Below are 112,755 nucleotides of genomic sequence, written 5' to 3' on the forward strand. Positions count from 1 at the left end.
TGTCGTCGAGGATCACATCGGCCACGCCCGGATCGCCGAGGTCGGCGTAGTTGCCGATCAGCAGGGTCGCGCGCATCAGGTCGTCGTGGTCGACGGCCTGTTCGGCGAGTCGCTGCTTGGCCTCGTCCAGGTCGACGGTGTCGATGCGGTAGCCCATCCGCACCAGCCCGGCCAGGATGTCGGCCACCCGCGTCGGGGTGGTGTTGACCAGGTGGAAGCGCCCCGAGTCCGGCAGGCCGGTATTGGCGATGGCGACCAGCGCGCGGGCCACGTAGTCGACCGGGGCGAGCGAGACGGCGGTATCGCCGAGATCCGGTGTGACGCCGAGCAGCGCGGCGGCGCGCACCATCGTCCACATCGAATCGTCGGCGCTCATCACACCGGTCTCGACCGATCCGCAGATGAGCCCCGGCCGGTAGACCGCGACCGGTACGCCGCGTTCGCCCGCCTCGAGCACCAGCTGCTCGGCCACCCATTTGGCGGCCACATAGCCGTGCCTGGTGACCTCGGCGGCCGGAATATCGCTGTCCTCCAGCACGATTCCGCTGGTCTCGGTGCCGAGCACGGCATTGAGGGTGGAGACGAAATGCACCGGTTTGATCCGGACGGTGGTCGCCAGCCGCAACACCTCGGTGGTGCCGCCGACGTTGGCCGCGCGCAGATCCGCGTAGGACTCCAGGTGATTGACCCGGGCGCCGTTGTGGTGGATGACGCTGATCCGGGCGGCCAGATCGGCGAAATCGGCCTCGCTCAGGCCCAGTCGCGGCTGCTCCAGATCGCCGGGGACGGCCACCACCCGCTCGGCCAGGTCGTGGTGCGGCAGCTGGTAGCGGGCCAGCGCGGCGGTGATGCGGCGCAGTCCGTCGGCGCGGTCGCGGCCGCGCACCAGGCACCAGATGCGGGAGTCGGTGCGGTCGAGCAGTTCCCGCAGCAGGTGGACGCCGAGGAAGCCGGTGGCGCCGGTGAGCAGGACGTCACCGGTGTCGACGGGTGGTACCAGGCCGGCGATATCGATGGCCGGGTCGAGGCGGGCGTCGTCGATCAGCTGCGCGACCCAGCGATCGTCACGGTCGGCGGCCGGTTCGAGTGCCGCCAGTGCGCGCACCGTCGGCTGTTCGAACACGGTGCGTGGGTCCACCTCGAGGCCGAGTTCTTCGGCCAGGCGGGTGCGCAGGGTGAACACCAGCAGTGAGGTGCCGCCGAGATCGAAGAAGGTGTCGTCGAGGGTGATCTCGTCGGTGCCGAGGACCTCGGCGAAGACCGCGGCTACGGCGATCTCGCGTGCGGTGGTGGGCAGGGCACGGCCTGTGCCCGCACCGCGGGACCGGTCGGTGTCTCGCGCGGTGGATACCGCCGCGTGCTCGGAATCGTCCCGCCGGTGGTCCGATGGCGAACCGTTCGTGCCGGACGCAGTGCCGATGGTGCTCGCCGGGTCACCGGCGATGCGAGCCACCACATCTTGGAAGCGCCGTGCTATATCCGCCACCGTCGTGCGATCGAATCGTTCAGTCGCGTAACGGAATTCGGCCGCGAGGCCCTGACCGCCCGACCCGGGGCGAAGGGTGAGCGCGAGTTCGAAATGGGTGCTGTCGCGCGGAAGTTCGAGGGTTTCCACCCGCAGCCCGTCCAGTTCCAGCGCCGGTAGCGCGGGCAGGTTCTCGAAGGAGAACACCGTCTGGAACAGCGGCGAACGGCCTTCGGCGCGTGGCGGGTTCACCGCTTCCACGATCTGGTGGAACGGGACGTCGGCGTTGTCGAAGGCATCCAGCGTCGCGTTGCGGACGCGGTCGAGCAGCGCGGTGAACGGCTCCCCCGGCTCGACCGTCACCCGCACCGGCAGGGTGTTGACGAACATGCCGACCAGGTGGTCGAGCGCGGGATGGCCACGCCCCGCCACCGGGGTGCCGACGGTGAGATCGGTGCTGCCGCACAGTTCGTGCAGCACCGCGAGATAGGCGGCGTAGCCGACCATGAAGACGGTGGCGTCGCTGCGGGCCGCGAGTGCGGCGAGCGCGGCAGCGGTCGGCTGGTCGAGGTCGATATCGACGGTGGCGCCGGGGCCTTCGCTCGCGCCGGTCCGATCGGCCGGCAAGACCAGGTGCCCGGGGGTGCCGGCGAGGGTGCGGGTCCAGTACGCGAGCTGCCGGGCCGCCATCGAGTCGCTGTCGGCGCTGTCGCCGAGCCGATGCTGTTGCCACAGCGTGTAATCGGCGTACTGCACCGGCAGCGGCGCCCAGGCGGGCCGGGTGCCGGTGGCGTGCGCGGCGTAGGCGGTGGTCAGGTCGGCGATCAGCGGGCCGACCGACCAGCCGTCGGCGGCGATGTGATGGGCGACCAGCACCAGCACGTGTTCGGTGGCGTCTAGCCGCAGCAACCGCACCCGTACCGGCAGGTCGCGGGTCAGATCGAAGGGCGCGGCGGTGATCTCGGCCAGCCGCTGGTCGAGCTGTGCGCGGTCGACGTCGACCGGGGCGAGATCGATCAGCTCGGCGGCTCGGGCAGCGGTCAGCACTCGCTGGTACGGGCCGGTCGGCGTCTCCGGGTAGACGGTGCGCAGCACCTCGTGACGGTCGACGACGGCGGCGACAGCGGATTCGAGCACGGCCGGATCCAGCGGACCGGTCAGGGCGAGCGCGACCGGCAGATGGTAGGCCGACGATTCCGGCATCAACTGGTTGAGCAGCCACAACCGCAGCTGGGCGGGCGCGGGTGCGAGGCGTTCCGGACGCGGACCCGCTGTCGGAGCGAGCGATTCGCCGGGGCGCTGGTCGATGCGCTGGGCCAGAGTCGCGACGGTCGGCGCGTCGAAGACGGTGCGCACCGCGGTGCCGAGGCGCGCGGCGACCTGCGTCGCGGTCAGCGAGGTACCGCCGAGGGCGAAGAAATCGTCACCGGCACCGACCGATTCGACGCCGAGCACCTCGGCGAACACCGCCGCCACCTGACGTTCGGCGGCCGTGGCGGGTGCGCGGAATCCGGTGCGGCCGAAGACCGGTGCGGGCAGCTTGCGGGTGTCGAGCTTGCCGTTCGGGGTCAGCGGCAGGGTGTCGAGCACGGTGTAGGCGGCCGGGCGCAGGTAGGCGGGCAGGGCGTCGGCCAGGTCGGCACGCAACGCGTCGAGATCGATGGTCGCCCCGGATGCCGGCACGAGATAGGCCACCAGATGCGCGCCGGTGCGCGGATCGGTATGCACGGTGACGGCGGCGCGGGCGATCTCGGCGCGCGCGGTGAGCACGGTCTCGATCTCCCCCGGCTCGATCCGGTGCCCGCGCACCTTGATCTGGAAGTCGGTGCGGCCGTGATAGAGCAGCGCCGGTTCGGGGTCGTCGGTGACGGTCACCAGATCGCCGGTGCGGTACAGCCGCTCGCCCCGACGGTACGGGTCGGCCACGAATCGGGCCGCGGTCAACCCGGGCTTGCCGTGATAGCCACGGGCCAGCGCGGGCCCGCCGATGTAGAGCTCACCGGGCGTTCCCGGCGGCACCGGACGTAGCAGCGAATCGAATACGACCGCGCGGAAACCGCGCAGCGGTGCGCCGATGGTGACCGGCGCACCGGCCACCAGTTCGCCGATGGTGGCGATATCGGTGGCCTCGGTGGGCCCGTAGCCGTTGCGCATCAGGCGGCCCGGTGCCCAGGCCTCGACCAGATCGGCGCGGATGGCCTCGCCGCCGACACCGAGCACGCGCAGCGACGGCAGGGCCGCCGGATCTAGGGTGGCCAGCACGGCGGGGGTGATGATCGCGTTGGTCACCGCCTCGCGGCGCATGAGTTCGGCCAGATCCGCACCCGCCACCACATACCGGGGCGCGACGACGAGGGTGGCCGCGCCGGCGAGCGCGCACAACTGCTCACCGACCGCCATATCGAATCCGGGTGAGGCGTGATGCAGCGTGCGCGCACCGGGATGCAGGTCGTAGCGGTCGCGGCGTTCGGCGGCCAGGTTCGCCAGGCCGCCGTGGGTGACCAGCACGCCCTTCGGGGTGCCGGTCGACCCGGAGGTGTAGATGAGATAGGCCGGTTGGGCCGGATCGAGCGCGGCATGGCGCTCGGCGTCGGTGATCGGTCCCGCGCGGAACTGCGCGGTGGTCGCCGGATCATCGAGCAGCAGCCAGGTCGTGGCCTCGGGCAGAGCTTCACGTAGCGCCGAGGTGCTCACGCCCAGCCGCGCACCGCTGTCGCCGAGGATGTGCGCGATACGCTCGGCCGGATAGCCGGGATCGATCGGCACGAACGCGGCGCCGGCCTTGCTGATCGCCCAGACCGCGGCCACCGATTCCGCCGACCGTTCCAGCACCATGGCGACCAGAGTTTCCGGTCCGGCGCCTGCGGCGATGAGGGCTCGGGCAATGCGGTCGGTCCAGGCGTCGAATTCCGCGTACGTCCACCGGCGGTCACCGTGCACGACGGCGGTGCCCTGCGGATTACGCGCGACCGCCGCCGCGATCAACTCCGCCATCGGCACCGAGGCCACCGGCTCGGATCCGACCCACGGCACCAGCCGCGCGCGTTCCTCCGGCCGCAGCACCTCGATCGCGTGCACAGTGTTGTCGGCGGGCCCGGTGACGATCTCGCCCAGGAAGTCCAGGAATCGCCGGTGGTGGGCGATCAACTCCGCACGGGTGTACCGATTCGGGTTGCCTTCCCATTCCACGCGCAGGCCGGATTCGGCGGCGGGGTAGATATTGAGCGCGAGGTCGGCGACCGGGCCGGTGGACAGCAGGTGCAGGGTGCCGGTCGCGGCACCGAGATCGACGCCCGCGCGGAAGTTCATGATGTTGACCGCCGGGCCGAATCCGCCCGCCTCCGGGCCGCGCTGCGCGATCCGGGCCACCTCTTCACCGCGGAACCGCTGATGACGCAGCGCCCCGCTCAGCTCCCGGCGCGCGGCGGCGAGGAGGTCGGCGATAGTGGCCGCGCGCCCGGTGCCCACTCGCAGCGGCACCACGTTGTTGACCATGCCGCCGGCGCGGCGCAAGACCGCGGTGGTGCGGGCGGTCACCGGCAGGCTCAACGTCACCTCGGGCGCGCCGGTCATTCGGGCGAGGTACCCGGCCAGCGCGGCCACCAGCACGGCGGCGGTTCCGGCACCGTCGGCAGTCTGCTCCAGCGCGGCGTGCAGATGTGGCTCGAGCGCACCGCCGACGACGATGGCCTGGGCCGCCGGCGGTCCGGGTCGCGTCGCGAGTGTCACTGGATCGGGTAGACCGTCGACCTTCTCAGCCCAATACCGGCGATCGGTCTCGTGCCGGGTCGAGTGCAGGTAGGCGAGATCGGCGTCGACCAGCTCGGCAGGCGATACCTCGGCGCCGGCGGGCGGCTGCGTGCCGCGCACCATCGCCGCGTACAGCTCGGCGTGGCGCTGCTGCAACCGCATGGCGCCGTAGCCGTCGAGAGCGATGTGGTGGGCCCGGCCGTAGATGAAATGCCGGTCGGGCCCGATGTGCAGGATCGTCGTCTGCAACGGCGGATCGTTGCGCAGATCGAACGGCTTGTGCTGCTCGGCCAGCATCCAGGCGCGCGCGGCCGATTCCGGGTCGGCTTCGGCGCGCAGATCGAGGTAGCCGATCTCGTCGTCCTGGTCGTAGTCGATCCACTGCCGCACCTGGCCGTCGAACTCGACGTCGAAGCGCAGATAGGCGCCCAGCTCGCGGGCCGCTCGCCGCGCGGCCTCCTGGTAGGCGTCACGGTCCAGCGGGCCGACGACGTCGATGTATTGGGTGGTGGTCACCGGAACATCGCCCAGCAGCTGCTGGGCAAACCACACTTCCCGCTGCGCCGACGTCAACGGCAGGGTTTCACCGACTTCGCCGGACGAACTCATCGCGCTCTACCTTGCAAACTAGCGGGCCAAAGCCAAGAGGTTAGCCTAGCCTTTGCCCAGAATCCACCCGAGCGTCACCGACGGTAGAGATTGCTATCTATTTGCTGCCTGCTCCCCGTGGTGCGAATTCCACGGCCCATCCCGCGAGCCGCCGCACGAGAGTACTGTCCGAAGCACGGCTGCATCGCCCGTCCCGAGCCGTTGACGAGGGCGCCATGAACAACCGAACCCATTCGGCCGCACCCGAACCCGCACCGGCGGTGGCGGCCCCGGCACCGACTCGGTTCGCCGCGGCCGTCGCGGGCATCCTGGCGGGCGCGATGGTCCTCGGCGTCGGGCATCTGGTTGCCGCGTTCTTCGCCCCGGACGCGTCACCGGTCTATGTGATGGGCGCGACCGTTGTCGACACCACACCGCGGCCGGTCGAGGAATGGGCGATCCGGGAGTTCGGCAGTGCCGACAAGGCGGTGCTGTTCCTGGTGATGGCGGTGGTGATGATCGTCGTCGCGGCCTGCGCCGGGCTGCTCGACCGCAGGCACCGCTACGGCAGCGTGTTGCTCGCCGTCGCCGGTGCGGCCGTGATGTGGGCGGCGACGCGACGTCCGGACGCCACCCTCGGCTGGGCGCTGCCCACTCTGCTCGGCCTGGTCGCCGGGATCGCGACGCTGCGCCTGCTCCTGGATCGGGCACCCACCGCCCCCGGCCCCACCGAGCCGAGCCGACGGCGATTCCTCGCCCTGGCGGTGACGGCGGGCGCACTCGCGGCGGGGTCGGCGGCCCTCGGCCAGTGGATCGGCACGCGCCTGCGCGATATCGCCGCGGATCGGGCCGGTTTCGCAGTGCCCTCCCCCGCCACACCCGCACCGGCGGTTCCCGAGGGCGCCGATCTGCCCATCGACGGCCTCACCGATTTCGTCACCTCCAACCACGCCTTCTATCGCGTCGACACCGCGCTCCGGTTGCCGGCACTCACCAGCGACGACTGGCGGCTGCGCATTCACGGCCTGGTGGCGCGGCCGGTCGAGTACACCTTCGAGCAGTTGCGCCGGCGACCGGCCGTCGCCCGGATGATCACCCTGACCTGCGTATCCAACGAGGTCGGTGGCGACCTGGCCGGTAATGCCCTGTGGACCGGCTATCCGCTGGCCGAGCTGCTCGCCGAGGCCGGACCGGAACCGGGCGCGGATATGGTGCTCTCCCGCAGCAGCGACGGCTTCACCGCGAGCACACCGCTGGCCGCGCTCACCGACGGGCGCGACGCCCTGCTCGCGGTCGGGATGAACGGCGCGCCGCTGCCGGTGTCACACGGCTATCCGGCGCGGCTGGTGGTGCCCGGGCTGTACGGCTATGTCTCGGCTACCAAATGGGTGGTGGAGCTGGAGGTCACCAGATTCGATGCCGCGCAGGCGTATTGGACCCGCCGTGGGTGGGCCGAGCGAGCGCCGGTGAAGACCGCCTCGCGCATCGACGTGCCCCGCGACCGCGCCACCCTGCCGGCCGGGCCGATCGTGGTCGCGGGTGTCGCCTGGGCACAGCACTCCGGCATCGACCTGGTCGAGGTGCAGGTGGACGATCAGCCGTGGCGGCCCGCCACCCTCGCCGCCGAGTACTCGATCGATACCTGGCGTCAGTGGTGGTGGCAGTGGCCGGCCGAACCGGGCACCCACACGCTGCGGGTGCGCGCCACCGACCGCACCGGCTACCGGCAAACCGACCGGCGCACACCGCCGTTCCCGGACGGGGCCACTGGCTGGCACAGCCGCACCATCACGGTGCGCTGAGCCGGCTCAGACCCGCCGCATCACCGACACCACCTTACCGAGCACCACCGCGCGGTCACCGTCGATGACGTCGTAGGCGGGATTACGCGGTTCCAGGTACACGTGCCCATTGCGGCGCCGGTACACCTTCACCGTGGCCTCGTCGTCGATCATGGCCGCGACGATGTCGCCGGAATGCGCCTCGTGCTGCTGGCGTACCACCACGATGTCGCCGTCGCAGATGGCGGCCTCGATCATCGAGTCACCGCGCACCCGCAGTCCGAATACCGTTCCGCGCCCGACCAGTTCCCGCGAGAGCATGAGCATGTCGTCGGTGTGTTCCTCGGCCAGGATCGGCGTGCCCGCCGCGATATCGCCGACGACCGGCACCGCGACGGTCCCCTCGGCGGCGACCCGCTGCTCGGTCTCGCGCAGGAACAACCGCACGTCGATGGGTCGCGCCATCGCCTCGCCGCGACGCAGGAAACCCTTCTCCTCCAGGGCTTTCAGATGCCGCGACACCGACGACGCGGACCGCAGCCCCACCGCGTCGCCGAGCTGACGGGTGCTGGGCGGATAGCCACGCTCGAGCACCCACCGCGCAATGGTGGCGAGGATGTCGCGCTGCCGCGGCGGCAGGGTCGAGGTGTCGAGGTGCTCGTATCCGCTCACCCGGGGAATCGTAGAGGTGTGCCATTCGGGCAGCTACACATGCCGCCTGGAATCGGTGCCGCCGGACTGCCGTTCAGACGCCGACCCGGCGCAGGATGTCGGCCTTCGCGGCAGCCCAGGCCGGCGAACGCACGTCGCCGAAATCGGCGTGGCCGCCGCCGGGCAGCAGGTGCAGGGTGACCGGATCGCCTGCCGCGCGGGCGGCGCGGGCGTAGTTGCGGCTCTGGTCCGGTGAGACGGTGGCGTCCTGGTCGCCGTGGACGACGGTGACCGGCAGCCCGACCGGTAGATGCTCGATGGGCGAGGCGATGCGGTAGCGGTCGGGCTGCTCATCCGGCAGCCCGCCCAGCAGATCGCGCACGAACCGGTCGTGGCCGTTGATCGCGGCCAGGCGTAGATCGAGCACACCGGCCATGATGGTCGCGCCGGCCAGCCGCACGTGCGGGTCGGCGCCGGGCGCGTCGGTGCCGTCGATGGTGTGCCGTCCCGCCAGCCAGGCCGCCAGATGCCCGCCTGCTGAATGCCCGGCCACATGCACACGTTTCAGGTCCAGGCGCCCGCCGGCCCGTTGCTGCACCACGGTCGCCAGAGATTCGGTCGCATCGTCGACATCGGCGAGGGTCACCGGCCAGCCGCCCACCCCACCGACCCTGCGGTACTCCACATTCCACACCGCCACCCCGTGCGCGACCAGGTCCTCGGCCAGCACCGCCATGTAGCTCAGGTCGTGCACCTGCTCCCAGCCCCCGCCGTGCACGAGCACGACGACCGGGAGATGGGCGGACTGCCCGGCGGGCAGATAGAGATCGCCGAAATTGTCGTCGGTCTCGCCATAGCTGATCCGGATCGGATCCGGCCGCGCCCCGTCGGCCGGGCTCGTCGCCGGCGCGGCCGTCTCACCCGACCCGCATCCGCTCAGCAGCGTCACCAGCAGCACACAGACCAGCACTAACGCTCGTCGCATCCGACCTCCCACCTCGCACCGAACCAGGGCCGTCACCTTCGCATTCAAACAGGCGGCGCCCCCGGATTCGGGCGCACTCGCCGGCCAACCCCTGCCGGCGAGCGCGTGAAGGTCGGGCAGCCCTACTGGTCGCTCAGCTCCGCGAGGACCTCATCGGCCGCGCGGCGCCCCGACCGGACGGCACCGTCCATGTACCCGTTCCAGATCTCGGCGGTCTCCGCACCGGCCCAGTGGATCCGCCCGACCGGTGCGGCCAGCGCCGCCCCGAATTGGGTCCAGACACCTGCGCCCAGCCGGCCGCCGTAACAGCCGCGGGTGAATTCCTCGGCGTTCCAATCCTGTTCCAGGACATCGAACGGTTCGGCCGCCTTCGTGCCGAAGTACTTCACCAGGGTGTTCACCACGAGCTCGCGCCGCTGGTCCGGCGTCATCTCCTGGGCCCGGCGCGCGTGGGCGCCCTCGAGGAAGCCGACCAGCACCCCACACGATCCATCGGGCGGCGAATTGTCCAGGACCGGACTGAAACCGTCGTCGAGGCTGAGCGCGAAGCCGTTGAGGCCCTGCTCGCGCCAGAACGGCGTGTCGTAACCGATCTGGAACTTGATCACCGAACCGGCGGGCATCTGCTGGGTCAATCCGTCGCGCTGCGCGGGCAGCGCCGGGACATAGCGCAGGCGCCCGGCCAGCGTCGGCGGGATGGCGACGATCACCCGCTGCGCGGTGACGCTGCCGCCCTCGTACTCGACGACCACGCCATCGTCGTCCTGGCGGATCGTCCGGACCACGGCACCGAGCCGGACCGCGTCGCCCAGATCGGCGGCCATCCGCTCGGAAATCTGGTGTGTGCCACCGACCACCCGGGTCTCCTGCGCTCCACCGGTGGTGCCGATGAGGGTGTACAGGTTGGTCCCGGATTTGAGGTAGAAGAGGAAGTGCAGCAGCGACAGCTCCGGCGCCTCCGCGGAGAACAGCGCCGGCACCAGCACACCGAACAGCTGCCGCGCGAGTTCGTCATCGGTGTTCGCGGACAGCCAGGCGTCCAGCGTCTGCCGGTCCAGGCCGTCGGCGTTCTCGGTCTCCCAGGGCGCGGCGGTGGTGACCGTGGCCGCCAGGGCTTCCAGCTCCATCCACAGACGGCCGACCTCCATGGCCGAATCCGCGGGCAGCCCGAACGTTTCGTCGGCGTACCGCACGACCTGGCCCTGCGCGACGGTCAGGTTGTCACCGTCGTCGTAGGTAGGGAAGGTCGCCAGACCGAGTTCGTCGACCAGCTCGCGCACCACGTCCTGGGTGGGACCGATCCATTGCCCGCCCAGTTCCACCGGTACGCCATTGCTGAGGAAGCCGCCGAGGTTGCGGCCGCCGACCCGGTCGCGCGCTTCGAGCACCCGCACGCTACGTCCGGCGGCGGCCAGCACGCGCGCCGCACTCAGGCCGGCGAGACCGGCGCCCACAACGACGACATCCACATCCCGCATCGCCACTCCTCCATAGATAAGTCGGTCGCATGACTGATATGACGGAGGTTACGTGGGCCACACCTGAGAGACAACCCCTGACGGGGTATCAATTCATACGGCCGACCGAATTCAGTCTGCGGACGGCGACGCCGAGCGGATGCCGGCGACCGCGATCATCATGTCGATCGCGGTTTCCAGGTTCTCCCGCGATCTGCCGGCATTGGGGTCGCACACATGCTGGAGAACGAGCCCGTCCACGCAGGCCAGCATCACCCGCGCGAGCCGGCCGAACGGCACGGTGCACGTCTGGCCGGCCTCCTGGGCCGCGCGCTGGCACCATTCGGCGATGATGGCCGCGTAACGCTCGTACTGCCAGCGCGCGAGACTCTCCTGCCCGGGCGTGCGCAAGGCGTAGGTGACGAGTTCATACTGCATGACCTGCAGGTCCGTCCGGTCGGTGACCAGATGCGACCAGAAGCTGCGCACACCCTGACGGATCGCGTGCTCGAGCCCGTCTCCCAGCTCCATCGCGCCCTCGAGCACCGTCGCGATCTCGTCGATCACATCCTCGATCACCGCCCGCAGCAGCTGCTCTTTCGAGGGGAAGACGTACTGCATCGTGCCCAGCGGGACCCCGGCCTCGGCGGCGACGGCACGCAACGACGTCCCCGCCACTCCGCCGCGGGCGAAAGCGACCCGGGCGGCCGCCACCAACTGCGCGCGGCGCACCGACGCTTCTACATACGGCATGACATCTCCTCCTCGGTCGCGTGACTGGGATTCTGCCATGCCTATCGCAGTGGCGATGATCGGCAACGCCGCGAAGTCAGTCGCATGACCGACACCTCGCGGCATATGCGACACCGGATGCTCGCCGGTCAACGGGGTCGGCTACAGGGACGCCGCGGCCCGCGCCGAGGGCTGCCGGGATGACAGCACCCCGCCGATGTCCGGCAGCACATCGGCAGGGTGGTGTTCGCGATGAGATCGGCTGACGCATCGAGCGACAGCCGCACGCGGTGTGCGGCGCTCCGGTCCCCTCATCTACCGGCACGGCGCGGTCGCCGCAGGGCAGGGCCGGCGGATTCGCGTGGGACGGACCCGAATCCGCGCGGGAACTTATCGCGTGGCGTCCAATCCGTTGCGCAGGTCGGTGAGGATGTCGTCGATTTCTTCGATGCCGACGGCGAGGCGGACGAGTCCGGGGGTGACGCCTGCGGCGAGTTGTTGTTCGGGGGTGAGTTGGGAGTGGGTGGTGGAGGCGGGGTGGATGACCAGCGACCGCACGTCGCCGATGTTGGCGACGTGGGAGTGCAGGGTCAGTGCGTCGACGAATTTCTTGCCGGCGTCGACCCCTCCGGCCAGTTCGAACGACACGATCGCCCCGACGCCTTTGGGGGCGAGTTGGCGGCCGCGTTCGTACCAGGGTGAGGACGGTAGTCCGGCGTAGGCGACCGATTCCACCTGCGGCTGCTCGGTGAGGAACTGGGCGACAGCGACCGCGTTGGTGACGTGGCGTTCGATGCGCAGGCTCAGGGTTTCGATGCCTTGGGCGATGAGGAAGGCGTTGAACGGTGAGATCGCCGAGCCGAGGTCGCGCAGGAGTTGGACGCGGGCTTTCAGCGCGTAGGCGGGTGCGCCGAGGTCGGCGAAGACCGCACCGTGATAGCTGGGATCCGGGGTGGTGAACCCGGGAAACCGCGGTGCACCGGTGGTGTCGGTGGTGGTCCAGTCGAAGGTGCCGCCGTCGACGATCACGCCCGCGACCGCGGCGCCGTGGCCGCCGAGGTATTTGGTGGCCGAGTGCACCACGATGTCGGCACCGTGGGCCAGCGGCTGGATGAGGTAGGGGGTGGCGACGGTGTTGTCCACGATCAACGGCACACCCGCCGCATGCGCGACCTGCGCCACCCCCGGAATGTCGAAAATGTGGTTCTGCGGATTCGACACCGTCTCGCCGTAGAACGCCTTGGTATTCGGGCGCACCGCGGCCTTCCACTGCTCCAGATCATCCGGATCGTCCACGAACGACACCTCGATACCGAGCTTGGGCAGCGAGTAGCGGAACAGGTTGTAGGTGCCGCCGTACAACCGCGGGCTCGACACGATGTGGTCACCGGACCCGGCGATATTCAGGATCGCGAAGGTCTCCGCCGCCTGCCCGGACGCCACCAGCAGCGCCGCCACACCACCCTCGAGGGCGGCGATGCGCTGCTCCACCGCGTCCTGGGTGGGGTTCATGATCCGGGTGTAGATGTTGCCGGGCTCGGCCAACCCGAACAACGCCGCCGCATGATCGGTATCGCGGAACGCGTAGGAGGTGGTCTGGTAGATCGGCAACGCGCGGGCACCGGTGCTCTCGCAGGCCGCCTGACCGGCATGGATCTGCTTGGTCTCGAACGACCAGGAGGCGGTCGGGTCGGCCGGCGGAACGGATTCGGTCATCGGGGCGAGGCTCCTCTGGTTGCGGTTGCCGATCAGGCGAAAGCTGGTGATCCGGTGGTCACCGCGCATCACGCTAGAAAGGCGCGCCCCCGCTGACGAGGGTTGCGCTCACGCTGAACCAAACGGTGGCCGCGACGCCGCTCATCGCCCCGGCGGGCGGCAAGAGTGTTAAGGTCCCCCAGGAGTTCGGACCGGGAGGGGTTGTCATCACCGCATTCTTGATCGTCGCGCTGATCGTGGTCATCGTCCTGGCCTGCGTCTCGTTCTACATGGTGTACAAGCTCACCAAGGACAAGCGCGCACAGGAGCAGGCCCGGCCGTCCGCACCGGTGGACCCGTTCGCCGACAAGGACGCCGACGCCCTGCGCGGTGACCCGCGCTCCCTGAAGGCCGGTGACATCGTCGACATCTTCGGCCAGACCTACACCGTGCGCGGCACCCTCCGCCTCAAAGAAGGCGGCTACCAGTGGGCCGAACACCTGCTCGACACCGGCAACGACGTCCAGCACTGGCTCTCGGTGGAGGAAGACCCCGACCTCGAACTCGTGCTGTGGACCGAAACCGCGGGCCTGCCCGCGCCCGGCCCGGCCGAACTGGAACACCAGGGCAAGCGCTTCCGGCTGGAAGAGACCGGCACCGCCCGGTTCGCCAGCGAAGCCACCACCGGCCTGGCGCCCAGCGGTGTGCTCACCTACCACGACTACGTCGCCGATGACGGCACCCGCCTGGCGTTCGAGGAGTTCGGCGACGCCGGCCGCAAAGAGGGCACCCTCGGTCAGGTGCTCAACCGCAGTGCCGTCATGATCTACCCGCAGCAGCCGTCGTGAGCGAGCGCAGCGAGCGAACCATCGGCACAGCGCCCACGGGAACGACGGAGCCGAGCGCCAGCGAGGTGGAGTCGTGAGCCGTACTGCTTGGCTGATCACCGGTATCGGCTCGGTGATCGTGGCCATCGCGCTGGTGGTCGCCCTCATCGCCCGCGCCGGTGCCAGCGATGAGCCGCGCGACTACATCGCCGATCACTACACCCGCGCCGCCGCGCTCGACGAACCGAACAACGGCCTGGCCTACACCGCCACCGCCGCCGCGCCGATCGTGGCGAACGAGATCGCCCGGGCGGCGCGGCCGCTGGACAAGCGCAGCACCGAGGACAAGATCTTCCTGCAGTACCGCGACGACATCATTGCCGTCACCCCGTACCAGGGCGGATCCAAGATCCTGGTCGACGACTACCGCACCGGGCATCGTCGCCACAGCCACTACGTCAGCACCTACGGCTGGGCCAGCAGCGGTGGCGGCGGATCCGGTGGCGGCTTCCGCGGCGGCGGCAGCGGCGACGGCAAATAGCCCATCCGCCCAGGACAATCCACGGACAATTCCGGCTTCAGGAGGACAACATGCTCGAAGATCTCCCCGCGGACGCGGGCGCCGCGCTCGCGTACTGCGGGGTCGGGATCGCGCTGATGGCGCTCGGTTTCGTCCTGGTGGACATCCTCACCCCCGGCAACCTGCGCAGGCAGATCTGGATCGAACGCAATCGCAATGCCGCACTGCTGGTGTCGGCGAACCTGCTCGGCGTCGGCATCATCGTGGCCACCGCCATCTGGACCTCGCAGGGCGCGATCGGCGCGGCGCTGGCCTCCAGCGCGGTATACGGCGTGATCGGCCTGGCCGCGATGGCGCTGGCATTCCTGCTGCTGGACCTGGTGACCCCGGGTGAGTTCCGTGGCGTGGTGGCCGAGAAGGACCTGCATCCCGGGGTGTGGGTCAGCGCGGCCCTGCATCTCGCCGTCGCCGGTGTGGTGGCGGCCGGCCTGACCTAGTGCCCGCTCCGGCGCAGACCGAACGCTCGACCGATACCGGCGCCGCCGATATCGGCGGGACGGTCGGCTCCGGCTCGGGTCCGCGCCGCCGGTTCGCCCGGATCGCGCTGCTGATCACGGTCTTCATCTGCGCGGCGTGCGGGCTGGTCTACGAGCTGTCCCTGGTCACCCTCGGCAGCTATCTGATCGGCGATACCGCCGCCCAGGCCTCGATCACCTTGAGTGTGATGGTGTGTGCGATGGGGTTGGGGGCGCTGGCGGCCAAGCCGTTGCGTCATCGGGCGGCCGCCGCGTTCGTGGGGGTGGAGCTGGCGCTGGCGACCGTCGGCGGACTGTCCGTGCTCGCCCTGTACGCCGCCTATGCCTGGCTCGACCTCTACACCGCGGCGCTGGTGCTGATCTCGATCGTCATCGGTGCGCTGATCGGTGCGGAGATCCCGCTGCTGATGGAGCTGCTGCAACAGATCCGCCGCCAGGCCGCGGGCAGCGCGGTGGCCGATCTGTTCGCCGCCGACTACGTGGGCGCGCTGCTGGGTGGGCTGGCGTTTCCGTTCCTGCTGCTGCCGATGTTCGGACAGATCCGCGGCAGCCTGATCGTCGGCGTGGTGAACGCGGTGGCCGGGCTGGCGTTGATCTTCGTGTGGTTCCGGGCGGATCTGCGCCGGGTCACCCGCTGGCTGCTCGGTTCGCTCACCCTGCTGGTGGCGGCGGTGCTGGTGGGCAGCTACGTCTACGCCGACCGGTTCGAGGCGACCGCTCAGCAGGCGTTGTTCGCCCATCCCATCGTGTGGCGGGCGCAGACGCCGTATCAGCAGATCGTGCTCACCGAATCGCTGTCGCCGTTCGGCACCACCGATACCCGGCTGTTCCTCAACGGCGATCTGCAGTTCTCCTCGGTCGACGAGTACCGCTATCACGAGGCACTGGTGCATCCGGCGCTGGCGGGTGCCCGCCGGAATGTGCTGGTGCTCGGCGGCGGCGACGGGCTGGCCTTGCGCGAGATCCTGAAGTATCCGGATGTGGCGGCCGTGACCTTGGTCGAACTGGATCCGGAGATGATTCGCCTGGCGCGCACCGATCCGCGCATCACCGCATTGAATCGACACGCCTTCGACGACCCGCGGGTCCGGGTGGTCACCGCCGACGCGTTCTCCTGGCTGCGCGAGACGCCCGGGCAGTTCGACGCGGTGCTCATCGATCTGCCCGACCCGGACCAGACCTCCATCGCCAAGCTGTACTCCACCGAGTTCTACGCGCTGGCCGCGGGTGCGCTGGCGCCGGGCGCCACGATGGTGGTGCAGGCCGGGTCCCCGTTCTTCGCGCCGCGTTCGTTCTGGTGCATCGACGCCACGGTGCGCGCGGCCGGGCTGCGCACCCTGCCCTATCACGTGGATGTGCCGAGCTTCGGCGATTGGGGTTTCGTGCTCGCCACCCGCGACGCCGAACCGCGGCTGACGCTGGATCCGCCGGCTCCGCTGCGCTCGATCGATCCGACGAGTCTGGCCGCGGCGGCGGTATTCGCTCCCGACCGCCGTGATACCGGAGAGAGCCCGTCCACCCTGATGCATCCGCGAATCCTGGACCTCGAACGCGGCGAATGGCAGTGACGCGGATCCGGGTTCGCGGCGTGTAGGTCTCGATCGACCGGCGCCCGCACGGTACAACGGAAGAGTGAAGGCCGTGAAGCTGTTCGCTGTCATCGTCTGCGCCGTTGCCGCTTCTGTCGTCGTCTCCGGCCTCGCGGCAGCCGCTCCCGCCGGTACCCGGGTGGTGGCCGAATCCCCGATCGGGCCGCGTGTTTCACAGATCGAGGTGTATTCACCCGCGATGGACAAGGTGGTCACCAACCGGGTGATCCGGGCGGCCGGTGCCGGTGCGCCGACGCTGTATCTGCTGACCGGCGCCGGCGGCGGGGTGGACGGCATCTCCTGGTGGGACGACACCGATGTGGCCCAGTTCTTCGCCGACAAGTTCGTCAATGTGGTGATGCCGGTCGGCGGCGGCTACAGCCTCTACACCGATTGGATGGCCGACGATCCGGTGATGGGCCGCAACAAGTGGCAGACCTATCTCACCCATGAGCTGCCCGGCGTCATGGACGCGCGGCTGGGCGCCAGCGGCCGTAATGCCATCGCCGGGGTGTCGATGAGCGCGGCGTCGGCGATCGATCTGGCCATTCAGGGTGGCCCGCTCTACAGCGCGGTCGCCGCCTACAGCGGCTGCCCGTGGGCCACCGATCCGGTGGGTGTGTCGCTGGCGGGTGCGCAGGTGCTGCGCGGTGGCGGTAATCCGGGCAATGTCTGGGGTATGCCGGGCGGGCCGGGCTGGCAGGCTCATGATGCGTTCCTGAACGCGCATCGCCTGGCCGGTAAGTCGATCTTCTTGTCGGCGGCGTCCGGTATTCCGGGCGGGATCGATGAGGGCGGGTTGCCGATGCCGCCGGTCGAGGCCATCGCGAGCGCGTGCACGGGGGCGTTCGCGGGCCGGCTGGCCGCGTTGGGTATTCCTGCGACGCATATCAATCGGCCGTCGGGTTCGCATACCTGGGGCCAGTTCGAAGCCGACCTGCACGATTCGTGGCCGCAACTAGCACGCGCGATCGGCGCGTGACGGCCGGCGTGCGAGAGAAACCCCTGAACAGAACAGTCCCCGGTAGTCTCCATCGAATCCATGAACCTCAGTCGTCGCTGATGGCTCCGGTATTCGACTGGCTTGCCGGGGGCCTAGCCGGATCTTGAAGGAATGTGACCACCGTTCTCCGGACGTCTCCTTCGAACGCGTCACACTCTTCGGTGTTCCGGTATATGTCCAGTATCACCCGGATTCGGCGTCAGTCAAGACCCCTGCCGGCCGCGATCCGGCATATTTCTCCGAGCCGCGGTCCAGCGGTCATCCGCCCGGCCGTGGCAGCCCTTCGACCTGCTGCTGGATGCGGTCGAGGGCATCGCGGATGGCATCGATCTGGGCGTTGAGTTCGGCGATGGTTGCCTCGTCCACCCCTTGGATCTGCGGCGGCACCGGCCCGGATGGTGGCGCGGGCCGGGGCCGGCCCGGTGGCGGCGGTGCCCCGGGTCCGCCGCCCGGTGCGGTGGCGAGGTTGCCGGTTTCCGGACCGAAGACCTGGTCGAGCGCCTCGGCGAGGGTCGGCGCATAGCCCACCCGGACGCCGCCGGTGCCGGGATCGCGGTAGCTCACCAGCATCCGCGCCAGCTGCGGGAAGGTGGAGCCGTTCGGCGCGGTCGAGATCCGCTCGGTGAACAACGGTTCGACGTAGAGCACGCCGCCCTCGGCGATCGGCAGCGTCAGCAGGTTGCCGTATTGGATCCGGTTGGATCGCTCGAGCAGCGTGCGCTCGGAGGCGACGCGGGTGTCGGAGATCATCGAGTTCTGGATCTGCTGCGGGCCTTGGGTGAGGGTGTCGGTGGGCAGTTGCAGCACAGTGAATCTGCCGTAGTTGTCCGGATCGCATTCGACGGAGATGTAGGCCGAGAGGAACTCGCGATTGAACCCGACCATCGCGCTCGCCAGCCGGAACGACGGGTCGGCGGTTTCCGGGTCCCCCATCAGTACATAGAACGGCGGCTGGTGCGGGTTGGTCTCGACGGTCGGATCGCTGGGCACCGACCAGAAGGCGTTGGTGGTGAAGAACTCTCGCGGCTCGTCGACGTGGTACTTGGCCAGCATTTCGCGCTGGATGGCGAACAGATCCTCCGGGTAGCGGAAGTGCGCGCGCAGGTCGTCGCTGATCGACTCCGGCGGTTCGACGGTGCCGGGGAAGACGTTCATCCACGCCGTCAGCACCGGGTCGTCGCGGTCGACCTGGTAGAGGGTGACCGTGCCGTCGTAGGCGTCGACGGTGGCCTTGATCGAGTTGCGCACGTAGGAGATCTCCTCGAACGGCCCACCCTCGGCCTCGTTGCCGGGCGCCAAGGCCTCGAGCGAACTGCGCTTGGCGTAGGGGTAGTCGTCGACGGTGGTGTAGGCGTCGACGATCCACACGATCCGGCCGTCCACCACCGCCGGGTAGGGGTCGTTGTCGGTGGTCAGCCAGGGCGCGACCAGCTCGACCCGATGACGCGGATCGCGGTTGAAGATGATCTTGGAATCGGCGTCGATGGCGTCGGAGAAGATGATGTTGCGTTCGGCGTAGTGCACTGCGAAGGCCAGCCGGTTGGCCCAGTTCCCGATCGGCACGCCACCGGCGCCGTCGTAGGTGTACTTGGTGGTGTCGGTGTCGTATTCGCGGGGCTCGGTGCCGCCGCCGACGATGGCGTAATCCGGATCGGCCGCGGCGATCACTTCGCCGAAGTAGATGCGCGGCTGGTCGACCGGGATCACCTGCTGCCCCGATGCCGCGCTGGCAATATCGCTGACGGTGTAGATCGGGTAGCCGCTGTTGCTGCTTTCCGCGTCGCCTGCCGCGTCGCGCACCGCGGCATTGACGCGGTTGGCCGGTGCGGCGACGAATCCGTTGCCGTGGGTGTAGACGGTGTGCCGGTTGACCCAGTGCCGCTGGTTGGCGCTCAGCGCGCTCGGCGTCAGCTCCCTGGCCGCGACCACGTAATCGCGCAACTGCCCGTCGATGCGGTACCGGTCGAGGTCGAGTTTGTCGGGGAAGCTGTAGAAATTCTTCAACTGCTGCTGCTGGGTGAAGGTGCGCGAGAGCACGTTGGGATCCAGCAGCCGCACATTGGCGATGGTGGTGGCGTCGGCGGGCACCTGCGGCGGCGGCTTGGTGCCGATGCCCGGATACGGTTTGTACTCCACTCGGTCGGCGCCAATTCCGTACGCCGACCGGGTGGCGGCGATATTGCGTTCGATGTAGACGCGTTCCTTGTCGGCGGCATTGGGGCGCACCGACAGCTGCTCGACCGCCAGCGGCCACAGCCCGCCCACCAGGATCGACGACAGCAGCAGCAACGCGGCGGCCATGGCCGGGATGCGCAGATCTCGCACCACCACCGCGGAGAAGACCGCGACCGCGCAGATGATGGCGATGGCGAACATGATCAACCTGGCCGGCAACACCGCGTTGATATCGGTGTAGCCGGCACCGGCGAAGGTGGGTTCGCGACTGTGGCTCGACAGCAGCGCGTAACGGTCCAGCCAGTAGGCGGCCGCCTTCAACAGGATGAACACACCGGCCAGCACCACCAGCTGCACCCGGGCCGCCGTCGTCAGCCCCGGGAACTTACCGGTCAACCGGATCCCGCCGAGCAGGTAGTGCGCGGCGAGAGCGGCCAGCAAGGCGAGCACGACGGTGGCGAACAGCCAGCTCACCACCAGCCGGTAAAACGGCAGATCGAAGACGAAGAAGCCGATGTCGTGACCGAATTCGGGGTCATCGATGCCGAAGGCGCCGCCGTGCAGGAACAGCTGCACCGTCGTCCAGCGCGACTGCCCGATCAACCCGCAGATCACTCCGAACGCACCGGCGATGCCGAGCCCGAACCACAGCGGTTTGCGCAGCAGGACGCTGCGATAGGGCAGCAGATAATCCTCGCGCTCGGTGTCGGAGATCAGCAGCGGACGGTGCCGGTAGGCCAGCCACATCGACACGAACAGCGCCCCGCCGACGAACAGTCCGATCGAGGCGAACATCGCCACCCGGGTGAGCAGCACGGTACGCCAGACGTCGCGGTAGCCGACCTCGCCGAACCACAACCAGCCGATATAGACCCCGATCAGCCGGGGAACCACCAGCAGCAACACGACGAGCATCGCCACGGTGATCACCAGCAGCCGTACGCTGCCCGGCAACCGCCGCCAGCTGGGAATATCGCGTGTGCTCATCACCGGCTCTCCCGTGGCTGCGCCGGCCAGAGGGGTGGGCGACCGGCACGGGCCGTGCTCCGATACTACCGGCGCGACTCGGGCAGCGGGCCCGGCTCAACCGGCCCGGGCGGGCACCTCGGAGAGCTGTTCGAGCAGATCAGCGGTGCTGAGCACGGCGCCGCAGCGGCGCGCGGTGTAGTTCAACGCCATCAGATGTTCCTCACGGCTGAAATCGGCGGTGGCGTCCAGCGCGAGGAACGGGCGCACATCGCTCATGAACGCCTCCGCGGCGCTGAGCATGCAGCCCATATGGGTGTAGACGCCGGTGATCATCAGCTGGTCGCGGTTGTAGTAGCCGAGCAGCTCCCGCAGGTCTGTGCGCTGAAAGGCCGAATATCGCCATTTGGTGACCTGGATATCGCCGGCGTGCGGGCGTAGTTCGGCGACCACCTCGGTGTCGGGTCCGTGTGACATGCCGGTGCCCCAGAAGTCGGCGAGGATGCCGCGGCGCGAGGGATGCTGGTTGCCGGGCTGCATGGTGTAGATGACCGGGATGCCGAGCTCGTGGCAGCGGTCGCGCAGCCGGGCGATATTGACCAGCAGAGTGCGCGCCGGGTCCTGCGCGACGTCGTAGGCGGACACGAAGTACTGCTGCATGTCGTGGATCAGCAGCGCGCTGCGCTCCGGTGTGACGGTCCAGGCCACCTCGTTCGGTGCGACCTCGGCCGCGGTGGGCAGGTCGTAGGGCGCGATCGGCGGTATGGGCATGACATCTCTCCGGTTCGTCGTATCGGTGCTGACGGCAGGGCGCGGGGCCCGGTGATTTCACATGTCGAGCGTGGCGCCGCCGTCCACCCGCAGGTCGTGCATGGTGATGTGGCGGGCGTCCGCGGAGGCGAGGAAGCGCACTGCCGCGGCGATGTCGTCGGCAGAGGCGATGCGGCGCAAGGGAATACCGAGGCGGTAGACGTGTGCGTCGCCGTCGAGCAATGCGGCGCGGGCGGCGTCGTCGAGCGGGTGATCAGCGTCGGTGTAGAGCCCGCGCAGCATCGCGGTGTCGGTGGAGCCCGGCGAGACCAGATTCACCCGCACCCCATGCGGAGCGACTTGCAAAGCCAGCGCACGGGTGAAGGCGGTCGCGGCGGCCTTCGACGCACAGTAGGCGGCCATGCCGACACGCGGTGTGGCGGCCGCATTGGACGACACCACCACGATCGATCCGCCACCGGCCGCGACCATGTCACGCGCGGCGCGCTGGGTGACCCGCATGGTCGCGGTGGCGTTGACGGCGAGGCTGGTGTCCCAGTCCTGCTCGGTGATCTCCAAGGCACTACCCGCCCGCATGACGCCCGCGGCGTGCGCAACCACATCAGGGCAGCCGTGCTCGGCGACGAGTGCGTCGAAAGCGGCGTCGACCGCCTTCGCGTCGGTCAGATCGACCGCCGTGGCGGCAACCGAACATGCTGCGGTAGCGGCGATTTCGTCAGCGACGTGATGGACGCGCGGGTCCCGATCCCAGAGGGCGAGGACGTCGGACTCGAGTGCGAATCGCCGCGCCACCGCCGCGCCGATTCCGGCGGCGGCCCCGGTGACGACGACCACGCGCTGTCCCGAAACGTTCATGAACATGAGGTTAGCCTAACCTGATAAGTTGCTTCGACGAGGTCCGCGAACTGCTGTCGTATCTGCCGTCGAACAACCAGGAACTGCCCCCGCGCGAGTGGACCGAGGACCCGGCCGACCGGCGCTGCACCGAACTGTGCGACATCGTGCCGGTGGACCCCCGGACGCCCTACGACATGCGGCGCGTGGTCGCCGAGATCGTCGACGACGGGCAGTACCTGGAAGTGCACGAATCGTGGGCGCGCAACATCATCTGCGCGCTGGCCCGGCTGGACGGCAACGTGGTCGGCATCGTCGGCAACCAGCCCGCCGTGCTGGCCGGTGTCCTCGATATCGACGCCTCGGAGAAGGCGGCCCGCTTCGTGCGGATGTGCGATTCGTTCAACATTCCGCTGGTCACGCTGGTGGACGTGCCCGGCTTCCTGCCCGGTGTGGAGCAGGAACACGACGCGATCATCCGGCGCGGCGCGAAGCTGCTCTACGCCTACTGCGAAGCGACCGTGCCGCGAATCCAGGTGATCGTCCGCAAGGCGTTCGGCGGCGCGTACATCGTGATGGACTCCAAGTCGATCGGTGCGGACCTGTCGTTCGCCTGGCCGTCGAATCAGACCGCGGTGATGGGGGCCGAGGCCGCGGCCAACATCATCTTCCGCAAGCAGATCGCCGCCGCCGATGATCCGCTGCGGCGGCGCCAGGAGCTGGTGCGCGACTACGAGCGCGACCTGATGAATCCGTTCGTCGCCGCGCAACGCGGTCACGTCGACGACGTCATCGACCCGGCCGACACCCGCTCGGTCCTGATCCGCTCGCTGGCGCTGCTGGCCGCCAAACGCGCGGCCGGCCCGGTCCGCAAGCACGGAAACATCCCGCTGTGACCGCGATCCGCGTCCTTCACGGCCGGCCGACCGACGCCGACCTCGCGGTGCTGGTCCTGGTGCTCGCGACAGCGGGCGGCAACCGACCGCCCGCCGTATCGGCCACCGCTCCCGGTCCGAACAGCGCGTGGCGCACCAGCCGCACGACGCGCTACCGCCGTGCGCCGGCGGCATGGGGACCCGCACCACGTCAGCACCGGCAACCCCAGCCGGCCTAAGAGGAGGAGGACCCGAACCATGGCAGCGATCACCGCGCCACTCGACGGACCCGAACAGACCCGCACCACCACGGCACCGACTGTGGCGATGTTCCCCGGACAGGGCTCGCAGCGCGCGGGCATGGCCGCGCACCTGCTCGAATCCCATGCCGACACAACGACTCCCGTGTTCGCCGCGGCCGACGAGGCCGCTGGATTCGGCCTGACCGAGCTGTGTGTGTCGGGCACGAAAGAGCAGCTGACCCCGACCGAGATCACCCAGCTCGCCGTCGTCGCGACCAGCCTCGCCACCTGGGAAGTGTTGCGGGCACACAACTTCCGTCCCGTCGCGGTCGCCGGGCACAGCCTCGGTGAGTTCTCCGCCCTGGTCGCCGCCGGTGTCCTCGACCTGGCGAGCGCCTTCGCACTGGTCCGCAGGCGCGGCGAGCTCATGGCGCGGGTGGCCGCGAACACCGAGGGCGGGATGCTGGCCGTGGTCGGCTTGCCTTCGGCCACCGTCGAACGCCTCTGCGCCGAACGCGACGGCACCGGGGTGGCCGAGGTGGCCAACTACAACGATCCGAACCAGACCGTCGTCTCCGGCCACACCGCCGCGCTCGAACAGGTCGCCGCCGCGGCCACCGAGGCCGGCGCGCAGAAGGTGGTGTTCCTCGAGGTCGGCGCTGCGTTCCACTGCTCACTCATGGCCGATATCGAAGCAGAGTTCGCCGAAGAGCTTGCCGCACACAACTTCTTGTCACCGCGACTACCGGTGATCAGTTCGGTCACCGGCGAATCGCTGACCGACGGCGCCGCCGCCCGGATCGTGCTGCGCCGGCAGCTGTCGCGCCCGGTGCGCTGGACCGAGGTGCTGCGCACCGCCGAGCACGCGGGCCCGGTGCGGTTCGCCGAGATCGGGCCCGGCCGGGTGCTCACCGGATTCGTCAAGAACACCTTCGCAGACCGTCCGGTGTTCAGCACCGGCGACGCTCGCCGCATCGACGCGGCGATCAAGCAGATCACCACCCAGGAGAGGAACCAGCCATGACCGAGACCACCGCGCAGACCCTCGAGGCCGTCCGCGAAGCCGTCGCCGAAGCCGTCGGCATCGAGGTCGAAGAGGCCGAGCCGGACGCCACCGTGCTCGGTGAACTGGGTGCGGAGTCGATCGATCTACTCGACATCCTGTTCCGGATCGAGCGCAAGGTCGGGGTGAAGATCCAGGCCGCCGAGATCGCGGAACTGCTGCAAGGCGAGCTGTCCGATGAGGAGTTCGAGGACGCCGACGGCCGCATCACCCCGGCCGGACGGGAGCAGCTGGCACGCGCGCTACCCCAGCTCGACCCGTCCACCCTGCCCGAGACCCTCACCGCCGACCAGGTCATGACGCTGTTCACGGTGCGCAACCTGGCCGAGATGGCCACCGCCCGCGCGGCGCTGGCCGCGGACGCGAGCTGAGATGGGCCCCGTACCGCCGGCGCCGGGCGAGGCCACGATCTTCGTCGGCGTCGATATCGCCGGCGTGGATCAGGTCGCTGCTCGGATGACCGAACAGCCGGGCCTGGCCGAACAGGTCTTCACCGAGCGTGAACTCGGCTATGCCGGCGGACGCGGGCGCGGAGCCGAACACTTGGCCGCCCGTTTCGCGGCCAAGGAAGCGGTGTTCAAGGCCCTCGGCGGCGCGCTGCCCTGGCGCGACGTCGAGGTGGTCAACGGTGCGAGCGGGCGGCCACGCCTGCGGCTGCACGGAGCGGCGCGTGCCGCCGCCGAACGGAAAGGCATACGGGATATGGAAATCTCGCTCTCCCATACCGACGGGGTGGCGATCGCCTTCGTCGTGCTGACCACGGCATCGGCCACCGCGCGCGCTGCCATCGAGCTGGTACAGGAGGCGGCGCGGTGAGGCTCGCCGACCGCGTCGCGCTGATCACCGGCGCCTCCCGGGGCATCGGACGGGCCACGGCGCTGCTACTGGCCGAACAAGGTGCTGCGGTAGCGGTCAACTACCGCTCCGGCGCGGAGGAGGCCGAGGCGGTCGTCGCCGAGGTCACCGCCGCGGGCGGCAAGGCGGTCGCCCTCGGCGCCGATGTGTCCGATCCCGAGGCCGCCGCCACGCTGATCGAACAGACCATCGGGGCGCTGGGCGGACTGCACATTCTGGTCAACAACGCCGGAATTGCCAGGGACGGACTGATCTTCGACATGAACCCCGGCGACTGGGTCGAGGTGATGCGCACCAACTTCGGCGGGGTGTTCAACTGCACGCGCGCCGCGATGGGGCACTTCATGGCCCAGCGCGACGGCGTCATCGTCAACGTCTCGTCGGTCATGGGGCAGCGCGGCTGGATCGGGCAGTCGAACTATTCGGCGTCCAAGGCGGCCATCAATGCCTTCACCCAGTGCAGCGCGATCGAGTTGGCGCGCTTCGGTGTCCGGGTCAACGCGGTGCTGCCCGGCTTCACGCCCACCGAGCTGATCGGCCCGGTCGTCGCGGGCGGAGCCGGGAAGAAGCTGGAGAAGCAGATCCCGCTGCGGTCGCTGGCCGAGGTCGGCCAGATCGCCGAGGTGATCGCCTTCCTGGCCGGTCCCGGATCGGCCTATATGACCGGTGAACTGGTGCGGGCCGACGGCGGTTTCGCCGCACAGCTCGGCATCGGCCGGCTGGCATGAGGGCGAAAGGATCCGACGCTGTGCGATTTCATCTGGTGGATCGAATCGACGCCTGGGAGCCCGGCCGGTCGGCGACCGCGCGCAAGCTCACGTCGAACCAGGAAACCTATTGGGTCCCTGATGGTTCCGGTCGGCCCGTCATGCCGTCGGCACTGGTCTTGGAGAGCGTGTGCCAGTCGGCGACCTGGCTGATCCTGCTGGGCAGTGAGCTGTCGCGCCGGGCGACGCTGCTGGCCGTCGAGGAAGTGCGGCAGCTGGGCGTGGTGCGGCCGGGCGCGGTGCTCGACATCGAGGTGTCGGTGGAGTCCATGGCCGAGACCGCCGCCGTCGTCAACGGTGCGGTGCACGTCGAGGGTACGCCGGTACTGACCGCGACCCGGATCATGTGCGGCCTCATGCCCGCCGACGAGCTGGACGATCCCAGCGAAACCCACCGCCTCGCGCGGTTGCTGAGCCGAAAGGAACTGGTCCGATGAGACGCGTCGTGATCACCGGAATCGGGGCCGTCACACCCCTCGGCAACGATGCCGAGACCACCTGGTCGTCGCTGGCGGCCGGGCGTAGCGGGGTCGGCGAGCTGACGACCTTCGACGCGTCCGGATTCCCGGTCCGCATCGCGGGCTTGGTGCGTGGGTTCGATCCGGCGCGCGATCTGCCCGCGACCACCCGGTGGCGGCATCTGTCGCGTGCGGGCCGGTTCGGGGTGGCCGCCGCCGCGGAGGCCATCGCCGGGGCCGGACTCGACACCGCTGCCGCGGACGAGTCGCGTGGCGTCGCGATGGGCGCCAGCGTGGGCCGCCCGGATCTGCAACTACTGGTCGACGTCGGCCATGAACGCGCCACCACCGGAAAGGCCGATGCCTTCCGTCGTCAGCCACCGAGCCTGACCCTGCAAGGCAATCAGAACCTGCCGACGGCGGAGATGGCGCGGCTGCTCGGTGCGAGCGGCCCCATGGTCGGCATCAGCACCGCCTGCTCGGGTTCGGGTCACGCTGTCGGCGAAGCGTTCCGGCTGATCCAGGAGGGCGATGCCGACCTCATGCTGGCCGGCGGCTACGACTCCTTGACCACCTGGCTGGACGCGCTCGGGTTCAGCCTGCTCGGCGCGCTCACCACCGAATACAACGACGATCCCGAGCACGCGTCGCGGCCCTTCGACGCGCGCCGGTCCGGTTTCGTCCTCGGTGAGGGCGCGGTGGCGTTCGTACTCGAGGAACGCGAGGCGGCCATCGCGCGGGGCGCGACGGTGCTGGCGGAGATCCTGGGCTACGCGTCCACTCTCAATGCCTGGCGCATCACCGACTCCCCGCCGGACGGCACCGGCGCGATCCAGGTGATGGCCGGCGCGATCGAGGAGTCCGGCCTCGGCGTCGAGGGCATCGACTACATCGTCGCGCACGGCACCAGCACGCCCGGCAACGACGAATCCGAAACCATCGCGATCAAGCAGGTCTTCGGCGATCACGCCGCCCGGGTGCTGGTGAGCGCGCCGAAGTCGATGGCCGGGCATCTCACCGCGGCCGGCGCCGGCCTCAATATGGTGGCCGCGATCGGCGCGATCCGGCACAGTGTGGTGCCGCCGACACTCAATCTCGACAACCCCGGACGTGGCCTCGACCTGGACTATGTGCCGCACACGGCGCGCACCGCGCCGGTCCGGGCGGCGCTGGTGAACGCCTTCGCCTTCGGCGGCACCAACACCGGGCTGGTGCTCGGGGCCGCGTCATGAGCGCGCCTGCCACCGCGCTCGACCGCGTCGTGGACGTCGTGCCGGGAGTGCGGGCGGTCGCACTGGTGAACGTGCCGCTGACGCTCACCGTCTTCGACACGCACTTCCCGCGCTTCCCGGTGCTGCCGGGGGTGCTGCTACTCGACCACATCGGCGCGACCGCCCGACTGCTCGCCCCGCCCGGACTGCACCACCAGCATGCCGTGCGTGGCGTGCGGTTCCGGCACTACGTGCAGCCGGGCGACCAGATCCGGATCACCGTCGAGGTGGTCTCGACCGCATCGGAGGGCATCGACTGCCGCGCCGTCGCCGAGGTGGACGGGCGCGCCGCCGCCACCGTGCGGTCGCTGCGACTCGGCGCGGATATCAGCGAACCGGGCACGACAGGGGAATCGGATGACTGAACAACGACGGGTCGTGGTGACCGGCATCGGCCTGCTCACCGCGATCGGCGGCGACGCCGCGAGCACCTGGGACGCACTACTGGCCGGGCACAGCGGGATCCGCCCGATCACCGCCTATGACCCGGCCCCGCTGCGCACCCGGCTGGGTGCGGAGATCGACGGCTTCGAGCCGCAACGGTTCGCCTCCCGCAAGGCGCTGCGCATGCTCAACCGCGGCGATCAGCTGGGCCTGGCGGGCGCGACGCTGGCCCTCGCCGACGCCGGCCTCGATACCACCGGCGATCTCGGGCACCGGTGCGGGCTGTATCTCGGTGGCAACAAGGAGATCTCGCGACTGGACGATCTGATCGGCAGCGTCACCCGGATCCGCCGCGACGACGGCACGCCCGATATGGGCGTGCTCGGCGAACAGGGCGCCTCGATCATGGCGCCACTGTTCTTCGTCGAGGGACTCCAGCCCGCGGCGGTCTTCCACGTCTCGCAGAAATTCGGCATCCGCGGACCGAACGCCTTCTACGCCGGGACCGCCGACAGCGGCGCCACCGCGATCGGCCGGGCGATGCGGGCCATCCGCCGCGGCGAGGCCGATCTGGCGCTGGCGGGCGGCTACGACGATGCGACGAACTGGTGGCCGATGTCGAAATTGGACGGCGTCGGCGTGCTCTCGACCTCGAACGAGCGTGGGCCGGCCGCGTTTTGCCCGTTCGACCGGTCGCGTTCCGGTTCCATCCTCGGCGAGGGCGCGGCGATCCTGGTGCTGGAAGAACGCGCCGCCGCCCAGGCGCGTGGCGCCCGAATCTACGCCGAGATCGCCGGATTCGGCGCGGGCAACGAATGCCATCCACCGCCCGCACCGCATCCGAGCCGACGTGGCCTGTCGCGTGCGATCAACCGCTCACTCGACGACGCCGCGATCGACCCCGGCCAGGTGTCCTATGTGGCGGCGCACGGATGTGCCACCGGCAGTGGCGATCTCAGCGAGACCCGCGCCCTGCACACCGCCTTCGGCGAGCACGCGCCCGGGGTGCCGGTCAGCAGCGTGAAGCCGCAGACCGGGCACCTGGTCGGCGGCGCGGGTGCGGTGAACGCCGCCGTGGCGGCGCTGGCCGTGCATCACGGAGTCATCCCGGGTACCGCGCATCTGGACGATCCGGACCCGGGATGCGATCTGGACTACGTCCCCGACGGACCACGTGAGGCGCCGGTGACCACCGCGCTCGCGCTGGCCAGGGGCTTCGAAGGCCAAGCGGTATCGCTGGCCCTGACCGAGGCGAGGTGAGCCGGCTGTGAGCAGCCCGAAACGAATCGTGGTCGCGGGAATCGGCGCCGTGACCTCACAGGGCCGGGGCGCCGACCGGATGTGGCAGGGCTTTCTCGACGGCCATGTGGCAATCGGCGAGGTGGAATCGCTGGACCTCACCGGGCACTCCACCACCATCGGTGGTGAGGTCCGGCCGTGGCGCACCGAAACCGAGGGGACTCAAGCCCTTGATCCGGCTGTCCATTTCGCGCTCGTAGCAGCGGCCGAGGCGATCGACAGCGCCCGCATCCGTCCACGCGAGGGCGAGGGCGCCGTCCCCGCCACCCGCTGGGGAGTCGCGGTCGGCACCTGCAACGGCGGGCTCGGCACCGTGGAGAAGGCCTGGCTGGCCGACCGCGACGGTGGTGACGTCGACTGGCAGCGGTATCTGATGATCCAACCGCAGATCATCGCCGAGGCGCTCAGCGCCGAGTTCGGACTTCAGGGCCCGGTGCTGTCGGTCAATACCGCCTGCGCGGCCGGTGCGCACGCCATCGCGCACGCGGTCGAGATGATCCGGATCGGCCGGGCCGACGCCATGCTGGTCGGCGGCACGGACGCCTTCAACGCGACCGTCTTCGCGGGCTTCCACAGCCTGGAATCGCTGTCGCCGATCCCGCCCGCGCCCTATTCCAAGGATCGGCGCGGGCTCTCGCTCGGCGAGGGCAGCGGAATGCTGGTGCTGGTGGAACATTCGGTCGCGATCGCCGCCGGAGCGCCCATTCTGGCCGAGGTGCTCGGCTACGGCCTGTCCGCCGACGGACACCATCCGACGGCGCCGCATCCCGAAGGCGCGGGCGCCGCGCGTGCCTTGACCGCCGCGTTCACCGCCACGGGTGTCACGCCCGCCGACGTGTCCTACGTCAACGGGCACGGAACCGGCACTCCGAAAAACGATTCCGCCGAGAGCAACGCCGTACGCCGCGCTTTCGGGCCCGCCGCCGAGAAGATCGCGCTCACCAGTGTGAAGTCCATGATCGGCCACCTGCTCGGTGCCGCGGGCGCGGTGGAGGGCATCGCGACGGTCCTCGCGCTGCGCGACCAGATGGCCCCGCCCACCGCCGGTTTCACCGGCCCCGACCCGAAGTGCGGCTTGGACGCGGTGCCCAACACGGCGCGGCCGCTGCCGATGGATGTGGCGATGTCGAACAATTTCGCCTTCGCCGGCGCCAATGCCACGGTGGTGTTCGGCCGGGAGGGCCGGCCGGCCAGTCCGGTGCCCGAACCGCCGATCGATCGCGTCGTCATCACCGGCATCGGGACGATCCTCCCGGGCGGCGCGAACGCGGGTGAGCTGCTCAGCGCCTATCGCAGCGGCACACTCGAAGGCTACGGCGGCACCGAACTCGCGCTCACCGCAATGGATTTCGATCCCGCACCGTTTCTCAGCCCGAAGCAGCGGCGTCGGATGGACCGGCTCGGCATACTCGCCGTCGCCTCCAGCCGGATGGCGCTCGACGACGGCGGGCTGGATCCGGAAGCGGTCGACTCCGACCGGATCGGCGTCATCGTCGGTACCGGTCTCGGCCCGGTGGAGAGCATGGAGAAATTCACCGTCCCGGTGCTCGAATCCGGTGTGACGGCAGCGAACCCGGCGGTGTTCCCCAACACCGTCTACAACGCGGCCGCCGGGCAGGTGTCGATGGTGCTCGGGGTGCGCGGCCCCACCTCCACCCTCACCGCGGCACATGCGGCGGGCGCCACCGCGCTTGGCGTCGCGCACGACCTGCTGCGTACCGGTGCGGCCGACGCGGCCCTGTGCCCGGCCGTCGACGCGCTGGCGCCGTACGCCATGCACGCCTACCAGCGGATGCCGGTATTCGCCGACGCCGCGGCTCGCGGCTACCGCCTGGCCGAGGGCGCGGTCACCCTGCTGCTGGAGCGGGAGTCGGCCGCACGGGCGCGGGGCGCCCGGATCCTGGCGGTCGTGGCCGGCTACGGCAACGCCTCCGATGCCGCGGGGATCGGCCGCTGGGATCGCGAGGGCCGCGGCATCGAACGCGCCATGCGGGCCGCGCTCGCCGAGTCCGGGCTCACCCCGGCAGACATCAGCGCGATCTGGGCCAACGCTGCCGGCCTCGCCGCGGTCGACGATCCGGAACTCGCGGCCATCGCCCGCCTCACCGGCGGTACCGGGCCGCGCGTCGAAACACCGAAATCGGTACTCGGCGAACCGGTGGGCGCCGGCGCGCACCTGTGCGCGGCCCTCGCAGTGCACGATCCGGCCCGCTTCGACGGCCCGGTGCTGATCAACAGTTCCTCCCTCGGCGGGACGCACACCTCGCTGGTGCTGACACCGGCTACCCACTCGACATCGGAGCATCATGACTGACACCAACAACGTCGCGATCCTGGGTACCGGATCGTTCCTCCCCGGCGACCCGATCGACAACGATCAACTCGAGAAGCTGGTCGGCCCGCTGCCCGCCGATGTGCTCGACGGCATCCAGGTGCGGCGCAGGCACTGGCTGATCGATCCGGCCGACGGCTCGCACCGCATCAGCAACAGCCGCATGGCCGAGGCCGCCGCCCGCACCGCCCTCGAGCGCGCCGGGGTGGGGCCGGAGGAGGTGGATCTGATCGTGGTGTCCACCGCCAGTCCCGAGTTCCATCTGCCCACCGTCGGCAGCTATGTGCAGCAGCATCTCGGGCTGGAACGCTGCGCCGTCATCGAGGTGCGCGCGGGCTGCGTCGGCGCGATCCAGGCCCTCGATATCGCCTACCGCCAGCTCGCCGACGGCACCCACCGCACCGCACTGGTGATCGGCACCGAAGCCATCTCGCCCATCCTCGCGCCGATGTTCCTGGGCCGCGAACCCGATGCGGTCCGGATGCGGGATCGGCTGACGCTCTATAACTTCGGCGACGGCGCCGCGGCCGTGGTGCTGCGCGGGGCCACCTCCGGTCCGGTGGCGCACAAGTACGGCTACGTCAACGCCTGCATGGGTGGGGCGCGCAAACCCGGCATGGTGGTCGTCGGCGGCGGCACCGACCTGCCCGTGCACGAACAGCTGAAACGCAAACGGCTGATGGACATCACGCTCGACGCCGTCGGTGTCGCGGAGTTCGGTCCGCGCATCTTCGTCACCGCGTTGCGTGAACTGCTGGACCGCTCCGGATTGCGCCTGGACGAGATCGACGCGTGCGTGCTCCCCGAGGGCAACGCCGACTACTTCAGCCGCGAATTCGAGGAAGCCGGACTGACGCGGGCCGATTACGACCTGCTGCAATCCCGGATCGTCGAAAACCTCACCGATGTCGGCGCGACCGGCTCCCCCGCCGTCCTGCTCGCGCTCGATGCCGGGCTCGCCGAAGGCCGGATCACTCCGGGCTCCACCGTGCTGCTGGTCGCGATCGAAGCCAGCCGCTACGTCTACGCCGGTCTCGCCCTGCGCTGGCCCGGAAACGAAAGCTGAGGAACCCCATGACCACAACGTCCCTGCCGTCCCGCCGGCTGTTCACCAGCGAATCGGTCACCGAAGGACATCCGGACAAGATCTGCGACGCCATCAGCGATGCGGTGCTCGACGCCCTGCTCGCCGTCGACCCGGCCGCACGGGTGGCGGTGGAGACCATGGTTACCACCGGCCAGGTGCACGTGGCCGGTGAGGTCGGCACCGCCGCGACGGTGGACATCACCGCGATCGTGCGCGCGAAACTGCTCGAGATCGGCTACGACAGCTCATCGAAGGGCTTCGACGGTGCGAGCTGCGGGGTGAATATCGCGATCGGCGCGCAATCCCCCGATATCGCGCAGGGCGTGGACCACGCCTACGAGGCGCGGGTCGACGGAGCCGGCGATCCCGTGGACCAGCAGGGCGCCGGCGATCAAGGCCTGATGTTCGGGTACGCCACCACCGAAACCCCCGAACTCATGCCCTTGCCGATCGCGCTGGCGCACCGGCTGTCTCGCCGTCTCACCCGGGTACGCAAGGACGGCACCCTGCCCTATCTGCGCCCCGACGGAAAGACGCAGGTGACCATCGAATACGACGGAAACCGCCCGGTGCGCCTGGACACGGTGGTGATCTCGACCCAGCACGCACCCGACATCGACCTGGATTCCCTGCTCGCCACCGACGTGCGCGAGTTCGTAGTCGACGCCGTGCTGTCCGAACTGCCCGCCGGTTCGCTCGACTGCGACGATGTCCGGCTGCTGGTGAACCCGACGGGCAAGTTCGTCGTCGGCGGGCCGATGGGCGACGCGGGGCTGACCGGACGCAAGATCATCGTCGACACCTACGGCGGGATGGCCCGGCACGGCGGTGGTGCGTTCTCCGGCAAGGACCCCTCGAAGGTCGACCGCAGTGCCGCCTACGCGATGCGGTGGGTCGCGAAGAACGCCGTGGCCGCGGGCCTGGCCGAACGGATCGAGGTCCAGGTGGCCTACGCGATCGGGCGGGCGGCGCCGGTCGGGCTGTTCGTGGAGACCTTCGGCACCGAGACGACCGACCCGGCCCGGATCCAGGCCGCCATCGGCAAGGTCTTCGACCTGCGGCCCGCGGCGATCATCCGCGATCTGGACCTGCTGCGTCCGCTGTACGCACCGACCGCGGCCTACGGGCACTTCGGCCGCACCGATATCGACCTGCCCTGGGAGCGTTGCGACCGGGCCGACGAGCTGAAGGCCGCGGTCGCGTAGCGGGGGTCAGTCGCCGACCACGGCCGCGAGCCATTCCACCAGCGGCCGCTGCGCCTCCCACGCCGCGCGGATCTCCGTCGCGGCGCGTGGTGTCGGCAGCCAGTCCGGTGCGCCGAAGTCGCGGTGGGTGGTGAGGGTCTTGTGGCGGAGTAGCTCGATGCGGGGGTGGTCGGCGGGGTAGCCCTTGGGTTGGGTTTTGAGGCGGTCCCCGCCGATCTCGTAGCCGGTGCCGGCGAGTTCGGTGAGGATCGCGGCCAGCTCCGGGCCGCGCACGTCGTCGTCGATGGTGGTGCGCAGGCGGGCGAGCTGGTCGGCCGAGCCGCCGTAGAACCCGGCGGCGACGAACAGTCCCGCCGCACCGATCTGCACGTACCAGCCCACGCCCGGCGCGGCGCCTACCACCACGCCCTGGTGGGTCTTGTACGGCGACTTGTCCTTGGAGAACCGCACGTCACGGTAGGGGCGGAAGAGTTTCGCGGACCCGAAATCGGCCTCGAGTTCCTCGATCAGCGCGAGCATCGGCGCCTTCACCGATTCGTCGTAGACCTGTTTGTGCGCGGCCCAGAACGTCTTCGAGTTGTCGGCCTCGAGATCTTCGTAGAAATCCAGACCGGCGAACGGGAACCCTCCGAAACGACCCATGGCAATGAAGATAGGCCCTCGGTCCGACACCCGGGGCGTCAGAACTTGCCGGTGTGGTGGGCGACGCGGTGGCCCAGCCGGGCGGCGAACTCCGCCACGAAGGCGTCGGTCAGCGGCGGCCAGCCCCAGAAATCGAAGGCCAGGGTGCCCAGCGCGAAGCCGGACGGCCAGCGCCACTCGGTGATCGGGCTGCTCGCCTGACAGCGGCGGCAGGCGACGGTTCCGGCACCGGTGCGCTTCCACTGTTGGATGGCCTCGCCGAACGGACGCCACACCTCGGGGTCGGGCTCGAACCGCTGGGGATAGTCGATGATCACGGTGACGGCGCCGCAGCTCGGGCAGCCCGCCGATTCCGGTTCGATCTCACCTTGTCCACCGTGGTGTGCTTCGCGTCCGACGATGACCGCGACGGGCCCCGGCTGCCAGTCCTCGCCCCATTCCTGCGTGATCTGCTGCCAGTGCGGGCCGGGCAGATACCCTGCGTCGACGTTCAGGCTGTACATCCCGTCACCGGACATCTCCCGCGCCAGCAGTCCGCGCGACACCAGCCAATCCACCATGCGCGTCGCCGTGGCGGCCGCGTCATCGGCGTCCACCTCGAGGTCGACGATGCGCTCGAAGTAGTCACCCATCAGCGCCCCCGATCGTCATCGCCGACGACGGTACCGAAAGTACTGCTGCGCTCCCGAGGCTCAGTGCGCTCCCAGCGCGTCGAGGATCATCGGCCGGGCGGTGGCCAGGGCCTGCTGCCAGTACGCCCAGGTGTGCGTGCCGTTGACGATGTCGACGGCACGCACCGACGCCGAGCGCATTGGCGCGGTCGCGGAAGATCTGCGCGGCGATCATGGTGAGCACTTCCAGGCCCATCGCGTTCACCGTGTTGCCCACGCCGTAGGGCACGTCGGCCGGGCCGGGGATGCCGTTGCCGCTGGAGACGTAGACCGGCAGCCCCCGCAGCCGCCCGGCTTGCACGGTGGCGTCATTGCGAGCCGAGGCCGGATCGCCGGGCGGGCCCCACATGTCGTCGGGGTTGAATCGGCCTTCGTCCCACATAGCGGCGCGCATCGCCTCACTCCACATCGGGAAGATCGGGTTGATGAAGCCGGAGAACGATCCGGCGAAGCGGAATTGGTCGCGGTGGTAGGCGGCCAGGATCAGTGCGGCATTGCCGCCCATCGACGCGCCGACAATCGCGTTGTTGGTGCGCGAGACGCCGTAGCCGGCCAGGAAAGCGGGCAATTCCTGGGTGAGGAACGTTTCCCATTTGTAGGTGATCTGCTGGCCGTTGGTATGGCTGGGCCGGTACCAGTCGGTGTAGAAGCTCGACCGGCCGCCGACCGGGAACACCAGGGTGACGTTGTCGCCGGCGAATTGCCGTAATGCGTCGGTGTCACTGGTCCATTGGCTGTGGTCGTGTGGTGCGCGCAGCCCGTCGAGCACGTAGAGCGCCGCGCTACCGCCGCGCGCCGCCCACTGCACCTGGACCTTGATCGGTCCCATGCTCGACGGCACGAACAGTTCTTGGAATCCGCCGGCGGGCGCCCGTAGGCCCGGCGCGCGTAGCGGTGCGGCACCGGCCACCGCCGCGATCGATGACATCAGAACTACTGCTACGACTACGGCGATGGCTCTGCGCAGCCATCCCCCGGGCACCTGCTCTGCTTGCGATCGCGCCACCCCGGCCACTCGTTTACCTCCCACCACGTCGTTGGAAGTTACCGAAGATAACCAATTTACGCTGCCAGAGCGGCTGGAGTTGGCGCCCACGCGCCGATGGCGTGTCGGGGATCGCGACAGGCGTCCGTACCGCTGATCGACGGGTACGGCATGTCCCCGTCGATTTCACCGGATTAGCAGAGGAGAAGCGTTTCCACCGTCATCGAACAGAAACTGATAAACGCATCGTCTGCGCAGTATTCGCAATTGTCCCCGAATGTCCGATTCGGTACGCAAGTGAATTCGGTCAGCATTTTTCGTACCGAGAGTCCGAATTGATCTCTTTGTCGGCACATTATCCGAATACCCCTCGATCTTGCTCCGAATCACCGTGGAAGTTGGTAGATTTCGACGGTGGCGGCCCAGTGCAGTGCCGCACCCGGGGGTTGCATCGATGTAGTTCGGGGACGTTGTGCGATCATGGCTGACAAAAATTCCGCTCGGAAACCCACACGGGTGGCGATAACCGTATGACCGCCGCCGTGACAGCGTTATCCGGTCGCGGAGGAACCACGGCGTCGATCACTCTCCAGCGCTTCTCGGATCTCATTGGCGCGATTTACGACGCCGGCGCCGATCCGAATCGCTGGGACGGCGTGATCGGCACGCTCGCCGCTGCCTTCGGCGCCGTCCGCGGGCTGCTCGTCATCCCCGGATCCGACGGCCACGACTTCGTCGTCAAGGCCGCCGGGTCCGAACTCGGCCCGGCGATCCACGAACACATCGTCCGCGCCGCCGACCGGATCCAGCAGCTACCCGTCGGCGCCCCCGTCACCAGCGATGAGGTGCTGACCCTGCCCGACGGCGGCCCGTCCGATCCCAGCAGCCTCGCGCACAGCTTTCTGGCCCGGCTCGATCGCGACGTGCCGCCCGCCTGGATCTGCCTGACCATGCCGCCGCAGGTCGACCTCGCCCGGCATTCGGCGGGCCGGGCGCTGCTGCACGTCTTGGTGCCACACCTGGCCCAAGCACTGCGTACTCAGTCGAAGCTGATCGAGTTGGCGCGCGAGCGCGCGCTCGCACTCGGGACGCTGGAGCGGGCGCACTACGGGATCATGATCGTCACCTCCGACGCCGCGGTCATCTTCGCCAATTCCACCGCCATGGACATCACCGGCGACAGCGACGGGCTGGCCGCCGACAGCTCCGGCCGGCTGCGCGCCACCCCGTCGACCAATCAGGCCCGGCTCAGCCGGCTCATCCGCGAGGCCGCGGGCCCCGATGGATCGAGCGGCAATGTCGCCATCACTCGTCCGTCCGGTAAGCGGCCGCTCATCGTCCGGGTGACACCCCTGGACGGCATGCCCGGTGACGCGCCGCCCCGGCCGCGCGCGGTCCTGCTGCTGGTGGTCGATCCCGACCACGATCTGGAACCGCAGCCGAAGGCGCTGCACGATCTGTACGGGTTGACCGACGCCGAAACACTGGTCGCCATGGGCGTGATCCGTGGCGACGGATTACCGGCCGTGGCAGATCAGCTGTCGGTCTCGTTGTTCACCGCGCGCACCCATTTGCAGCACATTTTCGTCAAGACCGGAACACACCGGCAGGCGGAACTGGTCCGCCTGCTGCTGTCGAGCGCTATTGCCGCGCAGTGATTTCCGGTCGATTCACACCGGCCGGAAGCCGGTTCCCAGACCACCGCGCAGCGCGACGTCGTCGAGAATTCTGGTGAAATTGACGCCCACATGCGGGCCGAGGCACGGCACCGAGACGTACCCGTTGACCAGGGCCACCAAGGTCGTGCCGACGACCACGGGGCCACCGGAATCACCGACGAGCACACAGATCTGGGTGAGCGTCCACGTCGCGGTATCGAAGACATCCCCGTAGACCAGTCCGCAGGTCTGCCCAGTCGTGCGGCCCTGTTTGCAGGCGATCGCGGGGAATTGGGCGGGCAGGCCGACCTCGGTGATCGTGGTCGCCCCGACCCGGTTGACCGGTACCACCTTGTCCGCGTCGAAGCGGATCACGGCGTAGTCGAGCTCCTTGTTGACGTAGTCGATGGTGCCGACCGGACCCGCTTCCGGATTCGATTCGGCGGAAACGCCGGCCCCCGGCTGGTTGCAGTGGCCCGCGGTGAAGCCGACCATCCGACCGGTGTCGTCCCAGCCGATGGTGGCGAGCGAACAGGTCGCTCCGTCGTCGAAGACGATGCCCGATCCACCGCCCAGTACTACCGGAGGCGCCGCCTGGGCGCTCCCGATGGCCGTGCCCGCCAGGCCGAGGATGGCGGCCGCGAGCACGAGAAGGATTTTGCCGAACATGGTTCTCCCAAGGTGGTCGGCCGAGGATCAGGGGGCACTCCCGAACGGAGTACGAGAGTGCCCTCGTTTCCCCTCGGTCCTGGCATCGGTCGGATCAGACGACACACACCGGGAAGAGGATCGGCACCGTGATCAGCACGATCCCGCACGTCAGCAGTGCGCCGGGAATCGTGAGGAACGGTGACAGCACGGCCGGCTGGACTTCGACCGGAACCGGTGCGACTGGTGCGGGAGCGGGCTCTGCGGCCGGTGCCGCGCTTGCTACCCCGGCGCCCATCGCGATCAACGGCGCGCACGCCGCTGCTGCTATGGCAGAGCGAACCTTGGTGCTAGTCATGACATTTCCCTTACTGTCAGCATTCTTGGTCATGGTCGACCCGGCTCCCCGGGTTGCCACAACGTTCAGCACAGCACCGTTCGGCCGGAAAAGCCTCACGCGAACAGATGAGATGAGTTCTCCGAGCCCGAAAAAGTCATCGAGTCGGGAAAGTGCACACCGATCCTTCCGCGTCGAAACCGCACCCTCCGCGCATACTATTTGAACGATGGTACTACTTGTACTATCGTTCAAATATCTACGAAGGAGGTTGCCGTGTCAGGAGTCGACGTGCGCAGTTCCGGCGCGCGCGAGTGGGCGGGCCTGGCCGTGCTGGCGCTGCCGACCGTGCTGCTCGGCCTCGATGTCACCGTGCTCTACCTGGTGCTGCCGAGCATGGCCGAAGCGCTCGACCCGTCGGCGACCCAGACGTTGTGGATCATGGACGCCTACGGGTTCTTCATCGCCGGATTCCTGCTCACCATGGGAACTCTGGGCGACCGGATCGGCCGGCGCCGACTGCTGATGATCGGGATGACGGCCTTCGCGGCGGTCTCGGTCCTGGCGGCCTACGCGCCGAACGCCGAGCTGCTGATTCTGGCGCGCGCCCTGCTCGGGATCGCCGGGGCGACGCTGATGCCGTCCACATTGTCGTTGATCTCGAACATCTTTCGCGACGAGCGGCGGCGCGCGGTCGCGATCGGGATCTGGGCGACGATGTTCGCCCTCGGCATGGCCGCCGGGCCGGTGGTCGGTGGTGCGCTGGTCGACCGGTTCTGGTGGGGCGCGGCATTCCTGCTGGCCGTGCCGGTCGCCGTGGTGGTGCTCGGCCTGGCGCGGACGCTGCTGCCCGAACACGCCGATCCGCGGGCCGGCCGCCTGGATCCGGCCAGCGTCGCGCTGTCGCTGGCCGCGATCGTGCCGGTGGTCTACGCGATCAAGCACGCCGCGGCACACCGGCCCGATCTCGGCACACTGCTCCTGGCAACCATCGGCATCGCGGCCGGGGTGATCTTCGTACGACGCCAACTCCGACTGACCGCTCCCCTGCTGGACGTCACGCTCTTCGCGAACCGGGCGTTCTCCGCCGCGCTGGCCGTACTGCTGATCGGCTTGATCGGCGTCGGCGGGACCATGTACCTGGTCACCCAATACCTCCAATTCGTCGAAGACATGAGCCCGTTCGGCGCGGGGCTGTGGATGGGGCCGCCCGCGCTGGCCATGTTCGCGGCGGCGATCGGGGCGCCGCTGATCGCCCGGCGAATCCGGCCCGGCCTGGTCATGGCGATCACGCTCGGCCTGTCGGTGATCGGCTACGCGCTGCTCGCGGGCGCGGGAACCGGGGAGCCCGTTCGAGTGGTCACCGGATTCGGTTTCGTCTATCTCGGTCTCGGAGCGATCGCCGCCCTCGGCACCGATATGGTCGTCGGCGCCACTCCGGCCGCGCAGTCCGGTTCGGCCGCGGCGATGTCGGAGACCGTGCAGGAACTCGGCCTCGCCATCGGCGTCGCCGTCCTCGGCAGTCTCGGCACCGCGCTCTACGCCGCCCGCATGACCGCACCTCCGGACGTGACGCCCCTCGTCGAGGACCGTCTCACCGACAGCCTCGCGGGCGCGCTGTCGGTCGCCGATCAGGTTCCCGCCGAGACACTGCAGGCCGCGCGCGAGGCATTCACCAGCGGTGTGAACGTCGCGGCGACCGTCGCCGGTGTCGCCATCGTGGCGGCGACCGTAATCTGTCTGACGGCATTGCGGCAGGTCCGCCCGCTCGGCGAGGAGCCGGCCGAGGACACGGTGCGCTGCGCGACCGGCCCGGAACCCGCAGGAGGCGAGCATGAACGAGACGAGCGAGCCGATCGATGGGCGCAAGGCCCGGGGCAGTAGGCGCCGCGCCGAGATCATCGAGGCCACCCTCGCCGTCGTCACCCGCGACGGGGCCGCCGGCGTCACCCACCGCACCGTCGCCAAACAGGCCGGCATCACCACCAGTCTGAGCACCTATTACTTCGCCACCCTCGACGACCTGCTGGTCGCGGCCCTGTCCACCGTCGCCGACACCTACACCGCGCGCATCCGCGAGATCATGGAAAGCCCCGGCGACAAGCTGCGCGGCCTGGCCGAGCTGATCGTCGAATCCGCGGGCCCCGGCCGCGACCGCGCCCTCGCCGAACGGGAACTGTCCACCCTCGCCGCCCGCCGCCCCGCCCTCGCTCCCGTCGCTCTACGCTGGCGCGCCGATATCGCCGAACTCGCCGCCACCCTCACCGACGACGCCGAGGCCATCGCCGCCCTCGTCGCCACCTCCGACGGACTGTGCACGGCCCTGCTGCTCGACAACGCCCCCGCCGACGCCGACTACGTCCACCGCCTGCTGACTCGCGCGCTGGCCCGGCCCGGCGCCCCTGCCCGGTGAGGAAGCCGGCCGGGAACTCACAAACCTGGGAATCCCACTGAGCGACCTGTCCGGGTACGGTGTCAAAGCCCCCGATGACGGTGCGGTGTTCCCGCTGAAAACTGGATGAATCGATGAGTACTACCGCCGACAAGCTTGCCGACCTGCGCAAGAAGCTCGAGATCGCGCAGGAACCGGCCGGAGAGGCGGGAGCCGCCAAACGCGCACGTAAGGGCATTCCGTCCGCCCGCGACCGCATCGAGATGCTGCTGGATCCGGGCACCTTCGTCGAGCTCGGCGCCCTGGTGCGCAACCCCAACGACAAGGACGCCCTCTACGGCGACGGCGTGGTCACCGGACGCGGTCTCGTCGACGGCCGCCCGGTCGCGGTGTTCTCCCATGATCAGACGGTGTACGGCGGCACCATCGGCGAGATGTTCGGCCGCAAGGTCGCCGCGATCATGGAGCTGGCGGGCAAGATGGGCTGCCCGCTGGTCGGCATCAACGACTCCGGCGGCGCGCGCGTCCAGGAGGCAGTGACCTCGCTGCGCTGGTACGGCGAGCTCGCCACGAAAATGGAGCCGCTGTCGGGTGCGGTGCCGATGGTGTCGCTGATCCTGGGCAACTGCGCGGCCGGTGCGGTGTACCAGCCGATCTGCACCGACGTCGTGGTCGCCACCGAGAGCGCGCACATGTTCGTCACCGGGCCCAAGATCATCGAGGACGCCCTCGGCGAGAAGGTCGACATGGAGGAGCTCGGCGGCGCCTACAACCAGGCCGCCTACGGCAATATCCACCACGTCGCCAAGGACGAAGCCGCGGCCTTCGCCTGGGTCCGCAACTACCTGAGCTACCTGCCGTCCAGTGCCGTCGAGCAGCCGCCGATCGTGAACCCCGGCCTGGAGCCGGAGGTCACCGAGTCCGATCTATCGCTCGACACGCTCGTCCCCGACTCCGACAATTCCATCTACGACATGCACGACGTGCTGGTGCGGATCTTCGACGACGGCGAATTCCACGAGATCGGCGCGGCCGCCACCAAAAACATCATCACCGGCTTCGCCCGCGTCGACGGCCGCCCCGTCGGTGTGGTCGCCAACCAGCCCACCGTCCTCGCCGGCGCCCTCGACGCCAAGGCCAGCGACAAGGCCGCCCATTTCATCCACATCTGCAACGCCTTCGAGATCCCGCTGGTGCTGGTGGTCGACACCCCCGGCTTCCTGCCCGGCGTGGAACAGGAGAAGGTCGGCGTCATCAAGCGCGGCGGCCGCTTCCTGTTCGCCTACGTCGAGGCCACCGTCCCCAAGGTGACCGTCGTGATCCGCAAGGCCTACGGCGGCGGCTGGGCCGTCATGGGCGCCAAGGCCCTCGGCTGCGACGTCTACCTCGCCTGGCCCACCGCCCGCATCGCCGTCATGGGCGCCGAAAGCGCCGTCGGCCTCACCCAGCGCAAGATCCTCGACGCGACGCCTGATGATCAGCGCGCGGCGGTCCGTCAGCAGATGATCGACTTCTACAACGCGACCATCGCGACGCCGTGGATCGCGGCCGAACGCGGCTACATCGACGCCGTCATCGAGCCGTCGGCGACGCGGCTGGAGATCCGCCGGGCGCTGAACCTGCTCAAGGACAAGCAGGTCATCCGCTACCCGAGGAAGCATCACCTACTCCCCCTGTGACATTCGTCGAGTGGTACCTCATGCAGGCGTTGTCGGCGTGTCGCCTGCGTCATGTACCACTCGGCGGAGTCAGGGGACGGGGAGGGAGCTGAGGACGGGGAGGAAGCCCCAGTTCATGATGCGTTCGGCGTCGGCGGTGGCGGCGTCGAGGTCGAAGGGGGCGCTGTGCAGGACCACGCCGATCAAGCGCTGGGCGCCCCGCTGCGCTTCGAACAGCAGGCAGGTTCCGGCGGCATTCGTCGATCCGGTTTTGATCCCTGTTGTGCCCGGGTACCGGTGCAGTAGGTCGTTGGTGTTCTCCCAGACGTGAGCGCGGTTGGCCGGGCCCGCCGGCTGGTGATGAACCCGGGTCCCCACGATCTGCCGGAAGACCGGGTTGCCCATGGCGTGATGCCCCATCCGCACCATGTCGGCAGGCGTGGAATAGGTGGAGTAATCGCCCGGAACGGGCAGCCCACTGGGATCGGTGAAGTGCGTATTCCCCATCCCCAGCCGATGCGCCGTAGCGTTCATCTTCCCGATGAACGCCTCCCGCCCCGGCCCGAACGCCTCCGCCAGCGCATACGCCGCATCACACCCCGAAGGAAGCATCATCGCGTACAGCAACTGGCGCGCAGTGAGCACTTCACCGGCAACCAACCCCGCCGAACTCCCCCCATGCGCCGCCGACGCATCGATCGCCGACTGCGGCACCGTCACCGGCCGCTCCAGATCCCCCGCCTCCAACACCACCAACGCCGTCATCACCTTGGTAAGACTGGCCACCGGAACCCGCGCGTGCGCCTCCCGCGACCACACGATCAACCCGGTATTCCCCTCCGCCAACGCCGCCCCGCGCGCTTGAATCCCATCGGGTTGCAGCGCCACCGGAAACGGAGCCTGATCATTCGAGCCGCCGACAACCGGAGCCGCCGCGACAGTAGGCGCGAAAACAACGAGCACTCCAGCAATCGCCGCCGGCAGCACACGGGCATAGGTTCGCATCGGGCCATTGTGCAGCGGGATTGTTCCCAATAGTGGGATTTCAAGCCGCAGCGCGAACGCGTCACCGCTGGTCCAAGCGTTATCCGGCGGAAATGGCTCACCAACCGGCGACCCACTCGGCCACGATGTCCCAGTGCACCATCCGAGAATCCGCGTGGCCGCCTACGTCATCAGATACCGCACAACCCCCGAACTACTAGTCTTCGACCACACCGCCCACCCCGAAGCAGGAACCCAAATCCCCGCCGGTGGGGTGCACCCTGGTGAGTCCCTCGAGCAAGCGGTCCTCCGTGAAGTAGCCGAAGAGACCGGACTGCGCAACGTTTCCGTAGTCGACCAGCTCGCCGTAGACGACCACCCACACTCCCTCACCAACGTCCCCCGCCGAACAACCTTTTTCCGCCTACACGCCCGATCCGACACACCCGATACCTGGACGCACCGTGTCGACGGAGAAGGAGCCGACCACGGCCTGGTCTTCACCTGCCGCTTCGTACAACTGCCGCTGAAATCACCGTTGGCCGATCACCAGGATCGCTGGTTGTCTCGGATCTCGAGTTGAGCTTCCGGATACGGTGTTCTCAAGCTGCGGGATCGGTCGGCATCGTCACGGCACCATGCTCACATGCGGCAGCGACGGCTCGCCCCCGTGTCTCTGGAGAGTCACCGGACCCGAGTAATTCCCAAAGGTCTTCTACTAGAACGACCTTCGAATGCTCAACGTCGCGGCATCGTCACGACTACCCTCCGGCGGACGCTGACAGCTCGTGTACCGCCCACCTACTTGGAAACGCCATGCGCCTGCGCGTCGATCATTCACTTACGGATCACCCGACAGGGATCCGCGCAGGCGCGTGGTGAGCGTCTGCTATCTGGCATTCGTGCCCGATCTTCCGATGCCCGAGCCAGGAGGCGACGCGAGAAGAGCGATCTGGGTCCCCGTCGAGTCGGTGCTGAACGAGCCGACGGAGCTGGCGTTCGACCACCATCAGATCATCGCGGACGCGGTCGACCGAGCCAGGAGCAAACTCGAATACACCACCCTCGCAACACGATTTTGCCGACCGCAGTTCACCGTCGCCGAGCTACGGAGAGTTTACGAGATCGTATGGGGCCGCCCGCTGGATCAGCGCAACTTTCATCGCAAGATCACCAGCGCTGAAGGAGTCCTGATCCCCACCGGCGAGCGAACCACCCGCCACGGCGGGCGCCCAGCCGCCCTGTACCGTCGCGGCCCGGCCACGGTTCTACACCCTGCGATATTGCGACCCACCTCCGGATAACGCCGGGCGCTGCGTCGATCCCATCACTCAGCCAGCTTGCGGATCAGTACGTCGAAAACAGGGGCCCCATCCCAGTCGGGTCGTAGCACACCGACCCGGAACCAACCCCATTTCCGGTACCGCGCATATGCGTTCTCGTTCGTCGGATCCACGAGCAGGGTCGCCCGCTGTTCTTGTCGACCAGCCAGCAGTTCGTCGTGCAAAGCCCGCGCGTGACCTCTTCCGGTGTGCTCACGTACCACCATGATCTCCGACAGCGCGAATGTCCGTGTCCCGTCCTCTGTCGTGAAATCCGGCTCCTCTTCGTCGAGGTGCAGACCGTTCCACCACCGGGAATTCGCGGTGAGCGGCCACCCCCACGCCTGCCCGATCGCTTCGCCCTCGGAGTACAGCACGACCAGGTCGAATCCTGCACGGCTCGTGTAGGCGTCGAATCGCCGCATGGCCGCTTCCAGCGACTCGAACGGGTCGTCAGAGGCGACGGATTCGGTGTATGCGCGCGCGTACACGTCCTGAACGGTGACGCGGATCTTCCGGGCGCCCAGGTGGTCGAACCGCCGGAACTCAGTCAACTGCGGTGCCTTTCGTGGTGGTGAGAGCGTCGTAACGAGCCCGGAACTCCTCACCTTCGGGAAGCCTCTCAGCTGAGGCCCGCACCGGCTCGAGCACCTTGAGTGCACGGGGGGACGCAAGCCACGTTTCCAGCGCCTCGAGCACCGGCAGCCCTGTCGCGATTGCCTCTCCCATGTCGCCGGTACGAGCCAGCGACGCCGACCACCACGCTGCCGCGTGCACGGTGTTGCTGGGGCTGGCCGGCTCGCCTGCCACGACCTCGAACAGGCTGAGAGCCCGATTGTGGTTGCTCATATCCGTACAGGCTCGTGCCTCGTGGAACCGAACTTCGGAGTGACTGACGAACCGCAGCCACGCGGGACACTGATCGACCGGCTCGTCGGCCATTGCATTGTCCATCTCGCGCCACGCCGCCGACATCGCCTTGGCGACACTGCTCGCGTCTCCCGCCGTCCCGTATGCGGCCGCCTCGCGCGCAGCAATCAGCGCGTGAATCCGCCCCGCCGGCCGGCGCCGCACCAGATCTCCCGCGCGGCGGGTCAGCGCAAGAGCGTACGACGGAGATGCTCGTCCGATCCGCGCCAACGTGGTGCTTTGCAAGGCAGCGTTCATGCATGCGTGCACGGTCAAATCGTCGTCGTCAGCTGTGAACGCCAACGACAGTGCGTCGGAGTAACAACGCCATGCAAGCTGCGTCTGATCCGCATCGTAAGCCAGCCAACCAGTTTGGACAGCAAGCTCGCCGACTGCGGACATCCACGCCTTCCCGGTCGCATCGTCGAAGACGCAGCTGTGTAATAGCCCTCGAGTGCGCTCCAGCGCGTCGACCGCAGTGGGCAGAAGTCCGGCACCTCCGACCCGTTGCTGAGCAGCCTCCAGTTCAGCAGTGAATGCATTGAGCCGGTTCACATCCGCCATCCCGATGCGGGACGGTTTCCATTGCGGCAATGTCGCGACGGTCAGCGCAGCGGCCATGCTGAATTCGCGGCGGTTCACGTCTGCCTCATCCTCTATGTCTCCAGACGGCGAGTGTCGCTGTGCTGCGGCCCGGGGGCCGGATACGGCGAGCGCGAACCGACGCATCTGCTCCGGGCTCAGCTTGGCGAGCCAACTATCGAGGTCGGCGGCACGTTGCCCGCGCACCGGCCGCGATTCGGTGGCACGTTCCCATTTTCGCACGGTCGCAACAGACCACCCGATCTGTTCGGCGAACTGCTCCTGAGTCATACGGAGCGCGGCATCGCGCAGGGCGCGTACCTCAACCCGTGTCCAAGTCTCCACGATCATTCGATGCCCCCTGTCCCTGCGATCTAGCGGAAGAGTAGCGGTTCCCTATCACTGCTGTCCCTGGGATCGCGATCGGAGGTCGATGACGCTTGATTCGGCCTCGGCGCCGGGTCGAACATCCCGCTTGGTCAGGACATTACGAGCCTGACCGCAGCGGAATTCCCCGGCGCCGGGTGCCTGCCATGACACGTAAACGAGGAGGCTCTGTGCGCGAACGACCGCTGCTGCCTGAGCGAGCAGCGCCGAACCGGGATACGGAGACTTCCGCCCGGCTGCTGCGGCACCAACATTGTGTCGATACATCGACGTCGGAGCGAGTAGCGGTGGAGCCCCCGACCACACCCGCCGACGCCGAGGTGGCAGCATGAACCATTCGATCGCGCTCGGCTGGATCGACCACGACATCAGCAGCGCACCCGATTGGGACCGCGCCCAGATCCGCCGCCTCGCACTACGACTCGGCTACCAGCTCGTGTGGCCATGCGAACACTCGGTGCTACGACCGGCAGATCAGGTACGCAATGCCCAGGCCGAGCTGGTGATCCTGCCAGCACCCGACCACCTCGGCCCCCTCGAACTCAATGCGGTAATGGAGATCGCCGATGTAGAGATCGTGCTTCCACGACTCAGCTTCGCGCGGTGGACGATCGGACAGGCGAACCCATGAGCACTCTGGTGATCGTCGGCCTGGCGATCGCGATCGCGATACCGCTGCTGGTGATCGCGGCGACGATCTGGTGGCCGTGACATCAACTACCGGAATTGCTGCCGAGAACCCGAAGTCGGGCGGTGACGCCGTTCATAAGCAGCGATGGGCAATTCGGCGGTCGAGCGGCCCGCCTCGACTACAGGATCCGGCAGACCCATTGCTGATAATCACCAACCGGAACCGACATCGGCTCGAAGCCCGCCCTGTCGAAGAGCAACTCACTCGGACGGTTGTGCCGGTGAATGGACGCGGTTGCGACGGCGACGGCTCGCCCGAGCGATACCGCGCACTCGGCGATGCAGCCGCGTGCTTCGCGTAAGGCGCCGTCCGCCACGACGCCGCCCCGACCGCGAACGGTCTGGCATACACCGATTGCTGCGATGTGGGCCGCGACGAGTTCGGGCTCGGAACAATCGAAGATCAGGTGAACAGCAGCGACGATCCCGTTTTCAGGCACATCTCGACCGACGAGTAGCAAGTCGCCTTCCTTCAATCGCTTCGAGCTCTCCCGGAAGTGACTCTGAACCTCGTACTCCCACGGCTTGGGGTGTGGAAGCCTGCGACCGACGGGGCTTCGCGGCAGTGGTGTCGTGCACGAGAACGTCTGCAGCGAGATTGCGTCCCGGCGTTTGGTGATCCTCTCCCAGCGAAGTATCGGCGCGCTCACCCGGCGAGCCGGTTGTTCGTCGCTGCCCACTTCCCAAGATCGGCGGCGCTCGGCCGGTCCTCTAGCCGACGCGCGTAGGCATCAGCGAGCTGTTCATCATCCGGGGACAGGAAGTCGATCTCGTCGACTGGCACAGCAAGCGCCCAAGCGAGCAGCTCCGGCGAAACCGTGCCTGCGTCTACTCGACGTTGCAACGCGTCGACCACCAAGGACGGGAAGAGTCGAGTCGACGAATCCTGCTGTCGCACAGTCACTTTCTCCGTCCCCCCCACTACTTGCGCCTGAGCGCGGATCAGTTTCGGCGTCGATTCTCTCAGGGCGGACACGATGCCGGGCGCGGGTTGAATACGGAACCAGTCGAGGCGATTTTTCAAGGCCTTGCTCGAGACTCCGGTTCTCCACAGGAATCCCGCCAGCTGCCGCTCGTCCATCCGCTGCCAGTCTTCGCGATCGATCAGTTCTTGCGGCAGGAGCAGCTCCGCAGCAAAACGATTGGCAGGCGCTTCGTCTTTCTCTGCCGGCTCGGCGTTCCCGCTGTGGTGTCCGAGCGCGAGATGTGCCAGCTCATGCGCCAGCGACCAGTTGCTACGGAACCAGCTCGGAGTGGTCGCCAATAGGACAACCGCCCGAGGACCGATGGTGATCGAATAGTCGGTGCTGAGCCCTGGTAGACGAACGACATCGACGCCCAGCCGAGCTTCTACCGCCGCGCCGAAGGTTCGCACAAAGTCGTCGCCGAGTATTTCACGCATACGGCCTGGGTCATCTGGCAGCTTCTCGCTCGGAGGCGGGCCCTCTGGAAGGGCGGCGTTGTAGACCTCCACTACCTGCGCAAGGATCTCGTCGTCATGGACGCGGCCCGGATTCATGGGCACACGCCGGTCCGGATCCCAACTGTGCCGGGCAGCGATCTGAACTCGACGAGGATCCTCATGCCCAGTGGCGAGCCAGTAGAGATCCGCGCCCAGCTCATCCGCGATTCTGGCCAGCTCTGTCGACGAGAAACCGCGCTGCCCGTTCAGTGCTCGGGAGAGCGCGTCGGGCTTCATACCGGCCTGGTCAGCGAGTTGTCGCTGACTCATGCCGGATGGAATGCGCGACCGAATGCGATCGCCCACCGCCACAAGCTTCTCGTCCATGCATCCATGCTACCGACGCATTGGGATTTTCCCAACGCATAGCTTCGTGCCCGTTTCGTCGACCGGGCCACAGGTTCATCGACGACGTCGGCGTCAGACACGGGAGCAACATCGCGCCCCACGATCGACAACCGGACCATGACTGGCGATTCCTGTGCCCCAGATCACATCCCCGCCGGTGTCACGACCGCCGGATTCCGGTGTCGAAAAGAGGTGTACCAGTCAAACACGCGCCCACCGGGCGAGAAGGGAATCGAGATGCGCCGGCACCACCCTCCGGATCCATCCCACCCCAACCTGCCGGTATCTCGACGCGTACTGCTCCAGGGTGTCGCCGCAGGAGTCGCGCTCGTCTCCGCCGGATGCCTGTCGATCGAAAAGAAGGACCGAACCATGGCTACGACAACAGTTCTCGACTCACACATGTCCTACGTCGACCTCGGCGCCGGCACCCCGCTCGTCTTCCTGCACGGCAACCCGAGCTCCTCGCATATGTGGCGCAACGTGCTGCCCCATATGCCCGCCGCGCGCCTGCTTGCCCCGGACCTCATCGGCATGGGCGCATCGGGCAAACCCGATATCGGCTACAGCTTCGCCGAGCACGCCCGCTACCTCGACGCCTGGTTCGACACCCTCGGCCTCGACCGGGTCGTCCTGGTCGGCCACGACTGGGGCGGCGCGCTCGCCTGTGATTGGGCCGCGCGCCACCCAGAGCGAGTGCTCGGTCTCGCCCTCTTCGAGAGCATCCTCAAACCGATGCGCTGGGAGGACCTCTCCCCGCAGGCGCGCACCCGGTCCGAATCCATCCGCACCCCCGGCATCGGCGAAGACATGGTGCTCGACCAAGACCTGTTCATCCGTCAGGCGTTCACCGGGGGCGTACTCGAACCGGTCGGCGAGACGGATCTGCAGACCTACCTCGCGCCCTTCCCGACCCCCGAAAGCCGCCGGCCGGTGCTGGCGTGGGCGCGGCAGATGCCGCTCGGCGGCGAACCCGCCGACCTGGTGGCTCGTATCGAAGCCTACGACCGGTGGCTGTCCGACAGCGTCGGGACGCCGAAGCTGCTGCTGACGTTCGAAGGCTCCCCGACCCTGCTCATCGACCCGGCGATGGCCGGCTGGTGCGAAAACCACATCGCAACACTGGAAGTCGTCGCCTGCGGCGCGGCCGGACACCATGCCGCCGAGGACCGGCCCGGCGAGATCGGCACCGCGATCGCCGAGTGGCTGCGGCGCCACCGCCTCACCGGAGGCCGCTGACGGTGATATCCATTGCCCCCACGCGGCCATCGGCCGAGGATGAACCGATGACCATCGACGCCCCGACCGCACCCGAACCGAGCGAGGTCGCGCTCGTCGCGCAAGCTGTCGACGGCAACCCCGACGCGGTGGCCCGGATCCTGCGCGACCTCCAGGATCCGATCTACCGGCTGGCGCTCCGGATGACCGGCCGCCCCGCCGACGCGGAGGACGCCACCCAGGAGATCCTCCTGCGCGTCTTCACCCGCCTGGCCATGTGGCGCGGTGAGGCGAAACTCCTCACCTGGGCCTACCGCATCGGGGTCAACCACCTGCTCAACCAGCGCCGGCGGTCACCCCAGGAGGCGGCGCAACTCAGCCTCGACGCCTTCGGCGACAAACTGACCGAAGACCTGGCCACCGACTACCCTGGCCCCGATGCGGAACTGCTCGCTACCGAGGTCCGCCTCCAGTGCAGCCAAGCGATGCTGCAATGCCTGTCCCGCGAGGAACGCGTCGCGTTCGTCCTCGACGACGTATTCGGCGTCGGATCCACCGAGGCCTCCTGGATCCTGGACATCACCCCCACCGCCTACCGCAAACGTCTCGAGCGGGCCAAGAAACGCCTGCGCACCTTCCTGACCTCGGCCTGCGGCATAGCGTCCGAGCAGGCGCGGTGCCGGTGCGCGCGCCGAGTCGACTACGCGATCTCGACGGGACGAATCAATCCACAACACCCGGAACTGGCCACCCACCCCGTCAGCGCCGGCGCCGCGACCGCCGAACTCCAGATGATCGCGCTGCACGACGCGGCAGCCATATTCCGCGCCCACCCGGACTACGCCCTCCCCGACGCCAAACGCAACGCCGTCGCCGATCTGCTGAGGTCCGGTCGCTTTCCGTTACTGGCCGACCATACCGGCTGACGGGCGCACAACCACTCGCGCGGAGGCTGTTCACGACGAGATCGCCGCGGTGCGCAGACACGTCGATACGCGCCTCAGTCCGTGGTCGGGATCATGATGACCCCGTTGGCGAGAACGACGCGGGCGTTCAGAACGCCGCGTCGCTCGGTGCCGATCGGACCTTGCGGAACCGGCCCGGCGACGAGCCGGACCGGCAGACTGGAGACCTCACGCGGGTCCACCGAGCGGCGGATGCTCCAGCACCCGAGGCTTGTACTCCACCAACTGCATACGCCCATCGAAGTTGCGGTGCTCGATCATGTCGAGAGCAACATCCGGATACCCGTCGTAGATGCGCTCTTCCCCCGTCGCCCCGGTGATCACCGGGAACATCACGACCCGGAACCGGTCGACCAGCCCGGCTCTCAACAGGGAGCGGCTGAGGCTGAGGCTGCCGATGGTGCTGAGAATGCCCGACTCGCTCGCCTTCATGGCGCGAACGGTCTCGACGGCGTCGTCGCGGATGAGGGTGGAGTTGGCCCACTTCAGTGGCTCCTCGAGGGTGGAGGAGAACACGATCTTGGTCGCTTGGGTGAGCTCGTCGACGGACGCCTCTTCTTCGGGCCTGAACTCGTCTTGGCCGTCGGGGACCTGGCCGGCGGCGAAGCCCGACATGAGGCGGTAGGTGTTGGCGCCCATCAGGTAGGTGACCTTGGGCTGCTCGCCGAGCCACGCGAGGTACTCCGGGCCCTCGAGGCCCCAGAAACCGGGCCATCCCTGGCCCGATGCGTAGCCGTCGAGCGAGGTGATGAAGTCGACGAGAAGCTCCGCCATGGCAGTGTCCTTTCCTAGGGTGTCACGAGCTTTGACCGGTCGGGCGCGAGAAACTCATCGGTCGCGGGTCCGGCGAACTACGTCACCATGAAGTCGGCCATCATCGCCATGTCCTCGTGTTCGAGATTGTGGCAGTGCAGCATGAACGGGCCGGGGTAGTCGGTGAAGCGGACCGCCACCTCGACGGCCTCGGCAGGGCGGACGTCGACGGTGTCTTTCCAGCCCGCGTCGAAGGGGCCGGGCGGACGGTTGTTGCGGGAGATCACCTGGAACGGGTCGAGGTGCACGTGCACCGGGTGGTGGAAATCGGTGATGGAACGCCAGATCTCGACGGTGCCCAAGCGCGGGTTGGCCAGGGCACGGCCCGGTTCGTAGGGTGCGCCGTTGATCGACCACCCGTGCGGTCCCAGCTGGAACAGGAAGGTGCGTTCGGCGACGGCGGTGGCCGGATCCAGGCGCTCGACGGGGGCGAGCCGGTCGGGGACGGTGGTGTCGTCGCGCCGCAACGGGCCGGTGACGTCGAAGCGCATGATCTCGGCTGCCGGTCCGGTGTCGAGGGTGTTGCGGAGCCGGACCGAGGTGCCGGGCGGGTACGCGCCGAAATCGATGACCACGTCGAAACGTTCGGCCGGCGAGATGTCGATGTGGTCGTGCCGGATCGGTCGATCGAGCAAGCCCCCGTCACTACCGATCTGTACGAAACCGTCGCCAGGGGGGTCGAGGGTGAGCCGGTAGCGGCGCGCGTTGGAAGCATTGAGCACCCGGAATCGGTAGCGCACCGGCGACACCTCCAGCCGCGGCCACGGTGCGCCGTTGACGAGCACCACATCACCGAGGACCCCGTTCATATAGGGGTCGGTGACACCCGGTGTGCGCAGTTCCGGGTCGATCAGCGGGTAGGCGAACGAGCCGTCGGCGGCGAAGGAGCGATCGCTGATGAGCAAGGGGACGTCACGGTCACCTTGCGGGAGCGGCAGCGCATCCTCGACATCGTCGCCGACGAGGTGGAATCCGGCCAGCCCACGCCAGACCGCCGGACCCGTGAAGCTGTGCCGGTGATCGTGGTACCAAAGGGTCGCGGCGCGTTGGCGATTCGGATACACGTAGGTGCGTTCGCCGTGCGCGAGTGCGCCCGTCATGGTGGCAGCCCCGTGTCCGTGGCTGTGCTGGTGTGCGGTGGTCGCGCCGACCGGCAGGATCAGGTCCATCGGGTAGCCGTCGCTGTCGGCGGGTGTGTGCCCGCCGTGCAGATGCACCACCGTCGGGTGGGGCAGTTCGTTGCGGTGGCGCACCGCGGTCGCCCTCCCCGACCGCGCCCGGATCGTCGGGCCGGGGAAGCTGCCGTGGTAGGTCCAGGCTTCGGTGCGCAGGCCCTGCAGAATGTCGAGATGTGCAGTGCGCTGGACGATTTCGTAATAGTCGGTGGTCGCATCGGATGCGACGGGAGACAGTTCCGGTGGAATTGGTAGCCGCGCCCGGAACGGCTGCGGCAGCGGCACCGAACTGGGCAGCAGCAGTCCCGGCTCACCCGGTCGCACAATCTTCGGCACCACCGCCCAGCCCGCGGCGCCGACGGCGGCCGCCGCGCCGACACCGACGCCCGCGCGCAGGAATCCGCGCCTGCTGATGCTCATCGCTGCCACCGCCACGCCCAGCTCACCAGCAATCCCGTGCCGATGGACAAGCCCACCGCGAGCGGAATATGCACTGCCAGCACCCGCTCCTCACCGAGCGGGATGAGCCCCGCCGCGATCACCAACTGCAACACCGCGGTCCGGACGGGCCACGCCGGGCCACCACCCCTGCGCCACAGCAGCACCGCGCAGACGAGCTGACCGAGGAACACCACCGCCACGAGGCCACCGTTGCGGCTGTGCATGGCCAAGGCTTCGAAATGCCCGGCCATGAAACCGCCGGCCAGGGCGGCCTGGGCGAACACCAGGACCGCCGCCGTCGTCGCCGTCGCCCGGAACAGCGGCAGCGGCCACCGGGCGACCACGGTCGCGGTCATCGACGGACCTGCCGCACACCGCGACGCCACACCTCGGCGATCTCGGACGTGGCAGTGATATCGGTGGTCGGGTCCCCGTCGACGAGCAGCAGATCCGCCCGCAAACCCGGTGCGATGCGGCCGCGGTCGGACAACCCGAAGCGATCGGCCGTCCGGCTCGTCGCGGACCTGAGCACCTCCAGTGGACCCATCCCCACCCCGATCAGCAGCACCAGTTCCCGGTGCAGACCCGAACCATGCGCGGGTACGTACGGCGTCGCGTCGGTGCCGGCGAGCAGCGGCACGCCCGCCTCGTGCAGCGCCCGCGCGACCTGGACCGCGTCGGCGAACGAGCCGGGGCGCGCGCAGTCGGCGGTGGTCTCGCGCTGCCCGGTGATGGCCTCGAAGTACACCAGGGTGCTCACCACGAACACGTCCCGCGCGGCGATCCGATCGGCCAGCTCCAAGGTGTGATCGGAGAAGTCGGTCCACACGTGCGCGAGCCCGTCGACACCGGCATCGAGTGCGATCGCCACTTCACGCTCGGTGATTGCATGCGCGATGACCTGCAATCCCGCGTCATGCGCGTGGGTGGTCAGCGCTCGCGCGGTCTCCGCTGAGAGCACCGGAAGTCCCGTGCCGTGCACTGCACCGTCATCGATGACGATCTTCAGATAGTCGGCGCCCTCCGCCAGCCGGGCCCGCACGAAATCCGCCGCCTGCTCGGGGGCGGAGATGGTGTCGAACGGTGCGAGGCCGCGCGCGGCGATATCCGGCGAGGCGAGCAGTTGACTCGGGTGACCGCCCGGCGCCGTCGCCAAGGTGGCCGCGCTGCGGAAATCGGCGATATCGTCGCGCGATGCGGCCGCAGCCCGCTGGGCGGTCAGGACTTCGGGGAGGCAGAACATGTCGAGCTCGGTCGTGACGCCGAAGGTGAGCGCGGCGGCCAGGTCGCCGTCGAAGATGTGGGTGTGGGCGTCGATCAGCCCCGGCAGCAGGGTTCGGCCGGTGCCATCGATCTCGACGTCGGCGGGGGCGTCGTCGGTGGCGGCGATCCGGCCGTCCTCGATGAGCACGGTGGTGCGGTCGATGCGGTGCTCGCCGTCGAAGACGCGGACATTGCTGATGCGGGTGCGCATGGGGAGCTCCTGGTAGGGATGACGGAAAGGGTTTCGTCGGCTAGGAGCAAGCGATGCGGGCAGAACGTGACACCGCGAGGACGATTCTGTGGGTTGGATCACGCAATCCGGCGCTGGTGTCACACTCGGCGTCGTCGCGGACCTCTTCGTAGAAGGACCATTTCCCGCCGGACCGGAGGACTGCCGTGCACGACGACATCGACAACGCCACCGAGACCTTCCTCGGCTACCGCGAGCTGCTGTTCTCGGTGGTCTACAACATGCTCGGCAGCGTCGCCGACACCGAGGACGTCCTGCAAGAAGTGTGGTTGGCCTGGCAGACCCGCGTGCGCGGCGCCGAACCGATCGACAACGTCCGCGCCTACCTCACCCGGATCGCGGTGAACCAAGCGCTCGCCCGCCGTTCCGCGCTGGCCCGGCGTCGCGAAGAGTATGTGGGGCAATGGCTTCCGGAGCCCCTGGTCGACAACGACACCACCGACGACGGTGCGACGAGCGTGCTGCGGACCGAATCGTCGTCGATGGCGATGCTGGTCGTCCTCGAATCGCTGACTCCGCTGGAGCGGGCGGTGTTCGTGCTCAACGAGGTCTTCGCCTACCCGCACACCGAGATCGCCGGCATGGTCGACCGCTCCCCCGCCGCGGTGCGCCAGATCGCTCATCGCGCCCGGCAACACGTGCAGGCGCGCAGGCCACACACCCAGGTGGACCCGCGGATCCGCAGGCAGGTCACCGAACGCTTCGTCGACGCCGCGATGGGTGGAGACCTCGAAGAACTCCTCGCGGTGCTGGCCCCGGACGTCACCCTCTGGACCGATAGTGGCGGCGCCGGTGTCGCCACATCCTTGCAGCCGGTGCACGGCCGGACCGCTGTCGCCGAGGTTTTCGTATCCGTCGCCGAGGCGGGGCTGGACGGTTACCGGGTGGGTTGGCGCACGGTCAGCGGCGATCCGTGTGCGGTGATCTTCGACGGTGATGCGCCGCTGGCGCTCGTCGTCCTCGATATCGCGCCCGACGATACCGTCATCGGGGTGTACTCGGTGACCAATCCCGCGAAGCTGACCCGGGTGAACGAGACGAATCCGGCTCGCTGAGCGGTGAAGCGGACCGGATGGTCGTCGATCGGCGTCCGTCGCTCGACGCGGTATTCGTCGCGTCTGCGTCGAATCTGCCGGTCAGGACAAACGCTCGGTCAGATGAACAGTGACCTCATCACCATCGGACTTGCCGATACTGCGCCTGATCGCCGCGGCAACGGGGAGCTTGTGCGTGCCGTCTCCGAGAGCCATGAAGGACGAGGCGAACGGCACGCCGTCCACCGTTCCTTTGACCTTCACCAGGCCGCGGGTACCGAAGATCTGTGCCGAATCGGGAAGTTGCACGCACGTCCACGTGTCGCCTTCCCGGACTTTCCCGAGGACGGCGGTGAAGGTGATGTCGAGTGGTCCTGCTGCGGCAGCCATGGCGGCTCCTGTCGAGAGGGGGTCAGATGAACAGTCCGAGCACAACTCCACTGATGACCAGTTTGAGGACCCAGTCGGTCATGTGCACCAGCGCGGTCGGGATCGGAACGTTTTCGTGGACGACGGCGCCGGCGAGGATGGTGACGGGCAGTATCGCCACGATGGCGCCCAGCACCGCCCCGGCCGCGACTCCATGCCGATCACCGGCGACGAGCAGCAGCGCCAGGACGGTAGCCGCGAGAAGGCCACGTAGCAGTACGAACAGCATCTGCACCGGCACTCCGACTCCGGGCCGCGGGGTGCTCGTCCGCGACACCAGCGCGGCGACCGGAGGCGTCGCGTACAGCACCGCGCTGATCACGAACGAGACGATCGCGGCGGCGACAACACCTACAACAACCATGTCCGGCTCCTTAAGTACGGTGCAGTACTTAAACTAGGCCGCGGTTTGGGTACTGTCAAGTACTAAAGTGGGGAACCATGAACTCTGGAAGTGGGCGCCGCGGCCGCCCGCCCGGTAAGTCCGGCCCCGAACTGCTGGCCGTAGCGCGTGAGGTGTTTCTGGAGCGCGGGTTCGCGGGATCGACGATGGACGAGGTGGCCTCGCGCGCAGGGATTTCCAAGGCCTCGCTCTATCGGGAACACTCGTCGAAGGCCGAACTCTTCGCTGCGGTGGTGGAGAATTGGGCGGGCGCCGGCCGTCATGCCATGCGGCCCGCCCTCGCGAAACTCGAGGCCGCCGAGGATATCCGCGAGGGGCTGCTCACCTGGGCGCGGACCCTGCTGGCCGGTATCCTCTCCCCCACCGTGGTGGAGATGCGCCGACTGGTCACCGCCGAGGCCGCTCGCCTGCCCGAGGTCGGGTCGACCTATCTGCACAAGAGCTGGATCAGCAACATCGGCGATCTCGCCACAACACTCCAGGCACTCGCCACCCGCGGCCTGCTGCGGATACCCGACCCCGGCGCCGCGGCCGAACAGCTCACCTGGCTGGTCGTCGGCGCACCACTGAACGCCCGGATGCTCGATGCCACGGCAACGTCCGCCGACACGGTCGACGCGGCGATCGACCTGTTCCTGGCGGCCTACCGTCGTTGAACGGCGCACGAGTTGACGAAACCTGTTCCGAAGTTGCCTCTTTGCCTCGCGGCACCTGGCGGCACGCTTGCGGCGAACCGGATGACGTCGGCGCCGCCTCCCGCGACAATGACCGACGTGGACAAGCCAGGGGTGGAAGTCGTCGTCGCTCATCATGATTGCGCGACGCTGCGGGTCGGAGACGTACTCCTCAAAGTAGATGCCGATCAAACGCGCACCGATATCGAAGTCGACGCCATGGTGCGGGCGCCCGTTCCCACTCCGGCGATCCTGTGGCGAGAACCGCCCGTCCTCGCGCTTGCCGCTTTATCAGGAAAGCCACTCGCTCACCTAGGCGAGCCCTCGACCGCGTCGGCGGCGGCGTGGGTTGCGGCCGGAGCTACCGTTCGGAAGCTGCACAATGGGCCGCCGCCGGCGAGGGCCGGTCGGAGCCCGGACGAGTTGGCGAGGGAGATCGATGGCGAATGTGCCTGGCTCGTCGCGAATGACGTTCTTCCCGCGAGCGTGATCAGGCGCAACCGCGAACTCGCCGATGCGGCGCTTCGCCCATGGGCTCCGGTGTTCACGCACGGTGATCTACAGGTCGCCCATGTGTTCGTCGACGGAGACGAGGTCACCGGGGTGATCGATTGGTCGGAGGCAGCGCAGGGGGACGCCATGTACGATCTCGCCACCCTGACCCTCGGCCACCCGGAGCATCTCGATGGCGTCGTCGCAGGGTACGGCGCGGCGGTCGACCGTGAGGTGATCCGCGGTTGGTGGTCGGTGCGATGTCTGCGGGGCGTTCGCTGGCTTGTCGAGCATGGATTCGACCCGAGTGCGCCGGGCTGCGAGATCGATATTCTGCGAAGGCAGGCGATGTGAGGGCGCCGAGGCTGGCAACGTGACGGCCCCGGCGGAGGTCAAGCGAGCGTCGAGACGCCGCGCCCTGAGTCGATGACGAGGCCCGCGTCTCGCGACTCAGAGATCGGACTCCCGACGCCTCCGCAGCGGCGCGCCGACATCATGCATGTGCTTCAGCGCTTCGCGATAGGAGGCGATCAACCCCGTCTCGTGGTATGGCACACCGATTTCCGCGCAGTAGTCACGCACGATGACCTGGGCGTGGCGCAGATTCGGGGTCGGCATACTGGGAAACAGGTGATGCTCGATCTGGTAATTGAGGCCGCCGAGTGCGATATCGGTCAGCGTGCCGCCCTTGACGTTTCGAGACGTCAGCACCTGGCGGCGCAGGTAGTCGGGGCGATCGTCGCCGGTCAGAGTCGGCATACCTTTGTGGTTCGGCGCGAAGATGCAGCCCATGTACACGCCGAAGAGCGCCTGGTGGACGGCGAGGAACGCGAAGGCCTTGTCCGCGGGCAGGATGACGAACAGGGCCGTCAGGTAGATGGCGAAATGGCCGAACAGCAACGAACCCTCGAGGACGCGGTGTTTGACCGATCGGTTTCGGAGTGCCCGCACGCCTGCCAGATGGAGATTCAGGCCCTCGAGCATCAGCAGCGGGAAGAACAGGTACGCCTGTGCCCGGCCGATGAGGCGAGGCAGGCCGCGACTGGCCCGCGCCTGCCGTTGTGACCACACCAGGATGTCGGGTGCGACATCGGGATCGAGTTCCTCGTGATTCGGATTGGCGTGATGGCGCGTGTGCTTGTCCTGCCACCAGCCATAACCCAGCCCGATTCCGGCATTGCCGACCACCCGCCCGACGATCTCCGTCGGGCGACGCAACCGGAAGACCTGCCGGTGCGCGACATCGTGCATTACCAGCGCGACCTGCGCGAACGTCACCGCCATGAACACCGCCACCAGCAGCGTCCACCACGAATCCCCGACCAGAACGAACGCCGCCCAGCCCGCGGCAAACGCGAACCCGACCAGGCCGAGCCGGATCGTGTAGTAGACCGGTCGCCGGTCCATCAGACCGGCTTCGCTGACCCGGCGCAAGAGTGGGGCATAGTCACCACCACGCCGCGACAGTGGAGGGGACAAGGTAGACGTCGTCATACAGCTTCCTCGCAGTCGTTGTCTCACCACCGCGCGATGCACTGCCGACCATCGGATGTGGATCGGAGTTCGGCCGATCAGCGCTGTGGCGATGTCGATGTCCCGAAGCTATGCGCCCTTTTCTAGTTCTATGTAATCCCCTGGTATGACGTGGAGTAGCGCTGCGGAGTGAGATCGGGGTAAAAGCCGGAATCGACGCAGCCACGGTTGAGTTGCCCTGGATTCGGCCGATCGGCCGAGATCGCTCGGCGGCTGTGTCGGCCGTGATCGGCGGCGCTGCGACCGCTCACCGAGTTCGGCGGACATTCCCATCTCGCTCCGGCTCAGTCCGGGGGCGGGGCGTCGGGGGCGTATTGGCCGACGATCCAGCGGCAGATCGCCTCCACCACGTACTCCTGTTCCGCGGCGTCGAGGGGGCGGCCGGCGGGGATGTCGTGCCAGCGGTGCAGGCAGGTGCGGCAGCAGGTGGCGGTGGCGTGCTGGGCGACGAAGACCGGGTGGCCGCGGTAGGGGGTTTGGCGGCCGTCGTTGCGGGGTTCGGCGGGGGCGAGCCTGCGCTCGATCAGTTCGCGGGCGTGCTTGCGGACGGTGGTCATGCCGCGCAGGTCGACGATCGCGCGGTCGCGGCCGCGGAGCCGGAACTTCGCGCGGAAGTGATGCTGCCCTATGCGGTGCAGCCTGGCATCCAACTCGTCCATCAGTCTGGGAGCAGGTGTTCGATCCTCAGGTAGTGCCGCTCGGCCAAGCGCTGGGCGATCAGCGAGCGGTGGCAGGCTTCGGGGTCGCGCTCGACGCAGAGCAGCGCCGTAACGCCGCTACCCGACACTACCGGTGTCAGATCAGTGCGGTCGAGGATCTCACCGGTGTACCGGCGGACGTATTCGCCATCCAGCACGCGACGCGACCGTTTGCCGACCCCCGAACGATCGTCCTCGGCGTGCTGAAGATGCAGCATCTCGACAGTGGGCGCGAGCTCGAGATGGTGCTCATAGCCGATCCCGGCCTGCTCGAGCGCTGCCTGCAACCGGAGCGAGTTCGCCCAGGCGTACTCGGCTCCCCGCACCCCACGGCGGCGCCGAATATCCAGTAGCAGGCCGACTTTCGCCGCCCGCAGACGCTGCAGGAACGACTCTGCGTCGAACCCATAGACCCCGATGGTCACGATTTTCCGCACCGTCGATCACCTTCCTGCTCACCTGTCCGCGTCGCCACCGGCAATCCGCCCAGCCGTCCAGGGCGGCGGCACGATCAGCGCAACAGCCGTTCCCACGAGTCCAGCCACCGCACCGGGTGGCTCGCCCGGTCACGTCCTCGTTGACCGATCCTGCCGCGGAATCACGACATCTCCAGTCAGGTATTTCGGCCGGTCTCGGAGCACAGCGACCTCATCTCCGGCGAACAATCCCAATCCGATCACCGCTCGAATACGGACTGGCCTGCGGTGTCGTCCGGAATGATCACCACCGCTTGGCGATCACCGCGCGGACACGGTCTTCGATCTGGGCCGGCGTACCGGTGTAGTGGAGCGTGCGCAGGCCCACCCCGGCGGCGGCCTCGCAATTGTCGGCGCGGTCGTCGATGAACAGGACCCGGGCGGGGTCTGCGGCTCCGGTGGCGGCGAGGGCTTTTCGGTAGGTGTCGGGGTGGGGTTTGTTCATTCCTAGCCGGCAGGAGTAGAGGGCGTCGACCATGAGGGTGCGCCAGGGCGCGGCGTCGAGGGCTTCGCTGACGGGGTGGGGCGCGTTGGAGAGCAGGACGATCGGCAGGTCCGCGCGCTGGATGTGGTGCAGCAATTCGACTACGGCGTCGTCGGTGTGGGTCCACATGGCGGCGTCGACGGCGCGGAGCCGGGCGAGCAGTGCGGGGGCGGGTCGGTGGCCGAGGACGGCGGTCCAGAAATCGGCGTCGTCGGAGGTGCCGGAATCGTAGGGTTCGCGGGCGCTCCAGAAGGTGGTCTGGAAACTGCCGAGGCGGTCGGCGGGCCAGTCGGCCAGGTCGGCGAGTTCGGCCCACATCGCGGGGGTGGGTTGCAAGCCGATGACGCCGTTGTAGTCGAAGGTCACCGCGTCGAGTTCCGCGGTCTGGTACGAGGATTCCATGGTCATCGGTTCTCCAGTGCTCGAGGGGACAGGACGGCCACGCCGGCGGCGAGCGCGGCGGGCAGCAGTAGGGCGACGGGCAGGGTGACCGCCGCGGCGAGGGCACCGATGGCGGCTGGTCCGGCGAGCAGGCCCAGGTAGCCCGTCACCGCGACGGTCGCGACCGAGCGCGGACCGCCGGCGCCTGCCGCACTGAACAGCGCGGGAATGGTGACCGACAGGCCGAGACCCAGCAGCGCCCAACCGGCCAGCGCGAACGCGATGTCGGCGGTCAGCACGCCGGCGAGCAGACCGGCTGCGGCCAGGATCGCGCCAGTGCGAACGGCTTTCGGCGCCCCGAACTGTGCGGTCAGCCGGTCGCCGGCGAGCCGCCCCACCGCCATGGCCGCGCTGTATCCCGCGAAGGCAGCGGCCCCGACCGTCGCCGAGGCGCCGAGGTCGGTGAGGTGGACGGCGGACCAATCGGCGGCGGCTCCCTCGCCCAGCAGGCATGCGGCCGCCAAAGTGCCCAGCAGCCAGACCGGGGGCGAGCCGGACTGCGTTTTCGCCGGCTCGCCATCGTCGTCGGGCACGAGCCTGCCGATCTCGCGGGTGGTCGGCACCGCCGCCACGGTCGCCACGATCGCGACGGCGGCAACCCCGACGAAGAGATAGGTGTGCGACCACTGCGCGGTCACCACCGCGATCAACGCGCCGCCCAGCGCGCCGAGGCTGTAGGCCGCGTGCAGGCCCGACATGATCGGCCGCCGATAAGCACGTTGACAGTCGACCGCGGCAGAGTTGGCCGCGACGTCCAGCACACCATGCGCGGCCCCGAAGATCAGCGCCGCGACACCGGCCGCCAGCGCCGTCCGGCAGGTTCCGAGCAGCGCCAGACTCAGTGCGAACCCGAGACCGCCACCGGTCAACAGCGCGGACACCCCGTGACGCCCGGCGATCTGCCCGCCGACGCGCAAGCCCGCGACCATCCCGACCGCCGCCGCGAGCAGCACCACCGCCAGACCCGCGGTATCCAGCCCGGCAGCTTCCTGAACGGCCGGAATGCGCGTGCCCCAGACCGCGGTGACGACCCCGAGCCCCACGAAGTAGCCGGTCAGCAGGGCTCGATCGCGGGCGAGGGCGCGCGGAACGGTCCGCACGGTTGCGGACGGCGGTGCGCCGACTATGGTCATGACAGCTCCCACGGGTGCAGCACGCCGATTTCCGCGGTGAAATACGCACCGAGAAATCGACAGCGGACAGACGGGTATAAGCCCCTTTTTCCGAATGGAATAGGCGGCAAGATGTGTATCGGAGTGAATGAACGCCAGAGCCAATCCTCAGCGATTGCCCCTTCGATGTTTCAGAAAACTACCAGCAGATCCGATGCCCCACCATCCGAGACGACGTGCCGTGACCCGCTTCATAAGCCAGTAAGCACAGCTCTGATCAGCATTAGCTATCGCCCATAAGTTACCCATACACAGCGGATCCCGACGACGTGGGTGCCCGCCGAGCCGAATAGAACCCCATCCCGGACGAAACAGCAGCCGCGCCACAGTGCCGACATTTTCCGGCTACCCCGTGGCATCCGAAAATTCATGTACCCCGGGAATTCAGAGCTACCAGACCCCGAATATCCCGGCGGCAATCCGGCACAGAACTTCACACGCCATGGCCAGTAAGCGGGGTTTGCAGAATTCGCCGACTGGGGTGCGCGGACTCGGGCCGGGTTGCGAGTAGCGCGACCTCCGCCGCCCTCGATATCGTGCGCGCCCCGGCCGTAGAACGAGAAAGGCCCGGCTCGAAAGCCGGACCTTTTATCCGCGTGGACCTTGGGGGACCTTACTACAACCCTGAAACCGCAGGTAGAAGTAATGAAACGCAGCCCTGAAACCCTGGAAAGCCTGATCCGGAAGCTACCCGACACCACAGCACTGGCCCCGCCACCGGTGGAGCGACCCAAACCACAGCGGGCCCGGCAACTCGACGCCGAGGAAGTCGCATAGCCGATCACCGGCTACCCCTGTCGCCTCGTGACGAGAGGGCACTGTCCTGACCAAACTCCGCGAACGTCGAGTACAGACGCTAGACACCCACCCACGGACGACATCGCCCGTAATCAATGGGACGAGCCAACCCGACCGGTCTACAGCAACCGCCCTCCGTTGCCACCAGAGCTACCCGATTCGCCGAGTCGGCCACTCGAGCGGAAGCCTGCGCGTTTCCGATGAGCTCGGCGGCGCTACTACAGCGGTGAAAACGACATCGGCAGCGACGATCTCATCTGGAGCGGCGCACCTGGCCGCAGCCGCAGACTCGACACCAGTTTTCCGTCGACTGTATTACCGGAACAGGAGCGCCCAGGGTTCAATTGCCGATGAGGTCACGAATGGCAGCGGTGACTTCGGCAGGACATTCCTCGGGGAGGAAATGCCCGCAGGGCAGGACATGGGTGCGCAGGTCAAGCGCCCAGTCGGACCATATCCGCTGAGGATCGAAGGGCAATATGGTGTCGCCCGGATCCTGCCACATCGCCAAGACGGGCATCGTCAACCGACGGTCGGCGTCGCGGTCGCTGCGGTCGTGTTCTGCGTCGACGAACGCGCTGGCACGGTAGTCCTGACAGATCGCATGGATCGCTTGCGGAGCGCGCACCGCGGCCAGGTAGACGTCCCGGATTCCGGTGGGGATCGCCTCCGCCGACGCTGTCCAGGTATCCAGGAAATGCCCGAAGAACGTGTCCGGATCGGCGGCGATCATCCGCTCAGGGAGGTCGGATGGTTGGGCGAGGAGGTACAGATGGAACGCGAACACCCCACCGACACCGTTGAGCGCAGCCCAGTTGTCAACGGTGGGAATCACGTCGAGTACACCGACATGCTCGATGACATCGGGATGGTCGAGCGCCGCCCGGAGCGCCACCAGAGCGCCTCGGTCGTGCCCAATAACGCTGAACTGCTCGTGGCCGAGTTCGCGCATCACAGCGACCATCGTCGCCGCGGTGACCCGCTTGGCGTAATGCGCAGGGCTGTCATCCCCGGCAGGTGGGTCGCTGGCGCCGTAGCCCGGGAGGTCCGCGCACACCACTCGGTAGTCCTCGGCCAGCGACACCGCCACATGCCGCCACACGAGATGAGTTTGCGGAAAACCGTGTAGCAGCAGTACCGGATGGCCGGTACCCCCCTGAACCACATGCACGCCGGCGCCGTTCACCGACACCGTCTGCTCGACGAACCCTGGAATGCCGTTCATGCTGTAATACTCAAACTGTACAACGTCCAATTCATATTGGGCACTGTACAGTAGCCGGGTGGAACGCAGTCGCGCTCCCGGCCACAGAGCCGGCCTCACCCATGCGGCCGTACTCGGCGCGGCCCGGGAAGTCTTGGCGGAGAAGGGGTTGTCGGCCTTGACGATGCGCTCCTTGGCCAAGCGACTCGACGTCGCCCCGAATGCCCTCTACAGCCACGTCGCGAACAAGACGGCACTGATCGACGATCTACTCGACGACGTGCTTGCCGCAGTCGATTCGCCGGCATCCGACATCGAAAACCCCACCGCCTGCCTGCATCAACTCATGGCTTCGACCTATAACGTGCTGTTGGCCCATTCCGACCTGGTACCGCTCTACTTGAGCCGTCAGGGCGCGCGCGGCCCCAACGCACAGCGCCTCGGCGCCATCACGATCGATGTCCTGCGCCGAGCAGATGTTCCCGAACCCGCCGCGGCCGATGCTCTGCGCGTCCTGATCGTTTACACAATCGGCTTCGCCGCGTTCACCAGCGGCCTGCCCTCGGAAAACAACACCGAACACCAGCCGACCCCCAAGGCGCTGCGGGACAACTTCGACCAAGGATTGAGCTGGCTTCTCGCCGGGATCCAGCAGAGCCAGCCACCCGACCCGCGGACAGTGCCGCCGACTGTCCCGCGATCGACTTGACGCCGAATCTACGCCTCGGTCTTCTACGCCACGGCATCCAGTGACGTCCTCACGCCTGCCACCGACCATCGGGTCAGCGGATCAGGCCGGAAACAGTTGGCTGCTCGGCGAAGCGATCGCCATCGACGAGGTGACCACCCGGGTGCTGCTGCGCTATCGCGCCCTCACCCTCGCCAAGGACCACCTCGCAGCCCTGCCGACCACACCCGCCGGCACCAAAGCCCTCCCGCTCGCCGACATCACCGGCGGCAAAGATTGGACCGACACCCCCGCACTGAAATCTCGTCTCGCAGGCGGATTCTGCCTACGCGCCCGCCCAAGGCCCCTGTCCCTACGCCAACATCTGCGAACACTGCCCGAACTTCCGCACCGACGCCACCTACCTGCCCATCCTCGCCGCCCAACGCACCGACGCCCGCAAACTCGCCGACGACGCCCAACGCCGCGGCTGGATCACCGAAGCCGAACGCCACCACCAACTCATCGCCCGCCTCGACGCCACCATCACCGACATCCAGAAATCAGCCGGATTACGCGAAACCCTCACCAACGGAACAAGATCAGCACAGATTAGCCGGATAATGCTACGACAACGCTGTCATCGAATCCTTCTGGGGCAGAACGCAAACCGAGCTACTCAACCGGCGACGGTGGAAGACCCGGATCGAGTTGGCCAACGCGATCTTCGAATACCTGGAGATCTTCCACAACCGCCGACGCCGTCACTCCGCCCTGGGAATGCGAACCCCGATCGAATACGAAATGATGCAACCATCCATCCAACCCGTGGCCTGAAGTCCAGCATCCCGACTCCACAAATCCGGGGGAACATCACGCTCTCCGGATTAGCGGGGGAACCTCAGTCGACCCGCATCATCGCCAACGGGCACCGCGACTACAGAGCCGACAGCATCAACGAGCCGGACAACATTCACACCGGAGGGACGACAAACGAAACCCGAAAACGCGGGGTTTCCGCGGGGCTGGGCCAAATAAAACAGGTCAGGACCGATATTACATCGGTCCTGACCTGCATTTTTGGTGGAGCTAAGGGGACTCGAACCCCTGACCCCCACACTGCCAGTGTGGTGCGCTACCAGCTGCGCCATAGCCCCGAGTGGTGTGCCGCCGGTGTTCCCCGGCTGCCTGAACGAAGTTACACCACGTGGGGACCGGGAACCAAATCGCCTCGATACGGGGGTTGAACGGCTGGTCAGGGGGTCAGGTCGGCGACCCAGTTCTGGTTGCCGACGTCGATCTTGGTGGTGCCGTCGAAGACCGAGGGGGTGGCGGCGTCGTCGTCGAGGAGGGTGGTGAGGTCGGCGTCGGCTTTGACGGCATTGATCCGGGCGGCGTCGAGTTGGGCGCCGGAGGTGATGCAGTCGACGGCGGCGGGGGCGGCGCCGGATTCCCGGGCGAGCGCCGCGAGGTCGTCATTGCTCAGGTCAGAGCTGTTTTCCTTGGGCTGGCGGGTGGTGAACAGGGCGTCGTGGAACTTGGCGTAGACGGGACCGGAGCCTTCGGCGGCCACACATTGCAGGGCGGCAATGGCGCGGGTGGAGTAGTCGCCGCTGCCGGATTTGCCGTCGAGGAAGTTGACGAAGCGGTATCGGATGGCGAGCTTGCCTTCGTCGATCTTCTGGGCGATTTCCTGGCCGAAAATGTGCTCGAGCGCACCGCAGCCGGGGCACAGGGGGTCTTCGAAGACGTCGATGATCTTGGTCACGCCGGGGCGGCCGAGCACGATGGCGCCGTTGGGTTGCACCGCGGTCACCACCGCCGGGTCGCGGACCGGGCCGTAGCCGTCGTTGCGTACCTCGGCTTCCTCGCCCATCCAGCGGTAGGCCAGGAAGACGACCAGCGCGATCAGGACCAGCGCGACCGCGCCCAGCGCGTAGGTGGTCCTGCTGGACATGGGCCGGGGCGTGTAGTTCGACGGCGAAGTGCTCACCCGAACCACTTTGCCTCGAGTGCGCGCCGACGGCCGCCACACCCGCCGCAACGGCGCGCTACCGCCGGCCTTTCGCCTCGCCGTCGGCGTGCACGACCTGCTCGACGGAGTTCGCCGCCACTCCCCCGCCCGGCCCGCCATCACAGGTGCACGGCGCCGCCAGCTGGTCGGCTTCCTCGTCGACGGTCTCGATGCGCTTGTCCATCCGCACCTCCCCGCGCCGCATCGGTTCCGGGACCACCAGCCAGGCCACCGCCGCGACGGCCAGCAGCCCGCCGGTGACGATGAGCCCCACCCCGAAGTTCAACCGCTCGGCGATGAAACCGACGGCGATCGGGCCGAGCACCGCGCCGAGGTCGGCCGACATCTGGAACCCGGCCAGCACCGGCCCACCGCGCACCTTGGGGCCGATGATGTCGGCGACGGCCGCCTGCTGCGCCGGAGTGAACATGCCCGAGCCGAGGCCGGCGACAAACGACGACACCAGCAGCCAGATCAGGTTCGGTGCGATGCCCAGACCCGCCGTGCCGATGGCGCAGACGGTGGTGCCGATGATGAGGAAGGGTTTGCGGCCGAAGCGGTCGGAGAGCTGGCCGGAGAAGAACAGCACCACGGCATTGCCCGCGGCGAAGACGGTCAAGGCGACGCCCGCCATGCCTGCGGGCTGTTCCAGCACCTCCACCACCAGCAGCGGCACCAATGCCATCCGCACGCCGAACACGGCCGCGCCGTTGGCGAAGTTGGACCACAGCACCGCCCGGTATTCCGAGCGTGCGAGTCCGTCGCGGAAGCTCATGCTCGGCGGTGCGGTGTCGGCGGTTTCCGGCGCGGCCAGGTGTGAATCGCGCAGGTTGACATAGACCACGCCGCAGGCGATGAGCAGCGCGATCGCATAGATCAGAAACGGCGCCCGCAGCCCGAACTCGGCCAGCAGACCGCCGATCAGCGGTCCGGCGAGCGAGCCGATGAGGAAACTGGTCGACCACAGGCCCGAGATGCGCCCGCGCTGGTCCGGCGGCGACATCCGGATCAGCAGGGCCAGCGACGACACCGTGAACATCGTCGAGCCGATCCCGCCGGCCGAGCGCAGCACCAGCAACTGCCAGTAGGTCTGCGCGAAGGCGCTGGCGCCGGTCGACACCGCGACGATGAGCAGGCCGCTGGTGTAGACCCAGCGCTCGCCGAGCTTCTGCACCAACCGGCCGCTCATCGGCGCGAACAGCAACCGCATCAGCGCGAACGCGCTGACGATGGCCGAGGCCGCCGCGAATCCGACGCCGAAGCTGCGCGCGTACTGCGGCAGCACGGGCGAGACGAGGCCGAATCCGATGGCGATGACGAACGCGGCCCCGACCAGGACCCAGATCTCGCGGGGCAGAGCTTTCGAACTAGCGGTCACTCGATAGAGCTTGCCCCACCAGTTCCTCGGCGGCCGCTTGCACCTGCTCGAGGTGCTCGGGACCATGGAAGGACTCGGCGTAGATCTTGTATTTGTCCTCGGTGCCCGACGGGCGCGCGGCGAACCACGCGTTCTCGGTGGTCACCTTCAACCCGCCCAGCGGTGCGCCGTTGCCGCGGGCGCGGGTGAGCACCGCGGTGATCGGTTCGCCGGCGATCTCGGACGCGCTGACTTGCTCGGGGGCCAGCTCGGCCAGCAGCTTCTTCTGCTCGGCGTCGGCGGGTGCGTCGACGCGGGCGTAGGCCGGGCTGCCGTAGCGGCGCTCGAGTTCGACATAGCGCGCCGACGGGCTCTGCCCGGTGACGGCGGTGATCTCGGCAGCCAGCAAAGCCAGCACGATGCCGTCCTTGTCGGTGGTCCAGACGCTGCCGTCCATCCGCAACAGCGACGCGCCCGCGCTCTCCTCACCGCCGAAAGCGAGGCTGCCGCTGAACAATCCGGGCACGAACCATTTGAACCCGACCGGCACCTCGTGCACGTCGCGACCCAGCACGCTGACCACGCGGTCGATCATCGACGAGGTGACGACGGTCTTGCCGATCTTGGTGAGCGCGTCCCAGCCCATCCGATTGGGCACCAGGTATTCGATGGCGACGGCGAGGAAGTGATTGGGGTTCATCAGCCCGCCGTCGGGGGTGACGATGCCGTGGCGGTCGGCGTCGGCGTCGTTGCCGGTGGAGATGTCGTAATCGTCCTTGATCGACACCAGCGAGTTCATCGCGAACCGGGACGACGGATCCATCCGGATCTTGCCGTCGGAGTCCAGCGGCATGAACCGCCAGGTCGGATCGACCAGCGGGTTGACCACCTCGAGTTCGAGGTCGAAGCGCTGCCCGATCTCCTCCCAGTAGTCGACGCTGGCCCCGCCCATCGGATCGGCGCCGAGCCGGATGCCCGCGCCGCGGATGGCATCGAGGTTGAGCACGCTGGGCAGGTCGGCGATGTAGTGGTCGAGGTAGTCGTAGCGCTGCACGGTGGGCAGGGCCTGGGCGAGGGTGCCGTGCTTGACCTCGGCGAGGCCGCCGCGCAGCAGCTCGTTGGCACGCTCGGCGATGGCGTCGGTGGCGACGGTGTCGGCCGGCCCGCCGTGCGGCGGGTTGTATTTGATGCCGCCGTCGCGGGGCGGATTGTGCGAGGGGGTGACGACGATGCCGTCGGCCTGGTGTTTGGTGCCGCCGCGGTTGTGGCGCAGGACGGCATGGCTGAGCGCGGGGGTCGGGGTGTAGCGGTCGCGGGAGTCGATCATCGCGGTGACGCCGTTGGCGGCGAGCACCTCGAGCACCGTGGTCCAGGCAGGCTCGGACAGCGCATGGGTGTCGCGCGCCAGATAGACCGGACCGGTGATGCCGCGGGTGGCCCGGTACTCCACGATGGCCTGGGTGATGGCGAGGATGTGGGCTTCGTTGAATGTGGTGTCCAGGCTGGACCCGCGGTGGCCGGAGGTGCCGAACGACACCAGCTGAGCCGGCTCGGCCGGGTCCGGGATCCGGGTGTAGTAGGCGGTCACCAGGCCGGGGACGTCCACGAGGTCGCTCGGCCGCGCGGGCCGTCCGGCTCGATCGTGCGCCATGCTGGGATCTCCCTTCCGGGTCGGCTGTGCCCGGCTCGTCATCAGAATCATGTGAACAGCCATTCGGTCATGGACGCGGCGGCGTACACCACGGCCAGGCAGGTCGCGACGCTCAGCACGATGTTGCCGAGGGCGTAGCCGTACGCACCGTCGGACACCAGCCTGATCGTCTCGTAGCCGAACGTGCTGAACGTGGTGAGCGCGCCGCAGAATCCGGTTTCCGCGCCAGCCACCAGCCAGCCGTTCGCCCCCGCCCCGATCAGTGCACCGAGCAGCGCCGAACCGACAATGTTAACCGTCAAAGTCCCCAGCGGCAGCATGGAATTCGAACGGGCGGTGACGGCCCGGTCGATGAGGTAGCGCGCCGGGGCTCCGAGCATTCCGCCGGCGATCACCCAGATCGCTGTCATCGGCTCACCTCCGGACGGCCCGCCTCGGCCGTGTCCGCCCGGTGCCGCGCGCCGCGGATCTCCTCGGTCATCACTGACCCCCTTCCGTGCCGTTCACCCAGTTCTGGCGCACACTTCCAGTTACCCACCGCGCCCCTGCCATCCCGGCCACCACCGCCGCCAGGCAGATCACCATCGTGGCGCCGAGATAGCCGAGCCCCATGCCGACGGCACCTGATTCGAGCAGTGTACGAATCTCGGCGCTGTAGGTGGAGAAGGTGGTGAAGCCGCCGAGCACGCCGACGCCGAGGAAGGGCCGCAGCAGCCGGTGGGCTACCCACACCTCGGTGAGGAGAACCATCAGCACGCCCATGGCCACGCAGCCGATCACGTTGACGGCGAACGTCGCCACCGGGAACGCGCCGGGCCGCGTCGGCAACCAGCGCGCGAAACCGTAGCGCGCCAGCGCACCCAGGCCGCCGCCCAGCGCCACGACGAGCAGCACCAGCGGATCGGCGATCCGGGCTTCGGCCCGCGATGACACGTCCCCAACCTCCTGTCCCAGCCCGGTGACCGGCCGCCCGAGCGCCGCCGCGTCTACCGCAACGCTATCGGTAGCAACGGCGCCGGCCGACGGCGCAGCCGCTCGGGCGACGGCCGTCGTTGACACACCGACCGGCGCGCAGTACGAATCGACTGAGGTCTTCGCCGAAGACCGAACACAGTCGACAGCCTCGTCTTGGAGCCGGTGATGGCGGCACCGCGGAGTTCACGAATACGGCGACGCCGGCACCGGTCCGAGCGCCACGCCGCACCCGAGCAAACGTTGAGCATACGGCATTCTCCGGCGCGTCGGGCGAGTCTGGTGATCCGCCGTCTGATCCTCGCGCTCGCCGTCGCGTCGGTGCTGGCACTGGGCGACACCATCCCCGCGACGTTGACCGTCCACACGGCGTCCGAGGCCGGAGATTTCTACTCGGCGCCGGCCGATCTCGACGAGTACCGGCCCGGGCAGGTGATTCGCAGCAGGCAGGTGAGTGCGGCCGGATTCGCCGATACCACCGCTTGGCAGTTGGCTTTCCGCAGCACGGACTCGCACGGGGACCCGATCGCCGCGGTGACCACGGTGCTGCTGCCCGCGGGTGCGGCGCCGGATCGGCCGGTGGTGTCGTACCAGCCGTTCGTCAACTCGCTCGGAACACAGTGCGCACCATCGCGTTCGCTACTCGCCGGGACGCTGCGCGAGGCGCCGGCGGTGAATCTGCTGCTGTCGCGTGGCTGGGCGGTCGCGGTGCCCGATCACCTCGGACCGGAGAGCGCTTACGGTGCCGCACAACTGGGCGGGCGGATCACCCTGGACGGGATTCGCGCGGTCCGGCAGTTCGACTCGGCCGGTCTCGACGACAGTCCGGTGGCGCTGGCCGGATATTCCGGTGGCGGTATGGCCACCGGGTTCGCGGCCGCCCTTGCCCCGGGTTACGCGCCCGAGCTGCCGATTGCCGGTGCGGCGGCGGGTGGGGTGCCGATGAATCTCGGTGCGCTGGCGCGCGATCTCGGCGATCGGCCGAACCCGATGTTCGGGCTGGGATTCGCGGCCGCGGTCGGATTGGCCCGCGAGTACCCGGAGGTCACGCTGGAGGAGTATCTGAATCCCGCCGGGGCGGCACTGCTCGACCGCGTCGACGACGCCTGCATGGACGAGATCGTCCGGGCCGCAGCGGGCCTCGACACCGACGCCGTGTTCACCGAACCGCCCACCGAAGACCCGGCCGCCGCACCCATCCTGCGGGACAACAGTCTGGAGACCTTCGACGGCGTTCCGACTGCGCCCCTGTATCTCTGGCACGGCACGGCCGACATGATCTCGGCCGAGCCGGTACGGCGAACGGCCGAACGGTATTGCGCGGCAGGCACACCGGTGCAGCTGGATCTGCTCGCCGGCGCCGATCACACCGGTGCTGTCCTGCCGGGCGCATTGCGGGCGCTGGACTATCTCGAAGGCCGGTTCGCGGGGACACCACCGCCGCAGAACTGCTGACAATGCACCGCCGCCCGCGGAGCCGGAAGCTCCACGGGCGGCGGTCCTTTCGCGACGGGATCAGTGCGCGAGCACCAACTCCCCCTCCGCGGGCGCGGGTGCGGTATTGGGCAGCAGCACGCCCGTCACCACGGCGCCGATCACGAAGATCGCGGTGGCCCACCAGAAGCTGGTGGTGTAGCTCTCGATCGCCGCCTGGGCGACGGTCAGCTGATCGGGGGTGCGGCCGACCATGTAGTCACTGGCCGCCGAGGCCGCGATGGTGCTCAGCAGCGCGGTGCCGATCGAGCCACCGACCTGCTGGCTGGTGTTGATCGTCGCCGAGGCGACGCCGGCGTCCTCGTGGTGCACACCGGCCGTGGCGCCCTGGAACGCCGTGGCCATCGCGCCACCGAGGCCGAGGCCCATCAGGATCAGACCCGGCAGGATGTGGGTGGTGTACCCGGTGTCCAGCCCGATCCGGGTCAGCCAGGCCATACCGGCGGCCGCGATCAGGAACCCGGCGCTGACCACGATCTTCGGTCCGAGCTTGGGCAGCAGCAGCGACGGCGTGGTGGTGGACGACACGATCATCGCGGCAACCATCGGCAGGAACGCCACACCGGTGGTGATCGGCGAGTACCCGAGGCTGAGCTGCATGTAGTAGGTCAGGAACAGGAAGATCGCGAACATCCCGATGCCCATCACGAACACGGTGATGAACGATCCGCCCCTGGTGCGGTCGAGCACGACGCGCAGTGGCAGCAGCGGGTTGGCGACCCGGGTTTCCAGCCACACGAACACCGCAAGCAGCGCGGCGCCGCCGAACAGGAAGGCCAGGGTGACCGGGTTGGTCCAGCCGTCGGTCTCGGCGTGCGAGAAGCCGTAGACGATGCCGAACAGGGCCGCGGTGACCACGATGGTGCCGGGGATGTCGAGCTTGGGCCGTTCGGTGACGGTGTGCTTGGCCAGCAGCAACACCGCGCCGACCAGCGCGACGGCAGCGAAGGCCAGGTTCACGAACATCACCCAGCGCCAGGACGCCCATTCGGTGAGCACGCCACCGAGCAGCAGGCCGATGGCGCCACCGGTACCGGCGACCGCACCGAAGATGCCGAAGGCCTTGGCCCGTTCGGACGGTTCGGTGAAGGTGACCGTCAGCAGCGACAGCGCGGCGGGCGCCAGCAGCGCGCCGAACACACCCTGACCGATGCGGGCACCGACCAGCATCTCGAAGTTGGTGGCCGCGCCGCCGACCGCGGAGGCCACCGAGAAGCCGATCAGGCCGACGATGAAGGTGTTGCGCCTGCCGAACAGGTCGCTGAGCCGCCCGCCCAGTAGCAGCAAGCTACCGAAGGCCAGCGCGTAGCCGGTGATGACCCACTGGCGGTCGGCATCGCCGAAGCCGAGGTCGCGTTGCGCCTCGGGCAGCGCGATATTCACCACGGTCGCGTCGAGCACGACCATGAGCTGGGCGACGCCGAGGACGGCGAGCACCCACCAGCGCAGTGCGTGCGAGCCACGCCTGCCTGACGTCGGTTTCTGTTGCGGGGAAGGCCCGCGTTCGATGGTGGTGGTCACGTCGCCCCTCGTTGAAAATTAAACGGAGGTAGTTCCTCCGGTTAGCCGAAACGCTATCACAGTAACGGAGGCGGTGCCTCCACTTAATCCTCGCGCTGCTAACATGACGGTGTGAATCACGCCACGACCATGCCTCCGACCCGGCGTTTGCGGGCTGATGCCGCACGCAATCAGCAGCGCATCGTCGAGGCCGCCCGCCAGCTGTTCGCCGACCACGGACTCGAGATCACCCTCGATGACGTGGCCGAGCGCGCGGGCGTCGGCGTAGGCACCGTCTACCGGCGGTTCGCGAACAAGAAGGAACTCATCTCCGAGGTCTTCCAGCAGCATCTCGACGAGTTCGCCGAGATGGCCGAGGAATGCGTGCGCCATCCCGATCCGTGGCAGGGCCTGGTCGAGTTCTTCGAATACGCCTGCCGGCATATGGCGACCAATCGCGGATTCAGCGAGGTCATGCTGGAGTTCGAAGACGATCTCGAGCAGTTCACCTGCGTGCGCGACCGGATCAAGCCGGTAGTGGCCCGGATCGTCGATCGCGCGCGGGAAGCCGGCGCGCTGCAACCGGACGTCGTGGCCTCGGATTTCTTCGCGATGGTCCACATGGTCGACGGGCTGGCCGAGTTCGCCCGGCCGGTCAACGATCAGGTGTGGCGGCGCTACATGGCACTGGTGCTCAACGGTGTGCGCACCGAACTCGTTCCACGACGGCCGTTGTCGGTTCCGCCGCTCGACGACGACGAGGTCGAGCAGGCCAAGACCGCTCTGTGCACCGGCCGCCGCCGCTGATTCCTTCATTCCGCGAAACTCACCGCGGGTAGCGCAGGTCACAATCAATCCCTTACAGTTGAACATGTGACCAATTCGTGGATGAACTGGGCCGGCGATCAGCAGTGCACGCCGGCATCCGTCGCGGCTCCGCGCAACCGCAATGAACTAGCCGACCTACTCGGCCGGGCCGCGGATGCCGGCCAGCAGGTCCGCGTCGCCGGCTCCGGGCATTCGTTCACCGATATCTGCCTGACCGACGGACTGCTGCTGGATCTGTCCCGGATGAACCGCGTGCTCGACGTCGACCGCGGCAGCGGCCTGGCCCGCGTCGAGGCCGGGCTCACGCTGCACGCGGCGAGCCCGGCGCTGCACAACCACGGACTGGCCTTCCCCAACCTCGGCGATATCGACGCCCAGACCATCGCCGGCGCCACCGCCACCGCGACCCACGGCACCGGCGCTACCTTGCAGAACCTTTCGGCGGCAGTGCACTCGGTGGAGTTGATGCGCCCCGACGGCAGTGTGGTCGAGCTGAGCGAACAGTCCGACCCGGACGGCTGGCGGGCCGCGCGGGTCAACCTCGGCGCGCTGGGTGTGATCACCGCGATGACGTTGCAGTTGGTGCCGTCGTTCGTGCTCGAAGGCATCGAGCGGCCGGTCCCGGTCGAGGACGTGCTCGACGACCTGGACAGCTATCTCGACGGTAACGACCATTTCGAGTTCTACATGTTCGCGCACAGCCCGCTGGCGATGACCAAGCGCAACAACCGCGTCGAACTCGCCGAACAGCCCCGTTCGCAGGTGGTGGACTGGTTCGCCGACATCCTGATGTCCAACTACACCTTCGACGCGCTGTGCCGGCTGGGCCGCTGGCAGCCGCGGCTGGTGCCGTGGATCCATCGCGGTGCCGCGCACGCCGGTAGCTATCGCCGTCAGGTGGATCGGTCCTACCGGGTGTTCGCCTCACCGCGGCTGATCCGCTTCACCGAAATGGAATACGCCATCCCGCGCGAGCATTCGGCCGAAGCCATCCGCGCGATCAAGGACCTGTCCACCCGCTTCGATACCCCCATGCCTATCGAGGTGCGCTGGGTGGCACCCGACGACGCGTTCCTCTCCCCCGCCGGCGGCCGCGACACCTGCTACATCGCGGTGCACATGTACCAGGGCATGGACTACGAGCCCTATTTCCGCGCCTGCGAAGCGGTGTTCGATCGGTTCGACGGCCGCCCGCACTGGGGCAAACGCCATTTCCAGACCGCGCAGACGCTGCGTGAGCGGTACCCGGACTGGGATCGGTTCGCCGAGGTGCGCCGCCGCCTGGACCCCAAGGGCGTGTTCGCCAACCCCTATCTGGACCGCGTGCTCGGCCCCATCGGCTGACGTCGCGGCGGCACCAGATGCATCGTCGCCCACCCGGAGGGCTTGGCCCGGGTGGGGCCGACGGTGGTGATGGTGGCAGGCGGAACGTGCGGACGCAGGCGCGCCGGCGCGGGTTCGCGTACCCGCACGACATCGCAGGGTCCGGCGAACGCGCAGGCGGGGCCGCTGTCCAGGCGCCAGCCGAATGGCATCAGGTGCACCCGCTCGCCGCGTTCTTCGAGCCGCTCGGCGATCTCCTCGACCAGGTCGAGGGTGTCGGCCAGATGCGCGAGCAGGTCCGGTCCGGACATCGCGGCGCGCGCCGCTCCGCTCGGCAGCAGGGCCGAGCCGTTGATCACCACGTAGCCCGCCCCGCTCTGCGCGATGAGCGCCTGGAGCGTCCGGACGATCTCGCCGGAGGGCCCGGCCTCGCCGGGCTCGACATAGATATGCAGGAGTAAGCAGTCGTGGAAGGTGCGCGTTGCGGTGAGCGCCGCCGGTTCCAGCGCGACGGCGCACGGGCCGGGGGCGGCAGGCGTGTATTCGAAACAGTGCCAACGACTACTGAGAATCTTCACCCATACCCCTACCGCGCGACCCCTCGTCGCCCTTCGGACGCCGGACCTAGGAAAATGTAGTGATGCCCGGACCGGCGCGGTTGTCGCCCAGCGCACAATCTTTGCGCTGCGGCGCAGATCTACCCGCCCGACTCGCCCCGGAACCGGTCGCCGACGACCTATCCTCGGCTCCACGGGCACGGGCCGAGTCCGGGTCCCCATGGCACGAGAAGGAGTCTGTAATGGCAGGTGCGGCGGTGGTCGACGAGGCATCGACGGCGGAGGTCGATCCTCGCGAACGTGTCGACTACTGGGCCGAGCTGGTCGATTCCTTCCAGGGCGTGCGGTTGAGCTACGAGTTCGGCTCGGCCACCGATTTCTTCGGCCGGATCCGGCGCCACCGCACCGACACCTACCAGATCATCGGCCGCGAATCCGATCCGATCGTCTACACCCGCGCCGCTTCCCATATCCGCGCCGACCCCGATGACGACTATCGCCTGGTCATGCCGCTCACCGGACGTTTCGACCTGTCCAGCGAGGAGCGCAGCGGCTCGCTCGAGCCCGGGATGAGCAGTCTGATCACCATCAACCGGCCGTTGTCGTTCACCGCCTGCCGCGGCACCCACGGTTTGATCATGACCATTCCGCGCCGCGAGATCGCGCATCGGCTCAACCGCGCGGAGCCGCCCGCGCGGCCACTGGACCTGAGTTCGGGTCTGGGCCGGGTGGCCGCGACCATGCTGACCGGACTCTACGGCGAGGCCGGCACGCTCACCGCGGCCCAATTCGACGCCGTGGCCGAGCGGCTGGTCGACCTGATCTGCATGCTGATCCTGGACGAGGTGCCGACCACCGGCAGCCATCTCGGCGAGGTGGAATCGACTGTCCGGCACTACATTCGCCGCCATGCCGCAGACCCGGAGCTGTCCAGCGCGCACATCGCCCGTGCCCTCGGCTGGTCGGTGCGCCAGGTGCAGCTCGCCCTTCAGCAGGCGGGCACCACGCCGCGCGACCTGATCCGGGAAGAGCGGCTACAGCTCGCGCATGCCCGGCTGCGCAGCCCGGCCTACCGGCACGCGAGCGTCACCGATATCGCGCTCGGCCTCGGATTCGGTTCGGTGAGCAGTTTCAGCACCGCCTTCCGGCAGCGTTTCGGATCCACGCCGAGCAGTGTGCGGGGGTAGCGCTCGGAAAACAGTGTCGGCCACAACGCTTTCCACGCGTGAAAACGACAGGTAGCCCTAGTAGCCGAGCATGCGCGAGACGAGTTCGGGGACGGCGGTGCCGATGGGTTCGCGGATGACCTCGGTGGCGATGCGGTCGTAGGGCGTGGGCTCGGCATTGACGATGACGAGGTCGGCGCCGTTGTCCACGGCGAGCGCGCACAGCGACGCGGCCGGCTCCACCTGCAACGAGGTACCGATCGCCAGGAACAGATCGGCGGACTCGGCGGTGATCGTCGCCTTCAGCATGGTGCGCGGTTCCATCGCCTGCCCGAACATCACCGTGCCCGCCTTGAGGATGCCGCCGCACTGCGGGCACGGCGGATCGTCCTCGCCCGCGGCGACCCGCTCGAGCGTCGCGGCCATCGTGGCGGTGTAGTCGCAGTCGACGCAGACCACTTCGAACATATTGCCGTGGATCTCGATCACCCGGCTCGGCGAGGAACCGGCGCGCTGATGGAGCCGGTCGACGTTCTGGGTGATGATGGTCAGCGTGCGGGCCCGTTCCAGTTCGACCAGCGCGGTGTGGGCGGCATTGGGCCGCGCCTGCCAGGCCGGATTGTCGCGGCGGGCCAGCCAGGAACGCCGGCGCAGATCGGGGTCGGCGAGATAGTTGTCGTAGGTCGACAGCAGCTCCGCGATCGGATCCTTGGTCCACACCCCGCGCGGGCCCCGGAAGTCCGGGATTCCGGAATCGGTGGAGATACCGGCGCCGGTGAGCACCGCGATCCGGCCGGGACGGGTGTACCAGTCGGTGGTCACCGGAGCCTCGGTGTCGTCGGCGAACACTGCATATCGACAGGCTATCGGGCACCCATCCCGCGCTGGGCTCGGCCCCACGGCACCCCCTCGGCTCAGCGCAGCTGCGGCTTCTTGCCGGCGTCGGCGAAACTCAGCTCCAACGTCACCGGGATGGTCTCGAGCTCGAGCGCCTGCCGTAACCGCGGCACCGCCTCGTCGAGGATCCGGGCGCGCAGCTGCCCCACATCGGCGTGTGGTTGCGCGGTGACGGTGAGGTGCAGTTCCGGCGCCCACCGGGTGCCGGTCAACCAGGCCGAGGCCGCACGCACGTCGTCGAAGGCGTCGATATCGGCGGCCACCGGCGCCGCCGCGGTCGACGACGCCATCACCGTCGTGCCGGCCGAATCGTCGGTATCGAACCGCCAGGACCGCGATTTCGGCATCCGGAAGATCTGCGCGAGCAGCCAGCGAAGGCACAACAACCCGAGGACCACCGCACAGGCGATCACCACCCAGAACACCCATGTCGGCGGGGCCGCGGTACCCGGGACCAGTGTCGATTCCCGGTCGACCCAGGACAGCTGCCCGTAGTAGGCGGCCAGCGCGTAACCACCGGCGGCCAGGCAGACCAGCCCGGTCAGGCCGATCAGCACCCGGTTCAGCGCGGCGGGCCGATTCACCTTGCTCATCGCGGACCTCCGGGCTTGGGGCCGTGTAGTTTCGCTTTCACCCGCTTGACCGGACGGCCCAGCTGATGGACCCGGCCGGTGACGGTGTCGCAGATGGTGTCGGCGAGCCCGGCGTTGTCGTGCCGGTCGGTGCGGGCGATCACGGTGACGGTGTCGCGGCGCACCTTCACCCGCGCCGAGGTGACGCCATCGACCCGGGCGGCGCTGCTGCGCAACATGGTTCGCAGGCCGGACCGGCTCACGCCCGCCTGGATGTCGTCGTCGTGGCCGGTCAGCGGCAGCACCTTCGCCCGTCCCGGCAGCAGCGCGATCACCAGCAGCACCACCCCGATGACCAGGGCGACGATCCCGCCCACCAGCACCGGCAGCTCGTTCCAGGTGATGCCGTGCAACTCGTCGGCCACCGAATCGTAGGAGACGTACTCCCGGGTCCCGGTCAGCCGCTGCACCAGCGACACCGTCACCGCGACGCACGCCGCCAGCACCACCACCGCGATGACGATGGCGGGCCAGGCGCGGCGCGGCCGGCGGATCATCGAACCCTCCCTGGCGCAACGGTTTCGGTGGTGAGCTCCGGGACCACGATGTCGACCCGCGAGACGGTGATGCCGGTCAGCTCGGTGGTGCGCTCGCGCAGGTGGGCGCGGGCCTGCTCGGTCACCCGGCCCACCGGCTGCGGGTACCGCACCGGCAGCCGCACCGCCAGCGCGGTCCGGTCACCGGAGACGGTGGCGTCGACCTTCACCCCGCGGTCGACGCCGGGCACTTCGGTAGCGGCGTGCGCGGCGATCCGCCGCACCGCGCGCTCGCTGACCGTGGTCCGGCCGGGCAACTCGGCAGGGACCGCCACCGACGTCATCGGCGGCCCTTGTCCTGGGCGGACCGGACCAGCGCGGCGAGGTCGAGCTCACCGTCGAGCCACCGGCCGACCACCAAGCCGAGCACGGCGAACACCAGCACCATCAGGAACGCGCCGAATCCGCCGAACGCTGCGGCGAACCCGAGCGCGATCCCCACTGCCAGGCCTATCGTCGTGGCGTTCACAATCGACTCCTCTTCGCTGGGTCCGGTCCTCGATTACTGCACGCGCGCCGGCGGCGCGTCGGCGTCGTCGTCATCACCCGGAATGAACACGTCGTTGACGTTGATATTCACCTCGACCACGTGCAGTCCGGTCATCTGCTCGATCGCGGTGATCACATTGCGGCGCACCGCGCGGGCCACTTCGGCGATGGCGACGCCGTATTCGACGACGATCTCCAGGTCGACCGCGGCCTGGGTCTCGCCGACCTCGACCGAAACACCCTGGCCGATGCTGGCCGAGGCGCCCGGGATGCGATCGCGGATGGTGCCGAACGCGCGGGCGGCGCTGCCGCCGAGGTTGTGCACACCGCGCACCTCACGGGCGGCGAGGCCGGCGACCTTCTGCACGACGATGTCGGAGATGGTGGTGGTGCCGAGATCGGTCACCAGTGCGTGATCCTTTTTGGCCGGGGCCTTCTCGCCGGCGGCGGATTCGCCCGCGGTGTTGTTGGGCGTGGTGGTCTTGTCGGTAGTGGCGGTCATCGGTGTTCCTCCTGATTCCTTTGGGATGCAGCGGATTCGGTCCCGCACTGTGTTCGACACCCGGGCGGGGCAGTCGTCACGGACTCATGATGTGACCTGACCCACAGTTCCGTCCTCGGTGAAAGCGGCCGCGTCGAGTTCGGTGACCACCAGTCGCAGCGTGGCCCGCTCCCAGGGAGTACCCGCCAGGACCGGTTCAATCGCCGCGCCGGCCAGATCGAGCAGCGGCGGTAGCGGCAGTACGGCCGCGACCACCCGGACCTGCACGGCGTCCTCGGTGAGGTCGACGGCGTACTTGCGGGCATCCCACGGCCACCAGGTCGCGTTCTCCCGCACGATCGGGGTGGCGGGCCGCAACCCGGCGATGCCCTCCACCGCACCGATGATCTTGTCGATGATGTCCTCGGCCGCCATCACCGCGGCTCCGGTTCGATATCGAGAATCGACACCACGACCTCGTCCAGCTCCTGCCCGGTCTGCTCACGCACGCGCTGGGCGACCGTGCGCTGGACCGCGCGCCCGACCTCACCGGCGTGGCGGTCGCCGGCGATCACCACATCGACCTGGGCGACCAGCCCGCCCGACTCCGTACTTCGCACGCGCACACCTTCCGCGGGGGCCGGATCGGTTCCGAGCCAGCGTTGCCTGCCCGCCCGCATCAGCGTGGTCATCAGCCCGCGCACGCCCGGCTCCAACCGCACCACACCGGGCGTCGACAGGGCCGCGTGCGCGGCGACCGCCGCCAGCACGGGAGGCTCGATCTGTACCGCTACCGCCGTCATCGTTGGTCGCTCCCGGATTCGTCGGCGGTGGACGCCGAGGGGTCTTCATAGACGTCGGCGATCGTGAGATCGAGCCGGTGCAGCGTCAGCCCGATACGGGCGGGCAGCGCTGCGGTGATGCGTTCGCGGACGATCGGCATCAGCTCGGCCACCGCCGTCGGGCCGAATCGCACCGCGACCGACAGTTCGACATCGACCAGGTACTCGCCGCTGTCGCCGATCCCGGCCGGACGCACCCGGCAGCGACGCGCGCGCACCCCCGGCACCGAATCGGCCGCGTAGCGCAACACCGTGCTGACAGCCTGCTCGCTCACCTCCACCGCACCGGGCTCGGGCGTCGGCAGATCGAGCGTGCGACCCCGGCGCACCTCGGCGCGGACCGCCGACATGATCCGGCCCACCAGGTCCGGCGGCGGCGTATCCGGCTCCTCGATCATCTGCCGGGTCGCCGCACGCAGGGCCAGCAGACTGTCGCGGGCCGCCGCGCAATGCGGGCAGGTCAGCTCGTGCGCGTCGGCCCGGCCGGCCTCGAGTGCGTCGAGCCGCTCCCAGACCTGTTCCAGTTCACGGCCGCACGGCAGGACATAGTCCTGCTCGGTCGTCTCGTTCACCGCCATGGCTTCATCACCTCGGACAGTTGGGCTCGTGCGCGGGCAATGCGACCGCGGACCGCGGTTGTGTTCGCGCCGACGATGTCTCCGATCTCCTCATACGACAGGCCGTGCACTTCGCGCAGCAGCCAGCAGGCCCGTTGTTCGGGCGTCAAATCCTGGAGCGCCGCATTCAGCGCCTCCAGCTGGGTGTTCACTTGGGTGGCGTGCTCGGGCTGGATATCCGAACGCGGCGATTCGGTCAGATCCAGATCCGCCTCGACATGCGGGCGGCGTGCCCGGATGACGTTGAGGCAGCGATTGGTCGTCATCCGATACAGCCAGCCCACGAATGCCGCGTCCTCGTTCAGTTGCGCCAGCCGCCGCCAGGCCGCGAGGAAGACCTCCTGCACCACGTCCTCGGCTTCGGCCCGGTCGGCCAGCATCTTGGACGCGAGCCGGAACATCTGGCCCTGATATCGCAGCACCAGCTGTTCATAGGCCCGGACGTCACCATCCTTGGACCTACTGACCAGCGTCGCATCGTCCGGAACGGTCGTCGTCTCGGTCGCGGTCACACCCACCTCCTCGCCGCTCCTGTGTTGGACACCGCGCATGGGCAATCGTCACGGCCGATTATCCCGTGATCGTCGTCTCAGTGGTGGAGGTGCGCGATCCGGCCCGTCAGCGCACCCGGTCGACGGTGAGCGCGGCGGCCAGCAGCCGGGTGTCGGTGGGATCGGCGGGGTCGAGACCGGTGAGTTCGGCGATGCGGCGCAGGCGGTAGCTGAAGGTGTTGGGATGCACGTGCACCTCGGCGGCCGCGGATTTCCGGTCGGTGCCGTGGCGCAGATAGGCGTCGAGGGCCGCGAGCAGATGCGCTCGTGTGGTCAGGGGCGCGATGCGTGCGGCCAGGCGGTCGCGGGCTCGGCCGGGGCGGGTCAGCTGGTATTCCAGCAGCAGATCGTCGAGGCGGTAGACGCCGGGCGGGCGGCCGAGGGCGCGGGCGAGGTCGGCCAGGGCTTCGGCCTCCTCGGCCGTTGCGGGTAGCTCGGTGCGCGCCACTTCCCCGGCGTCGGCCACGTAGACCGGAACCTCGAAGCGCTGCGCCGCGGTGGCGGCCAGGTGGTGCGCATGATCGTCGGCGCCGCCGGGCAGCAACAGCACGCCCGCGGTCCCGTCGAAGGTGTGCAGGGCGGCGCCGCCGACGAGATCGTCGAGGATCGACTGGAGGACCCGGATGCGGCGCCGGGCCACCAACGTCGCCACCGGCGCCCGTTGTTCCTCGGCCCGCACCCGCAGCGCGAGGACACGGTACCGATTGTCGACCACGATATCGGCACGCGCGGCCAGTTCCGTCACCGGAAGGCCGTGCAGCAGAGCCGAACACAGCGCCCGGCGCGCCTCACGGTCGGGCTGGTACACCGACTGTTCCAGTTCCGCGTACTCCTCGTAGACGACGATATTGATGCGGCGCAGCAGATCGAGCAGATGCGCGCCGAAGGCCACCAGATCGCCGGTCTCCTCCGGCCCCGCCGACCGCGCCGATTCCCGCAGCAACTGCTGGGCCGACCCGTACACGGCGTCGATCAGTGCGCGCAGCGGAATCCGTTCCGCCGCATGCCGTTGCACCACCGGCGCGACGTAGCGCGCGAGTTCGGCGTCGGTGAACTCGCGCTGCTCTGTGATGGCGCGCAGGAATTCTCGGCCGCACAACAGGATCGCGCCGATCACCTCGGAGAAGTGACCGTCGGGCAGGTGGGAGGTGGGCGGGGTCGACCCGAGGCCGGCCGCGAGCATGCGGTCGGCGATGCCGGGTAGGCCGCGTGTGAGGCGGCCGATGATCGGTGCGTCCGCGGACAGGGCGGGAAGGTCGACGGTCATGCGCGGATTGTGGCCGACGACAGGGCGCACGGCAATGCACGTCGTCACCTACCTCGATTCGCGCGAAGATCTTGTTTCCCACGACAAGGTTCGCCGGTGCAGTTGGTGGTGGCGACGTAGTGACCCCGGCCGCGATCCGGACCAAGATTGGCAGCGAACAGCTCGACCGCGCCTCGGAAGGACCACCCGCGATGAACCCCGAGGCGACGCTGCCGGTGCCCGAAGCCCTGCCTCGGCCTGCCCGTGCCGCGACCGATCCGCAGCCTGCCGCCGGCCCACCACTGCGGGTCGAACACGACCCCTTCTGCACACCACCCCGGGACTACGCGTCCGCACCCAACGGGACGATCTTGCGTTCTCGCACTGTGGAATTGGCCTGGTACGGCCTCGTCCGCCAGCGTGTGCGCGCCTGGCAGCTGCTGTACCGGACCTGCGATCGGCACGGTGATCCCGAAGTCGCGCTGACCACCGTCCTGCTCGCCTGGGATGCGGATCCGGGCACGGCGCGCCCGCTGGTGTCGTTCCAATGCGCCATCGATGCCGTTGCCTCGCAGTGTTTTCCGTCGTACGCCTGGCGGCGCGGCGCCCGTGCCTTCGGAGCCGTTCCGCAACTGGAGTTCCCGCTCGTCGCGCATGCGCTGGCGCGGGGCTGGGCCGTCTCCGTGCCCGACCACGAGGGGATGCGTGGTCACTTCGGAGCCGGGCGCGAACCCGGGTACCGCACGCTCGACGGGATCAGGGCGGCGCTGACCTTCCCGCCCCTGGGCCTGTCGGCGTCCACACCGGTCGGCGTCTGGGGTTATTCCGGCGGTGGGCTGGCGACCGCGTGGGCGGCGGAAGTGGCCGCAGGCTACGCGCCCGAGATCAATCTCGTCGGTGCGGTCGCCGGATCGCCGGTCGGCGATCCCGCGGCGGCGTTCGTGCGGTTGAACGCCACCGCGTACGCCGGGTTCGCCGCGGTCTACACGGCGGGTTTGCGGCGCGCCTACCCCGAACTGGCGCCGATGCTGGCCGACCGGTTGTATCCGCGCTACCTGCGGCTCCTCACCGAGGCCGAGTCGCGCACGACCTTCGCGTTGCTGGCCCGGTTCGCCGGCCGCAGCGTCGACCGGCACAGCGACGGCGGGATCGCCGACCTGGTCGCCCAGCCGCAGCTGCAAACGATCTTCGACGACATCCGTCCCGGCGCCACCGCGCCGGAGATTCCGATGTTGATCGTGCAGGCGATCCCGGACGAGGTCATCGCCGTCGCCGACGTGGACGCGCTCGTCGCCCGGTATCGGGCGGCCGGCGCCGAGGTCCACTACCTGCGCGACCGGCTCGCGCTGCACCTGCCGCTGGAATTCCTGGGCACCCCGGCGATGGCGGATTGGCTCGCCGACCGCTTCGCCGGGCGCCCACTCCCGGCGCCGGTCACCACCGACGTCTGGTCGGTAGCTCGCAGCCACGGATCGGCCCGTGGCCTGGGCCGGTTCGCGGGACAGATCCTGCGAGTGCTCACCGGTCGGCAGATCGTCCACCAGCGCTGACCTTCGGCGCCCGGGAGCGCTCGCTCCACCGCGACGTGACGGTTGTCTCGTTGTTTGCTGCGTGCCATCGCCTCCGTTGCCGGGTCGTTATCGGTAGACCGCCCATGAGGGTGCGAGTCCACCGAGAAAGGCTCGATGATGGCTCTCCGACGAGCGAAAAGCCCGGACAAACCGCTGATCGCGGCACATAACGGACATCCGGCGCGCGATAACGGTTTGATTGCTGGCCGCGGCGGGTACTCCCCGGTCATGACAGCACTGCGCCACCGACCCGCCCGGATCGTCGGCATGGAATGGGGCACCGCACTGCTGGCCATCGCCACCTGCCTCATCTTCACCGCCGGCATCGCCGCCCTCACCGGAACCCTCAGCACCGCGATCCCCGCCACCGTCGCCCTCGCCCTCGGACTGTTCATCACGTTGCGAATCCTGCGCCCCATGAGCTGAGCGTCACGGCCAGGATCGGTGTTTGGGTTCATCACGTCGAATCCTGTTCTGGCTCCGAGGAATGCGCCGTCCCACTCACCGTCAGTGGCGATACCGACTCGTCAAGCCGCCCTTACGCTGTGACCTATGCCGCAGTCGACCACGCCTTGGTCCCGCCTCTCGCAGGCGCAGCCCGGCGTGCAGGCGGATGAATCCGATTCTTTCGACCATGCGGCCCAGCCGAACATCTCGGTACACGATTCGGACAGCCCACCCACCCACTCCACTCTCCTGCTCGGCGGAACCGCCACCGTGATCGCCCTGCTCGCCGTGCTGATCGCCCTGTTCACCGGCCATCGTGCCCCGAGCACTCCCGCCCCAGAAGTCGATCCCCCGCGCGCCACATCCGCCGCTCCCGCCGAACCTGCACCCGCGCCTGCACCGGCACCTCAGGGCGGCCGAATGATCGCCGTAGGCAGAGTCGCCACCACCGACGGCGCCACCCTCCAAGTCGAAAGCCTCTTCGGCACAACGACAACCGTCCACACCACCCCATCGACCAAGGTCCACGTCCTGTTCGGCTCCCAGGTCGCCGACATCTCCCCCGGCGCCGTCATCGCCGCCTACGGCCACAAACACCCCGACGGCTCCATCACCGCCACCTACCTCGCGGGGGCGGGACTGGATTTCACGCGATGAGGGGCGGGTCGACGTTCTGCGGCGACCGATGAATTCCGCGGACGGGCGGGGTCTACATCTACAGCCCGATGTCTGGACCCTCGGGGAGGATTCGAATGAGCAAGACTGCACTGCCGCCCGTCGTCGATGCCGAGACCTGGCAGCGTGAGCTCGCCGCGTTGCGTGCCCGGGAGAAGGCCGCGACCCGCGAGCTCGATGCGATCGCCGCCCAGCGCCGCCGGATGCCTGCGCTACAGATGCCCGATTACACGCTGGAAGGCGCGGACGGACCGGTGCGGCTGGTCGATGTCTTCGAGGGGAAGTCGCAGCTGATCGTCTACAACCACATGTGGTTCGCTGGTCAGGAGTGGCAGTGCGGCGGGTGCACCAGCTTCACCTCGCAGTTCACCCGCTTGAAGTTCCTGGACAACTACGACGCACGCTTCGTGATCGTCACCCAGGGACCCATCGAGGAGGCGCTCGCGTACAAACGGCGGGTCGGCAACAAAATGGACTGGTACTCCACGGCGAACAGCTCGTTCGGGGCGGATGTGGGCGCCCCACCTCGGGGGGCGTTCGCGGTGAACGTCTTCCTGCGCGACGGCGACACCGTCTACCGCACCTGGCATACCGATGGCCGCGGCGTCGAACAGCTCGGCTACACCTTCTCCTTGGTCGACCTGCTCCCCTACGGCCGGCAGGAAGAATGGCAGGACTCGCCCGAGGGCTGGCCCCAGTCGCCCACCTACAGTGGCTGGAGCAGCTCCGAAGACATCGCCGCCGCTTACGGCGAACCGGACCCGTCGATGAGCGTCTGAGGTCTCACAGTCCGCCGTTGGCGGCCAGCACCACGAACGCGGCATCGGCGCTGCGCCACAGCGCGTCGATCTCGGCGCGGGTCGCCGGCTCCAACGCGGGGTCCTGCAGCGCGAGGCCATTGCCGAAGATCACCACGTTCGCGCCGGCGTCGGCCAACCGCAGCAGTGCGCCGGAGCCGACGCCCGCGCCGAACACGGCATCGAGCCCCTCGCCCAGGAAATAGAACCGCCACAGCGGCCCGAGATCACCGCCGTTGATGGTCTTGGTGGCCTCGACGATGAGCGAACCCTTCAGTGCGATCGCATCCACGATCCGGAAGTAGTCGGGTGCGTTCGCCGGCGTGGCCCGCACCGCGGCGACCGCGTTGGCCAGGTCGACGGTGAGGTGGGCGTTGTAGCCGGCCATCGCCACCCGCGCCGCCGACAGCCCGCAGTCCCGGGTGAGCGCGAAATAGTGCGCCCATTGCGGTTCGGTCGCGGCCCCGGTGAACTCGGCGTGCACATTGCGCAGGAAGCGGAGCAGCAGATCGAGGCTGATGCGATGGGCGAACTCGGGGTCGTCGAAGACGGCCGGGTTGCGTTGCAACGGCATGACCGCAGTCTGTTCGACGGTGTCGAGCCCGAGCGCGAGCAGGCCGCGCCGATCGCGATGCCGCACAAGGATGTCGGTGATCTGCCGATGCTGCTCGACCGCCGTCTCCAGCCGTTGGAGGGTGGAACCCGTCAGTGACGTCGTATCCGACAACCGGACGATGTCGGCGATCGCGCCCTCCGATAGCGGCGCACCGCAGGCGGCATCGACCCGGGCGAACGCGGCCGGCGGCGAAGCCACCAGCACCACGGCGGCGACCGCACTGACCAGCAGTGCGGTCATCGCTCGTGGGACTGCGAGGCGCCCGGCTCCTCCTCTCACGATCGGAACGCCTGCACACCGCCCTCGGCGAGGCGCTTATGGGTCAGCGAGTTGGGGGCGTTCAAGTTCGCCCCCGTGTCCACCCCGGCGCCGAGCCGCTCCACCAACTCACCGCCGAGCCAGGCCGCCACCCCCGCGATCGCGACCGCCACGAAACTACAGATCAACGCCGCCGGACTCGGCTCCCACGCGCCCGCATCGGCCCGCAACAGCCAACTGACCGCGAACAGCACCAGCGCCACCGCGTTGCTCAACCCGTGCACCAGCCCCACCCGCTTGGCCCGCGTCCCACCCGGAATGGCGAACCAATCGATCCACCCGAACACCGCCGCCGCGGCCCCACCGACAACCCCCGCCGCGATCGCATACCCCGCCGCAACGGCGAACCCAACCCGGTCGGTGATCAGATACAACACGTCGAACACAACCGCTGTCGTCAGCAACCCGAGCGGAAACGCGATCAGCATCGGATGAACGGCATGCCCCAAGAATTTGGCGCGACTCTCCACAGCCGCCTCCTCTCGTCGTCGACGTTTCCGAGGTACCCGCTCGAGCCATGACGAACCCGCGTAGACAGACCCACCGTAGGAAGTCAGCACCGGAGAGAAAGCCCAGGTACGGACCGCCCAGCGCTTGACCAGGTCATCCTGCTCGAGAACCGACCTCGACCGCAGCGACAAGCGCGACGGCGTGGGCGTGCAGGCGAGCAGACCATGGTCGGTCAACGACGTCGGGACGCACCACAGAGGGGGTCCGGGGGCGAAGTCCGCCGGGCGGGGCGTGGGTTGGAAACGACCTTGGGCGGACAAACCCGAAAGGGGGTCCGGGGGCAAAGCCCGCCGGGTGGGGCGTGGGGGCTTCGCCCCCACAAAACACTACGGAACGAGAAAGCGGCTCATGCTCTTCATGAGCATGAGCCGCCTATCGAGTGGAGTGGAGCTGCCGGGAATCGAACCCGGGTCCTCCGTCGCGTCTTCAGGGCTTCTCCGTGTGCAGTTCGCTGTGTCTCTGCTCGGATCTCTCGGTCACGCGAACGAGCCGAGATGACGATCCCAGTCGCTGTTGGATGTCCCGTTCTACTCCGCGACCGAGTAGAACGGTGAGCCCTCTAGCTGATGCCGGCACCGGGACCGAGGGCGTATCCCGGGCCGACAGAGACGCTGTCGCTTAGGCAGCGAGAGCGTACTCGCGCTGATGAGAATCGGCGCTTAATTGGTTGCAACGACGCTTACGGTGGTCTCTTGCCTGCACCGACACGCTTCCCCTGAATCAACGTACGCAGTCGAAACCGTTCAGCCCCGTACGTCCCGGCACCTTGCCGGGCTAGTCATGTTAACACCTGACCGGCGGGTGTTCATTCCCATTTTCCGCAAGGCTCGTGCGGCCGGTCAACGGCTCATTCCCTTGACGCGGCGGCCGAGTTCGCGGGTGACTTCGCGCTCCGCGGTGCGGCGGGCGATGTCCTGGCGTTTGTCGTAGTCCTGCTTGCCTCGGGCCAGCGCGAGTTCGACCTTCACCTTGCCGTCGGAGAAGTACATCGACAGCGGCACCAGCGTCTGGTTGCCTTCGCGGGACTTGCCGACCAGGCGTTCGATCTCGCGCTTGTGCAGCAGCAGCTTGCGCACTCGCCGCGGCGAGTGGTTGGTCCAGGTGCCGTGGCTGAACTCCGGGATGTGCAAGCCACGCAACCACACCTCGCCGTTGTCGACCGTCGCGAAGGCGTCGACCAGCGAGGCCTTGCCCTCACGCAGGCTCTTGACCTCGGTACCGACCAGCGCGATCCCGGCTTCGTACACGTCCAGGATGGTGTAGTTGTGCCGCGCTTTGCGGTTGGTCGCGATGACCTTGCGCCCCTTTTCCTTCATGACGGCTCCTCCATGACGACAACCTTAAAGCGGCGGCGCAACCGGATTATTCCCAGGTCGATACGTCCATGCCCACGCATGAGCCCGGCAGGTACCGGCTATCCGGTACCTGCCGGGCAGGTGGGACGAGGTTACTTCTGTAGCACCCGCTCGGGCTGCTGTACCGGGTCGGCGAGCAGTTCGGCGGTGTCGGTGTCGGCCTTGCCGGCCTCGCGCATCGGGTCGAGTGCGGGATCGATGTCGATCGTGGTCCGCAGCGGGCGGTTGGGCAACAGCAGGGTCGCGACCAGTGCGACGACCGTCGCGAACGCCGCGATCAGGAAGATGCGGCCAGTCGCGTCACCATAGGCGGTGCGCACGATCGTCGCGATCGGTTCGGGCAGGGCGCCGAGATCGAGGTTGCTGCCACCCGAGGACGACGGGTGCAGGCCGAGCTTGGCGAACCCTTCGGCCGACAGGTCACTGACCCTGGTGGCCAGCACCGAACCCAGCACCGACACCCCGATCGCGCCGCCGAAGGTGCGGAAGAAGGCCACCGCACTCGACGCGGCACCGATGTTGTGCACGCTGACGGTGTTCTGCACGGCGAGCACCAGGTTCTGCATCAGGCTGCCGACGCCGAGGCCGACGATGGTGATGTAGACCGCGACCAGCCACAGGTTCGTCGCGTGGTCGAGCGTCGACAGCAGCCCGAAGCCGGCGACCAGCACCAGCGCACCGCCGACTACGAAGCCCTTCCACTTGCCGAAGCGGGTGATCAGCTGCCCGGAGCCGACCGACGCGATGAGCATGCCCGCGACCATCGGGATGGTCAGCATGCCGGCCACGGTCGGCGAGTAGCCGCGCGCGGTCTGGAAGTACTGGCCGAGGAAGGTGGTCGCGCCGAACATGCCGACGCCGACCGCGATGGAGGCGATGATGGCCAGGCTGGTGGTGCGTTCGGTGACGATCGGCAGCGGGATGATCGGCGACTTCGCCTTGGACTCGACCCAGATGGTCGCCGCCAGCAGCAGCACACCGGCGCCGACGTAGAGCGCCGATTCCCGCGAGACCCAGTCGTAGTAGCCGGCCTTGCCCGCGAAGGACACCCAGATCAGCAGGATCGACACGCCCGCGGTCAGCAGCACGGCGCCGAGCCAGTCGATGGACACGTCGTCCTTGCGCTCGGTGGGCAGGCGCAGGGTGCGGTGCAGCAGCACCAGCGCGATCACCGCCAGCGGCACGCAGACGAAGAAGCACCAACGCCAGCCGAGCGGGCTGTCGACGATCACGCCGCCGAGGATCGGACCACCGGACATCGACACGGCCATGACCGCACCCATGTAGCCGGAGTAGCGGCCGCGTTCGCGGGGCGCGACGATGCTGCCGATGATGGCCTGCACCAGCGCGGTCAGGCCACCCATGCCGATGCCCTGGACCACGCGCGCGGCCAGCAGCAGGTCGACGTTGTGGGCGAAGCCGGCCAGCACCGAGCCCGCCACGAAGATGATGATCGAGATCTGGACCAGCGTCTTCTTGTTGAACAGGTCGGCGAGCTTGCCCCAGATGGGGGTGGACGCGGCGGTGGCCAGCAGGGCGGCGGTGATGACCCAGGCGTAAGCGGTCTGCGAGCCCTGCAGGTCACCGATGATGGTGGGCAGGGCGGTCGCCACGATGGTCGTGCTGAGCAGTGCCGTGAACAGCGCGGCCAGCAGGCCGGTCATCGCTTCCAGCACTTCGCGGTGGGTCATCGCGTACGGGTCGCGCTGTGACACCGCTTCGGTCGAACTCACCCCGTTGTGTTGACTAGACATCTACTCCCTGACTTTCTAGCTGAACCGGCCGATCGGCGGTCATGGTGTGCTGGACGAGCGCGACCAGTGCGTTTCTGAGCTTCCCGATGGCGACGCAGGCCTGCGCGGCCTCGTCTTCGTCCCAGTCGGCAAGTGCCTCCTGCATCCGCTTGGCCCGCGAGGCCCGGATGCGCCGCAGCAGGTCGTGGCCCGCATCGGTGACTTGCAGCAGCGTCGCGCGCCCGTCGTGCGGATCGGCCTGCCGGGTGACATAGCCCTCCGCGACCAGGTCGGTGACGTGGCGGCTCAGCGCCGAGGGGCTGATGCACAGATGCGAGGCGAGGTCGACCTGACGAATGAGCCCTGCTCCCTCCAGCACCACCAGGACGCCGATCCCACCGGGAAGGAGCTGACCTTCTTCCGGATGGGCGATGGCCACGCGGATGGCGCGGCCCATGAGATAGAGCTCCCTGGTCAGGTCCTGGGCGGTATCGGGTGACACAGCCATGCCGGACTCCAAACCGAGAATGATTGCTTGCAGTAAGCAACTATATATTGGTTGCTTACGCTAATCAACTAGTTTGCGGCAAGGGCTGGGTCACAGCGCGAAGACGCCGCGAACGGCGATCAGCAGGAGGTCAGCCCTCAGTTCGGGCGCAGCACCACATAGAGGATGAGAAGGGCGATGAACAGCACCGTCAGCGCGATCGTGGACACGCGAGGACGGCCCCGGCGACGCGGTTCGGTGCGGCGACGGCTCAACCACACGGTCTCGACGGCCGGATCGTTGCGGTGCTGCGGCAACGCCCCCACGTCGGGCGCCTCGGAGTTCGACGAGCCGCCCGAGACCTCGCCGTTGTCGGAGCCGTCACCGGATGCCATGGCGTGCACGGTAACCCGCCGGGCCCCGGCGCGCCGGAATTCCGGCCGCTAGCGGCGCGTCCGCAGACTCAGCGCCTGTCGGCTGGACCGACCATCAGGCGATCCGGCGGCGGAATTCCTCGGTGGACGCGCCGGTCGCGGGATCGACGGTATGCACCCGCAGGTCGATCCCGCCGGGAGCCAGGTCCAAGACCATGAATCCGAGCTGGTGGAAACTCTGGAACTGGGCGTTGTGCGCCGTCTCGGGCAGCACGCGGGGTTGGGCGCCGACGGTCTTCGCGGCGGCGCCGGAGACGATCTGGCGGGTGCCCTTCATCTCGGGTGTCTGTTCCAGCACCTGCAGCGAGTGATCGTGCCCGGACAGGATCAGATGGCAGCGGCCGTTCACGTGCTCGTCGAAGAATCGCTTCACGTGCACACCGTTGATGGGCTCGATGGGCAGACCCTCGTAATGACCGGCGTCACCGTGCGGTCCGTTGTTCAGGTACGGGTGGTGGGTGCACGCGATCTTCCAGGTGGCCGGCGATTCGGCGATGGCGCGATCGAGCCAGGCGCGCTGCTCGGTCATGAACTGGCCATCGACTGCCCAGTACGGAGTGAACAGCGGCGGCAGGTAGGCCGCGAGGGGGTTGAGGTCGAGCACGAAGAACTCGACCACCGGATTGTGCTCCGGGACCCGCACCGAGTAGTAGCGGCTCGGCATCCACCAGCGCGGCGAGTTCGCGTGGTAGCGGACCTCATGGTCGCCGCGCAGCAGCCAACCACCGTCGCCGGGGAAGACCGAGCTGTTGTCGTGATTGCCCAGCACCATCGCCCACGGAAAGTCCAGGCCGGTGTTCGGATCTTCGAACTTGGCGGCGAATTGGGGGTCTTCGGTGCTGTTCGGGCCGCTTTCGTAGATGTTGTCGCCGAGCCCGAGTGCCATGGCGAAGGGTTCGCGCCGGTGGAAGGCGCGCATCGCGTCGGCGACCGCCCACTGGGATCGGGTGCCGGTGCCCGCGTCGCCCGTGACCAGTACCCGAACGCTCTCGCCGCCGGACGGGAACGCGAACTTGCGGACCCCCTCGGCGACCGGCACGGCGTGGGCGGGACTGAGACCGGCCAGCGTGATGCCGGCTGCTGCCGCGGCCGCGCCGGTCAGCAGCTCGCGGCGACCGATGCCGGACACACCCGCACGATCCTCGCGAACACGCACATCGCCACCTTCGGGCGCCGACCCACTCATGCCTGCCTCCGTCTACTTCTCGCCTGGGATGGTCCGATGGAGCTTCGCAGTCATCCTGAACCACGCCATCTCGCCGGTCGATCTGAGGGGTCGAGATTTCACATTCTGTCGGCCGCGTGTTCGCGTGGCACCGACCGCATACTCAGTGCGCGGCCACGACCTCGAGAACTTGCTCGCCGTACTTGGCCAGCTTGTTCTCTCCCACTCCACCGACCGCGCCGAGCCCGGACAGATCGGCCGGTTTGCGGGCGGCGATATCGCGCAGGGTGGCGTCGTGGAAGACCACGTAGGCGGGCACGCCCTGCTCTTTGGCCGTGGCGGCACGCCATTCGCGCAGCTTCTCGAACAGCGCGACGTCCTCGGGCGCGAGATCGACCGGCGCAGTCTTGGCCGACTTCGCCGACCGCGCCGCACGGGTGGGCGCCGCCCGTTCCGGCTCGCGGCGCAGCATCACCTTCTGCCCGTCGAACAACACCGCGTTACCGGCGTCGGTGAGGGCGAGCACGCCGTACTCGCCGTGCACCGCCAGCAGGCCCTGGGCCAGGCATTGCCGCACGACCCCGCGCCACTCCACATCACGCAGGTCGGTACCGACGCCGAATACCGTGAGCTCGTGGTGGTCGTGCTGGAGCACCTTGGGGTTCTTCTTGCCGAGCAGGATGTCGATGATGTGGCCCGCGCCGAAACTCTGGCCGCGTTCGCGCTTCAACCGAAGCACCGCCGACAACAGTTTCTGCGCCGCGACCGTGCCGTCCCAGGACTCGGGCGGATTCAGGCAGGTATCGCAGTTGCCACACGGTTCGCCGCGCTGGCCGAAATAGGCCAGCAGCTGGGTGCGGCGGCAGTGCACCGTCTCGCACAGGGCCAGCATCGCGTCCAGGTGTAGCTGTAGCTGCCGACGGTGCGCGGCGTCGCCGTCGGAGGCATCGATGAGCTTGCGCTGCTGCACCACGTCGTTGAGCCCGTAGACCATCCACGCGGTCGACGGCAGTCCGTCCCGGCCGGCCCGGCCGGTTTCCTGGTAGTAGCCCTCGACCGATTTGGGCAGGTCGAGATGGGCGACGAACCGGACGTCGGGCTTGTCGATGCCCATGCCGAAGGCGATGGTGGCGACCACGACCAGCCCGTCTTCGCGCAGGAACCGCGCCTGGTTCTCCGCGCGGGTGCGGTTGTCCAGGCCCGCGTGATACGGCACCGCGCGGATGCCGTTCTCGGTGAGGAAGGCGGCTGTCTTCTCCACCGAGTTGCGCGACAGGCAATAAACGATGCCCGCGTCGCCGGCGTGTTCGGCGCGGATGAAATCGAGCAGCTGGCGATCCGGGCGATTCTTCGGTTCGATCCGGTACTGGATATTGGGCCGGTCGAAGCTGGCCACGAACCGGCGCGCGCCGCCGAGGTCGAGGCGTTCGATGATCTCGTCGCGGGTCTTCTCGGTGGCCGTCGCGGTGAGAGCGATCCGCGGAACCTCCGGCCAGCGTTCGTGCAGGAGCGAAAGGGCCAGATAGTCGGGCCGGAAATCGTGGCCCCACTGCGAGACGCAGTGCGCCTCGTCGATGGCGAACAGCGCGATCGTGCCGCGCTCGAGCAATCTGGCGGTCGATTCCAGGCGGAGCCGTTCCGGCGCCAGATACAGCAGGTCGAGCTCCCCCGCCACGTATTGGGCCTCCACCATGCGGCGCTGGTCCGGGTTCTGCGTGGAGTTGAGGAACCCGGCCCGCACTCCGAGCGCGCTGAGGGCATCGACCTGGTCTTGCATGAGCGCGATCAGCGGCGACACCACCACACCGACGCCCGGCCGCACCAGCGCGGGCACCTGATAGCAGAGCGATTTGCCGCCACCGGTGGGCATCAGAACCAGCGCATCCCCACCGGCGACCACATGACCGACGATCTCGGCCTGGTTGCCGCGGAAACTGTCGTAGCCGAACACCCGGCGTAGAACCTGTTGTGCCGCATCGGGTTCGGCACCGTTGACGATGCGGTGTGCGGCAGCGGGGGCGTCGGGTGTTTCCACGCGGCCCATCCTACGAGGACCCGGCGACAGCCGAGGGGCGTGCGCGAGCGCGACCTGGGCGGAATCGGAAGTTGCGCACATGTGGATAACCTTCGTCGGACGGGCCCGGCCCGCGACGAGCGATCGGGGACACGCGGTGGCGCTGCGCTGAGTGAATGCGCAGGTCCGGGCACGGCAGTCCGATCGAATGACACCGCAAGGGCCGACTTTCGACGGCAATCAGGGGTCCGTTCGTCGCCAGGCGACCTCCGGAGACGGCTGTTAGGTTGTCCGGCATGACATTCGGGAGAGCGCGCACCTGGCCGGCCGGTCTGGCGGTGGCCATCGCGGCCGGTCTGGCGACGGCGGCGCCCGCGCCTGCCCAGCCGTTTCCGAAGATGTGCGCGGACGGGTGGGAGGCCACCACGATTGTCGAAGGTGTGGGCAATCTGGAGAACCTGGACTCCGACGGCGCCGGCGGCTTCTACGTCACCGGCATCGTCGACGGGTATCTCGCCCACGTCTCGGCGGACGGCAAGTTCGAGAAACTGGTCACCGGCCTCGACAAGCCGGCCGGTGTGCGCGTGGCCGGCCGATCGGTGTACTTCCTGACCGGCGACGGTATCGACGCGGCGCCGGGCACCTTGCAGCGCTACGACATCGACACCGGCGCGACCACGGTCCTGCTCACCGACCTGAACGGGCCGAACGGCCTGCTTTTGCTCCCCGATGGCGATCTGCTGTTCAGCACGCTGGGCATGCACCGCGCGCCCACCGGCATCGCCCGCTACCGGCCGTCCACCGGCGAATACACCGAAACCTGGTCGAATGTGCCGTGGACCAACGGACTGGCGCTGGCCGCCGACGGGAAGTCGATCTATACCGACAACCTGACCATGCGCATCTTCCGGATCCCGCTCGACGCCCCCAACTCCCCCACCGTCGTCACCGGCTTCCCGGAACTGATCTCCATGCCCGACGATATGGAAGTCACCCGCGACGGCGATCTCTTCGTCGCCGACCACGGCGTCGGCGCCATCTACCGCGTCGATACCGCGACCGGGGCCACCTGCGCCATCATCTCCGGGCTGATCAAACGGCCCGACCCGGTCCGCATCCCACCGGACGGCACCACCTCGGTGCGCATAGCCCGCGACGGCAGCTCATGGGCGCTGTTCATCACGAGTATGGACGGCACGCTGCGGCGCCTGCGCCCGCCCGCCGACATCGACCTCACTCCGGCCGACGCGACCAGGCGGTAGGCGATGTGCACGCACCCGGCCACCCGCGTCCCGCCGTCGTCCGACGGCATCGCGTTGCTCCGGCCAATCGGAATGGGGCTCGAACCGGTCGATCAGTGGCCCACGGTGGCGCGATGAACACCGCCGCACCGATGGCCCCCGCCACCGCGGAGGATGCGCCCGATATCGCCGCACTCCGCGACGAGCTGGCCCACTGGATGCTCGCGAACGACATCCAGCAGTGGAAGCCGGGCGAGTGCCCACCCGAGACGGTCGCCGCCGAGATCGCGCGCGGCGAATGGTTCATCTGGCGCGACGAGGACGGCGCGCTCATCGCCACAGTGCGCCTGATCTGGCGCGATCCCGAATTCTGGGGCGCGGCCGACGGCGAGGCCGGCTATGTGCATGGGCTCATGGTCGCCCCGGCCCACCGCGGCAAACAGCTGGGCAGCCGGGTCCTCGAGTTCTGCGCCGAACGCACCCTGGCCCACGGGCTGTCGGTGCAGCGGCTCGACACCGCCGAGAACAATGCGGTGCTGCGCGAGTTCTACGCCGCGCAAGGCTTCACCCAAGTCGGGACAGCCCCGCTGCCTGCACGTTTCCACGGCTGCGAACGGATCGTGCTGCTCGAAAAGCGCCTCGGCGCGGCCTAGCGACCGGGATCACCCCCCATGAGCTCAGGTTCAGGGACAGAGTCGATCGAGAACCGCTTGGTGCAGCAGGCCGTTGGTGGCGACCGCGTCGCCGCCGTGCGGTCCGGGCCTGCCGTCGAGGGAGGTGAAGGTGCCGCCGGCTTCGCGGACCAGGATGTCGAGGGCCGCCAGATCCCAGAGGGAGACCTCGGGTTCGGTGGCGATATCGACGGCGCCCTCGGCGACCAGGCAGTAGTTGAGGAAATCGCCGTAGCCGCGCACCCGCCACACCTCATCGGTGAGGTCGATGAACTTCTCCCGCAAGCCTCGATCGCGCCAGCCGGACAGGCTGGAGAAGGCCAGGCTGGCGTTGTCGAGGTCGCCGACGGCGGAGACCGTGATCGGCTTCGGCGCGCCCGGATGGAAGCTGGACCAGGCGCCCGAGCCGGCTGCCGCCCACCAGCGGCGGGCCAGCGCCGGTGCGCTCACCACCCCGGCCACCGGCACACCGTCCTCCAGCAGCGCGATGAGCGTCGCCCACACCGGGACGCGGCGCACGAAGTTCTTGGTGCCGTCGATCGGGTCGATCACCCACTGGCGGCCGGTGAACTCGGCGTCACCGCCGAACTCCTCGCCCAGCACCGAATCCTGCGGCCGCTCATGCTCGAGCAGATGCCTGATCTCGCGCTCCACGGCCAGATCCGCATCCGACACCGGCGTCAGATCCGGTTTGGCGTCGACTTTCAGGTCGAGCGCGCCGAATCGCTCCTTGGTGATGGTGTCGGCGGCATCGGCGAGCCGAAGGGCGAGTTCGAGATCGGAAGTGTGCGCAGCCACCTCGAAACCTTATCCGGTCAACCCAACTGCCCCCAGCGCGATCAGGCGACCGGAACCGACCGAGCAGCCGTCAACGCCGACGCCCACCAATGCAGCCGGTCCAGCATCGTCCGCGCGGCGGCCGCCGGTTCCTCCGGTTCACGCAGCTGACCGTTCTCGTCGAACAGCAGGTAGTAGCGCGGAAACGAGACGTACTCGCGCAGCGTGTGCGCGTCGAGTTCGTTGAACACCTGGCGCAGCCCTTCGATGGCCAGCAGCCCGCCGCTGCCTCCGCTGTAGCCGACGAAGCCGATCGTCTTGCCCTGCCACTGGGTGAAGTGCCAGTCGATGGCGGCCTTGAGCGAGGCCGGGAAGCTGCGGTTGTAGTCGGGCGTGACGATGACGTAGGCGTCGGCCGCCGATAGCCGCTCGGTCAGGCCCACCATCCCGGCGGGCCGGTCCGGGTCCGGGTTCATGGCCGGCGGGACGGCGGGCAGTTCGAGCGGGATGTCGTAGTCGGCCAGATCGATGACGTCGACGTCGTAGCCGCCGTGCGCGCGGGCGTGGTCGGCGAACCAGTTCGCCACCACCGGGCCGAACCGTCCGTCCCGGACGCTGCCGATGATCACCGCGAGCTTCACTGTCGTGGTCATGCCGTTCTCCTTCGGTCGAGAGGCGACCTCCGCGGTCGCTCGGTCATCACTCTGTCGGCGATGCGCAGGGCGATGAAGACCGCGCCGAGGGTGGTAGCGCGAGGGCCACTCTCAGCGCCGGGAAGGTGATTACGGTGGACGGGTGAGCACCAACGAGATGGGCCTGTTCCTGCGCACCCGGCGCGAGTCGGTCACTCCCGCGCAGGTCGGGCTGCCGAGCGGCCCACGTCGCCGGACCCCTGGCCGTGCTCGAACCCACCGCCGCGATCGTCGTCAACCGGCTCACCGAGATCCTGGCCTGCACCGAGGGCTACCGCACCCTGATGGGCGCGTCCGGCCAGCTCGACGACGAACTGCCCGACCTGGCCGGCTACGCCTTCACCGATCCGCGCGCCAAGCAGTTCTTCCCCGACTGGGATCGCGTCGCCGACCACCTCGTCGCCACCTTGAAGCAGGGCCCGTTCCGCGCGGACCCGAATATCGATGCCCTGGCCGACCGCCTCACCATCACCGCCGGCGCCGCCTTCACCGACCGCGTCGAGACCGTGCCGAGCCTGCCGCCGGTCACCGGGATCACCCGCATACAGCATCCCGAGGCGGGTGCGCTGCGGATGGCCTATGAGACCCTCGATCTGCCCGCCGACGACGACCAGCAGCTCATCGTCTACCTGCCCGCCGACGACGCCACCGCCGCCGCGCTCGACGCCCTCAACGGTCGCCGCCCGGGCGCGCTGCGCGCCGTCTCCGGATAGCCTGCCCTGCGGTTTCACCCCGCCGTACCGGCCCGGTAGCCTTGGACATCGTGCATCCCGACGTATCCGCCGATCTAGCCGAACTCGACACCACGCTCAAGACCGTCGAGTCGGTCCTCGACATCGAGGAGCTACGCCGCCGCATCGATGAACTCGAGCATCAGGCGTCCGACCCCGATCTGTGGAACGACCAGGACCACGCCCAGCAGGTCACCAGCGAGCTCTCGCACGCCCAGGGCGAGCTGCGCCGGGTCGAGGAGCTGCGGCAGCGGCTGGAAGATCTGCCCGTGCTCTACGAGCTGGCCGAGGGCGAGGAGGGCGAGGCGATGACCGCCGCGCTGGCCGAGGCCGACGCCGAACGGGCCGCCCTGCACGCCGACGTGGAGGCGATGGAGGTGCGCACGCTGCTGTCGGGTGAGTACGACAAGCGTGAAGCGCTGGTCAACATTCGTTCCGGCGCGGGTGGTGTGGACGCCGCCGACTGGGCCGAGATGCTGATGCGCATGTACATCCGCTGGGCCGACCGGCACAAGTACCCGGTCGAGGTCTACGACACCTCCTACGCCGAAGAGGCCGGCATCAAGAGCGCCACCTTCGCGGTGAAATCGCCCTACGCCTACGGCACGCTGTCGGTGGAAATGGGTACCCATCGGCTGGTGCGGATCAGCCCGTTCGACAACCAGGGCCGCCGCCAGACCTCCTTCGCCGAGGTCGAGGTGCTGCCGGTGGTCGAGACCACCGACCACATCGAGATCCCCGAGGGCGAGGTTCGCGTCGACGTGTACCGCTCCTCCGGCCCGGGTGGTCAGAGCGTCAACACCACCGACTCCGCGGTGCGCCTGACCCACATCCCGACCGGCATCGTCGTCACCTGCCAGAACGAGAAATCGCAGCTGCAGAACAAGATCTCGGCGATGCGCGTGCTCCAGGCCAAACTGCTCGAGCGCAAACGGCAGGAAGAGCGCGCCGAGATGGACGCGCTCAAGACCAACGAGGGCGCGTCCTGGGGTAACCAGATGCGTTCCTACGTGCTGCACCCGTACCAGATGGTCAAGGATCTGCGCACCAACCACGAGGTCAACAACCCCTCGGCCGTGCTCGACGGCGATATCGATGGATTCATCGAGAGCGGGATCAGGTGGAGAATGCGGGAGCAGGCCAACTGATGTTCGCCTCGGGGATCCGGAGTTCGGGGATCCACGCGCTGTCGGTCTCCTCCGACGTCACCCCTTGGCTGCGGTCCTCTGGCCTGGAGATCGTGCTGCTGATCCTGGGCGCGGTGCTGTTCAGCCGGTTCGCGACGTTCGTGCGCGACCGCGTCACCAGCAAGATCGATGCCGGTTTCCAGAGCAGCGACGCGCTGGTGCGCACCGAGGCGGCCAAGCATCGGCACGCGCTGGCGCAGGTGGTCACCTGGGTGGTGCTGACCATCGTCTATGTGCTGGTGGGCATGGAGGTGTTGCAGCGCCTCGGGTTCGCCGTCACCGGTCTGGTGGCGCCTGCCGCGGTGCTGGGTGCCGCGCTGGGTTTCGGCGCCCAGCGCATCGTGCAGGACATCCTGGCCGGGTTCTTCCTGATCACCGAGCGCCAGTACGGATTCGGTGACGTAGTGCGCATCAACGTCACCGGTGCCGCCGACCCCGCCGAGGGCACCGTCGAAGACGTCACCCTGCGGATCACCACCTTGCGCGACGCCGACGGTCAGGTGATCATCGTGCCCAACGGCCAGATTGTGAAAGTCACGAATCTGTCGAAAGATTGGGCTCGTGCGGCGATCGACGTCCCGGTGTCGGCCAGCGCCGACATCACCCGGGTGAACGAGATCCTGCACAAGGTGGGCGAAGAGGCCTACCGCGACCGCAGGCTCGAACCGCTGCTGCTGGACGAGCCGACGGTCATGGGTGTGGAAGACCTCACGGTCGACCAGATGAACATCCGGATGGTCGCCCGCACCCTGCCGGGTAAGCAATTCGAAGTAGGACGCGAGCTGCGGGTCCGGGTAGCCGCCGCGCTGCGCAGGGAAGGTATCAGTGAAACCGCGTAAATCCACGGCGATCCTGATGGGGAGCTGGGTCGCCACGTTCGTGCTGTATCTGTTCGTCAAACCCGACACCCCCACCCCGCCCGCGCCGTTGGTGAATACCGTTCCGGCAGCGGTGCATACGACACCCGCGGCTCCGTGACCCGCCCGGGTTCGCGGGCCTGACAGCGCCACGATCTCGCCTTTGACCAGGGCCTCATCTCGCCCGTGAGGCAGCTCACGGGCCCAGGCCACGGGGTGGGCCATGGTTACACTGGCTCCCCGTGATCACGATGCGCAACGTCACGAAGTCGTACAAGACCTCGACGCGACCCGCGCTGGACAACATCACGGTGGATGTGGGCAAGGGCGAGTTCGTCTTCATCATCGGACCGTCCGGCTCGGGCAAATCGACCTTCATGCGGTTGCTGCTCAAGGAGGAAGTCCCCACCGCGGGCGAGATCCAGGTGGCCGATTTCCGGGTCGACCGGCTGCCCGGGCGCAAAGTGCCCAAGCTGCGGCAGCGCATCGGGTGCGTGTTCCAGGACTTCCGGCTGCTGCAGCAGAAGACCGTCGAACAGAACGTGGCCTTCGCGCTCGAGGTGATCGGCAAGCGCAGGCAGTTCATCGAACGCACCGTGCCCGAAGTGCTGGACATGGTGGGCCTCGGCGGCAAGGCCGACCGGCTGCCCGGCGAACTGTCGGGCGGCGAGCAGCAGCGCGTGGCCATCGCGCGCGCGTTCGTCAACCGGCCGCTGGTGCTGCTGGCCGATGAGCCCACCGGCAACCTCGATCCGGAGACCAGCGCCGACATCATGGCGCTGCTGGAACGGATCAACCGCACCGGCACCACGGTGCTGATGGCCACCCATGACAACCACATCGTCGACTCGATGCGCCGGCGCGTCATCGAACTCGACCGCGGGCGGATGGTCCGCGACGAGGCCACCGGCGTGTACGGAGTTGATCGATAATGCGCGCGAGTTTCCTGTTCGGCGAGGTCATCGAGGGGCTACGCCGCAACGTCACGATGACGATCGCAATGATCCTGACCACCGCGGTCTCACTCACCATGCTCGGTGGCGGCCTGCTCGCGGTGCGGATCGCGGACAAGACCGAGCAGTACTTCCTGGACCGGCTCGAGGTGCGGCTGTATCTGACCGAGGACGTCTCGGCCACCGATCCGGACTGTTCGCTCGAACCCTGCAAGTCGCTGATGGCGGATCTGAAGGCCACCGAAGGCGTGGAGTCGGTGCAGTTGCTCAACCGCGACGACGCGATCCGCGAGGCCAAGGAGAAGACCTTCAAGGATCAGCCGGAGCTGGCCGAATACGTGGCCGACACGCCGCTACCGGCCTCGCTGCGGGTCAAGATGGTCGACGCCGAGTTGTATCCGACGATCTACGAGTCGTTCTACGACCGGCCCGGTGTGGGCATGGTGCGCAACGACAAGGACATCGTCGACCGGCTGGTCAGCCTGTTCGACGGACTGCGCAACGCCGCGTTCGGCCTGGCCATCCTGCAAGCCGTCGCGGCGCTGCTGTTGATCGCGAACATGGTGCAGATCGCCGCGTTCACCCGGCGCACCGAGGTCGGGATCATGCGACTGGTCGGCGCGACCCGCTGGTATACCCAGCTACCGTTCCTGCTCGAGGCGGTGGTCGCGGCGCTGGCCGGCTCGCTGCTGGCGGTGGTGGGCCTGTTCATCGCGCGGCCGCTGGTGGTCGACCGGGCGCTCGGCGATTTGTTCGCGAGCAAGGTCTTCCCCCGCATCACCGGCGACGACATCGCGATGACGGCATTGATCATCGCCCCGGTCGGCGTGGCCTTCGCGGCCGTGACGGCCTACGCCACGCTGCGCTACTACGTGCGCGAATAGGCGAAATCCCGCGCTGTCGAGCGCGGGAGGAAATCGTCTCGCGGGCCGGTCCACCTTCGGGTGGGCCGGCCTTTCGCGTCCCCGGCGCCGGGCCCGTTTTGTGATACCGCACAACGACTCGGCAACAGATTCGCGAACCCTCGACGCTTTTCTTACTCTGGAGTAAGATAGCCTTACTCAAGAGTAAGAAATGGGACCACCACCCACTCACCCACCCATCCGAGAAAACAGGTGATGATGAGCACTCGAGACAGCGCGACGAAGCGACGTCCGGATTCCGGCCGGATCCAGGATTCCGCGGTCGGCCTGAACCAACCCAAGCGGGATTGGATGGGCGCGGCGATGCGGGTGATGACGACCCTCACCGGGTCCGAGCTCGCCGAGAAGTACAACTTGCGCAAGCCGATCGAGCGGGTCACCTACGAAGGCACCAAGACCGGATTCCGCACTCTCGGTGCGGCCACCCGCGCGTTCAACAAGGTCGCTGGCGGCGGTCAGCCCAAGCGACTGGCCACCAACGAGGCCAAGAACAAGGACTACTTCGACCTCACCCCCACCGACGAACAGCAGATGATCGTCGAGACGGTGCGCGAGTTCGCGGCCGAGATCCTGCGCCCGGCCGCGCACGACGCCGACGAGGCCGCCGCCGCGCCGAAGGATCTGCTCGGCCGCGCCGCCGAACTCGGCATCACCCTGATCAACGTGCCCGAGGAGCTCGAGGGCGCGGCCAGCGAACGCGGCGCCGTCACCAACTCGATGGTCGCCGAGGCGCTCGCGCACGGCGATATGGGTCTGGCGCTGCCGATCCTGGCGCCCAGCGGCGTCGCAGTGGCACTGTCGCAGTGGGGCACCGACGCCCAGCAGCAGACCTACCTGCCCGCCTTCACCGGCGAGAACGTGCCGCAGGCCTCGGTGGTGATCAGCGAGCCGCGCGCCCTGTTCGACCCGTTCGCGCTGCAGACCAAGGCCGTGCGCTCCCCCAGCGGCTACCGGCTCTCCGGTGTGAAGAGCCTGGTCCCGGCCGCGGCGGACGCCGAGCTGTTCATCGTCGGCGCCGAACTCGACGGACGCCCGGCGCTGTTCATCGTCGAATCCGACGCGCAGGGTCTGGTCGTGGAGGCCGACCCGAGCATGGGTCTGCGGGCCGCGGGCCTGGGCCGGCTCATCCTCGACAACGTCGCCGTCGGCTCCGACGCGCTGCTCGGCGACGGTGACGGCAAGCAGCACGCCGAGGACTACGCCGACGCCGTGCGCCTGGCCCGCCTCGGCTGGGCCTCGCTGGCGGTCGGCACCGGCCAGGCCGTGCTCGACTACGTCATCCCCTACGTCAACGAGCGGGAAGCGTTCGGCGAGCCGATCTCGCACCGCCAGGCGGTCGCGTTCATGGTCGCCAATATCGCCATCGAGCTCGACGGCCTGCGTCTGGTGACGCTGCGTGGCGCATCCCGCGCCGAGCAGGGGCTGTCGTTCGCCCGCGAGGCGGCGCTGGCCAAGAAGCTGGCCACCGACAAGGGCATGCAGTTCGGCCTCGACGGCGTGCAGCTGCTCGGCGGCCACGGCTTCACCAAGGAGCACCCGGTCGAGCGCTGGTACCGCGATCTGCGCGGCATCGGCGTCGCCGAAGGTGTCGTCCTCGTCTGACCGGCCCGTTCGTTACTTCAGGAGATTCCAACCATGATCAATCTCGAACTCCCCAAGAAGCTGCGGGCCAGCGCCAACCAGGCGCATCAGGTCGCCGCGCAGATCTTCCGGCCCATCTCGCGTAAATACGATCTCGCCGAACACGAGTACCCGGTCGAGCTCGACACCATGGCCGCCATGGTCGAGGGCCTGGCCGACTCCGGCACCCAGAAGATCGGCGGCGCCGCGGGCGGTCGCGAGGACGACAGCGACGCCCACGCCACCGAGCTGCTCGGAAACACCAACGGCGGCAATATGTCCGCGCTGCTCAACGCCCTCGAGACCTCGTGGGGCGACGTCGGCCTGATGCTGTCGATCCCGTACCAGGGCCTCGGCAACGCCGCCATCGCCGCCGTCGCCACCGACGAGCAGCTCAAGCGGTTCGGCAAGGTGTGGGCCTCGATGGCCATCACCGAGCCGTCCTTCGGTTCCGACTCCGCGGCCGTCACCACCACCGCCGTCCTCGACGGCGACGAGTGGGTCCTCAACGGCGAGAAGATCTTCGTCACTGCCGGTGAGCGCTCCACCCACATCGTGGTGTGGGCCTCGGTCGACCGCAGCCTCGGCCGCGCGGCAATCAAGTCGTTCGTCGTGCCGCGCGACGCTCCGGGCCTGTCGGTGGCGCGGCTCGAACACAAGCTCGGCATCAAGGCCTCCGACACCGCCGTGCTGCTGCTGCAGGACTGCCGCATCCCGAAGGACAACATCCTCGGCAGCCCGGAAGTCAACGTGGAGAAGGGCTTTGCCGGGGTCATGCAGACCTTCGACAACACCCGCCCCCTCGTGGCCGCCATGGCCGTCGGTGTGGCCCGCGCCGCCCTCGAAGAGCTGCGCTCGGTCCTGAAGGACGCCGGCATCGAGCCGTCCTACGACATCCCCGCCAACAACCAGCCCGCCGCGGCCGCCGAATTCCTGCGCATGGAAGCCGATTACGAATCGGCCTACCTGCTGGCCCTGCGCGCGGCCTGGATGGCCGACAACAAGAAGCCGAACTCCCTCGAGGCTTCCATGTCCAAGGCCAAGGCCGGCCGCACCGGCACCGACGTCACCCTCAAGGCCGTCGAACTCGCCGGCCCCCTCGGGTACTCGCAGCGGACCCTGCTGGAGAAGTGGGGCCGCGACTCCAAGATCCTCGACATCTTCGAGGGGACCCAGCAGATCCAGCAGCTGATCGTCGCCCGGCGGGTGCTGGGGAAGACCAGCGCTGAGCTGAAGTAAGGGTTCATAAAGGAACCGGTGCGGGTCGGGATGTCGATCTGCACCGGTTTCTTTGTGTTCGGAGGGGCGTATGCGGAACGGGTGTCGGTTTTCGGATCCAGGTCGCGCACTGCTACCGGCGCGATGCGATCCGATCAAGCGATACCCATCTCATCGAGGCTGTTCGCCGTGAGAATACGGGCGGTCCATACATGCAACTGCTCTGCACTCGCCTGCCCCACAGCTGCCGCCACCGCCACCGGAACGGGCCCGAACTTGAGCGCCAACAGCTCGATCAGTGTCTCCGCGCGGCCCTCGGCGCGGCCCTCGGCGCGGCCTTCGACTCGGCCTTCGGCGCGGCCACGTTCTTGGAGTCGCTCAGCGGTGGTCATGAAGGTCTCCTTGGCCTGGGGGCCGAGCTGGTCGATCAGGGGTGCCAGGTCGGTGTCGATGGTGTCGCCGACACCAAAAATGTACGTCAGGATCGACTGCAAGTCATCTAGGCCGCCTGGTGCGGAGATGATCCGGCGCAGGTCGCTGACCAGGGGTTGCAGGTCGATGTCGAGGTGTGGGTTGCCGGGGGCGAGTTTGAGCAGGGTGAGTACGACTCGCACGGTTGGTGTGGCGGCGCGGGCGCGGAGCTCGGTCAGGTCGACGGCGGTCAGGTCGTCGAGGAGGAAACGCAGGCGAGGCAGGTAGGGGGTGAGATCGCGCCGGGTTGCCGGGTCCAGGTCGATCAGGTCGGCGACCTCGGTGGGTGCGCGCCAGCTGTGTCCGCGGGGGCTGGCGTGCACCACCAGGGGGATCACTGCGGGCAGGCGCTTGGTCTTCGGGTACTCGTCGAGGTGGCGGTTCCAGATGGCAACGACGTAGTCCAGCATCCGCAGTGCCATGAATGGGTCGCTGCGGCTCTGATGTTCCATCAGGAGATAGATGTAGGCGTCGTGGCCGTCGAGGCCGGTGCGGAACAGCAGGTCGCTGTAGGTCGAGCGCAGTTGCTCGGAGACGAAACTGCACGGCAGCGGTTCCAGCACATCCCAATCCAGGCGCGCGGCGACATCATCGGGCAGCATCGCCTGCATCTGGCAGGCCGCGTCGGCGCGTCGGCGCATCATGTGCCGGAAGAAGGCGTCGTGTGGGTTCGACGGAGCAGTGCTCATAGACGCACGCTATCCATGCCGGTCGGCTACGCAGAAGTACTAGACCGGGCAGTCTGCATCGCGCTGCCAGGTTCATCGCAGCAACCTTCTCGCGCTGGAGAATCCGACTCGGCAAGCGAGTGATCAGTTTCTTCGCGGGGCAGAGACGGCACCGGCAGGCTTACCGTCGGGGGCAGATCGAACCGGATGTAGTGTGCGTACGCGGTGAACACAAACTGCGGTACGCAGTTCGCAGGGAGGGGCTCGATAGTGATTGCGCGCAAGCGGCGGCCGATTCTGTTGGAGCAGGTAGTGGCTGGGCGTCGGCAGCAGCAGGTTCGTGCGGTGGCGAGGCCGGTCTGATGGCCAACTATCCCGCCGAACGAGCCGAGGTCACCGTCCCCACCCAGCCGCGCTACGACCTGGAAACGGGTTTCGACATGCTGCGGATGTCGAACTCCCCGCACTGGCGGGATCTGTTCTCGCTCGAGCTCGAGCAACCGCTCCCGGATGTGTGCAGCGTGCACGGGGCGCCCGCCGTCGATCGGTGGAGCGCGGTGGTTGTGTTCCGCCGCACGGCTCGCGGCGTCGAGCAAGAAAGCCCAGGCGTCTCCCTCCGCGAATTCGCCTCGGGGCTGTTCAGATTCGGGTATCACAGCCCGCCCGTGGTGGGCGATCTCCACGGCGAATGGCCGGTCTGCCGGCGATGTGTCCGCCGCACGACCGCGCTGCGCTGGATAGCCCGAACACTGATCGCCCTCGGCCTGCCCCTGCTCCCAGCGCTCTTCATCGCCCTCCAACTCGGCACCGACCGCATCCACCCCGCATGGGTCCTGGCCTTCTTCCCCGGATGGTTCCCGGTCGGCGTCCTGATCGCCATGCTCATCTACCAAGCGGCGAAACAGTTCATCCGTTTCCGCCCGATCGACACCCCCGACTCGATCACGATCCGCGCCCACCCCACCTTCGCCGATGCGGTCGCGGCACAGCGAAGTTGATGCGCCTACACACGTTACCGATCGGCTCCTACCTCGTCTCTATGCCTAGTTCGGCCGGTTCAAGCCATGCGACATCGCCGGGCGGCAGTTCACCGCTCGTCACGCCCAGGTCAGCTCGCGCCAGCTCGTAGAACTGGTTTCGCCGCCGCCCGGCCTCCTCGTACAGATCGGTGTAGGCGACCTGATCGACCGCGTGCCCGCGAGCGATATGGCTGAGCCGCCAGACCGCCTCGGTCCAACGGCGGGCAGCGGCCACAGCGCCGGGCGAGCCGAGTAACAGGACCTGCTCCCATTTGATGGCCTTCTCCGCGTCGGCCTCGGCCAGTGCAGCGATACCTTCTTCGAGATCGATGGGCTGGGTAGCCGTGCGGTATCCGCGTGCGGCAGCGAGACGGTGGCACAGCGTCGCGTACTTCTTCAGGGCGTTCGCATACTCGAAGTACGCCGTCAGCCGTTTGTCGTCCCATCGGGTGTCGAGCGTCCGACGCCACTTCGCACGTTCGGTCAGCACCGTCGCGGAGAATGTCGCCGCGGCGCCCACAACGACGCCAAGCAGAGTCAGTAACTGCTGTGTGATTGCCCCCATACAACCGAATTCTCCTATGCGCCATCGGCAGGCGCGCCGGAAACGGGAGATCGGCTTCGGAGGTGGGTCGACGCCAGGGAGGAGCCGGCCGAGCCGCAGCGCAGGCGAGGCGGTTGATCTCCGCGAGCGGCACGGCATTCATTTCGCGGCGGTCGGGTCCGTGCCGAGGTCGATGATTTCGGGTGTGTCCCAGCACAGGACGTTGACGCACTGGTCGTCTACGAGGAAGAACTCGCGGATCCCGTCTTCGTGTGCACGCCAGAATGTTGGGCGACGTCGCTCTAAGTCCAGCCAGCCGCCGCTGACGACCTCCCACAGCCAGCCGTGGGGTTCGCTGTAGGTGTTCCAGTACTCGGTGATGTCCATTTCGTCCATCACCCGAAATCCCACGGGCTGACGGAAGACGACGTGGGCGTAGGAGAAGCCGGTACCTTGGATGGCGATGGTGAGGTCGCCGTCGAATCGCAGGTCGCGCACCACTTTCCGGGAGTATCTGGCGGAGTCGGCCACCAGTCGACAGTCCGGGGCGTACGCGGCTCGCAGGTCTGAACTTTCGTTGCCGGGCTCGTGAGTCATCGTTGAATCATGCTGCGTGCCACGCAGAGCCCCACTACTACCCAAGATCACGCATCCGCACGCCCCGGTTCACCCCCATCCCCGGCGCGCTGAACTCGCACACCGGCGAGGGCACCGACTCACCGGGATCCGGCTCATCCAACCGCGCGAGAATCCAATTCCGCACGCCCTGCAACTGTCCGATCAACTCATCGACTTCGGCCAGTTTCCGGCGATACACCTCCGCCGAGGCCGGGCACGAATCCCCGGATGGGTTACCCGCTTGCAGGCATTCCACGAACGGGCGGATCTCCTCGAGCTCGAAACCGCATTCCTGCAAGGTGCGGATCTGGCGCACTACGCGGTAATCGTTCTCGCTGTACACGCGATACCCGCTGGCGTCGCGGCCGACGCGTAACAACCCACGTGATTCGTAGTACCGCAACGCGCGCGTGGTGGTCGCCGCGCGTTCGGCCAGTTCTCCGATCCGCATCCCGGTCCTTTCCGATCCGTACCGGTGACAACCGACGGCGGACGGAAGTTCATCCTGTGCGGGGTCAGGTGAGGTGTTTGCGCAGGACTTCCTGGTGAGTCGGGCGGGCGGCCTCGAGCCGTTCGCGACCGGCGGTGGTGAGCCGGAGGAAGTTGGCGCGGCGGTCGAAGTCGCAGGCGGCGCGTTCGACGAGTCCGGCCTTTTCCAGCCTGGTCACCGTGCGCGAGAGCGCGCTCTGGCTCAGGTACATCTCGGTCTCGATGTCTTTCATCTTGACCTTCTCCGCCTGCGCTTCGCCGCAGCGTCCGCCGAGGACCTGGAGCAGCTCGAACTCGCTGAGGCCGAGCTGGTGCTGTGCCTGTAGCGCGCTC

The 112,755-nt window shown here is 68.3% G+C and carries 115 protein-coding genes, 1 tRNA gene, 1 other RNA gene and 2 pseudogenes (2 of these 119 cut by a window edge); 53 read left to right on the forward strand and 66 right to left on the reverse strand.

Features of this window, described 5'->3' with window-relative positions:
- Positions 1–5,824, reverse strand: the 5' portion of a protein-coding gene (locus NOCYR_RS20490) for a non-ribosomal peptide synthetase (RefSeq protein ID WP_014352310.1). The gene continues 146 nt to the left of window position 1, outside the view; 5,824 of the gene's 5,970 nt are visible here — the first part of the coding sequence; the start codon lies at positions 5,822–5,824; its stop codon lies beyond the left edge, outside the window.
- A gap of 215 nt (positions 5,825–6,039) precedes the next feature.
- Here NOCYR_RS20490 and NOCYR_RS20495 point away from each other — a divergent pair, with 215 nt between their 5' ends.
- Positions 6,040–7,605: a molybdopterin-dependent oxidoreductase gene (locus tag NOCYR_RS20495; RefSeq protein WP_014352311.1), complete on the forward strand. Its 1,566-nt coding sequence runs from the start codon at positions 6,040–6,042 to the stop codon at positions 7,603–7,605.
- A 6-nt stretch (positions 7,606–7,611) separates the two neighbouring features.
- Here the strand turns inward: NOCYR_RS20495 and lexA are convergent, their stop codons facing one another.
- From lexA to NOCYR_RS20520, 5 genes are all read right to left on the reverse strand, one after another.
- Positions 7,612–8,256, reverse strand: a complete 645-nt coding sequence (gene lexA, locus NOCYR_RS20500; RefSeq protein WP_014352312.1) for a transcriptional repressor LexA — start codon at positions 8,254–8,256, stop codon at positions 7,612–7,614.
- A 73-nt stretch (positions 8,257–8,329) separates the two neighbouring features.
- Complete coding sequence (locus NOCYR_RS20505; RefSeq protein WP_048833567.1) at positions 8,330–9,220, reverse strand: alpha/beta hydrolase; 891 nt, start codon at positions 9,218–9,220, stop codon at positions 8,330–8,332.
- A gap of 122 nt (positions 9,221–9,342) precedes the next feature.
- Complete coding sequence (locus tag NOCYR_RS20510; protein ID WP_014352314.1) at positions 9,343–10,698, reverse strand: flavin monoamine oxidase family protein; 1,356 nt, start codon at positions 10,696–10,698, stop codon at positions 9,343–9,345.
- Between the two features lie 111 nt (positions 10,699–10,809).
- Positions 10,810–11,430, reverse strand: coding sequence for a TetR/AcrR family transcriptional regulator (locus tag NOCYR_RS20515; RefSeq protein ID WP_014352315.1), 621 nt, complete (start codon positions 11,428–11,430; stop codon positions 10,810–10,812).
- A gap of 369 nt (positions 11,431–11,799) precedes the next feature.
- Entirely contained in the window at positions 11,800–13,125 is a 1,326-nt protein-coding gene (locus NOCYR_RS20520; protein ID WP_014352316.1) for a bifunctional o-acetylhomoserine/o-acetylserine sulfhydrylase, read from the reverse strand.
- A gap of 218 nt (positions 13,126–13,343) precedes the next feature.
- On the opposite strand from NOCYR_RS20520, the gene NOCYR_RS20525 reads away from it, so the two are divergent.
- The 5 genes from NOCYR_RS20525 (at position 13,344) to NOCYR_RS20545 (ending at position 17,558) form a co-directional block, all read left to right on the forward strand.
- Positions 13,344–13,952 (forward strand): DUF4178 domain-containing protein, encoded by a 609-nt coding sequence (locus NOCYR_RS20525; protein ID WP_197538392.1) that lies wholly within the window; start codon positions 13,344–13,346, stop codon positions 13,950–13,952.
- 73 nt (positions 13,953–14,025) lie between these two features.
- A complete protein-coding gene (locus NOCYR_RS20530; RefSeq protein WP_014352318.1) occupies positions 14,026–14,472 on the forward strand; it encodes a DUF4247 domain-containing protein in 447 nt (148 codons plus the stop codon).
- A gap of 50 nt (positions 14,473–14,522) precedes the next feature.
- A complete protein-coding gene (locus tag NOCYR_RS20535) occupies positions 14,523–14,948 on the forward strand; it encodes a DUF350 domain-containing protein (protein WP_014352319.1) in 426 nt (141 codons plus the stop codon).
- Complete coding sequence (locus tag NOCYR_RS20540; protein WP_014352320.1) at positions 14,948–16,555, forward strand: polyamine aminopropyltransferase; 1,608 nt, start codon at positions 14,948–14,950, stop codon at positions 16,553–16,555. The genes NOCYR_RS20535 and NOCYR_RS20540 overlap by 1 nt, the downstream gene beginning before the upstream one ends.
- 64 nt (positions 16,556–16,619) lie before the next feature.
- Positions 16,620–17,558: an alpha/beta hydrolase gene (locus tag NOCYR_RS20545; RefSeq protein ID WP_014352321.1), complete on the forward strand. Its 939-nt coding sequence runs from the start codon at positions 16,620–16,622 to the stop codon at positions 17,556–17,558.
- A gap of 279 nt (positions 17,559–17,837) precedes the next feature.
- Here NOCYR_RS20545 and NOCYR_RS20550 read toward each other — a convergent pair whose 3' ends face one another.
- From NOCYR_RS20550 to NOCYR_RS20560, 3 genes are all read right to left on the reverse strand, one after another.
- Positions 17,838–20,741 (reverse strand): UPF0182 family protein, encoded by a 2,904-nt coding sequence (locus NOCYR_RS20550; protein ID WP_014352322.1) that lies wholly within the window; start codon positions 20,739–20,741, stop codon positions 17,838–17,840.
- Between the two features lie 96 nt (positions 20,742–20,837).
- Entirely contained in the window at positions 20,838–21,491 is a 654-nt protein-coding gene (locus NOCYR_RS20555) for an isochorismatase family protein (RefSeq protein ID WP_014352323.1), read from the reverse strand.
- A gap of 57 nt (positions 21,492–21,548) precedes the next feature.
- Entirely contained in the window at positions 21,549–22,352 is an 804-nt protein-coding gene (locus NOCYR_RS20560; protein WP_014352324.1) for an SDR family oxidoreductase, read from the reverse strand.
- Between the two features lie 17 nt (positions 22,353–22,369).
- Between NOCYR_RS20560 and NOCYR_RS20565 the strand changes: the two genes are divergently transcribed.
- From NOCYR_RS20565 to metK, 13 genes are read left to right on the forward strand one after another with little or no spacing between them, the layout of a single operon-like run.
- Positions 22,370–23,221 carry an acyl-CoA carboxylase subunit beta gene (locus NOCYR_RS20565; RefSeq protein ID WP_269147626.1) on the forward strand — a complete coding sequence of 284 codons (852 nt, stop codon included), beginning with the start codon at positions 22,370–22,372 and terminating at the stop codon, positions 23,219–23,221.
- Complete coding sequence (locus NOCYR_RS31045) at positions 23,218–23,439, forward strand: acyl-CoA carboxylase epsilon subunit (protein WP_014352326.1); 222 nt, start codon at positions 23,218–23,220, stop codon at positions 23,437–23,439. Before NOCYR_RS20565 ends, NOCYR_RS31045 begins: the two co-directional genes overlap by 4 nt.
- 19 nt (positions 23,440–23,458) lie before the next feature.
- Entirely contained in the window at positions 23,459–24,466 is a 1,008-nt protein-coding gene (gene fabD / locus NOCYR_RS20575; protein WP_014352327.1) for an ACP S-malonyltransferase, read from the forward strand.
- Positions 24,463–24,876, forward strand: a complete 414-nt coding sequence (locus NOCYR_RS20580; protein WP_014352328.1) for an acyl carrier protein — start codon at positions 24,463–24,465, stop codon at positions 24,874–24,876. Before fabD ends, NOCYR_RS20580 begins: the two co-directional genes overlap by 4 nt.
- 1 nt (position 24,877) lies before the next feature.
- Positions 24,878–25,321: a holo-ACP synthase gene (locus tag NOCYR_RS20585; protein WP_014352329.1), complete on the forward strand. Its 444-nt coding sequence runs from the start codon at positions 24,878–24,880 to the stop codon at positions 25,319–25,321.
- A complete protein-coding gene (locus NOCYR_RS20590) occupies positions 25,318–26,088 on the forward strand; it encodes an SDR family NAD(P)-dependent oxidoreductase (RefSeq protein WP_014352330.1) in 771 nt (256 codons plus the stop codon). The genes NOCYR_RS20585 and NOCYR_RS20590 overlap by 4 nt, the downstream gene beginning before the upstream one ends.
- A gap of 20 nt (positions 26,089–26,108) precedes the next feature.
- Positions 26,109–26,564: a 3-hydroxyacyl-ACP dehydratase FabZ family protein gene (locus tag NOCYR_RS20595; protein WP_014352331.1), complete on the forward strand. Its 456-nt coding sequence runs from the start codon at positions 26,109–26,111 to the stop codon at positions 26,562–26,564.
- The gene (locus tag NOCYR_RS20600) at positions 26,561–27,817 is read left to right on the forward strand and encodes a beta-ketoacyl-[acyl-carrier-protein] synthase family protein (protein WP_014352332.1); all 1,257 of its coding nucleotides are present in this window, start codon (positions 26,561–26,563) and stop codon (positions 27,815–27,817) included. The genes NOCYR_RS20595 and NOCYR_RS20600 overlap by 4 nt, the downstream gene beginning before the upstream one ends.
- Positions 27,814–28,221 (forward strand): 3-hydroxyacyl-ACP dehydratase FabZ family protein, encoded by a 408-nt coding sequence (locus NOCYR_RS20605; RefSeq protein ID WP_014352333.1) that lies wholly within the window; start codon positions 27,814–27,816, stop codon positions 28,219–28,221. The genes NOCYR_RS20600 and NOCYR_RS20605 overlap by 4 nt, the downstream gene beginning before the upstream one ends.
- Positions 28,214–29,500, forward strand: a complete 1,287-nt coding sequence (locus NOCYR_RS20610) for a beta-ketoacyl-[acyl-carrier-protein] synthase family protein (protein ID WP_048833568.1) — start codon at positions 28,214–28,216, stop codon at positions 29,498–29,500. The genes NOCYR_RS20605 and NOCYR_RS20610 overlap by 8 nt, the downstream gene beginning before the upstream one ends.
- A 7-nt stretch (positions 29,501–29,507) precedes the next feature.
- Positions 29,508–31,853 (forward strand): beta-ketoacyl-[acyl-carrier-protein] synthase family protein, encoded by a 2,346-nt coding sequence (locus tag NOCYR_RS20615; protein WP_048833569.1) that lies wholly within the window; start codon positions 29,508–29,510, stop codon positions 31,851–31,853.
- Positions 31,846–32,937: a 3-oxoacyl-ACP synthase III family protein gene (locus tag NOCYR_RS20620; protein ID WP_014352336.1), complete on the forward strand. Its 1,092-nt coding sequence runs from the start codon at positions 31,846–31,848 to the stop codon at positions 32,935–32,937. Before NOCYR_RS20615 ends, NOCYR_RS20620 begins: the two co-directional genes overlap by 8 nt.
- Before the next feature lie 8 nt (positions 32,938–32,945).
- Positions 32,946–34,163, forward strand: a complete 1,218-nt coding sequence (gene metK, locus NOCYR_RS20625) for a methionine adenosyltransferase (protein ID WP_014352337.1) — start codon at positions 32,946–32,948, stop codon at positions 34,161–34,163.
- 6 nt (positions 34,164–34,169) lie between these two features.
- Here metK and NOCYR_RS20630 read toward each other — a convergent pair whose 3' ends face one another.
- From NOCYR_RS20630 to NOCYR_RS20640, 3 genes and pseudogenes are all read right to left on the reverse strand, one after another.
- On the reverse strand, positions 34,170–34,805 hold the full coding sequence (locus NOCYR_RS20630) for a DUF2461 domain-containing protein (RefSeq protein ID WP_014352338.1): 636 nt from the start codon (positions 34,803–34,805) through the stop codon (positions 34,170–34,172).
- A 38-nt stretch (positions 34,806–34,843) separates the two neighbouring features.
- Positions 34,844–35,437, reverse strand: coding sequence for a hypothetical protein (locus tag NOCYR_RS20635; protein ID WP_014352339.1), 594 nt, complete (start codon positions 35,435–35,437; stop codon positions 34,844–34,846).
- A 60-nt stretch (positions 35,438–35,497) separates the two neighbouring features.
- A pseudogene (locus NOCYR_RS20640) lies at positions 35,498–36,404 on the reverse strand (alpha/beta hydrolase).
- Positions 36,405–37,003: 599 nt separating this feature from the next.
- Here NOCYR_RS20640 and NOCYR_RS20645 point away from each other — a divergent pair.
- The gene (locus NOCYR_RS20645; RefSeq protein WP_197538393.1) at positions 37,004–38,119 is read left to right on the forward strand and encodes a helix-turn-helix transcriptional regulator; all 1,116 of its coding nucleotides are present in this window, start codon (positions 37,004–37,006) and stop codon (positions 38,117–38,119) included.
- A gap of 12 nt (positions 38,120–38,131) precedes the next feature.
- On the opposite strand, the gene NOCYR_RS20650 is transcribed toward NOCYR_RS20645, so the two are convergent.
- Positions 38,132–38,788, reverse strand: a complete 657-nt coding sequence (locus tag NOCYR_RS20650) for a hypothetical protein (protein WP_014352342.1) — start codon at positions 38,786–38,788, stop codon at positions 38,132–38,134.
- Positions 38,789–38,882: 94 nt separating this feature from the next.
- Complete coding sequence (locus tag NOCYR_RS29380; RefSeq protein WP_148280701.1) at positions 38,883–39,158, reverse strand: hypothetical protein; 276 nt, start codon at positions 39,156–39,158, stop codon at positions 38,883–38,885.
- Positions 39,159–39,326: 168 nt separating this feature from the next.
- Here NOCYR_RS29380 and NOCYR_RS20655 point away from each other — a divergent pair, with 168 nt between their 5' ends.
- The 3 genes from NOCYR_RS20655 (at position 39,327) to NOCYR_RS20665 (ending at position 43,175) form a co-directional block, all read left to right on the forward strand.
- Positions 39,327–40,988, forward strand: coding sequence for an MFS transporter (locus NOCYR_RS20655; RefSeq protein WP_231855973.1), 1,662 nt, complete (start codon positions 39,327–39,329; stop codon positions 40,986–40,988).
- Complete coding sequence (locus NOCYR_RS20660; RefSeq protein WP_014352345.1) at positions 40,939–41,517, forward strand: TetR/AcrR family transcriptional regulator; 579 nt, start codon at positions 40,939–40,941, stop codon at positions 41,515–41,517. Before NOCYR_RS20655 ends, NOCYR_RS20660 begins: the two co-directional genes overlap by 50 nt.
- 113 nt (positions 41,518–41,630) lie before the next feature.
- Positions 41,631–43,175 (forward strand): acyl-CoA carboxylase subunit beta, encoded by a 1,545-nt coding sequence (locus NOCYR_RS20665; protein WP_014352346.1) that lies wholly within the window; start codon positions 41,631–41,633, stop codon positions 43,173–43,175.
- 69 nt (positions 43,176–43,244) lie between these two features.
- On the opposite strand, the gene NOCYR_RS20670 is transcribed toward NOCYR_RS20665, so the two are convergent.
- Complete coding sequence (locus NOCYR_RS20670; RefSeq protein ID WP_231855974.1) at positions 43,245–44,141, reverse strand: D-alanyl-D-alanine carboxypeptidase family protein; 897 nt, start codon at positions 44,139–44,141, stop codon at positions 43,245–43,247.
- A gap of 172 nt (positions 44,142–44,313) precedes the next feature.
- On the opposite strand from NOCYR_RS20670, the gene NOCYR_RS28590 reads away from it, so the two are divergent.
- Positions 44,314–44,721 (forward strand): NUDIX hydrolase, encoded by a 408-nt coding sequence (locus tag NOCYR_RS28590; RefSeq protein WP_197538394.1) that lies wholly within the window; start codon positions 44,314–44,316, stop codon positions 44,719–44,721.
- A gap of 292 nt (positions 44,722–45,013) precedes the next feature.
- On the forward strand, positions 45,014–45,442 hold the full coding sequence (locus NOCYR_RS20675) for an NUDIX hydrolase (protein WP_231855975.1): 429 nt from the start codon (positions 45,014–45,016) through the stop codon (positions 45,440–45,442).
- Between the two features lie 23 nt (positions 45,443–45,465).
- On the opposite strand, the gene NOCYR_RS20680 is transcribed toward NOCYR_RS20675, so the two are convergent.
- Positions 45,466–46,014, reverse strand: a complete 549-nt coding sequence (locus NOCYR_RS20680; protein WP_014352350.1) for a GNAT family N-acetyltransferase — start codon at positions 46,012–46,014, stop codon at positions 45,466–45,468.
- Positions 46,007–47,302 carry a helix-turn-helix domain-containing protein gene (locus NOCYR_RS20685; RefSeq protein WP_014352351.1) on the reverse strand — a complete coding sequence of 432 codons (1,296 nt, stop codon included), beginning with the start codon at positions 47,300–47,302 and terminating at the stop codon, positions 46,007–46,009. Before NOCYR_RS20685 ends, NOCYR_RS20680 begins: the two co-directional genes overlap by 8 nt.
- 364 nt (positions 47,303–47,666) lie before the next feature.
- Here NOCYR_RS20685 and NOCYR_RS20690 point away from each other — a divergent pair, with 364 nt between their 5' ends.
- A complete protein-coding gene (locus NOCYR_RS20690; protein WP_014352352.1) occupies positions 47,667–47,969 on the forward strand; it encodes a hypothetical protein in 303 nt (100 codons plus the stop codon).
- 178 nt (positions 47,970–48,147) lie between these two features.
- On the opposite strand, the gene NOCYR_RS29385 is transcribed toward NOCYR_RS20690, so the two are convergent.
- Together NOCYR_RS29385 and NOCYR_RS20700 are read right to left on the reverse strand one after the other, a co-directional pair.
- Positions 48,148–48,504, reverse strand: coding sequence for a hypothetical protein (locus NOCYR_RS29385; RefSeq protein ID WP_148280702.1), 357 nt, complete (start codon positions 48,502–48,504; stop codon positions 48,148–48,150).
- 170 nt (positions 48,505–48,674) lie between these two features.
- Entirely contained in the window at positions 48,675–49,817 is a 1,143-nt protein-coding gene (locus NOCYR_RS20700) for a helix-turn-helix domain-containing protein (protein ID WP_014352353.1), read from the reverse strand.
- Positions 49,818–50,075: 258 nt separating this feature from the next.
- Between NOCYR_RS20700 and NOCYR_RS20705 the strand changes: the two genes are divergently transcribed.
- Together NOCYR_RS20705 and NOCYR_RS20710 are read left to right on the forward strand one after the other, a co-directional pair.
- Positions 50,076–51,077, forward strand: a complete 1,002-nt coding sequence (locus NOCYR_RS20705; protein ID WP_269147593.1) for a haloalkane dehalogenase — start codon at positions 50,076–50,078, stop codon at positions 51,075–51,077.
- A 47-nt stretch (positions 51,078–51,124) separates the two neighbouring features.
- The gene (locus NOCYR_RS20710) at positions 51,125–51,982 is read left to right on the forward strand and encodes an RNA polymerase sigma factor (RefSeq protein ID WP_014352355.1); all 858 of its coding nucleotides are present in this window, start codon (positions 51,125–51,127) and stop codon (positions 51,980–51,982) included.
- Positions 51,983–52,189: 207 nt separating this feature from the next.
- Here NOCYR_RS20710 and NOCYR_RS20715 read toward each other — a convergent pair whose 3' ends face one another.
- From NOCYR_RS20715 to NOCYR_RS20730, 4 genes are all read right to left on the reverse strand, one after another.
- Positions 52,190–52,795 carry a dihydrofolate reductase family protein gene (locus NOCYR_RS20715; protein WP_014352356.1) on the reverse strand — a complete coding sequence of 202 codons (606 nt, stop codon included), beginning with the start codon at positions 52,793–52,795 and terminating at the stop codon, positions 52,190–52,192.
- 77 nt (positions 52,796–52,872) lie between these two features.
- Positions 52,873–54,429, reverse strand: coding sequence for a multicopper oxidase family protein (locus NOCYR_RS20720; RefSeq protein ID WP_014352357.1), 1,557 nt, complete (start codon positions 54,427–54,429; stop codon positions 52,873–52,875).
- Entirely contained in the window at positions 54,426–54,806 is a 381-nt protein-coding gene (locus NOCYR_RS27985; protein ID WP_014352358.1) for a hypothetical protein, read from the reverse strand. Before NOCYR_RS27985 ends, NOCYR_RS20720 begins: the two co-directional genes overlap by 4 nt.
- Positions 54,803–55,924: an amidohydrolase family protein gene (locus tag NOCYR_RS20730; protein WP_014352359.1), complete on the reverse strand. Its 1,122-nt coding sequence runs from the start codon at positions 55,922–55,924 to the stop codon at positions 54,803–54,805. The genes NOCYR_RS27985 and NOCYR_RS20730 overlap by 4 nt, the downstream gene beginning before the upstream one ends.
- 185 nt (positions 55,925–56,109) lie before the next feature.
- On the opposite strand from NOCYR_RS20730, the gene NOCYR_RS20735 reads away from it, so the two are divergent.
- Entirely contained in the window at positions 56,110–57,018 is a 909-nt protein-coding gene (locus NOCYR_RS20735) for a sigma-70 family RNA polymerase sigma factor (RefSeq protein ID WP_014352360.1), read from the forward strand.
- Positions 57,019–57,099: 81 nt separating this feature from the next.
- Here NOCYR_RS20735 and NOCYR_RS20740 read toward each other — a convergent pair whose 3' ends face one another.
- Positions 57,100–57,387 (reverse strand): DUF1905 domain-containing protein, encoded by a 288-nt coding sequence (locus NOCYR_RS20740; RefSeq protein WP_014352361.1) that lies wholly within the window; start codon positions 57,385–57,387, stop codon positions 57,100–57,102.
- 22 nt (positions 57,388–57,409) lie between these two features.
- Positions 57,410–57,790, reverse strand: coding sequence for a DUF1761 family protein (locus NOCYR_RS20745; RefSeq protein WP_014352362.1), 381 nt, complete (start codon positions 57,788–57,790; stop codon positions 57,410–57,412).
- 77 nt (positions 57,791–57,867) lie between these two features.
- On the opposite strand from NOCYR_RS20745, the gene NOCYR_RS20750 reads away from it, so the two are divergent.
- On the forward strand, positions 57,868–58,485 hold the full coding sequence (locus NOCYR_RS20750; RefSeq protein WP_014352363.1) for a TetR/AcrR family transcriptional regulator: 618 nt from the start codon (positions 57,868–57,870) through the stop codon (positions 58,483–58,485).
- A 108-nt stretch (positions 58,486–58,593) separates the two neighbouring features.
- Positions 58,594–59,349, forward strand: a complete 756-nt coding sequence (locus tag NOCYR_RS20755; RefSeq protein WP_048833572.1) for a phosphotransferase family protein — start codon at positions 58,594–58,596, stop codon at positions 59,347–59,349.
- Positions 59,350–59,445: 96 nt separating this feature from the next.
- On the opposite strand, the gene NOCYR_RS20760 is transcribed toward NOCYR_RS20755, so the two are convergent.
- From NOCYR_RS20760 to NOCYR_RS20780, 5 genes are all read right to left on the reverse strand, one after another.
- Positions 59,446–60,531, reverse strand: a complete 1,086-nt coding sequence (locus NOCYR_RS20760) for a fatty acid desaturase family protein (RefSeq protein WP_231855976.1) — start codon at positions 60,529–60,531, stop codon at positions 59,446–59,448.
- A gap of 281 nt (positions 60,532–60,812) precedes the next feature.
- A complete protein-coding gene (locus NOCYR_RS20765; RefSeq protein WP_014352366.1) occupies positions 60,813–61,187 on the reverse strand; it encodes a DUF4186 domain-containing protein in 375 nt (124 codons plus the stop codon).
- Entirely contained in the window at positions 61,187–61,663 is a 477-nt protein-coding gene (locus NOCYR_RS20770; protein ID WP_014352367.1) for a DUF488 domain-containing protein, read from the reverse strand. Before NOCYR_RS20770 ends, NOCYR_RS20765 begins: the two co-directional genes overlap by 1 nt.
- A gap of 283 nt (positions 61,664–61,946) precedes the next feature.
- Positions 61,947–62,594 (reverse strand): HAD family hydrolase, encoded by a 648-nt coding sequence (locus NOCYR_RS30830; protein WP_014352368.1) that lies wholly within the window; start codon positions 62,592–62,594, stop codon positions 61,947–61,949.
- Positions 62,591–63,760 carry an MFS transporter gene (locus NOCYR_RS20780; RefSeq protein ID WP_014352369.1) on the reverse strand — a complete coding sequence of 390 codons (1,170 nt, stop codon included), beginning with the start codon at positions 63,758–63,760 and terminating at the stop codon, positions 62,591–62,593. Before NOCYR_RS20780 ends, NOCYR_RS30830 begins: the two co-directional genes overlap by 4 nt.
- Positions 63,761–64,444: 684 nt before the next feature.
- Between NOCYR_RS20780 and NOCYR_RS30835 the strand changes: the two genes are divergently transcribed.
- On the forward strand, positions 64,445–64,576 hold the full coding sequence (locus tag NOCYR_RS30835) for a hypothetical protein (protein ID WP_269147594.1): 132 nt from the start codon (positions 64,445–64,447) through the stop codon (positions 64,574–64,576).
- A 361-nt stretch (positions 64,577–64,937) separates the two neighbouring features.
- On the opposite strand, the gene NOCYR_RS20785 is transcribed toward NOCYR_RS30835, so the two are convergent.
- Positions 64,938–65,822 (reverse strand): alpha/beta fold hydrolase, encoded by an 885-nt coding sequence (locus NOCYR_RS20785; RefSeq protein WP_014352371.1) that lies wholly within the window; start codon positions 65,820–65,822, stop codon positions 64,938–64,940.
- 58 nt (positions 65,823–65,880) lie between these two features.
- On the opposite strand from NOCYR_RS20785, the gene NOCYR_RS20790 reads away from it, so the two are divergent.
- Together NOCYR_RS20790 and NOCYR_RS20795 are read left to right on the forward strand one after the other, a co-directional pair.
- A complete protein-coding gene (locus tag NOCYR_RS20790) occupies positions 65,881–66,510 on the forward strand; it encodes a TetR/AcrR family transcriptional regulator (protein WP_158430186.1) in 630 nt (209 codons plus the stop codon).
- A 588-nt stretch (positions 66,511–67,098) separates the two neighbouring features.
- A pseudogene (locus NOCYR_RS20795) lies at positions 67,099–67,305 on the forward strand (IS3 family transposase); the annotation flags it as partial.
- A gap of 244 nt (positions 67,306–67,549) precedes the next feature.
- On the opposite strand, the gene NOCYR_RS20800 reads toward NOCYR_RS20795, so the two are convergent.
- The 6 genes from NOCYR_RS20800 to crcB form a co-directional block, all read right to left on the reverse strand.
- Positions 67,550–67,625, reverse strand: a tRNA-Ala gene (locus NOCYR_RS20800).
- Positions 67,626–67,723: 98 nt separating this feature from the next.
- Positions 67,724–68,425 carry a DsbA family protein gene (locus tag NOCYR_RS20805; protein WP_014352374.1) on the reverse strand — a complete coding sequence of 234 codons (702 nt, stop codon included), beginning with the start codon at positions 68,423–68,425 and terminating at the stop codon, positions 67,724–67,726.
- Positions 68,426–68,519: 94 nt separating this feature from the next.
- Complete coding sequence (locus NOCYR_RS20810; RefSeq protein ID WP_014352375.1) at positions 68,520–69,860, reverse strand: MFS transporter; 1,341 nt, start codon at positions 69,858–69,860, stop codon at positions 68,520–68,522.
- Positions 69,850–71,490 carry a phosphoglucomutase (alpha-D-glucose-1,6-bisphosphate-dependent) gene (pgm, locus tag NOCYR_RS20815; RefSeq protein ID WP_014352376.1) on the reverse strand — a complete coding sequence of 547 codons (1,641 nt, stop codon included), beginning with the start codon at positions 71,488–71,490 and terminating at the stop codon, positions 69,850–69,852. The genes NOCYR_RS20810 and pgm overlap by 11 nt, the downstream gene beginning before the upstream one ends.
- A 47-nt stretch (positions 71,491–71,537) precedes the next feature.
- A complete protein-coding gene (locus NOCYR_RS20820; RefSeq protein WP_014352377.1) occupies positions 71,538–71,900 on the reverse strand; it encodes a fluoride efflux transporter FluC in 363 nt (120 codons plus the stop codon).
- 70 nt (positions 71,901–71,970) lie between these two features.
- Positions 71,971–72,423 (reverse strand): fluoride efflux transporter CrcB, encoded by a 453-nt coding sequence (gene crcB, locus NOCYR_RS20825; RefSeq protein WP_014352378.1) that lies wholly within the window; start codon positions 72,421–72,423, stop codon positions 71,971–71,973.
- Between the two features lie 321 nt (positions 72,424–72,744).
- Here crcB and NOCYR_RS20830 point away from each other — a divergent pair, with 321 nt between their 5' ends.
- Positions 72,745–73,917, forward strand: coding sequence for a lipase family protein (locus NOCYR_RS20830; RefSeq protein WP_014352379.1), 1,173 nt, complete (start codon positions 72,745–72,747; stop codon positions 73,915–73,917).
- A gap of 60 nt (positions 73,918–73,977) precedes the next feature.
- Here NOCYR_RS20830 and NOCYR_RS20835 read toward each other — a convergent pair whose 3' ends face one another.
- On the reverse strand, positions 73,978–75,477 hold the full coding sequence (locus NOCYR_RS20835; RefSeq protein ID WP_014352380.1) for an MFS transporter: 1,500 nt from the start codon (positions 75,475–75,477) through the stop codon (positions 73,978–73,980).
- 111 nt (positions 75,478–75,588) lie between these two features.
- Between NOCYR_RS20835 and NOCYR_RS20840 the strand changes: the two genes are divergently transcribed.
- Both NOCYR_RS20840 and NOCYR_RS20845 read left to right on the forward strand, forming a co-directional pair.
- Complete coding sequence (locus NOCYR_RS20840) at positions 75,589–76,263, forward strand: TetR/AcrR family transcriptional regulator (protein ID WP_175587180.1); 675 nt, start codon at positions 75,589–75,591, stop codon at positions 76,261–76,263.
- Between the two features lie 66 nt (positions 76,264–76,329).
- Positions 76,330–77,628, forward strand: coding sequence for a D-arabinono-1,4-lactone oxidase (locus tag NOCYR_RS20845; RefSeq protein ID WP_014352382.1), 1,299 nt, complete (start codon positions 76,330–76,332; stop codon positions 77,626–77,628).
- Here NOCYR_RS20845 and NOCYR_RS20850 read toward each other — a convergent pair.
- Positions 77,595–78,185 carry a hypothetical protein gene (locus tag NOCYR_RS20850; protein ID WP_048833576.1) on the reverse strand — a complete coding sequence of 197 codons (591 nt, stop codon included), beginning with the start codon at positions 78,183–78,185 and terminating at the stop codon, positions 77,595–77,597. The genes NOCYR_RS20845 and NOCYR_RS20850 overlap by 34 nt on opposite strands.
- A gap of 221 nt (positions 78,186–78,406) precedes the next feature.
- On the opposite strand from NOCYR_RS20850, the gene NOCYR_RS20855 reads away from it, so the two are divergent.
- A complete protein-coding gene (locus NOCYR_RS20855; RefSeq protein WP_014352384.1) occupies positions 78,407–79,351 on the forward strand; it encodes a helix-turn-helix domain-containing protein in 945 nt (314 codons plus the stop codon).
- Between the two features lie 57 nt (positions 79,352–79,408).
- Here NOCYR_RS20855 and NOCYR_RS20860 read toward each other — a convergent pair whose 3' ends face one another.
- From NOCYR_RS20860 to NOCYR_RS20910, 11 genes are all read right to left on the reverse strand, one after another.
- Entirely contained in the window at positions 79,409–80,152 is a 744-nt protein-coding gene (locus NOCYR_RS20860) for an SIR2 family NAD-dependent protein deacylase (RefSeq protein WP_048834352.1), read from the reverse strand.
- A gap of 92 nt (positions 80,153–80,244) precedes the next feature.
- Complete coding sequence (locus NOCYR_RS20865) at positions 80,245–80,820, reverse strand: alkaline shock response membrane anchor protein AmaP (protein WP_014352386.1); 576 nt, start codon at positions 80,818–80,820, stop codon at positions 80,245–80,247.
- Positions 80,817–81,356 (reverse strand): DUF6286 domain-containing protein, encoded by a 540-nt coding sequence (locus tag NOCYR_RS20870; protein ID WP_014352387.1) that lies wholly within the window; start codon positions 81,354–81,356, stop codon positions 80,817–80,819. The genes NOCYR_RS20865 and NOCYR_RS20870 overlap by 4 nt, the downstream gene beginning before the upstream one ends.
- A complete protein-coding gene (locus NOCYR_RS20875; protein ID WP_014352388.1) occupies positions 81,353–81,679 on the reverse strand; it encodes an Asp23/Gls24 family envelope stress response protein in 327 nt (108 codons plus the stop codon). Before NOCYR_RS20875 ends, NOCYR_RS20870 begins: the two co-directional genes overlap by 4 nt.
- On the reverse strand, positions 81,676–81,864 hold the full coding sequence (locus tag NOCYR_RS20880) for a hypothetical protein (RefSeq protein WP_014352389.1): 189 nt from the start codon (positions 81,862–81,864) through the stop codon (positions 81,676–81,678). Before NOCYR_RS20880 ends, NOCYR_RS20875 begins: the two co-directional genes overlap by 4 nt.
- Before the next feature lie 33 nt (positions 81,865–81,897).
- Positions 81,898–82,386: an Asp23/Gls24 family envelope stress response protein gene (locus NOCYR_RS20885; RefSeq protein WP_014352390.1), complete on the reverse strand. Its 489-nt coding sequence runs from the start codon at positions 82,384–82,386 to the stop codon at positions 81,898–81,900.
- 84 nt (positions 82,387–82,470) lie between these two features.
- A complete protein-coding gene (locus NOCYR_RS20890; protein ID WP_014352391.1) occupies positions 82,471–82,800 on the reverse strand; it encodes a hypothetical protein in 330 nt (109 codons plus the stop codon).
- Positions 82,800–83,168: an Asp23/Gls24 family envelope stress response protein gene (locus tag NOCYR_RS20895; RefSeq protein ID WP_014352392.1), complete on the reverse strand. Its 369-nt coding sequence runs from the start codon at positions 83,166–83,168 to the stop codon at positions 82,800–82,802. Before NOCYR_RS20895 ends, NOCYR_RS20890 begins: the two co-directional genes overlap by 1 nt.
- Positions 83,165–83,785, reverse strand: coding sequence for a hypothetical protein (locus tag NOCYR_RS20900; RefSeq protein WP_048833577.1), 621 nt, complete (start codon positions 83,783–83,785; stop codon positions 83,165–83,167). Before NOCYR_RS20900 ends, NOCYR_RS20895 begins: the two co-directional genes overlap by 4 nt.
- Positions 83,776–84,336 carry an RNA polymerase sigma factor gene (locus NOCYR_RS20905; protein ID WP_014352394.1) on the reverse strand — a complete coding sequence of 187 codons (561 nt, stop codon included), beginning with the start codon at positions 84,334–84,336 and terminating at the stop codon, positions 83,776–83,778. Before NOCYR_RS20905 ends, NOCYR_RS20900 begins: the two co-directional genes overlap by 10 nt.
- 106 nt (positions 84,337–84,442) lie before the next feature.
- Positions 84,443–85,642 carry a PucR family transcriptional regulator gene (locus tag NOCYR_RS20910; protein WP_014352395.1) on the reverse strand — a complete coding sequence of 400 codons (1,200 nt, stop codon included), beginning with the start codon at positions 85,640–85,642 and terminating at the stop codon, positions 84,443–84,445.
- 191 nt (positions 85,643–85,833) lie between these two features.
- Here NOCYR_RS20910 and NOCYR_RS20915 point away from each other — a divergent pair, with 191 nt between their 5' ends.
- The 4 genes from NOCYR_RS20915 (at position 85,834) to NOCYR_RS20930 (ending at position 89,093) form a co-directional block, all read left to right on the forward strand.
- Positions 85,834–87,171, forward strand: coding sequence for a lipase family protein (locus NOCYR_RS20915; RefSeq protein WP_081505612.1), 1,338 nt, complete (start codon positions 85,834–85,836; stop codon positions 87,169–87,171).
- Between the two features lie 249 nt (positions 87,172–87,420).
- Positions 87,421–87,618 carry a hypothetical protein gene (locus NOCYR_RS29775; RefSeq protein ID WP_048833578.1) on the forward strand — a complete coding sequence of 66 codons (198 nt, stop codon included), beginning with the start codon at positions 87,421–87,423 and terminating at the stop codon, positions 87,616–87,618.
- A 126-nt stretch (positions 87,619–87,744) separates the two neighbouring features.
- Positions 87,745–88,296: a hypothetical protein gene (locus tag NOCYR_RS20925; protein ID WP_014352398.1), complete on the forward strand. Its 552-nt coding sequence runs from the start codon at positions 87,745–87,747 to the stop codon at positions 88,294–88,296.
- A 95-nt stretch (positions 88,297–88,391) separates the two neighbouring features.
- The gene (locus NOCYR_RS20930; protein WP_014352399.1) at positions 88,392–89,093 is read left to right on the forward strand and encodes a DUF899 domain-containing protein; all 702 of its coding nucleotides are present in this window, start codon (positions 88,392–88,394) and stop codon (positions 89,091–89,093) included.
- A 4-nt stretch (positions 89,094–89,097) separates the two neighbouring features.
- On the opposite strand, the gene NOCYR_RS20935 is transcribed toward NOCYR_RS20930, so the two are convergent.
- The 9 genes from NOCYR_RS20935 to recQ form a co-directional block, all read right to left on the reverse strand.
- Entirely contained in the window at positions 89,098–89,967 is an 870-nt protein-coding gene (locus tag NOCYR_RS20935) for a DUF5995 family protein (protein ID WP_014352400.1), read from the reverse strand.
- Positions 89,968–90,002: 35 nt separating this feature from the next.
- On the reverse strand, positions 90,003–90,515 hold the full coding sequence (locus NOCYR_RS20940) for a DUF2231 domain-containing protein (RefSeq protein ID WP_014352401.1): 513 nt from the start codon (positions 90,513–90,515) through the stop codon (positions 90,003–90,005).
- A gap of 422 nt (positions 90,516–90,937) precedes the next feature.
- Positions 90,938–91,306: a transfer-messenger RNA gene (gene ssrA, locus NOCYR_RS28600) on the reverse strand.
- Positions 91,307–91,394: 88 nt separating this feature from the next.
- Positions 91,395–91,871, reverse strand: a complete 477-nt coding sequence (gene smpB / locus NOCYR_RS20945) for an SsrA-binding protein SmpB (protein WP_014352402.1) — start codon at positions 91,869–91,871, stop codon at positions 91,395–91,397.
- A 131-nt stretch (positions 91,872–92,002) separates the two neighbouring features.
- Positions 92,003–93,601 (reverse strand): MDR family MFS transporter, encoded by a 1,599-nt coding sequence (locus NOCYR_RS20950; protein WP_048833579.1) that lies wholly within the window; start codon positions 93,599–93,601, stop codon positions 92,003–92,005.
- A gap of 55 nt (positions 93,602–93,656) precedes the next feature.
- On the reverse strand, positions 93,657–94,151 hold the full coding sequence (locus NOCYR_RS20955; RefSeq protein ID WP_014352404.1) for a MarR family winged helix-turn-helix transcriptional regulator: 495 nt from the start codon (positions 94,149–94,151) through the stop codon (positions 93,657–93,659).
- A 137-nt stretch (positions 94,152–94,288) separates the two neighbouring features.
- A complete protein-coding gene (locus NOCYR_RS20960; RefSeq protein ID WP_014352405.1) occupies positions 94,289–94,525 on the reverse strand; it encodes a hypothetical protein in 237 nt (78 codons plus the stop codon).
- A gap of 94 nt (positions 94,526–94,619) precedes the next feature.
- On the reverse strand, positions 94,620–95,750 hold the full coding sequence (locus NOCYR_RS20965) for a metallophosphoesterase (RefSeq protein WP_014352406.1): 1,131 nt from the start codon (positions 95,748–95,750) through the stop codon (positions 94,620–94,622).
- 142 nt (positions 95,751–95,892) lie between these two features.
- A complete protein-coding gene (recQ, locus tag NOCYR_RS20970) occupies positions 95,893–97,764 on the reverse strand; it encodes a DNA helicase RecQ (protein ID WP_014352407.1) in 1,872 nt (623 codons plus the stop codon).
- 275 nt (positions 97,765–98,039) lie between these two features.
- Between recQ and NOCYR_RS20975 the strand changes: the two genes are divergently transcribed.
- Both NOCYR_RS20975 and NOCYR_RS20980 read left to right on the forward strand, forming a co-directional pair.
- Positions 98,040–99,005 carry an SMP-30/gluconolactonase/LRE family protein gene (locus tag NOCYR_RS20975; protein WP_014352408.1) on the forward strand — a complete coding sequence of 322 codons (966 nt, stop codon included), beginning with the start codon at positions 98,040–98,042 and terminating at the stop codon, positions 99,003–99,005.
- 113 nt (positions 99,006–99,118) lie between these two features.
- Entirely contained in the window at positions 99,119–99,637 is a 519-nt protein-coding gene (locus NOCYR_RS20980; protein ID WP_014352409.1) for a GNAT family N-acetyltransferase, read from the forward strand.
- Positions 99,638–99,667: 30 nt separating this feature from the next.
- Here the strand turns inward: NOCYR_RS20980 and hisN are convergent, their stop codons facing one another.
- Both hisN and NOCYR_RS20990 read right to left on the reverse strand, forming a co-directional pair.
- Positions 99,668–100,453: a histidinol-phosphatase gene (hisN, locus tag NOCYR_RS20985; RefSeq protein WP_014352410.1), complete on the reverse strand. Its 786-nt coding sequence runs from the start codon at positions 100,451–100,453 to the stop codon at positions 99,668–99,670.
- A 41-nt stretch (positions 100,454–100,494) separates the two neighbouring features.
- Positions 100,495–101,085 carry an NADPH-dependent FMN reductase gene (locus NOCYR_RS20990; protein WP_014352411.1) on the reverse strand — a complete coding sequence of 197 codons (591 nt, stop codon included), beginning with the start codon at positions 101,083–101,085 and terminating at the stop codon, positions 100,495–100,497.
- 245 nt (positions 101,086–101,330) lie between these two features.
- Here NOCYR_RS20990 and NOCYR_RS20995 point away from each other — a divergent pair, with 245 nt between their 5' ends.
- From NOCYR_RS20995 to NOCYR_RS21025, 8 genes are all read left to right on the forward strand, one after another.
- On the forward strand, positions 101,331–101,837 hold the full coding sequence (locus NOCYR_RS20995) for a hypothetical protein (RefSeq protein ID WP_014352412.1): 507 nt from the start codon (positions 101,331–101,333) through the stop codon (positions 101,835–101,837).
- A gap of 50 nt (positions 101,838–101,887) precedes the next feature.
- Complete coding sequence (gene prfB / locus NOCYR_RS21000; protein WP_048834354.1) at positions 101,888–103,003, forward strand: peptide chain release factor 2; 1,116 nt, start codon at positions 101,888–101,890, stop codon at positions 103,001–103,003.
- Complete coding sequence (locus NOCYR_RS21005; protein WP_014352414.1) at positions 103,003–103,881, forward strand: mechanosensitive ion channel family protein; 879 nt, start codon at positions 103,003–103,005, stop codon at positions 103,879–103,881. The genes prfB and NOCYR_RS21005 overlap by 1 nt, the downstream gene beginning before the upstream one ends.
- On the forward strand, positions 103,868–104,020 hold the full coding sequence (locus NOCYR_RS29780) for a hypothetical protein (RefSeq protein ID WP_158430188.1): 153 nt from the start codon (positions 103,868–103,870) through the stop codon (positions 104,018–104,020). Before NOCYR_RS21005 ends, NOCYR_RS29780 begins: the two co-directional genes overlap by 14 nt.
- 121 nt (positions 104,021–104,141) lie before the next feature.
- A complete protein-coding gene (gene ftsE, locus NOCYR_RS21010) occupies positions 104,142–104,831 on the forward strand; it encodes a cell division ATP-binding protein FtsE (RefSeq protein WP_014352416.1) in 690 nt (229 codons plus the stop codon).
- Positions 104,831–105,736, forward strand: coding sequence for a permease-like cell division protein FtsX (gene ftsX, locus NOCYR_RS21015; protein WP_014352417.1), 906 nt, complete (start codon positions 104,831–104,833; stop codon positions 105,734–105,736). Before ftsE ends, ftsX begins: the two co-directional genes overlap by 1 nt.
- 231 nt (positions 105,737–105,967) lie before the next feature.
- Entirely contained in the window at positions 105,968–107,377 is a 1,410-nt protein-coding gene (locus NOCYR_RS21020; protein WP_148280705.1) for an acyl-CoA dehydrogenase family protein, read from the forward strand.
- Positions 107,378–107,410: 33 nt separating this feature from the next.
- Complete coding sequence (locus tag NOCYR_RS21025) at positions 107,411–108,634, forward strand: acyl-CoA dehydrogenase family protein (protein WP_014352419.1); 1,224 nt, start codon at positions 107,411–107,413, stop codon at positions 108,632–108,634.
- A 134-nt stretch (positions 108,635–108,768) separates the two neighbouring features.
- Here the strand turns inward: NOCYR_RS21025 and NOCYR_RS21030 are convergent, their stop codons facing one another.
- Entirely contained in the window at positions 108,769–109,773 is a 1,005-nt protein-coding gene (locus NOCYR_RS21030) for an Rpn family recombination-promoting nuclease/putative transposase (RefSeq protein WP_081505470.1), read from the reverse strand.
- A 341-nt stretch (positions 109,774–110,114) separates the two neighbouring features.
- Between NOCYR_RS21030 and NOCYR_RS21035 the strand changes: the two genes are divergently transcribed.
- Positions 110,115–110,750 (forward strand): hypothetical protein, encoded by a 636-nt coding sequence (locus tag NOCYR_RS21035; protein ID WP_014352421.1) that lies wholly within the window; start codon positions 110,115–110,117, stop codon positions 110,748–110,750.
- Between the two features lie 28 nt (positions 110,751–110,778).
- Here the strand turns inward: NOCYR_RS21035 and NOCYR_RS21040 are convergent, their stop codons facing one another.
- The 4 genes from NOCYR_RS21040 to NOCYR_RS21055 all read right to left on the reverse strand — a co-directional run.
- Complete coding sequence (locus tag NOCYR_RS21040; protein WP_081505471.1) at positions 110,779–111,336, reverse strand: hypothetical protein; 558 nt, start codon at positions 111,334–111,336, stop codon at positions 110,779–110,781.
- Between the two features lie 138 nt (positions 111,337–111,474).
- Positions 111,475–111,912: a hypothetical protein gene (locus NOCYR_RS21045; RefSeq protein ID WP_148280706.1), complete on the reverse strand. Its 438-nt coding sequence runs from the start codon at positions 111,910–111,912 to the stop codon at positions 111,475–111,477.
- Between the two features lie 37 nt (positions 111,913–111,949).
- A complete protein-coding gene (locus NOCYR_RS21050) occupies positions 111,950–112,384 on the reverse strand; it encodes a MerR family transcriptional regulator (RefSeq protein ID WP_014352424.1) in 435 nt (144 codons plus the stop codon).
- Between the two features lie 64 nt (positions 112,385–112,448).
- A protein-coding gene (locus tag NOCYR_RS21055) for a MarR family winged helix-turn-helix transcriptional regulator (protein WP_014352425.1) crosses the window boundary here: on the reverse strand, positions 112,449–112,755 show its 3' portion. The gene runs 83 nt beyond the window's last position; the window shows 307 of its 390 coding nt (coding positions 84–390); the start codon falls outside the window, past its right edge; it ends in the stop codon at positions 112,449–112,451.

The organism is Nocardia cyriacigeorgica GUH-2, assembly GCF_000284035.1.
Lineage (GTDB): Bacteria > Actinomycetota > Actinomycetes > Mycobacteriales > Mycobacteriaceae > Nocardia > Nocardia cyriacigeorgica_B.

What these genes read in the sequence shown, in the direction of transcription:
- NOCYR_RS20865 (WP_014352386.1), bottom strand. Translation starts at nt 80,820, where the DNA reads ATGAGCAAGGTGAATCGGCCCGCCGCGCTGAACCGGGTGCTGATCGGC.
- NOCYR_RS20950 (WP_048833579.1), bottom strand. Translation starts at nt 93,601, where the DNA reads ATGACCCACCGCGAAGTGCTGGAAGCGATGACCGGCCTGCTGGCCGCG.
- NOCYR_RS20805 (WP_014352374.1), bottom strand. Translation starts at nt 68,425, where the DNA reads ATGTCCAGCAGGACCACCTACGCGCTGGGCGCGGTCGCGCTGGTCCTG.
- NOCYR_RS20580 (WP_014352328.1), top strand. Translation starts at nt 24,463, where the DNA reads ATGACCGAGACCACCGCGCAGACCCTCGAGGCCGTCCGCGAAGCCGTC.
- NOCYR_RS20495 (WP_014352311.1), top strand. Translation starts at nt 6,040, where the DNA reads ATGAACAACCGAACCCATTCGGCCGCACCCGAACCCGCACCGGCGGTG.
- NOCYR_RS20715 (WP_014352356.1), bottom strand. Translation starts at nt 52,795, where the DNA reads ATGGCGGAGCTTCTCGTCGACTTCATCACCTCGCTCGACGGCTACGCA.
- NOCYR_RS20535 (WP_014352319.1), top strand. Translation starts at nt 14,523, where the DNA reads ATGCTCGAAGATCTCCCCGCGGACGCGGGCGCCGCGCTCGCGTACTGC.
- NOCYR_RS20605 (WP_014352333.1), top strand. Translation starts at nt 27,814, where the DNA reads ATGAGCGCGCCTGCCACCGCGCTCGACCGCGTCGTGGACGTCGTGCCG.
- NOCYR_RS20925 (WP_014352398.1), top strand. Translation starts at nt 87,745, where the DNA reads ATGCCGCAGTCGACCACGCCTTGGTCCCGCCTCTCGCAGGCGCAGCCC.
- NOCYR_RS29380 (WP_148280701.1), bottom strand. Translation starts at nt 39,158, where the DNA reads ATGACCAAGAATGCTGACAGTAAGGGAAATGTCATGACTAGCACCAAG.
- NOCYR_RS20935 (WP_014352400.1), bottom strand. Translation starts at nt 89,967, where the DNA reads ATGACCGCACTGCTGGTCAGTGCGGTCGCCGCCGTGGTGCTGGTGGCT.
- NOCYR_RS20620 (WP_014352336.1), top strand. Translation starts at nt 31,846, where the DNA reads ATGACTGACACCAACAACGTCGCGATCCTGGGTACCGGATCGTTCCTC.
- NOCYR_RS21025 (WP_014352419.1), top strand. Translation starts at nt 107,411, where the DNA reads ATGATCAATCTCGAACTCCCCAAGAAGCTGCGGGCCAGCGCCAACCAG.
- NOCYR_RS20915 (WP_081505612.1), top strand. Translation starts at nt 85,834, where the DNA reads ATGAACCCCGAGGCGACGCTGCCGGTGCCCGAAGCCCTGCCTCGGCCT.
- NOCYR_RS20890 (WP_014352391.1), bottom strand. Translation starts at nt 82,800, where the DNA reads ATGGCGGCCGAGGACATCATCGACAAGATCATCGGTGCGGTGGAGGGC.
- NOCYR_RS30830 (WP_014352368.1), bottom strand. Translation starts at nt 62,594, where the DNA reads ATGACCATGGAATCCTCGTACCAGACCGCGGAACTCGACGCGGTGACC.
- NOCYR_RS20900 (WP_048833577.1), bottom strand. Translation starts at nt 83,785, where the DNA reads ATGGCGGTGAACGAGACGACCGAGCAGGACTATGTCCTGCCGTGCGGC.
- NOCYR_RS20700 (WP_014352353.1), bottom strand. Translation starts at nt 49,817, where the DNA reads ATGGACGAGAAGCTTGTGGCGGTGGGCGATCGCATTCGGTCGCGCATT.
- NOCYR_RS20660 (WP_014352345.1), top strand. Translation starts at nt 40,939, where the DNA reads ATGAACGAGACGAGCGAGCCGATCGATGGGCGCAAGGCCCGGGGCAGT.
- NOCYR_RS20730 (WP_014352359.1), bottom strand. Translation starts at nt 55,924, where the DNA reads ATGCGCACCCGCATCAGCAATGTCCGCGTCTTCGACGGCGAGCACCGC.
- NOCYR_RS20780 (WP_014352369.1), bottom strand. Translation starts at nt 63,760, where the DNA reads ATGACCATAGTCGGCGCACCGCCGTCCGCAACCGTGCGGACCGTTCCG.
- NOCYR_RS20930 (WP_014352399.1), top strand. Translation starts at nt 88,392, where the DNA reads ATGAGCAAGACTGCACTGCCGCCCGTCGTCGATGCCGAGACCTGGCAG.
- NOCYR_RS20690 (WP_014352352.1), top strand. Translation starts at nt 47,667, where the DNA reads ATGAACCATTCGATCGCGCTCGGCTGGATCGACCACGACATCAGCAGC.
- pgm (WP_014352376.1), bottom strand. Translation starts at nt 71,490, where the DNA reads ATGGCGCACGATCGAGCCGGACGGCCCGCGCGGCCGAGCGACCTCGTG.
- NOCYR_RS20665 (WP_014352346.1), top strand. Translation starts at nt 41,631, where the DNA reads ATGAGTACTACCGCCGACAAGCTTGCCGACCTGCGCAAGAAGCTCGAG.
- NOCYR_RS20705 (WP_269147593.1), top strand. Translation starts at nt 50,076, where the DNA reads ATGCGCCGGCACCACCCTCCGGATCCATCCCACCCCAACCTGCCGGTA.
- NOCYR_RS20610 (WP_048833568.1), top strand. Translation starts at nt 28,214, where the DNA reads ATGACTGAACAACGACGGGTCGTGGTGACCGGCATCGGCCTGCTCACC.
- NOCYR_RS20630 (WP_014352338.1), bottom strand. Translation starts at nt 34,805, where the DNA reads ATGGGTCGTTTCGGAGGGTTCCCGTTCGCCGGTCTGGATTTCTACGAA.
- NOCYR_RS20720 (WP_014352357.1), bottom strand. Translation starts at nt 54,429, where the DNA reads ATGAGCATCAGCAGGCGCGGATTCCTGCGCGCGGGCGTCGGTGTCGGC.
- NOCYR_RS27985 (WP_014352358.1), bottom strand. Translation starts at nt 54,806, where the DNA reads ATGACCGCGACCGTGGTCGCCCGGTGGCCGCTGCCGCTGTTCCGGGCG.
- NOCYR_RS30835 (WP_269147594.1), top strand. Translation starts at nt 64,445, where the DNA reads ATGAAACGCAGCCCTGAAACCCTGGAAAGCCTGATCCGGAAGCTACCC.
- NOCYR_RS20600 (WP_014352332.1), top strand. Translation starts at nt 26,561, where the DNA reads ATGAGACGCGTCGTGATCACCGGAATCGGGGCCGTCACACCCCTCGGC.
- NOCYR_RS20990 (WP_014352411.1), bottom strand. Translation starts at nt 101,085, where the DNA reads ATGACCACGACAGTGAAGCTCGCGGTGATCATCGGCAGCGTCCGGGAC.
- NOCYR_RS20520 (WP_014352316.1), bottom strand. Translation starts at nt 13,125, where the DNA reads ATGACCGAATCCGTTCCGCCGGCCGACCCGACCGCCTCCTGGTCGTTC.
- NOCYR_RS20550 (WP_014352322.1), bottom strand. Translation starts at nt 20,741, where the DNA reads ATGAGCACACGCGATATTCCCAGCTGGCGGCGGTTGCCGGGCAGCGTA.
- NOCYR_RS20510 (WP_014352314.1), bottom strand. Translation starts at nt 10,698, where the DNA reads ATGCGGGATGTGGATGTCGTCGTTGTGGGCGCCGGTCTCGCCGGCCTG.
- NOCYR_RS20965 (WP_014352406.1), bottom strand. Translation starts at nt 95,750, where the DNA reads ATGAGTGGGTCGGCGCCCGAAGGTGGCGATGTGCGTGTTCGCGAGGAT.
- NOCYR_RS21030 (WP_081505470.1), bottom strand. Translation starts at nt 109,773, where the DNA reads ATGAGCACTGCTCCGTCGAACCCACACGACGCCTTCTTCCGGCACATG.
- NOCYR_RS20650 (WP_014352342.1), bottom strand. Translation starts at nt 38,788, where the DNA reads ATGTTCGGCAAAATCCTTCTCGTGCTCGCGGCCGCCATCCTCGGCCTG.
- NOCYR_RS21045 (WP_148280706.1), bottom strand. Translation starts at nt 111,912, where the DNA reads ATGACTCACGAGCCCGGCAACGAAAGTTCAGACCTGCGAGCCGCGTAC.
- NOCYR_RS20875 (WP_014352388.1), bottom strand. Translation starts at nt 81,679, where the DNA reads ATGACGTCGGTGGCGGTCCCTGCCGAGTTGCCCGGCCGGACCACGGTC.
- NOCYR_RS20710 (WP_014352355.1), top strand. Translation starts at nt 51,125, where the DNA reads ATGACCATCGACGCCCCGACCGCACCCGAACCGAGCGAGGTCGCGCTC.
- NOCYR_RS20855 (WP_014352384.1), top strand. Translation starts at nt 78,407, where the DNA reads ATGGCAGGTGCGGCGGTGGTCGACGAGGCATCGACGGCGGAGGTCGAT.
- NOCYR_RS20555 (WP_014352323.1), bottom strand. Translation starts at nt 21,491, where the DNA reads ATGCCCATACCGCCGATCGCGCCCTACGACCTGCCCACCGCGGCCGAG.
- NOCYR_RS20685 (WP_014352351.1), bottom strand. Translation starts at nt 47,302, where the DNA reads ATGATCGTGGAGACTTGGACACGGGTTGAGGTACGCGCCCTGCGCGAT.
- NOCYR_RS20585 (WP_014352329.1), top strand. Translation starts at nt 24,878, where the DNA reads ATGGGCCCCGTACCGCCGGCGCCGGGCGAGGCCACGATCTTCGTCGGC.
- NOCYR_RS29775 (WP_048833578.1), top strand. Translation starts at nt 87,421, where the DNA reads ATGACAGCACTGCGCCACCGACCCGCCCGGATCGTCGGCATGGAATGG.
- metK (WP_014352337.1), top strand. Translation starts at nt 32,946, where the DNA reads ATGACCACAACGTCCCTGCCGTCCCGCCGGCTGTTCACCAGCGAATCG.
- NOCYR_RS20515 (WP_014352315.1), bottom strand. Translation starts at nt 11,430, where the DNA reads ATGCCGTATGTAGAAGCGTCGGTGCGCCGCGCGCAGTTGGTGGCGGCC.
- NOCYR_RS20560 (WP_014352324.1), bottom strand. Translation starts at nt 22,352, where the DNA reads ATGTTCATGAACGTTTCGGGACAGCGCGTGGTCGTCGTCACCGGGGCC.
- NOCYR_RS21005 (WP_014352414.1), top strand. Translation starts at nt 103,003, where the DNA reads ATGTTCGCCTCGGGGATCCGGAGTTCGGGGATCCACGCGCTGTCGGTC.
- NOCYR_RS20895 (WP_014352392.1), bottom strand. Translation starts at nt 83,168, where the DNA reads ATGACGGCGGTAGCGGTACAGATCGAGCCTCCCGTGCTGGCGGCGGTC.
- NOCYR_RS20750 (WP_014352363.1), top strand. Translation starts at nt 57,868, where the DNA reads ATGAACTCTGGAAGTGGGCGCCGCGGCCGCCCGCCCGGTAAGTCCGGC.
- smpB (WP_014352402.1), bottom strand. Translation starts at nt 91,871, where the DNA reads ATGAAGGAAAAGGGGCGCAAGGTCATCGCGACCAACCGCAAAGCGCGG.
- NOCYR_RS20635 (WP_014352339.1), bottom strand. Translation starts at nt 35,437, where the DNA reads ATGGGTGACTACTTCGAGCGCATCGTCGACCTCGAGGTGGACGCCGAT.
- NOCYR_RS20755 (WP_048833572.1), top strand. Translation starts at nt 58,594, where the DNA reads ATGACCGACGTGGACAAGCCAGGGGTGGAAGTCGTCGTCGCTCATCAT.
- NOCYR_RS20885 (WP_014352390.1), bottom strand. Translation starts at nt 82,386, where the DNA reads ATGACCGCCACTACCGACAAGACCACCACGCCCAACAACACCGCGGGC.
- NOCYR_RS21040 (WP_081505471.1), bottom strand. Translation starts at nt 111,336, where the DNA reads ATGGGGGCAATCACACAGCAGTTACTGACTCTGCTTGGCGTCGTTGTG.
- NOCYR_RS20980 (WP_014352409.1), top strand. Translation starts at nt 99,119, where the DNA reads ATGAACACCGCCGCACCGATGGCCCCCGCCACCGCGGAGGATGCGCCC.
- NOCYR_RS20740 (WP_014352361.1), bottom strand. Translation starts at nt 57,387, where the DNA reads ATGGCTGCCGCAGCAGGACCACTCGACATCACCTTCACCGCCGTCCTC.
- NOCYR_RS20975 (WP_014352408.1), top strand. Translation starts at nt 98,040, where the DNA reads ATGACATTCGGGAGAGCGCGCACCTGGCCGGCCGGTCTGGCGGTGGCC.
- NOCYR_RS20785 (WP_014352371.1), bottom strand. Translation starts at nt 65,822, where the DNA reads ATGAACGGCATTCCAGGGTTCGTCGAGCAGACGGTGTCGGTGAACGGC.
- ftsX (WP_014352417.1), top strand. Translation starts at nt 104,831, where the DNA reads ATGCGCGCGAGTTTCCTGTTCGGCGAGGTCATCGAGGGGCTACGCCGC.
- NOCYR_RS20960 (WP_014352405.1), bottom strand. Translation starts at nt 94,525, where the DNA reads ATGGCATCCGGTGACGGCTCCGACAACGGCGAGGTCTCGGGCGGCTCG.
- NOCYR_RS20910 (WP_014352395.1), bottom strand. Translation starts at nt 85,642, where the DNA reads ATGACCGTCGACCTTCCCGCCCTGTCCGCGGACGCACCGATCATCGGC.
- NOCYR_RS20505 (WP_048833567.1), bottom strand. Translation starts at nt 9,220, where the DNA reads ATGCGACGAGCGTTAGTGCTGGTCTGTGTGCTGCTGGTGACGCTGCTG.
- NOCYR_RS20870 (WP_014352387.1), bottom strand. Translation starts at nt 81,356, where the DNA reads ATGATCCGCCGGCCGCGCCGCGCCTGGCCCGCCATCGTCATCGCGGTG.
- NOCYR_RS20820 (WP_014352377.1), bottom strand. Translation starts at nt 71,900, where the DNA reads ATGACAGCGATCTGGGTGATCGCCGGCGGAATGCTCGGAGCCCCGGCG.
- NOCYR_RS20745 (WP_014352362.1), bottom strand. Translation starts at nt 57,790, where the DNA reads ATGGTTGTTGTAGGTGTTGTCGCCGCCGCGATCGTCTCGTTCGTGATC.
- NOCYR_RS20955 (WP_014352404.1), bottom strand. Translation starts at nt 94,151, where the DNA reads ATGGCTGTGTCACCCGATACCGCCCAGGACCTGACCAGGGAGCTCTAT.
- NOCYR_RS21050 (WP_014352424.1), bottom strand. Translation starts at nt 112,384, where the DNA reads ATGCGGATCGGAGAACTGGCCGAACGCGCGGCGACCACCACGCGCGCG.
- NOCYR_RS21035 (WP_014352421.1), top strand. Translation starts at nt 110,115, where the DNA reads ATGGCCAACTATCCCGCCGAACGAGCCGAGGTCACCGTCCCCACCCAG.
- NOCYR_RS20765 (WP_014352366.1), bottom strand. Translation starts at nt 61,187, where the DNA reads ATGGACGAGTTGGATGCCAGGCTGCACCGCATAGGGCAGCATCACTTC.
- fabD (WP_014352327.1), top strand. Translation starts at nt 23,459, where the DNA reads ATGGCAGCGATCACCGCGCCACTCGACGGACCCGAACAGACCCGCACC.